The sequence below is a fragment of the Agrobacterium sp. M50-1 genome, assembly GCF_049843495.1.
In the GTDB taxonomy this organism is placed as follows: domain Bacteria; phylum Pseudomonadota; class Alphaproteobacteria; order Rhizobiales; family Rhizobiaceae; genus Agrobacterium; species Agrobacterium radiobacter.
Genome location: NZ_JBBHZH010000001.1, coordinates 685415 through 800757, shown reverse-complemented (window position 1 = coordinate 800757; position 115343 = coordinate 685415). Strand labels below are relative to the sequence as shown.

The 115343-nt window shown below is 59.7% G+C and carries 96 protein-coding genes, 1 tRNA gene and 2 pseudogenes (1 of these 99 cut by a window edge); 51 read left to right on the top strand and 48 right to left on the bottom strand.

Going from position 1 to position 115343, the window contains the following annotated elements:
• Positions 1 to 75: 75 nt before the first annotated feature.
• Genes WDZ78_RS03635 through WDZ78_RS03610 form a run of 6 tightly spaced genes read right to left on the bottom strand, consistent with a single transcriptional unit; the run spans position 76 to position 4870 of the window.
• Positions 76 to 843, bottom strand: coding sequence for a 5-oxoprolinase subunit PxpA (locus WDZ78_RS03635; RefSeq protein ID WP_425672344.1), 768 nt, complete (start codon positions 841 to 843; stop codon positions 76 to 78).
• A gap of 26 nt (positions 844 to 869) precedes the next feature.
• On the bottom strand, positions 870 to 1868 hold the full coding sequence (locus WDZ78_RS03630) for a biotin-dependent carboxyltransferase family protein (RefSeq protein ID WP_425672343.1): 999 nt from the start codon (positions 1866 to 1868) through the stop codon (positions 870 to 872).
• Positions 1865 to 2578: a 5-oxoprolinase subunit PxpB gene (pxpB, locus tag WDZ78_RS03625; RefSeq protein ID WP_425672342.1), complete on the bottom strand. Its 714-nt coding sequence runs from the start codon at positions 2576 to 2578 to the stop codon at positions 1865 to 1867. Before pxpB ends, WDZ78_RS03630 begins: the two co-directional genes overlap by 4 nt.
• Positions 2575 to 3015, bottom strand: coding sequence for an acetyl-CoA carboxylase biotin carboxyl carrier protein (locus tag WDZ78_RS03620; protein WP_425672341.1), 441 nt, complete (start codon positions 3013 to 3015; stop codon positions 2575 to 2577). Before WDZ78_RS03620 ends, pxpB begins: the two co-directional genes overlap by 4 nt.
• The gene (accC, locus tag WDZ78_RS03615) at positions 3012 to 4409 is read right to left on the bottom strand and encodes an acetyl-CoA carboxylase biotin carboxylase subunit (protein WP_425672340.1); all 1398 of its coding nucleotides are present in this window, start codon (positions 4407 to 4409) and stop codon (positions 3012 to 3014) included. The genes WDZ78_RS03620 and accC overlap by 4 nt, the downstream gene beginning before the upstream one ends.
• Complete coding sequence (locus tag WDZ78_RS03610) at positions 4406 to 4870, bottom strand: acetyl-CoA carboxylase biotin carboxyl carrier protein (protein ID WP_026363396.1); 465 nt, start codon at positions 4868 to 4870, stop codon at positions 4406 to 4408. Before WDZ78_RS03610 ends, accC begins: the two co-directional genes overlap by 4 nt.
• 194 nt (positions 4871 to 5064) lie before the next feature.
• On the opposite strand from WDZ78_RS03610, the gene WDZ78_RS03605 reads away from it, so the two are divergent.
• Positions 5065 to 5991, top strand: coding sequence for a DMT family transporter (locus tag WDZ78_RS03605; RefSeq protein ID WP_425672339.1), 927 nt, complete (start codon positions 5065 to 5067; stop codon positions 5989 to 5991).
• On the opposite strand, the gene WDZ78_RS03600 is transcribed toward WDZ78_RS03605, so the two are convergent.
• Positions 5972 to 6889, bottom strand: a complete 918-nt coding sequence (locus tag WDZ78_RS03600) for a DMT family transporter (RefSeq protein ID WP_425672338.1) — start codon at positions 6887 to 6889, stop codon at positions 5972 to 5974. The genes WDZ78_RS03605 and WDZ78_RS03600 overlap by 20 nt on opposite strands.
• A gap of 209 nt (positions 6890 to 7098) precedes the next feature.
• Here WDZ78_RS03600 and WDZ78_RS03595 point away from each other — a divergent pair, with 209 nt between their 5' ends.
• From WDZ78_RS03595 to WDZ78_RS03525, 15 genes are all read left to right on the top strand, one after another.
• Positions 7099 to 7986: a LysR family transcriptional regulator gene (locus tag WDZ78_RS03595; protein ID WP_020009169.1), complete on the top strand. Its 888-nt coding sequence runs from the start codon at positions 7099 to 7101 to the stop codon at positions 7984 to 7986.
• 94 nt (positions 7987 to 8080) lie between these two features.
• Positions 8081 to 9034: a tripartite tricarboxylate transporter substrate binding protein gene (locus WDZ78_RS03590; protein WP_020009168.1), complete on the top strand. Its 954-nt coding sequence runs from the start codon at positions 8081 to 8083 to the stop codon at positions 9032 to 9034.
• Positions 9035 to 9131: 97 nt separating this feature from the next.
• The gene (locus WDZ78_RS03585) at positions 9132 to 9800 is read left to right on the top strand and encodes a 4-carboxy-4-hydroxy-2-oxoadipate aldolase/oxaloacetate decarboxylase (RefSeq protein WP_425672337.1); all 669 of its coding nucleotides are present in this window, start codon (positions 9132 to 9134) and stop codon (positions 9798 to 9800) included.
• A 73-nt stretch (positions 9801 to 9873) separates the two neighbouring features.
• Complete coding sequence (locus WDZ78_RS03580; protein WP_425672336.1) at positions 9874 to 10332, top strand: tripartite tricarboxylate transporter TctB family protein; 459 nt, start codon at positions 9874 to 9876, stop codon at positions 10330 to 10332.
• The gene (locus WDZ78_RS03575; protein WP_425672335.1) at positions 10329 to 11840 is read left to right on the top strand and encodes a tripartite tricarboxylate transporter permease; all 1512 of its coding nucleotides are present in this window, start codon (positions 10329 to 10331) and stop codon (positions 11838 to 11840) included. The genes WDZ78_RS03580 and WDZ78_RS03575 overlap by 4 nt, the downstream gene beginning before the upstream one ends.
• Before the next feature lie 43 nt (positions 11841 to 11883).
• The gene (gene denD / locus WDZ78_RS03570; protein WP_425672333.1) at positions 11884 to 12870 is read left to right on the top strand and encodes a D-erythronate dehydrogenase; all 987 of its coding nucleotides are present in this window, start codon (positions 11884 to 11886) and stop codon (positions 12868 to 12870) included.
• Entirely contained in the window at positions 12867 to 13622 is a 756-nt protein-coding gene (locus WDZ78_RS03565) for an SDR family oxidoreductase (RefSeq protein ID WP_020009164.1), read from the top strand. The genes denD and WDZ78_RS03565 overlap by 4 nt, the downstream gene beginning before the upstream one ends.
• 9 nt (positions 13623 to 13631) lie before the next feature.
• Positions 13632 to 14567 carry a 2-hydroxyacid dehydrogenase gene (locus tag WDZ78_RS03560; protein ID WP_020009163.1) on the top strand — a complete coding sequence of 312 codons (936 nt, stop codon included), beginning with the start codon at positions 13632 to 13634 and terminating at the stop codon, positions 14565 to 14567.
• 169 nt (positions 14568 to 14736) lie between these two features.
• Positions 14737 to 15525 carry an SDR family oxidoreductase gene (locus WDZ78_RS03555; RefSeq protein WP_425672332.1) on the top strand — a complete coding sequence of 263 codons (789 nt, stop codon included), beginning with the start codon at positions 14737 to 14739 and terminating at the stop codon, positions 15523 to 15525.
• Positions 15522 to 16229, top strand: a complete 708-nt coding sequence (locus WDZ78_RS03550; RefSeq protein WP_425672331.1) for an amino acid ABC transporter permease — start codon at positions 15522 to 15524, stop codon at positions 16227 to 16229. Before WDZ78_RS03555 ends, WDZ78_RS03550 begins: the two co-directional genes overlap by 4 nt.
• Complete coding sequence (locus WDZ78_RS03545; RefSeq protein ID WP_111834231.1) at positions 16226 to 16987, top strand: amino acid ABC transporter permease; 762 nt, start codon at positions 16226 to 16228, stop codon at positions 16985 to 16987. Before WDZ78_RS03550 ends, WDZ78_RS03545 begins: the two co-directional genes overlap by 4 nt.
• Positions 16984 to 17748, top strand: a complete 765-nt coding sequence (locus WDZ78_RS03540) for an amino acid ABC transporter ATP-binding protein (RefSeq protein ID WP_425672330.1) — start codon at positions 16984 to 16986, stop codon at positions 17746 to 17748. The genes WDZ78_RS03545 and WDZ78_RS03540 overlap by 4 nt, the downstream gene beginning before the upstream one ends.
• A 33-nt stretch (positions 17749 to 17781) precedes the next feature.
• On the top strand, positions 17782 to 18618 hold the full coding sequence (locus WDZ78_RS03535; RefSeq protein WP_026363393.1) for an ABC transporter substrate-binding protein: 837 nt from the start codon (positions 17782 to 17784) through the stop codon (positions 18616 to 18618).
• Positions 18619 to 18712: 94 nt separating this feature from the next.
• The gene (locus WDZ78_RS03530) at positions 18713 to 19387 is read left to right on the top strand and encodes a 4-carboxy-4-hydroxy-2-oxoadipate aldolase/oxaloacetate decarboxylase (protein WP_003505993.1); all 675 of its coding nucleotides are present in this window, start codon (positions 18713 to 18715) and stop codon (positions 19385 to 19387) included.
• 63 nt (positions 19388 to 19450) lie between these two features.
• Positions 19451 to 20482: an L-idonate 5-dehydrogenase gene (locus WDZ78_RS03525; RefSeq protein WP_003505995.1), complete on the top strand. Its 1032-nt coding sequence runs from the start codon at positions 19451 to 19453 to the stop codon at positions 20480 to 20482.
• Between the two features lie 73 nt (positions 20483 to 20555).
• Here WDZ78_RS03525 and WDZ78_RS03520 read toward each other — a convergent pair whose 3' ends face one another.
• Positions 20556 to 21494: a GNAT family N-acetyltransferase gene (locus tag WDZ78_RS03520; RefSeq protein ID WP_425672329.1), complete on the bottom strand. Its 939-nt coding sequence runs from the start codon at positions 21492 to 21494 to the stop codon at positions 20556 to 20558.
• A 234-nt stretch (positions 21495 to 21728) separates the two neighbouring features.
• On the opposite strand from WDZ78_RS03520, the gene WDZ78_RS03515 reads away from it, so the two are divergent.
• Positions 21729 to 22073: a hypothetical protein gene (locus WDZ78_RS03515; protein WP_112357188.1), complete on the top strand. Its 345-nt coding sequence runs from the start codon at positions 21729 to 21731 to the stop codon at positions 22071 to 22073.
• A 41-nt stretch (positions 22074 to 22114) separates the two neighbouring features.
• Here WDZ78_RS03515 and WDZ78_RS03510 read toward each other — a convergent pair whose 3' ends face one another.
• The 9 genes from WDZ78_RS03510 to WDZ78_RS03470 form a co-directional block, all read right to left on the bottom strand.
• A complete protein-coding gene (locus WDZ78_RS03510; RefSeq protein WP_003519654.1) occupies positions 22115 to 23260 on the bottom strand; it encodes an alpha-hydroxy acid oxidase in 1146 nt (381 codons plus the stop codon).
• A gap of 50 nt (positions 23261 to 23310) precedes the next feature.
• Positions 23311 to 24978 carry an acyltransferase gene (locus WDZ78_RS03505; protein ID WP_425672328.1) on the bottom strand — a complete coding sequence of 556 codons (1668 nt, stop codon included), beginning with the start codon at positions 24976 to 24978 and terminating at the stop codon, positions 23311 to 23313.
• Between the two features lie 5 nt (positions 24979 to 24983).
• Positions 24984 to 26849 carry a DUF2264 domain-containing protein gene (locus tag WDZ78_RS03500; RefSeq protein WP_425672327.1) on the bottom strand — a complete coding sequence of 622 codons (1866 nt, stop codon included), beginning with the start codon at positions 26847 to 26849 and terminating at the stop codon, positions 24984 to 24986.
• A 70-nt stretch (positions 26850 to 26919) separates the two neighbouring features.
• A complete protein-coding gene (locus tag WDZ78_RS03495) occupies positions 26920 to 28200 on the bottom strand; it encodes an ABC transporter substrate-binding protein (protein ID WP_425672326.1) in 1281 nt (426 codons plus the stop codon).
• Positions 28201 to 28248: 48 nt separating this feature from the next.
• Positions 28249 to 28953: a DUF624 domain-containing protein gene (locus tag WDZ78_RS03490; RefSeq protein ID WP_020009150.1), complete on the bottom strand. Its 705-nt coding sequence runs from the start codon at positions 28951 to 28953 to the stop codon at positions 28249 to 28251.
• A gap of 19 nt (positions 28954 to 28972) precedes the next feature.
• Complete coding sequence (locus tag WDZ78_RS03485; protein ID WP_425672325.1) at positions 28973 to 30082, bottom strand: ABC transporter ATP-binding protein; 1110 nt, start codon at positions 30080 to 30082, stop codon at positions 28973 to 28975.
• A gap of 13 nt (positions 30083 to 30095) precedes the next feature.
• Complete coding sequence (locus WDZ78_RS03480; protein WP_425672324.1) at positions 30096 to 31268, bottom strand: glycoside hydrolase family 88 protein; 1173 nt, start codon at positions 31266 to 31268, stop codon at positions 30096 to 30098.
• 4 nt (positions 31269 to 31272) lie between these two features.
• Positions 31273 to 32109, bottom strand: a complete 837-nt coding sequence (locus WDZ78_RS03475; protein WP_020009147.1) for a carbohydrate ABC transporter permease — start codon at positions 32107 to 32109, stop codon at positions 31273 to 31275.
• 3 nt (positions 32110 to 32112) lie between these two features.
• Entirely contained in the window at positions 32113 to 33042 is a 930-nt protein-coding gene (locus tag WDZ78_RS03470) for a carbohydrate ABC transporter permease (protein WP_020009146.1), read from the bottom strand.
• 246 nt (positions 33043 to 33288) lie between these two features.
• Here WDZ78_RS03470 and WDZ78_RS03465 point away from each other — a divergent pair, with 246 nt between their 5' ends.
• Together WDZ78_RS03465 and WDZ78_RS03460 are read left to right on the top strand one after the other, a co-directional pair.
• Positions 33289 to 35076, top strand: a complete 1788-nt coding sequence (locus WDZ78_RS03465; protein ID WP_425672323.1) for a heparinase II/III domain-containing protein — start codon at positions 33289 to 33291, stop codon at positions 35074 to 35076.
• 10 nt (positions 35077 to 35086) lie between these two features.
• Entirely contained in the window at positions 35087 to 35884 is a 798-nt protein-coding gene (locus WDZ78_RS03460; RefSeq protein WP_425672322.1) for a carbohydrate-binding protein, read from the top strand.
• Between the two features lie 56 nt (positions 35885 to 35940).
• Here the strand turns inward: WDZ78_RS03460 and WDZ78_RS03455 are convergent, their stop codons facing one another.
• From WDZ78_RS03455 to WDZ78_RS03425, 7 genes are all read right to left on the bottom strand, one after another.
• Entirely contained in the window at positions 35941 to 36693 is a 753-nt protein-coding gene (locus WDZ78_RS03455; RefSeq protein WP_425672321.1) for a FadR/GntR family transcriptional regulator, read from the bottom strand.
• A 145-nt stretch (positions 36694 to 36838) separates the two neighbouring features.
• A complete protein-coding gene (locus WDZ78_RS03450; protein WP_425672320.1) occupies positions 36839 to 37849 on the bottom strand; it encodes a 2-hydroxyacid dehydrogenase in 1011 nt (336 codons plus the stop codon).
• 62 nt (positions 37850 to 37911) lie between these two features.
• The gene (locus tag WDZ78_RS03445; RefSeq protein ID WP_003506023.1) at positions 37912 to 39534 is read right to left on the bottom strand and encodes an ABC-F family ATP-binding cassette domain-containing protein; all 1623 of its coding nucleotides are present in this window, start codon (positions 39532 to 39534) and stop codon (positions 37912 to 37914) included.
• Positions 39535 to 39676: 142 nt separating this feature from the next.
• Positions 39677 to 40915 carry a vWA domain-containing protein gene (locus WDZ78_RS03440; RefSeq protein WP_020009141.1) on the bottom strand — a complete coding sequence of 413 codons (1239 nt, stop codon included), beginning with the start codon at positions 40913 to 40915 and terminating at the stop codon, positions 39677 to 39679.
• 169 nt (positions 40916 to 41084) lie between these two features.
• Positions 41085 to 41963, bottom strand: a complete 879-nt coding sequence (locus WDZ78_RS03435; protein ID WP_020009140.1) for a transglutaminase family protein — start codon at positions 41961 to 41963, stop codon at positions 41085 to 41087.
• A 4-nt stretch (positions 41964 to 41967) separates the two neighbouring features.
• On the bottom strand, positions 41968 to 44373 hold the full coding sequence (locus WDZ78_RS03430) for a circularly permuted type 2 ATP-grasp protein (RefSeq protein ID WP_020009139.1): 2406 nt from the start codon (positions 44371 to 44373) through the stop codon (positions 41968 to 41970).
• A 1-nt stretch (position 44374) separates the two neighbouring features.
• Entirely contained in the window at positions 44375 to 47701 is a 3327-nt protein-coding gene (locus WDZ78_RS03425) for a DUF2126 domain-containing protein (RefSeq protein WP_425672319.1), read from the bottom strand.
• A gap of 293 nt (positions 47702 to 47994) precedes the next feature.
• On the opposite strand from WDZ78_RS03425, the gene WDZ78_RS03420 reads away from it, so the two are divergent.
• The gene (locus WDZ78_RS03420) at positions 47995 to 49803 is read left to right on the top strand and encodes an ABC transporter ATP-binding protein/permease (protein ID WP_020009136.1); all 1809 of its coding nucleotides are present in this window, start codon (positions 47995 to 47997) and stop codon (positions 49801 to 49803) included.
• Between the two features lie 31 nt (positions 49804 to 49834).
• Here WDZ78_RS03420 and WDZ78_RS03415 read toward each other — a convergent pair whose 3' ends face one another.
• On the bottom strand, positions 49835 to 50029 hold the full coding sequence (locus WDZ78_RS03415; protein WP_026363388.1) for a hypothetical protein: 195 nt from the start codon (positions 50027 to 50029) through the stop codon (positions 49835 to 49837).
• A gap of 173 nt (positions 50030 to 50202) precedes the next feature.
• On the opposite strand from WDZ78_RS03415, the gene WDZ78_RS03410 reads away from it, so the two are divergent.
• The 4 genes from WDZ78_RS03410 (at position 50203) to WDZ78_RS03395 (ending at position 54989) form a co-directional block, all read left to right on the top strand.
• On the top strand, positions 50203 to 50592 hold the full coding sequence (locus WDZ78_RS03410; protein ID WP_003506036.1) for an acyl-CoA thioesterase: 390 nt from the start codon (positions 50203 to 50205) through the stop codon (positions 50590 to 50592).
• A 169-nt stretch (positions 50593 to 50761) separates the two neighbouring features.
• Complete coding sequence (locus tag WDZ78_RS03405) at positions 50762 to 53005, top strand: polysaccharide deacetylase family protein (RefSeq protein ID WP_425672318.1); 2244 nt, start codon at positions 50762 to 50764, stop codon at positions 53003 to 53005.
• A 231-nt stretch (positions 53006 to 53236) separates the two neighbouring features.
• Positions 53237 to 54277, top strand: a complete 1041-nt coding sequence (locus WDZ78_RS03400) for a four-carbon acid sugar kinase family protein (protein ID WP_425672317.1) — start codon at positions 53237 to 53239, stop codon at positions 54275 to 54277.
• 4 nt (positions 54278 to 54281) lie between these two features.
• A complete protein-coding gene (locus WDZ78_RS03395) occupies positions 54282 to 54989 on the top strand; it encodes a FadR/GntR family transcriptional regulator (RefSeq protein WP_112294057.1) in 708 nt (235 codons plus the stop codon).
• A gap of 46 nt (positions 54990 to 55035) precedes the next feature.
• On the opposite strand, the gene WDZ78_RS03390 is transcribed toward WDZ78_RS03395, so the two are convergent.
• From WDZ78_RS03390 to WDZ78_RS03380, 3 genes are read right to left on the bottom strand one after another with little or no spacing between them, the layout of a single operon-like run.
• Entirely contained in the window at positions 55036 to 56163 is a 1128-nt protein-coding gene (locus tag WDZ78_RS03390) for an iron-containing alcohol dehydrogenase (RefSeq protein ID WP_425672316.1), read from the bottom strand.
• Positions 56160 to 57116 carry a 4-hydroxythreonine-4-phosphate dehydrogenase PdxA gene (pdxA, locus tag WDZ78_RS03385; protein WP_425672315.1) on the bottom strand — a complete coding sequence of 319 codons (957 nt, stop codon included), beginning with the start codon at positions 57114 to 57116 and terminating at the stop codon, positions 56160 to 56162. The genes WDZ78_RS03390 and pdxA overlap by 4 nt, the downstream gene beginning before the upstream one ends.
• On the bottom strand, positions 57113 to 58309 hold the full coding sequence (locus tag WDZ78_RS03380; RefSeq protein ID WP_425672314.1) for a sialidase family protein: 1197 nt from the start codon (positions 58307 to 58309) through the stop codon (positions 57113 to 57115). The genes pdxA and WDZ78_RS03380 overlap by 4 nt, the downstream gene beginning before the upstream one ends.
• A gap of 321 nt (positions 58310 to 58630) precedes the next feature.
• Here WDZ78_RS03380 and WDZ78_RS03375 point away from each other — a divergent pair, with 321 nt between their 5' ends.
• The 6 genes from WDZ78_RS03375 (at position 58631) to WDZ78_RS03350 (ending at position 64870) form a co-directional block, all read left to right on the top strand.
• Complete coding sequence (locus WDZ78_RS03375) at positions 58631 to 60139, top strand: ABC transporter substrate-binding protein (RefSeq protein WP_425672313.1); 1509 nt, start codon at positions 58631 to 58633, stop codon at positions 60137 to 60139.
• 76 nt (positions 60140 to 60215) lie between these two features.
• Complete coding sequence (locus tag WDZ78_RS03370) at positions 60216 to 61130, top strand: ABC transporter permease (protein ID WP_020009124.1); 915 nt, start codon at positions 60216 to 60218, stop codon at positions 61128 to 61130.
• Between the two features lie 15 nt (positions 61131 to 61145).
• Positions 61146 to 62069: an ABC transporter permease gene (locus WDZ78_RS03365; protein WP_425672312.1), complete on the top strand. Its 924-nt coding sequence runs from the start codon at positions 61146 to 61148 to the stop codon at positions 62067 to 62069.
• Positions 62062 to 63705, top strand: a complete 1644-nt coding sequence (locus WDZ78_RS03360) for an ABC transporter ATP-binding protein (protein ID WP_425672311.1) — start codon at positions 62062 to 62064, stop codon at positions 63703 to 63705. Before WDZ78_RS03365 ends, WDZ78_RS03360 begins: the two co-directional genes overlap by 8 nt.
• The gene (locus WDZ78_RS03355; RefSeq protein ID WP_425672310.1) at positions 63702 to 64583 is read left to right on the top strand and encodes a dihydrodipicolinate synthase family protein; all 882 of its coding nucleotides are present in this window, start codon (positions 63702 to 63704) and stop codon (positions 64581 to 64583) included. Before WDZ78_RS03360 ends, WDZ78_RS03355 begins: the two co-directional genes overlap by 4 nt.
• A 197-nt stretch (positions 64584 to 64780) precedes the next feature.
• A tRNA-Ser gene (locus WDZ78_RS03350) sits at positions 64781 to 64870 on the top strand.
• Positions 64871 to 64962: 92 nt separating this feature from the next.
• On the opposite strand, the gene WDZ78_RS03345 is transcribed toward WDZ78_RS03350, so the two are convergent.
• The 8 genes from WDZ78_RS03345 to WDZ78_RS03310 all read right to left on the bottom strand — a co-directional run bounded on the left by WDZ78_RS03345 (position 64963) and on the right by WDZ78_RS03310 (position 73345).
• The gene (locus WDZ78_RS03345; protein ID WP_425672309.1) at positions 64963 to 66066 is read right to left on the bottom strand and encodes an agmatine deiminase family protein; all 1104 of its coding nucleotides are present in this window, start codon (positions 66064 to 66066) and stop codon (positions 64963 to 64965) included.
• A gap of 185 nt (positions 66067 to 66251) precedes the next feature.
• Complete coding sequence (locus WDZ78_RS03340) at positions 66252 to 67181, bottom strand: sugar phosphate isomerase/epimerase family protein (protein WP_425672308.1); 930 nt, start codon at positions 67179 to 67181, stop codon at positions 66252 to 66254.
• A 55-nt stretch (positions 67182 to 67236) separates the two neighbouring features.
• A complete protein-coding gene (locus WDZ78_RS03335) occupies positions 67237 to 68178 on the bottom strand; it encodes a sugar phosphate isomerase/epimerase family protein (RefSeq protein ID WP_111798414.1) in 942 nt (313 codons plus the stop codon).
• A gap of 79 nt (positions 68179 to 68257) precedes the next feature.
• A complete protein-coding gene (locus WDZ78_RS03330; protein WP_425672307.1) occupies positions 68258 to 69430 on the bottom strand; it encodes a Gfo/Idh/MocA family protein in 1173 nt (390 codons plus the stop codon).
• A gap of 83 nt (positions 69431 to 69513) precedes the next feature.
• Entirely contained in the window at positions 69514 to 70416 is a 903-nt protein-coding gene (locus tag WDZ78_RS03325) for a sugar phosphate isomerase/epimerase family protein (protein ID WP_425672306.1), read from the bottom strand.
• Positions 70413 to 71261, bottom strand: a complete 849-nt coding sequence (locus WDZ78_RS03320) for an ATP-binding cassette domain-containing protein (protein ID WP_425672305.1) — start codon at positions 71259 to 71261, stop codon at positions 70413 to 70415. The genes WDZ78_RS03325 and WDZ78_RS03320 overlap by 4 nt, the downstream gene beginning before the upstream one ends.
• 9 nt (positions 71262 to 71270) lie before the next feature.
• The gene (locus tag WDZ78_RS03315; protein ID WP_165001486.1) at positions 71271 to 72275 is read right to left on the bottom strand and encodes an ABC transporter permease; all 1005 of its coding nucleotides are present in this window, start codon (positions 72273 to 72275) and stop codon (positions 71271 to 71273) included.
• A gap of 104 nt (positions 72276 to 72379) precedes the next feature.
• Positions 72380 to 73345 carry a substrate-binding domain-containing protein gene (locus WDZ78_RS03310; RefSeq protein ID WP_425672304.1) on the bottom strand — a complete coding sequence of 322 codons (966 nt, stop codon included), beginning with the start codon at positions 73343 to 73345 and terminating at the stop codon, positions 72380 to 72382.
• Positions 73346 to 73493: 148 nt separating this feature from the next.
• Here WDZ78_RS03310 and WDZ78_RS03305 point away from each other — a divergent pair, with 148 nt between their 5' ends.
• A complete protein-coding gene (locus tag WDZ78_RS03305; RefSeq protein ID WP_020012282.1) occupies positions 73494 to 74534 on the top strand; it encodes a LacI family DNA-binding transcriptional regulator in 1041 nt (346 codons plus the stop codon).
• 216 nt (positions 74535 to 74750) lie between these two features.
• Here the strand turns inward: WDZ78_RS03305 and WDZ78_RS03300 are convergent.
• Positions 74751 to 75560, bottom strand: a pseudogene (locus WDZ78_RS03300) (aromatic amino acid lyase); the annotation flags it as partial.
• A 3-nt stretch (positions 75561 to 75563) separates the two neighbouring features.
• On the opposite strand from WDZ78_RS03300, the pseudogene hutC reads away from it, so the two are divergent.
• Positions 75564 to 76127: pseudogene (gene hutC / locus WDZ78_RS03295) on the top strand (histidine utilization repressor); the annotation flags it as partial.
• Between the two features lie 25 nt (positions 76128 to 76152).
• On the opposite strand, the gene WDZ78_RS03290 reads toward hutC, so the two are convergent.
• Positions 76153 to 76767, bottom strand: a complete 615-nt coding sequence (locus WDZ78_RS03290) for a TetR/AcrR family transcriptional regulator (protein WP_425672303.1) — start codon at positions 76765 to 76767, stop codon at positions 76153 to 76155.
• 304 nt (positions 76768 to 77071) lie between these two features.
• Between WDZ78_RS03290 and WDZ78_RS03285 the strand changes: the two genes are divergently transcribed.
• The 4 genes from WDZ78_RS03285 (at position 77072) to WDZ78_RS03270 (ending at position 83215) form a co-directional block, all read left to right on the top strand.
• Positions 77072 to 78148, top strand: coding sequence for an efflux RND transporter periplasmic adaptor subunit (locus tag WDZ78_RS03285; RefSeq protein ID WP_020012275.1), 1077 nt, complete (start codon positions 77072 to 77074; stop codon positions 78146 to 78148).
• Positions 78148 to 79233 carry an efflux RND transporter periplasmic adaptor subunit gene (locus WDZ78_RS03280; RefSeq protein WP_026364052.1) on the top strand — a complete coding sequence of 362 codons (1086 nt, stop codon included), beginning with the start codon at positions 78148 to 78150 and terminating at the stop codon, positions 79231 to 79233. The genes WDZ78_RS03285 and WDZ78_RS03280 overlap by 1 nt, the downstream gene beginning before the upstream one ends.
• Positions 79230 to 82301 (top strand): efflux RND transporter permease subunit, encoded by a 3072-nt coding sequence (locus WDZ78_RS03275; RefSeq protein WP_425672302.1) that lies wholly within the window; start codon positions 79230 to 79232, stop codon positions 82299 to 82301. Before WDZ78_RS03280 ends, WDZ78_RS03275 begins: the two co-directional genes overlap by 4 nt.
• 197 nt (positions 82302 to 82498) lie before the next feature.
• A complete protein-coding gene (locus WDZ78_RS03270) occupies positions 82499 to 83215 on the top strand; it encodes a FadR/GntR family transcriptional regulator (RefSeq protein WP_020012272.1) in 717 nt (238 codons plus the stop codon).
• Here WDZ78_RS03270 and WDZ78_RS03265 read toward each other — a convergent pair.
• A complete protein-coding gene (locus WDZ78_RS03265; protein ID WP_425672301.1) occupies positions 83184 to 84611 on the bottom strand; it encodes an aspartate ammonia-lyase in 1428 nt (475 codons plus the stop codon). The two genes, WDZ78_RS03270 and WDZ78_RS03265, sit on opposite strands and share 32 nt — an antisense overlap.
• 274 nt (positions 84612 to 84885) lie before the next feature.
• Here WDZ78_RS03265 and WDZ78_RS03260 point away from each other — a divergent pair, with 274 nt between their 5' ends.
• From WDZ78_RS03260 to WDZ78_RS03220, 9 genes are all read left to right on the top strand, one after another.
• A complete protein-coding gene (locus tag WDZ78_RS03260) occupies positions 84886 to 86343 on the top strand; it encodes an amino acid permease (RefSeq protein WP_425672300.1) in 1458 nt (485 codons plus the stop codon).
• Complete coding sequence (locus tag WDZ78_RS03255) at positions 86340 to 87293, top strand: asparaginase (protein ID WP_425672299.1); 954 nt, start codon at positions 86340 to 86342, stop codon at positions 87291 to 87293. The genes WDZ78_RS03260 and WDZ78_RS03255 overlap by 4 nt, the downstream gene beginning before the upstream one ends.
• A 318-nt stretch (positions 87294 to 87611) precedes the next feature.
• Positions 87612 to 87701, top strand: coding sequence for a K(+)-transporting ATPase subunit F (kdpF, locus tag WDZ78_RS03250; RefSeq protein WP_425672298.1), 90 nt, complete (start codon positions 87612 to 87614; stop codon positions 87699 to 87701).
• A gap of 33 nt (positions 87702 to 87734) precedes the next feature.
• Positions 87735 to 89438: a potassium-transporting ATPase subunit KdpA gene (gene kdpA, locus WDZ78_RS03245; RefSeq protein ID WP_020012267.1), complete on the top strand. Its 1704-nt coding sequence runs from the start codon at positions 87735 to 87737 to the stop codon at positions 89436 to 89438.
• A 9-nt stretch (positions 89439 to 89447) separates the two neighbouring features.
• Positions 89448 to 89612, top strand: a complete 165-nt coding sequence (locus WDZ78_RS03240) for a hypothetical protein (protein ID WP_425672297.1) — start codon at positions 89448 to 89450, stop codon at positions 89610 to 89612.
• Between the two features lie 44 nt (positions 89613 to 89656).
• A complete protein-coding gene (kdpB, locus tag WDZ78_RS03235; protein WP_425672296.1) occupies positions 89657 to 91741 on the top strand; it encodes a potassium-transporting ATPase subunit KdpB in 2085 nt (694 codons plus the stop codon).
• A gap of 12 nt (positions 91742 to 91753) precedes the next feature.
• Positions 91754 to 92320 carry a potassium-transporting ATPase subunit KdpC gene (gene kdpC / locus WDZ78_RS03230; protein ID WP_425672295.1) on the top strand — a complete coding sequence of 189 codons (567 nt, stop codon included), beginning with the start codon at positions 91754 to 91756 and terminating at the stop codon, positions 92318 to 92320.
• A 55-nt stretch (positions 92321 to 92375) separates the two neighbouring features.
• A complete protein-coding gene (locus WDZ78_RS03225) occupies positions 92376 to 95078 on the top strand; it encodes a DUF4118 domain-containing protein (RefSeq protein WP_425672294.1) in 2703 nt (900 codons plus the stop codon).
• Between the two features lie 48 nt (positions 95079 to 95126).
• On the top strand, positions 95127 to 95816 hold the full coding sequence (locus WDZ78_RS03220) for a response regulator transcription factor (protein WP_020012262.1): 690 nt from the start codon (positions 95127 to 95129) through the stop codon (positions 95814 to 95816).
• 31 nt (positions 95817 to 95847) lie between these two features.
• On the opposite strand, the gene WDZ78_RS03215 is transcribed toward WDZ78_RS03220, so the two are convergent.
• Positions 95848 to 96900, bottom strand: coding sequence for a low specificity L-threonine aldolase (locus WDZ78_RS03215; protein ID WP_020012261.1), 1053 nt, complete (start codon positions 96898 to 96900; stop codon positions 95848 to 95850).
• A gap of 370 nt (positions 96901 to 97270) precedes the next feature.
• Here WDZ78_RS03215 and gltB point away from each other — a divergent pair, with 370 nt between their 5' ends.
• The 3 genes from gltB to WDZ78_RS03200 are packed head-to-tail and all read left to right on the top strand — an operon-like array spanning position 97271 to position 103653.
• Complete coding sequence (gene gltB / locus WDZ78_RS03210) at positions 97271 to 102016, top strand: glutamate synthase large subunit (RefSeq protein ID WP_425672293.1); 4746 nt, start codon at positions 97271 to 97273, stop codon at positions 102014 to 102016.
• An 8-nt stretch (positions 102017 to 102024) separates the two neighbouring features.
• Positions 102025 to 102183, top strand: coding sequence for a hypothetical protein (locus WDZ78_RS03205; RefSeq protein WP_155844714.1), 159 nt, complete (start codon positions 102025 to 102027; stop codon positions 102181 to 102183).
• Between the two features lie 15 nt (positions 102184 to 102198).
• The gene (locus tag WDZ78_RS03200) at positions 102199 to 103653 is read left to right on the top strand and encodes a glutamate synthase subunit beta (protein ID WP_020012259.1); all 1455 of its coding nucleotides are present in this window, start codon (positions 102199 to 102201) and stop codon (positions 103651 to 103653) included.
• A gap of 83 nt (positions 103654 to 103736) precedes the next feature.
• Here WDZ78_RS03200 and WDZ78_RS03195 read toward each other — a convergent pair whose 3' ends face one another.
• From WDZ78_RS03195 to WDZ78_RS03180, 4 genes are all read right to left on the bottom strand, one after another.
• Positions 103737 to 105092: a sensor histidine kinase gene (locus WDZ78_RS03195; protein ID WP_020012258.1), complete on the bottom strand. Its 1356-nt coding sequence runs from the start codon at positions 105090 to 105092 to the stop codon at positions 103737 to 103739.
• A complete protein-coding gene (locus WDZ78_RS03190; RefSeq protein ID WP_020012257.1) occupies positions 105089 to 105763 on the bottom strand; it encodes a response regulator transcription factor in 675 nt (224 codons plus the stop codon). Before WDZ78_RS03190 ends, WDZ78_RS03195 begins: the two co-directional genes overlap by 4 nt.
• A 251-nt stretch (positions 105764 to 106014) precedes the next feature.
• Positions 106015 to 107250 carry an SGNH family hydrolase gene (locus WDZ78_RS03185; RefSeq protein ID WP_425672292.1) on the bottom strand — a complete coding sequence of 412 codons (1236 nt, stop codon included), beginning with the start codon at positions 107248 to 107250 and terminating at the stop codon, positions 106015 to 106017.
• Positions 107251 to 107313: 63 nt separating this feature from the next.
• Positions 107314 to 108537 (bottom strand): lytic murein transglycosylase, encoded by a 1224-nt coding sequence (locus WDZ78_RS03180; protein WP_425672291.1) that lies wholly within the window; start codon positions 108535 to 108537, stop codon positions 107314 to 107316.
• 195 nt (positions 108538 to 108732) lie between these two features.
• Here WDZ78_RS03180 and galU point away from each other — a divergent pair, with 195 nt between their 5' ends.
• Positions 108733 to 109620, top strand: coding sequence for a UTP--glucose-1-phosphate uridylyltransferase GalU (gene galU / locus WDZ78_RS03175; protein ID WP_003506117.1), 888 nt, complete (start codon positions 108733 to 108735; stop codon positions 109618 to 109620).
• A 57-nt stretch (positions 109621 to 109677) separates the two neighbouring features.
• On the opposite strand, the gene uppP is transcribed toward galU, so the two are convergent.
• Complete coding sequence (gene uppP / locus WDZ78_RS03170) at positions 109678 to 111177, bottom strand: polysaccharide biosynthesis protein UppP (protein ID WP_425672290.1); 1500 nt, start codon at positions 111175 to 111177, stop codon at positions 109678 to 109680.
• A gap of 418 nt (positions 111178 to 111595) precedes the next feature.
• Between uppP and WDZ78_RS03165 the strand changes: the two genes are divergently transcribed.
• Together WDZ78_RS03165 and WDZ78_RS03160 are read left to right on the top strand one after the other, a co-directional pair.
• Positions 111596 to 111961, top strand: a complete 366-nt coding sequence (locus WDZ78_RS03165; RefSeq protein ID WP_020012253.1) for a PAS domain-containing protein — start codon at positions 111596 to 111598, stop codon at positions 111959 to 111961.
• 112 nt (positions 111962 to 112073) lie between these two features.
• Positions 112074 to 113069 carry a KpsF/GutQ family sugar-phosphate isomerase gene (locus WDZ78_RS03160; protein WP_003506123.1) on the top strand — a complete coding sequence of 332 codons (996 nt, stop codon included), beginning with the start codon at positions 112074 to 112076 and terminating at the stop codon, positions 113067 to 113069.
• A gap of 34 nt (positions 113070 to 113103) precedes the next feature.
• On the opposite strand, the gene WDZ78_RS03155 is transcribed toward WDZ78_RS03160, so the two are convergent.
• The 3 genes in view from WDZ78_RS03155 to hemH are tightly spaced (at most 57 nt apart) and all read right to left on the bottom strand, a layout consistent with a single transcriptional unit that may run on beyond the window.
• Positions 113104 to 113568, bottom strand: coding sequence for an NfeD family protein (locus WDZ78_RS03155; protein WP_425672289.1), 465 nt, complete (start codon positions 113566 to 113568; stop codon positions 113104 to 113106).
• A gap of 2 nt (positions 113569 to 113570) precedes the next feature.
• Entirely contained in the window at positions 113571 to 114620 is a 1050-nt protein-coding gene (locus WDZ78_RS03150) for an SPFH domain-containing protein (protein WP_425672394.1), read from the bottom strand.
• Between the two features lie 57 nt (positions 114621 to 114677).
• Positions 114678 to 115343, bottom strand: the 3' portion of a protein-coding gene (gene hemH / locus WDZ78_RS03145) for a ferrochelatase (protein ID WP_026364048.1). Its footprint extends 369 nt past the window's final position; 666 of the gene's 1035 nt are visible here — the last part of the coding sequence; its start codon lies beyond the right edge, outside the window; its stop codon occupies positions 114678 to 114680.

Genomic DNA, 115343 nt, shown 5'->3' with positions numbered 1-115343 from the left:
GGCACCGTGCTCCAGAAATGATGCACGGTGTCGTAATTGTTTGATTGTCAATGATAAGGGGAAAGCGGGCCGCCCTCAGACGACTACTTCGCGGGCCGGAACGACGCTGCCGCCGCAGGCTTCCACTTCGCTGCGCACCGTGCGTGCAAGCTCCAGCGAGCCGGGCGTATCGCTGTGGACGAGGATCGATCTGGCTCGAACGGGGATGATTTCACCTTCGATCGTCGTGACCGTGCCTTTTTCCAGAAACTGGCGCACCCGCGCGCGCACTTTTCCCTCTTCCTTGATGACGGAATTTGGCAGCTTGCGCGGCACAAGTTGACCTTTCACATCATAGGCCCGGTCGGCGAGAAAGAGGTTGAGCACTTTCAGCCCGCAATCCAGCGCGGCCTTTTCGATCAGCATGTCCGGCATCGAAAACACGATGAGATTGGGATCGACCGCTTTGATCTTTTTCATGATCCGTTCGGCAAGGGCCGCGTCGCGGTTGATCATGTTGCCCATGGCGGCATGGAAGCTGATATGGGAGAGCGCGACATCCTGCGCCCTGGCAATCGCCGAAAGCGCGCCGAGCTGGTAGAGAACCTGCTGTTCCATTTCTTCCGCATCGACGGGAATTTCGCGGCGGCCGAAGCCGAGACGGTCGGCAAGGCCCGGATGTGCGCCGATGCCGACGCCGTTCTGCTTGGCGAGACGCACCATGCGCGCCATCATTTCCGGATCGCCCGCATGGAATCCGCAGGCGATATTTGCCGAAGAGACGACTTCCATAAGTTTCTCGTCGTCGCAGACCTTATAGACGCCGAAACCTTCGCCCATATCGGAATTAACATCGATTTTCATGGTTCCCTCTCCCTTGTTTTTCAGGATCATCGTTTTGTGAACGTGCCGAGTGCGGCGGTGACCAGCGGCAGGGTCTTGCGGATATCTGCGAAATAGGCGTCGATCGCCTGTTCGACTTCCAGCGCCTCACGCACCGTCGCCTGCACGAAGCGGATGCGGCTGCCGATGCGCGCCTGTCCGAGCCGCCACAGATCGCTGTCGATAATGCCAGCCATCTTGGGATAACCGCCGGCCGTATTGGCGTCGCTCATCTGGATGATTGGCTCGCCGCTTGGCGGTACCTGGACCACGCCGGGAATGACGCCGTAAGAACGCAGCTCCACCGGGGCGGAAAGTGTCATCGGCGTGCCGGCAAGCCGGTAGCCGGTGCGGTCGCTCTGCGAGGTGATTTTCCAGGCTTCCGACCAGAAACGTTCAGCACCTTCGCCGAAAAGATCGTGTTCGGCCGCTGGAATGGCGCGCAGCAGCAATTCGCCATTGTCGGACACCGGAAACATATCAGGCATCGCATCGGCAAGCGGCATGACGCCAAGGCCGTTTGCGGGCAGCGGCGCGGTCTCGGATGGCAGAAGCGCAAGCCTGTCGCCGGTGGCGAGATGTCGTCCTTCGTGGCCACCAAAGGAGCCGCGAAGCGAAGTGCTGCGCGATCCCATCACCACGGGAACATCGATGCCGCCCTGAAGGCAGAGATAGGTACGCGCATTCTTCAGCGGCGTCGAAAGCTCGAGAACCTGGCCCTTCTCAGCCCGAATGCACCAGTAAGGCGGCAGATCCGCTCCATCGAGCCGTGCCGCGCAATCCGCACCGGTGACAGCAAAGGTCAGGGCCTCTTCGAACTCGATCCGGAAAGGGAAGGTCTGGATTTCAATCGTAGCGGCATCTTCGCCGTTACCGATGAGAATATTGCCGACCCTGAGCGCTATGGGGTCCATCGCGCCCGTGGCGGTGATGCCGATATTGCGGTAACCCGCGCGGCCGAGATCCTGGACGGTGTTCAGTGGTCCGCAGGCAAGAATATGGATCATAGTTCGATCCTTTCAGGAAGGAAGCGAACCCGGTCGCCGGGCGCAAGCACCGCCGGCTGCTCGGCAGTGGCGTCGAACATGGTGATTTCGGTAAAACCCAGCGAATTCCAGCCGTTCGGCCCGGTCAGGACCGAGATGCCGGATTGCATGCCGCCGATGGTCACCATGCCTTTCAGCATGCGCAGCGACGGGACTTTCTTGCGTGGCATGAAAATACGCGGATCGAGACCGCCGAGATAACCGAAGCCCGGCGCGCTGCCGACGGCGAAAACCGTATAGGTGCGCTCGAAGTGCAGGCGCACGACTTCCTTGTCCGCTAGGCCTGAATAATCGCAGATCGCGGCAAGGTCGATGGCGTGCTCACCGCCATAGGTGGTCGGCACCTCGATGGTCTTGCCCAGAAGATCGAGTTCGGTGGTGCGTTGCCAGATGTCAAGAAGCTCGTCCTGCAAACGCCCGGCATCTTCAGGCGTGCCGCGCAGCACGATCAGGAGGTTGGTCATGCCGGGTATGAGTTCGAGCACGTCGGGGCGGTCCTTCAGCGCGCGCGTCAGCGCCCAGATGCGCCGCTGCGCGGGCAAATCCAGCTCGCCGGGTGCTTCGATCAGAAACGTCTTGTTGCCGATCATCGAGATTTTCGGCAGGCCCAGATGGGCGGGGGAAAGGTGGGGCGTTTTCAGCGAGGTATTGCTCATCGACGTCACCATCACGCTTCGGTCTTGAGAAGGGGAGAGCCATATCCGACAAGCGCGCCGGCCTCTGCCGCCACTTCGGTGACGGTGCCGGCCTTGTCGGCGATCACCGGAACGATCACGGGTCCGATTGTCACGAATACGACGATTTCGCCCTTCGCTACCGATTTTCCTGTCTGGATCGGACGGTCGGGGCGTTGCGGATGGGCGGGCGTGAAGATGCCGGCAATCGGCGCGCGGGCAAGGATGTCCCCCGTCTTTGCCGGCGCCCTGGCCGTCTCAGCGGGCCGCGGCGTGACAGGAGCCTGGGCCCCTGCCATGGCGACGATCTTCAGTGACCCATCCGGCGTCTCTATTTCGATGGCGGATACGTTGTTGCGCTCAAGGTGAGCGGCAAGATCGGCAATGATGCCGGGCTCGCTATAGCGGGATATCGAAACAGACTGTCGCTTCATTTTGAACTCCGCGCTGCAAGCCAATGTTCGAGGTAATGGATATCCGTGCCGCCTTCAGAGAAGGCCGGGTCTTCCAATATTTCCCGATGCAGCGGCAGGTTGGTGGAGACGCCTTCGATGCGCATTTCGCCAAGCGCGCGCCGCATGCGCATGATCGCCTGCTCGCGCGTCGGCGCATGGACAATGAGCTTGGCGATCAGGGAATCGTAATGCGCCGAAACGCGATAACCCGCCGTCACATGCGTATCGACCCTCACACCGGGCCCACCCGGCAGGTGAAGTGCCGTGACCAGGCCGGGGCAGGGAACGAAGTTGTACGGGGCCTCGGCATTGATGCGGCACTCGATCGAATGTCCCTCGCAGACAATGTCTTCCTGCGAGATTTCAAGCGGATGACCGAGAGCGACGAGAAGCTGCTGGCGCACCAGATCCACCCCCGAGGTCATTTCCGTCACCGGATGTTCGACCTGCAGGCGGGTATTCATCTCGATGAAGTAAAATTCGCCGTTTTCATAGAGAAATTCGAATGTGCCGACGCCGCGATAACCGATCTGGCGGCAGGCCTCGACGCAGCGATTGCCGACAAAGGCGGCAACATCAGGCGGGATGCCGATGGCCGGGCCTTCCTCGACGACCTTCTGGTGTCGCCGCTGCATGGAGCAGTCGCGCAGGCCAACCCAGACGCCGCCGCCCTGTCCATCGCAGAGAACCTGAATTTCGACATGGCGCGGATGTTCGAGAAATTTTTCGATATAGAGTTCCGGCGTTCCGAATGCGCGGCTCGCCTCTTCGCGCGTGACGAGGACGGCGTCCTGAAGGGTGGAGGCGTCGCGAACGACGCGCATGCCGCGCCCGCCGCCGCCGCCGGCTGCCTTGACGATGACGGGATAGCCGATCTCAGTGGCGATTTTCGAAACCAGCGCCATGTCATCCGGCAGGGCGGAATCGGGGCCGGGAACGCAGGGCACGCCGGCCTCCATCATCGCCCGCTTGGCCGCGATCTTGTCACCCATGGTGCGGATGGCGTCGGCGCGCGGGCCGATGAAAACTGCACCCGCTTCCTCCACCGCTTGCGAAAAGGATGCCCTTTCGGACAGAAAACCATAACCGGGATGAACTGCACCGGCGCCCGTCAGTTTCATGGCAAGCAGGATAGCAGGCACGTTGAGATAGCTCTGGCCGGGAGAGGCCGGGCCGATGCAGATGGCGGTATCGGCCGCTTTCAGATAGTCGGCGTCCTTGTCAGCTTCCGAATAGACCATGATGGTTTTCAGGCCGAGTTCACGGCAGGCGCGCTGCACGCGGAGTGCGATCTCGCCGCGATTGGCGATGAGGACGCTGTCGAATGCTCTTTGATCGGCCGTTCCAGCCTTTGGCAGGGAAGCATCCATCATGCAAACTCCAGCACCGGCTGTCCAAGCTCGACGTCTTCACCGTCATTGACCAGAAACCTTGCGATCTTGCCGCTGCGCTCCGCCCTGACGGTACTGAAGACTTTCATGGCTTCGATGATGAAGAGTTCCTGTCCTTCCGCGACCTCATCGCCGGCTTCGGCGAAAGGCGGCGTGCCGGGGCTTGGGGCGCGATGGAAAAGACCGAATGAGGGTGCCGTTACGATGCAGGATGGTCCCGCAGCCGCTGCGGCGGATGCCGGGGCCTGTTCTTCGGCGCGGGGTGTCTCAGGTGCCGCTTCCGTCACCGGAAAAGCCTTGGGCTGCGGCGATGGCGATTGCGGTGAAACGGCGCTGTTTTCGCGAATGATCCGGACCGTGGTTCCCTCCTGGCTCACGGTCAATTCGGACACTCGCGAAGAGCCGACAAACTCGATCAGTTTCTTGATCTTTTCCAGATCCATATTGGTTTCCAACGTCTTTTTTGTCCCCACGGCGGCGGGTAAGCGGAGCGGAATCCGCACCCTGTCCATCAGCAACAGCTACCATGGAGGCGGGATTGATGGGGTCAGACGAAGTTTCTATGGACGTTGCTTTGCGGTTTGATATCCGGCCGCCGCGTGGTGAAACGGTTCGAAGACGTCCGAAGGAACGAACCATGGATTCCCGCAAAGGCATTCTCCTCAAAATCTCTGCAGCGCTCGCTCTTGTGCTGATGGGCGCGTGTATCAGCGGTCTCAGGGGCGAAATACCCATCGGGCAGGTCGTGTTCTTCAGATCGGCGGTGGCCATGCTGCCGCTCTGTCTGTGGATGGCCGTTCAGGGCGGATTTCGAGAACAGGTCGCCACCAGTCACATTGGCGGGCATCTGGTGAGAAGTTTTTCCGGCACCGGCGGCATGGTCTTCAGCTATCTGGCGCTTTCTTACATTCCGCTCGCCGATGCGACGGCCATCAGCTATGCCACGCCGCTCTTCACCGTCATTCTGGCGGTCTTTCTTTTGAAGGAGGTCGTCAGGATTTATCGCTGGACGGCGGTGGTCTTCGGTCTGTGCGGCATCGTGCTTATCCTGTCGCCGCATTTTTCCTTCGATGTTGCCGATATTACTTCGGACACTGGCGTTGCCATGCTCGGCGGTCTTTTTGGTCTGGCCGCCGCTTTTTTCTCGGCCATATCGATGATCCAGATCCGGCATTTGACACAGACGGAAAATACCGGCGCGATCATCTTCTATTTCACTCTCCTCACAACGGTGATCGGTTTTGCCAGCATCGGCATGGGCTGGACAATGCCGAACGCCTGGCAATGGACCCTGCTGATCGGCACCGGTCTCATTGGTGGGATCGCGCAGATACTGGTGACGCTGAGCCTGCGTTATGCCGAGGCTTCACTGCTGGCGCCGTTCGACTATACGACGATGATCTGGGCGCTGTTGATCGGTTACACCTTCATGGATCAGGTTCCGGCCCTGACAACCATTCTCGGAGCCTCGATCGTGGTTGCCGCCGGCTTGTTCACCTTGTGGCGGGAAAGGCGGATGCACAAAAAGCGCGTCACGGAACAGCTTACGCTGTCGGCTCCCTGACGGCCTGCTTCATCAGCCGGTTTTCGCGCCACATGGCAAAAAGCCCGGCGGCGATGACCGTCAAAGCGCCAATGATGGTCGCACCTGTCGGCACTTCGGCCATGAACAGATAACCGAGGGCGATCGCCCAGATCATCGTGGTGTAATCGAACGGCGCCAGCAGCGAGGCCTGGGCATGGCGCAGGCTGAGAGTCATGGTGATCTGGCCGATGCCGCCGGCAAGACCGCCGCCGGCGAGCAGCAGGAACTGGTTGAAATCCGGCATCTTCCATCCAAATCCAAGCGTCGCGAAGCCGGCGACGACACCCGTCAATGTATAGATGAGTACGATGCGCGACGGCTTTTCGATACTGTTCAGGTGGCGGACGGCAATGGAGGAAAAGGCGGCGCAAAGCGCGCCGGTCAGCGCCAGCGCCGTTCCGATCATCGCTATGCTGTCGATCCGGGCAGAGCCCGGCGCGGCGTCAAACATCAGGTTCGGCGAGAGCGTAATGAAGACGCCGATGAAGCCCGTCAGCACGGCGGACCAGCGATATATCCGCACTTTTTCGCGCAAAAGCAGCGCGGCCAGCATGATGGTGAAAAGCGGTGTCGTGTAGCTCAGCACCGTGACATTCACCAGCGGCAGATAGGCGAGCGCCAGAAAACCGAAGAACATGCCGCCCAATCCAGCCGAGCTGCCCGCAAGCAGGCGGCCGATATTTTTCGCGGCCGGCACGGTTATTCGCTCGGAGGAGGCGATGAACCAGAGACAGAGGGGAATGAGGGCAAAAAATCCCCGGCAGAAGACGACTTCGCCGACCGGAATCGCCCCCTCCAAACCCTTCACGCAGGCGGACATGACTGTGAATGCCAGCATGGCCGCCAGCTTGAGCAAAATACCGGTCTTAGGATCCATCCCGCTCCCCATCGCAGCAAAGACCGTGTCATGGGGAAGAGGCGGAGAAAAGCCATGGTCGCTGGCCATAAGAATCTTGTCTTACCCCATCATGCGCAGTTGGGTCCTTTGAAAACCGGTGGAACCACTTGACGGTGCTTTTGCTCTAGGCCCCGGCGGCGATTTGGTGTCATGATCGCATCTCGAACCGGTGGGAGGTTTAAGCCGACATGTTGGATTTGCGCAGGCTGCGATATCTGGTCGCGATTGCTGATTGCGGCTCCATGTCGGCGGCGGCGCGGCAATTGGGGATCGCCCAGCCGGCGCTCAGTCACCATATTACGGAACTGGAACGGCTGGTGGGTTTTCCTGTGCTGCACAGGCTGGCGCGCGGCGTGAAGGCGACGGAGAAGGGTGAAATACTCCTTATCCATGCCCGGGAGATTACCGAGAAGGTCCGGCAGGCGGAGGCGGAAATCCGGGCCATGGCCTATCTGGATGAACGGGTGATCCGGCTGAGCCTTATTCCGTCCTGGGCCACGGCTTTTGCGCCGAACATCATCAGTGAGGTTGCCGCTTCTATGCCCAAGGTTTCGCTGCGGCTGATAGAGGCGCGCAATGACGAATCTCTGCGCCTCATTCGTCTCGGCAAGGTGGATATGGCTGTCGCGCTGGTCGGCGCGGAAGACAAGGCCGATGATCTTATCATCAAGGAGAGCCTTTTTGCGGTGTCTTCCCGACCCATCGGCCAATCAATGCCGCTCGAGGCTGTGGCGGGGCTCAACCTGATCCTGCCGCCGAAGGACAACCCGCTGCGCGTATCGATCGATGAGGCCGCCGCCCGCGCCGGCATCACGCTGAACGTGACCATGGAAATCGACGGGCAGGATACGATCAAACGCGCCGTCAGCGCCGGTATTGGCGCGACGATCCTGTCGTGGAATTCGGTGCAGCAGGAGCAGGAGGCCGGTCAGCTTCAGGCCGCTCATATTATCGCTCCCGTCATTTATCGCTCCATCCATCTGCTGAGGAACAGGGAGGTGGACGAGCGGACGTTCAGGCTGTTCCGAGACCTGTTGCGGGCCGTCGCAAGGCGCGAGTCAGCATTCAACCCATAAACGATTTGTATGGGTAAGTTGAAAACTCGGTATTTGTATTGTTGATGGCTTCTTCCTAGCCTCCCCGGTGAAAGTATATCGGGGAGGAAAAGATATGCGTTTGAAGACATCTCTGTTCGGCATGCTGGCGGCTGCGGGAGTTCTGGCTGCCGGATGGGCGGCGGCGGAATATCCGGAGCGGCCGGTGACGCTCGTCATTGGTTATCCGGCCGGCGGCGGCACCGATATACAGTCGCGGGCGCTGGTGCCCTATCTCGAAAAATACCTCGGCACATCCGTCGTGGTGGAAAACCGCGAAGGTGCTGGCGGGCTGATCGGCGCGACCTATATCGCCAATGCGAAACCTGACGGATACACGATCGGGGCGTTGAATTTCCCGTCCATGTACTCGCCGATCGTGCAGGGCAATGCCAGCTACAAGCAGGACGCCTTCACGCCGCTTGCCAACCAGATCGGCGGCGATCTGGCGCTGACGGTCAACAAGGTATCGCCGATCAAGACAGCCAAGGAATTCGTTGAAGCGGCCAAGGCGAACCCGGTCGTCGTTGGCGTGACGGGTATCGGCCATCCAAGCCAGATCACCGCCCTGCTGTTCGAAGAAGCGGCGGGCGTGAAGCTCAATTTTGTCCCCTTCAATGGTGGCGGACCGGCGCGGCTCGCCATGCTCGGCAACCACGTCACACTCGGTTTCATGAACTTGAACGAGGTTTTTGCCGACAATCGTTCGGGCGCGCTTCGTGTTCTGGCGACATCAGGTACTGAGCGTTCGCCGCTTTCGCCAGATGTGCCGACCTTCAAGGAAGCCGGCTATAACGTTCAGTTCAGCCTGCTTGCGGGTTTTGGCGCACCGAAGGGCCTGCCGGCGGATGTCGAGACCAAGCTGGTCGATGCATTCCAGAAGGCGCTTAAGGACCCGGATTATCTTGCCGAGGCCAAAAAGCGCGAACTGACCATGCTGCCGCTGACACAGGCGGAATTTGCCGAGGCGCTCAAGAAGGGCAACGCCAATCTGGCCGAGCTCTGGAAAAGCAAGCCCTGGACGAAATAAGCGGCGGTCAACGACCGCATCTCTCACCACTAACCAAAATGACGCTTGGGCCCGCGCGTGGCCCGTGCATGACCCACTGTTGAAAGGAATCCGGCCAATGGCCCATGTCATCCGCAATTTCCAGCGCCCTTCCAGAGCTGATATCGAGGCGATCAGCAAATTCAGCCCCGCCACCATTCACGAGGCGCAGGGCAAGCTCGGCGCGCTCGATTATCGCATCAAGCCGATCAAGCCCGGCCTGAAAATCTGCGGCCCGGCAATCACGGCAAAATGCCATATCGGCGATAATCTGATGATTTTCGAAGCCATTAATCTGGCAAAGCCCGGCGACGTGCTGGTCATCGATGGCGGTGACAATCCCAACCAGGGCGGCTTTGGCGATGTGCTGGCCGCCGCCTGCATCGGCAAGGGCATTGTCGGCTTCGTGGTCAGCGCCGCCGTGCGGGACGGCAAGGGGCTGCGCGAAATCGGTTTTCCGGTTTTCTCGCTCGGGCTTTGCATGAAGGGCACGTCCAAGGACACACTCGGCACCATTAACCACCCGGTCGTGGTGGGTGGTGAACTGATCAGCCCTGGCGATATCGTTTGCGGTGATGACGACGGCGTCGTCGTCGTTCGTGAAAAGGACATCGCAAAGCTCGTCAAATCGTGCCGGGAGCGCGACGACCACGAGAACCACATGATGGAACTGCACCGCCAGGGCAAGATGGATATCGAGGATCGTTACGACATGATGCGTTCGAAGGGATGCGTCTGGGCGGATTGACCCAACTGGCTGACGTTTGAATACGCCGTGTCGCAAGGCATGGCGTATTCCTCAATGAGGGGAGGAGAAAATCATGGCCGAACATAAGACCGGCTCGAAACTGACGGCGAATATTCTGTCCGGAGCCTTTTTTCTGGTCGTCGCCGCCGGGCTCTATTACGGCGCACGGCCGTTGAGCATGGGCACCAATTTCCAGCCCGGACCCGGCTATATGCCGATGGTCATCGCGGCATTGATGTTCGCGCTCGGCATTGCGCTGATTTTGCAGGATCTGCTGGGCAAGACCCGATCCGAGGTGTGGGAGGCACCGAAACTTCGTCCTTTCCTGGCTGTCGCCGGAATTGTCGGCTTTGCGCTGCTCATCGAGCCATTAGGCTTCGTTGCGGCCGCCTTCGTGCTGATCGTGCTCGCCTGCATCGCTTACGGAAGAATTCGCCCGGTTGAGGTCCTTCTGCTTTCTGCGGTGCTCATCATTGCCTGCATCCTCATTTTTGTTGTGGGCCTCGGACAGAGGATTGCCCTGCTGCCATGACCGATCTTCTTGCCAATATCGCCCTCGGTTTCGGTGTTGCTGTCACGCCGGTCAACCTTTTCTATTGCCTGCTGGGCGTCACGCTCGGCACGATGATCGGCATCCTGCCGGGCATAGGTCCTTCGGCCACCGTCGCGCTGCTTTTGCCCATCACCTACACGATGCCGGACACGGCAGCGCTGATCATGCTCGCGGGCATTTTCTACGGCGCGCAATATGGCGGCTCGACCACGGCGATCCTCGTCAATCTGCCGGGCGAATCCTCCTCCGTCGTCACCTGCATCGATGGATACGCCATGGCCCGGCAGGGCAGGGCGGGTGTGGCGCTCGCCACGGCGGCGCTCGGGTCGTTTTTTGCCGGCACGGTGGCGACCGTACTGATAGTCGTCGTCGCAAAGCCGCTTTCCGCGGTCGCGCTCGCCTTTGGACCTGCCGATTATTTCAGTCTGGTGATCTTCGGGCTTCTGTTTGCCGTGTTCCTGTCGAGCGGTTCGCCGGTCAAGGCGGTCGGCATGGTCGCCTTTGGTATTGCGCTGAGCCTCGTCGGCATCGATCCGACATCGGGTGAACAGCGTTTCACCTTCGGCATGGCGGAACTGTTCGACGGCATCGATTTTGTCGTGCTGGCCATCGGTCTTCTCGGCGTCAGTGAAATCCTTTTCAACCTGCAGCAGGGTGTGGAGCGCGATGCAGGAGCGGCAAAGACCGGATCGCTGATGCCGACCCGGCAGGATTTCAAACAGGCCTTCCCCGCCGTGCTGCGTGGCACGGCGCTTGGCTCCTTCCTCGGCGTACTGCCCGGCGGCGGTGCGATCATGAGTTCTTTCGCCAGCTATGCGCTGGAGCGCAAGATCGCCAAGGATCCATCCCGGTTTGGCAAGGGCGCAATCGAAGGGCTGGCGGGGCCGGAAAGCGCCAATAATGCCGGTGCGCAGACCTCCTTCATCCCGCTTCTGACACTCGGCATTCCCGCCAACGGCCTGATGGCGCTGATGGTCGGCGCAATGATGATCCAGGGTATCACCCCGGGACCGGAAGTCATGCAGTCGCGGCCCGATCTCTTCTGGGGGCTGATCGCCAGCATGTGGGTGGGAAATCTGCTGCTTCTGGTCCTGAACCTGCCGCTGATCGGCATCTGGGTTCGGCTTCTCGGCATTCCCTACCGCTTCTTGTGCCCCGCCATTCTGATGTTCTGCGCCATCGGGGCCTATGGGCTTTCCTACAGCGTTGCAGACGTTCTGTTCTGCGCGGTCTTCGGCATCGTCGGTTTCTTTCTGCGCAAGATCGGCTGCGAGCCGGCGCCTCTGGTTTTGGGCTTCGTTCTCGGTCCGCTTCTGGAGCAGAACATGCGCCTCGGGTTGCTCATTTCGCAGGGCAGTTTCTCAACATTCGTCACCCATCCGATCAGCGCCACGCTGCTCGCGCTGTCCGGCATGGTCGTCATCATGATGGCGATGCCGGCGATCATGCGTCGCCGCGAGGTGGTGTTTCAGGGTGATGACGACTGACAATCAATCGAGCCGGTCTCGCCGGCCAAGCAAAGGTGAAACAATGCATATTCTGATAATCGGTGCGGCCGGAATGATCGGCCGCAAATTGACGCAACGCCTCGCCTCCGACGGAACGCTGGGCGATGCAAAGATTACCGAAATGACGCTGACGGATGTTTTCGAACCGGCCGCGCCGAAAGGCTTCGGCGGTGCACTGACCATCGAGCGAAGTGATCTGTCGAATGCCGGCGTGGCCGAAAAGCTGATCGCAAAACGACCGGATGTGATCTTCAACCTCGCTGCCGTGGTTTCGGGCGAGGCGGAAGCGGATTTCGAGAAAGGTTATCGCATCAATCTCGATGGCGGGCGCTCGTTGTTCGAAGCCATTCGTCTGGAGCACCAGAAGGACGGATATCGGCCGCGCATGGTCTTCTGCTCATCGCTTGCCGTGTTCGGTTCGCCATTCCCCAAGGTGATCGGCGACGAGTTCCTGATGGCGCCGTTGACGAGCTATGGCACGCAGAAGGCGATCGTGGAGCTGTTGCTTTCGGACTATAGTCGCCGCGGTTTCTTTGATGGCGTCAGCATCCGTCTGCCCACCATCTGCATCCGCCCCGGCAAACCGAATGCGGCCGCTTCCGGTTTCTTCTCCAATATCCTGCGCGAACCGCTGGTGGGTCAGGAAGCGGTGCTGCCCGTTGCCGATACCGTCCGCCACTGGTTCGCCAGCCCGCGCTCGGCCGTCGCCTTCCTGCTGCGCGCCGCAACCGTCGATCTCGCCGGGCTCGGTGTTCGCCGCAATCTCATCATGCCGGGGCTTTCAGCCACGGTGGCCGATGAAATCGAGGCCCTGCGCGCCTTTGCCGGGGAAAAGGCTGTAGCGCTTATCAAACGCGTTCCCGACGAGCGGATCATCCAAATCGTCGACGGTTGGGCCGAGGATTACGATCCGCAACTGGCGCTGTCGCTCGGCTTCAGGGCGGAAACCTCCTTTGCCGAAATCATTCAGGCGCATGTGGAAGATGAACTGGAGGGGAAAGCAGCATGAGTGATGCAAAGATCGCGCTCGTTACGGGTGGAGGAACAGGGGTCGGCAAGGCGATTGCCAAAGCGCTTCTGGAAGATGGTTACAAGGTCGCGATAACGGGCCGGCGGCGGGAGGTTCTCGACACCACCGCCGCCGAATGGAGCGAACATAAAGACCGTGTTCTGGCCGTCGCGGCTGATATTTCCGTTCCGGCCGATGTCGAGCGACTGTTTGCAAAAATCATCGGACGTTTTAGTCGCCTCGATCTTCTGGTCAATAATGCCGGCATGTCCGCACCGGCGGTGCATATCGAAGATGTGCCGTTCGAAACCTGGAATGCCGTGGTCGGGGCTAACCTCACAGGGGCCTTTCTGTGCACCCAGGCGGCGTTTCGCCAGATGAAGACGCAGTCGCCGAAGGGTGGCCGCATCATCAACAATGGCTCGATTTCCGCCACCACGCCGCGGCCGCGGTCTGCGCCATATACCGCGACCAAACATGCGATCACCGGACTTACGAAATCGGCCGCGCTGGATGGCCGGCCGTTCAACATTGCCTGCGGACAGATCGATATCGGCAATGCCAGCACCGAAATGACGCGGGCGATGGCAACCGGTGTGCTGCAGGCCGATGGCAGCACCGCCATCGAACCGACCATCGATGCCGGCATCGTTGCCAAGGCCGTGGTGCATATGGCCTCGCTGCCGCTCGAGGCGAATGTACTGACCATGACGGTGATGGCGAGCGACATGCCTTTCGTCGGTCGCGGGTAAGGAGCGCGCATGAAGCCCGATCTTCTGCAAACCTATCCGCTTCAGCCGCAGATCGAAGCCGAACTGCAAAAGCGCTTCAGGGTCCATCGCTGGCACGAAATATCCGACAAGCAGGCGTTTCTCCAGGCGGAGGCAGCGTCGATAAAGGCTGTCGTCACCGGCGGCCATATCGGGGTTGCTCCTGAACTCGCTGCCGGTCTGCCCGCTCTCGAAATCGTCGCCATCAACGGCGTCGGCTTCGACAAGGTCGATCTCGATCAGGCCCGCGCGCGGGGTTTCAGGGTGACGAACACGCCTGACGTGCTGACTGAGGATGTGGCCGATCTTGCCGTCGGTCTCTCCGTCATGCTGCTGCGCCAGCTTGTGCGAGCGGATCATCATGTCCGCTCCGGGGAGTGGAAAAGAGGCGAAATGCCGCTGGGAAACAAGGCCTCGCGGCGGCGTTACGGCATTTACGGGCTTGGCCGCATAGGCCGCGCCATCGCGGTGCGGCTGGAAGCTTTCAATGCGGAGATTTCCTATTTCAGCCGGCAGAAACAGGACGTGGCCTATGAGTATCATTCGACGGCCATGTCGCTCGCGAGGGATTGCGACGTCTTGATTGTCGCGGCGGCGGCAACGCCGGAGACCAAACACGCGATCAACCGCGAGGTGCTGGAGGCGCTGGGACCGGACGGTGTTCTCGTCAACGTCGCCAGAGGGTCTCTGGTGGATGAAAAGGCGCTGGTTGATGTTCTTGTGGCAGGCGGGCTGAAGGGTGCAGCGCTCGATGTCTTCGAGAACGAACCGCATGTTCCCGAGGCGCTGATCGGCATGCGCAATGTCGTTCTCGCTCCGCATATCGGCGCTGCAACGCATGAGACGCGGCTTGAGATGGGCGCTCTGGTTCTCGCCAATCTGGATGCACATTTCGCGGGACGGGACCTGCCGACCGCAGTGGTCTAGAATGTGCTGGTGGCTGGCATCGGCAACGTACGCCCCATCGGCCGGGTTGCCGCATCGCCGAATGTGGCGCATTCGCCATCCATACAAGTTGCTTATTACTCCAAAAAAAATCGGTCTTAGGCAAGCGATGAAAGCTTCACTACTGTTTGCTCAACGATAGGGGACAAACATGCCATTCTCAGACTACAAGACCGCACTCGTAACCGGCGCATCTTCCGGAATTGGCGCCGCTGTCGTTGAGCGACTTTGCCGTGAAGGGCTGGAAGTGCATGCGGTTGCCAGAAGTGTGGACGCTCTCAACCAGCTGGCGAAGCGCACGGGCTGCTTCGCACATGCCATAGATGTGACAGACCGGGCGGCGCTCGCGAAGCTCACCAGTGAGGTGGCGTTCGATGTCCTCGTGAACAATGCCGGTGTCGACCGCCCGAAGAAATTTCTGGAAGCGGATGAGAGTGACATCGATCTCCTGATCGACGTCAACCTGCGCGCCGTGCTGCATCTCTGCCGCATGGTGGTGCCGGGCATGGTGGCGCGCGATCGCGGCCATGTCATCAACATCTCCTCGATTGCCGGCAATTATAATTTCGGTGGCAATTCCACCTATCACGCCAGCAAGGCAGGCGTGGCGATGCTGTCCAACCAGCTGCGCATCGATGCTTTCGGTAAACGCGTGCGGGTGACGGAAATCTGCCCTGGCCGCGTCGCAACCGACATCTTCAACCATGTTCATGGCGATGATCCGAGCATTCGCGAACGTTTCATCGATGGTTTCGAGCTGCCGCAGGCCTCCGATATCGCCGATGCGATCGCGTTTGCCATCGCTGCGCCCGTGGCCATGAATATTGGCCACATGGAAATTACCCCGACGCTTCAGGTCATGGGCGGGCTGCAGACGGCCAAACCCAAGATGGCTGAAAATAAGGCTGCGGCGGGCGGAGCCGGAGGAAAAGTCGCGTGAGCGGTTTTGACCTCTGGGCAATTCTGAACAATGCGGACTACGTCTCGATGCTTTTGCATGGCATCCAGATGACGTTCATCATCTATGCCGGCTCGTGGCTGCTCGCCATGTCGCTCGCCATCGTGCTGCTTGCCATCCGCCTCTCGCCTTTCCGTTTTGGTGATCCGCTCGTGGCGGCCTATGTGTCCTATCACCGCAACGTGCCGACGCTGGTGCAGCTGATGCTCTGGTATTTCGGCGTCTTCACGCTGCTGCCGAGCGGGCTGGCCAGCTGGCTTTCGAGCCATAATGCCGAAGCGATCTTCGCCATTATCGGTCTTGGCCTCTGTCAGGCGGCCTATTTCAGCGAGGATCTGCGCTCCGGTGTTCGTTCGATCAATCCCGGCCAGATGGAGGCTGCCCGTGCGCTCGGTCATAGCTATGTCTCGGCCATGCGTTTCGTCATCATGCCGCAGGGCGTTCGCAATGCGCTGCCGCCGCTGATCAATCACAGCACGTCCCTCTTCAAGAACAGCAGTCTCGGCGTTCTGATCGGCGCACCGGAACTGACCCATGCGGTCAAGGAAGTTGAGAATCTGAGTTTCCGGACGTTTGAGGTCTATCTGGTCGCCACCGTGCTTTATCTGTTCTTCTCGCTGCTGATCATGGGTCTTGGAGCCTATATCTCCATGCGTGCCGATCCTCTCCGGAGGGCACGGGCATGATCCACGACATGATCGCAATCATCCAGGATTACTGGCTGCTGCTCCTCATCGGCCAATATCCCAACGGGCCGCTCGGCGGGCTTGCCAACACGCTCATCCTGTCGGCGCTCAGCATCGCGCTCGCCTTTCCCGTCAGCATCCTGATGGCGCTGGCGCGGCTGTCGAAATGGCGGCTCCTGCGCTGGCCGGTCACCGCCTTGGTCTATTTCACCCGCGGCGTGCCCCTGTTGATGCTCATTCTCTGGAGCTATTTTCTCGTTCCGCTCTGGACCGGCGCCGACGTGCCCAGCTTCGTGACGATGTTGACCACGCTTGTCATCTATCAGGGCGCTTTCATGAGCGAAGTTGTCCGCGCCGGCATCGTATCGCTGGGTACGGGGCAGATGGATGCGGCACGGGCGCTCGGCCACGGTTATTTCAGCGCGATGCGTTACATCATCCTGCCGCAGGCGCTCTACAACATGATCCCGAGCCTGATCTCGACCTTCGTATCCACCATCAAGGATACGACCCTCGGCTACGTTATCAATGTGCCTGACCTGACCTTTGCAGCGAACCAGGTGAACAACCAGCTCCTGACCCAGCCCTTCCAGGTCTTCCTCATTCTGGCGCTGGTTTATTACATCATCTGCTGGTCGCTCACCCAAGTCGCCAATCTTCTCGAGCGCCGCATCGCCCGCCGGCGCGCCGGCCCGCGCGGCAAGCTTGCCGTTGACACGGCACCGGCCCCCGCCAATATCGTTACGGAGCAGCTATGACCGCGCCAGTTTCCGCCACTCAGGACTACACCATCACGCTTTCGCAGGTCTGCAAAAGCTATGGCGATTATCAGGTGCTCAAGGATGTCAACGAAAACGTCACCCGTGGCGAAGTCGTGGTCATCTGCGGGCCATCGGGTTCCGGCAAGTCCACCCTCATCCGCACGATCAACCGGCTGGAAGAGATCAGCAGTGGTTCGATCATGCTGGATGGCAAGAACATCCATGCCCAGATGCGCGCCAGGGAACTGAACGCGCTGCGCAGCCTGGTGGGTTTTGTCTTCCAGAGCTTCAACCTTTTCCCGCATCTTTCGGTGGTGGAGAATGTCTCCATGTCGCCGATCCGCGTGAAGGGTGTTTCCCCGGCGGTTGCGCATGACAAGGCGCTGAAACTTCTCGATCGCGTCGGCCTTGCCGACAAGGCCAATTCTTATCCGGCCCAGCTTTCCGGCGGCCAGCAGCAGCGCGTGGCGATTGCGCGAGCGCTTGCCATGGAGCCGCCCGTCATGCTGTTCGACGAGCCGACCTCCGCCCTTGACCCCGAAATGGTCGGTGAGGTGCTCGCCGTCATGAAAAGCCTCGCCGCTGAAGGCATGACCATGCTCTGCGTCACCCATGAAATGGGTTTTGCCCGCGAAGTGGCCGACCGCATCTGGTTCATCGATGCCGGGCGCATTCTCGAAACGGCAAAACCGGACGAGTTTTTCAAAAATCCGCAACATCCGCGTGCCCAGCGGTTTCTTGCCGATCTGAGACACTAGGACCCAACCTCTATAATAACAGGGAGAACTGAAATGAACTGGAAGTGCATTACTCTTACCGCCATATTGGCGACCTCGGCTGCGGTCATTCCGGCCAAGGCGGACCAACTCGATACGATCATTGCGAACAAGACGCTGCGTTGCGCGACATTCGCCGATGTGCCGCCTTTCGCCTCGCCGGACCCGAAGACGCGTGAAATGGCAGGCTTTGACGTCGATCTGTGCGGCGCCATCGCCAAGGAACTGGGCGTCAAGGCCGAGATCAAGCCGGTGTCGGTCGAAGCGCGCGTTCCCGAAGTCAAGCTCGGCCGCGTCGATCTCTCAGTTGCCAACCTCGCTTACACCCAGAGCCGCGCCGAACAGATCCAGTTCAGCGATCCATATTATCTGGCTAAGGAAATGCTGATCGTTCCGGTCGACGACCCCGGCACCAAAAAGTCCGATTTCGTCGGCCAGCGCATCGCTTCCAGCAAGGGCTCGACGTCGGAACTCTCCGTCAAGCTCAACAAGTCCGAGCCGCTGACGTTCCAGGATACGGCGTCCGCCTATCTCGCCGTGCAGCAGGGCAAGGCGCGCGGCATCGTTGGCAACACTATGACGATGACCAAGTTTGTCAACGAATCCAAGACCAAGGGCAAGCAGATGCGCATGATCGAAGAGCCGATGCTCTTCCAGCCGATCGGCATTGGCATGGCCAAGGACAATCCGGCGCTGACGGCCAAGATCAACGAGATTCTCCGCAAGCTCGATGCGGATGGCGAGATCAACCGCATCTGGGACAAGTGGCTCGGCCCGAACACCGAATACAAGATGACGCGCACCGACAAGGTCGTGCCTCTGTCCGAACTGAAGTTCGATCCGATCCCCTGAGCCTCGGCTCAGCCTCGGCCATCATTCCATCCATTCAACACCATCATCGGTCGGCGAGACGTTCTCGCCGACGGTTTCAACGTGGGAGGTTTTCATGATCCACATTAAAGATATCGCGCAGCGTCCGGCCAAGGCGGATGTCGAAGCCCTAGCCAAATTCTCTCCCGCCACGATTCATGAGGCGCAGGGACGTCGCGGCGCATTGTCATCCCGGCTGAAGCCGGTCGATTATCGCATGAAGCTCTGCGGTCCGGCCTTCACGGTTAAATGTGCGCCGCGCGACAACATCATGCTGCAGCTTGCCATCAACTATGCCAAGCCGGGCGACATCATCGTCGTTTCCGCCGGCGAATATGAAGAAGCCGGTTCGTTCGGCGACGTCCTCGCCAATGCCTGCCTCGCAAAGGGTATTGGCGGCCTGGTGACCGATACCGGCGTGCGCGACACGCTGCAGCTACGAGACCTCGGTTTCCCGGTCTTCTCGCTCAGCGTCTGCATCAAGGGCACGGTCAAGGAGACCATTGCCGCGGTCAATGATCAGGTGATCGTTGGTGGCGAGATCATCAATCCGGGCGATATTATCGTCGGTGATGCCGACGGGCTGGTGGTCGTCAGACGCGATGAAGCGCAGGAAGCGGCCAAGCTTTCTCAGGCCCGCGAAGATGCCGAGGCGGGCTACATCGAAGCCTACAAGCAGGGCAAGTCAGTGATCGAGGTCAGCAAGCTCGAGGCCGTGCTGAAAGCCAAGGGCCTCGTGGTCGATATCTGAGAAATCCGGGGAATGGCCTGGCCGCATTAGCCGCCATGCCGAACCCTCATGGGAGGAGAGACTATGAAAGCGGTTGTCATCCACGCGGCGAAGGATCTGCGGATCGAGGAACGGCCGGACGAACAGCCCGGCCCGGGACAGGTCGAGGTCGCCATCGAGGCGGGCGGCATCTGCGGCTCCGACCTGCATTATTACAATCACGGCGGTTTCGGCACCGTGCGCGTGCGTGAGCCGATGATCCTTGGCCATGAGGTGGCCGGTACCATCAAGGCTTTGGGAGAGGGGGTTTCCGGTCTGGCTGTTGGCGACCGTGTTGCCGTATCGCCGAGCCGGCCCTGCAACCATTGCGAATTCTGCCTGAAGGGTCAGCAGAACCAGTGCCTGAACATGCGCTTTTATGGCTCCGCCATGCCCATGCCGCATATTCAGGGTGCATTCCGCCAGCGCCTCGTCGCCGAAGCATACCAGTGCCACAAGGTGCGGGATGGCATCTCCATCCATGAAGCGGCCATGGCCGAACCCTTCGCGGTAACGCTGCATGGTGTCAACCGCGCTGGCGCATTGACCGACAAACGTGTTCTGGTCACCGGCTGTGGGCCGATCGGTGCGTTGGCGATCATTGCCGCCCGTGCTCATGGGGCTCGGGAAATCGTCGCGACCGACATCATGGATGCGGTTCTGCAAAAGGCGCTCGCCATCGGCGCCGACCGCGTCATCAATGTGGCGAGCGACCCGGATGCGCTCTCCGCCTATTCGGCAAACAAGGGTTATTTCGACGTTCAGTTCGAGGCGTCCGGAAATGAAAGAGCCGTCCGTTCGGGTCTCGAAGCGCTGAAACCCCGCTCTACCGTGGTTCAGCTTGGCCTTGGCGGCGATGTGTCCATTCCGCAGAATATGGTGGTTGCCAAGGAAATCGAGATGAAGGGCACGTTCCGGTTCCATGAGGAATTCGGACTTGCCGTCGATTTCATCAACCAGCGCCGCGTCGACCTGAAGCCCCTGCTGACTGGAACCTTTCCATTGGAAGAAGCGGTTGCCGCATTTGAAGCCGCCGGTGACAGAAGCAGGTCGATGAAGGTTCAACTCGCCTTTTAACGGGCGCCGTTCCCCGCTGTCGAAACGGCCGCAGGAAGATTTCGATTGCGGCCGTTTACGCGCGGTTTAACGATCATTCGAGCCTTGACCGGACAAAGCGCTGTTCCAGCACCTCGCTTCCCCATTGGCTGCCCGGATGTTCCTCGACGCATGCGAAACCATGGGCTTCGTAAAGGTGCCGCGCGGCCAAAAGGCCGTTGAATGTCCAGAGGTGGGTCTCGGCAAACCTTTTTTCATCGACGAAGGCCAGCGCTGTCGCCAGCAGCCTGCGTCCGACACCGCCACCACGCACGCCGTCATCAACGATGAACCAGCGCAGATGCGCAATATCCGCTCCGAGATCTTCACCATCGATCGCGACTGAGCCGATGATCTCCTGTCCGCGCATAGCGACCCAGATCGCATTTTTTGGGCTTTCGAGTCGGTTGCAGAAGGCTGCGAGGCCTTCGGCCACGACGGATTCGAAACGCTGGCCGAAACCGGATGTCCGGGCGTAATAAAGCGCATGCATCTGCGTGATACGGGCAATGATGCCAGGCCTGTATCCCTCCAGAATCTCTATGGAGGGAACGGTATCGTCCCCGTTTCCCAGCGCATCGGCGTAAAGACGAAGCCCCTCGAGGATCGTGTGGGCATCCGTCGAGGTAAGTTGCTTAAGGGCGCCGGAGACCTGCCGGTTCGCAAAGCCATGAATGGCGCCCACCTTTTCCTGCCCTTCACCCGTCAGACGCAGCCGCTTGACACGACTGTCCTCCTCATCCGTTTCTTCGTGAACATCGCCGGAAAGTACGAGCTTACGCAACATGCGGCTGACACTCGATTTTTCAAGCCGCAGAAGCTTTCCCAGATCCCTCGCCGTGATGTTTGGGCATGCCTCGATCTCTATCAAGGCATGCACGGCGGAGGGCGGCAAATCCGTGCCGGCAAAATCTCCGCCCATAAAGCCGAGTTCGCGGACGAGCCGGCGTGAGGTGGAGCGGATGTCGCTTACGGGGAAAGGTTGCTGGGGCACGTTCAATCCATTATAGTTGCATCATGCAACCATAATCACACTCTGCTTCGCTTGCCAAGATTGCCGCCAAGGTAAAAGGCTGGCTTTCTCAACAAAAGCGGGCAATCTGCTTTCCCGGCCGCCGACAATGGTGGCTAAACCGATATCATCGGCAACATGGACAGTCACCGAGACCGCACGATCGGACTTGTCAGCGGCGTTCTCGGTAGTTGATTATCCGGCTAAGGAGCAGGCATGCCCGATACGCCCCGATTTTTCCGCTATGCGGTTTTAGCAGCCATGTTTCCCGTGGCCGTCCTCGGCCTGGTGGCGACCCCGAACGAATATCGCGCCATCGGCATGGAGGCTGTCGATTGCGATGGGCCCATATCCGTCCTGATTGCCGCCGTGCCGGCATTTGCGGTCTATGCAATTATCGGCTGGATGTTTCTCTCAGGAGCCAAACGCCATCGGTCGCTGATTTCAGCCTGTCTTTGTGGACTTGTTTGCCTGGCGCTTGTCTGGAATATCGGCATGGCGCTTCAGGAGCAGCGACGAAACGCGGCTGAAATGGCATGCGGTTTCAGTAGCCGATTGTGACTGCGCTCTCCTTCGAGTCCTTCCGTAACCGTCCTGCCTGGTCAACGGAACCGAAGGTTTCGGCGTGTGAGCTGATCGACTGAGGTGCAGCCCATCAGCTTCATGCCGCGCTCGATTTCGATACGCATCAACTCAAGCGCCCGCTCCACGCCCGGCTGCCCGGCGGCGGCAAGGGGGAAAAGGTAATAGCGGCCGAGCCCCACGGCTTTTGCGCCGAGAGACAGTGCTTTCAGAACATGGGTGCCGCGCTGCACGCCGCCATCCATCATCACGTCAATCCGGTCGCCGACCGCATCGACGATTTCGGCAAGTTGATCGAAGGCGCTGCGGGAGCCGTCGAGCTGGCGTCCGCCGTGATTGGAAAGCACGATGCCGCTGCAGCCGATTTCCACGGCGCGTCTGGCGTCATCCACCGACATGATGCCTTTAAGGCAGAAAGGCCCGCCCCATTCGCGCACCATCTGCGCCACATCGTCCCAGTTCATCGAAGGGTCGAGCATGTCGGTGAAGTAGCGGCTGATGGAAAGAGCGCCGCCGTCCATTTTAATGTGGTCGTCGAGCTGCGGCAGGCTGAAGCGCTCATGCGTCAGGTAATTGATGCCCCAGGCCGGTTTGATGGCGAATTGCGCGATGCCGGAAAGATTGAGCTTGAATGGAATGGCAAAGCCGGTGCGTTTGTCGCGCTCGCGGTTGCCGCCGGTGATGCTGTCCACCGTCAGCATCATCGTCTCGACACCGGCGCTCTTGGCGCGCGCCATCATATCGCGATTGAGGCCGCGGTCCTTGTGGAAATAGAACTGATAGACCTGCGGGCCGCCGCTGATACGGCGCGCTTCTTCCAGGCTCGTGGTGCCGAGCGAAGAAACGCCGAACATCGTGCCGTATTTCCCCGCCGCGGCCGCAACAGCCCGTTCCCCTTGATGATGGAAGAGGCGTTGCAGCGCCGTCGGGGAACAATAGACCGGCATGGACAGCTTCTGCCCCATGACGGTGACCGACATATCCACATCGGCCACACCCCGCAGCACATCGGGAACGAGATCGCATTTCTCGAAGGCGGCCGTGTTTCGCCGATACGTCACTTCGTCATCGGCAGCACCGTCTATGTAATTGAAGATCGGTCCGGGAAGACGCTGTTTGGCCATGCGGCGAAAATCGTGGAAATTATAGCAGTCTTTGAGTTGCATCTGTTACCCGACCGGTCCGGTTTGAAGGCTTTCAAAAGAGTGTCGGAAACCTATACCGGAGATTTGGGGCGGGCAATCATGCTGTGGACGATTTCCGCAGGCTCAAAGCGATGGATGCCTCGAGGTCGAAACGGCAGGAGCTGTTCCGCATTAAGAAGCCTCGCGGAAAGCCAGAGGACCGACATCCACATTTCCGTGCCCTGCAGCCCGGCCGGGTGCCCCTCTGCGAAGGCAAAGCCCTTGGTTCTTTGCCAGCGCCTCTCATTTCGGCTCAGAATTTCGCGGGCGATCTCCTTTGCTTCGTTCTGCCGGTGATCCGTCTGTTGCAGGCACAGAAGAAGTGGATGGATCGTATCGAGCAGGTTGCAGGCATTAAAATTCTCGCCGTGAAAACCGCCATAGGCCTGATAGTTGGCGATGACGGAGTCTATTGCTGCTTCCGGATAAGGAACGGGCAGGCCGAACTGGGCATGGGAGCCGCGGGTAAGCCTGTAAAAGCCGTTGACCGGTTGCAGTAAGCCCTGCGTGGACGTCGGCTCCCCCCAAAGGCCGGTGGTTTTATCGGCGTTCATCGCCAGCCAGCCAAAGAGAACGGTGAGATTGTCGCCGGATGTGAAATAGCGCCTGTTGAAATAAAGCGCGGTGGCGATGGCGTCTATCGTGGCGCCGCAATGCCATGCCCGGCTTTGCCACGGCAATTCTTCGAGCAGCAGGATGAGTTCGTCGGCGCGAAGATGCTCCACGAAAGCGACCGGCTGTTTCGGCGCGGCGCCGAAACATTCAAGCGCATATCCGACCGCCAGAATATTGTAGAGGACGGCAGGGTCCTTCTCGGGCGGCGTTAAGGGGCGGCGGTCACGGGCGAAAAACAGTCCGGTTTCCGGATCCTGCAGGGCCTGAAGGCTGGCCACGGTTTTTCCGGCATCGAAAGCGATGCCTTCCTGTCCGAAGGCCGCCGCGATCTCTATGGCATCGCACAGATGCCTGACGCTTTCGACCTCATGTCCGGATGCATCGGCGGAACGATAGATGCCATCCGCGCCATAGGAGCGGATGGCGGCAAGCCAGTCGCCGGCAATCTCTTGGCCGAGTTTTTGCAGCAGGTGATCGGGTTCCGTCAGCTTCGGTGCGGCCGCTTTTCCTCCGCGGTATCGCAGAGCCCGGGCGGGAACGCCGCCTGCAATGGCCATGGCGGGAATGTCTTTCGCCACCACCGCGCCTGCGGCGATAACAGCGCCGCGTCCTATCTTCACGCCATCAAGCACAACCGCATTGGCGCCGATCCAGACGTCGTCACCGATCTCTATTCCGAGCGAGGTCAGCGGTTGGCGATAGATCGGAGTTTCAATGTCGTCGAAACCATGGTTGAAACCGATGATGCTGACATGTGAGGCGATGCGCACGCCGTTGCCGATCGTCACCTTGCCGGAAAGACAGGCATAGGGATTGATCGAGACATTTTCACCCAGTTCGATATTGCCGCGCACGATCGCATAACCTGCGACCCACGACTGCGCACCCATCAATAGCCTGTCCGTATGCACTCCGGCCTTGTCGGCAATGTAAACGCCCTGCCCGAAAACGGCGTTGGCAGAGCGCTCAAGGCCGCGCAGCCGTGCCTGATGGTCGGGGCTATCGATATCCTCCTGTCTCCGCTCCCAGGTCAGGATATTCAGCCGATCCGACCTTTGGAAAACACCCGGTGAGTCGTCGGTCATCGCCATCAGCCTGCGCGGTTTTCATCGAGAGCATGGGCGGGAACACGCCGTCCCTCCCGCTTGAACATCTTTTCCAGCCCGGCGAGATCAGGAATAACGGGAAGGGTAGCCAATGCGGCCTCTGCCTCTTTACCGACCGGCAGTGCCATGGCCGCCGTCACCAGCAGCGTTTCGCCGGAGGCGACGGTGGCGCGCAATTGCGGAACAAGGGTTCTGGCGTGGATAAGGTTGGTATTGGCGATTGCCTGATGGCATAGGCCTTCGCGCCGAATGCCAGCCGAAAGATCTGCGATGAGGCTGGTGTCAGTCTGTCCGTAACAGACAGCGCGACCTTCACCCGCCTCCGTGCGGTCGCGATTGAAATCGGCCCGCTCTATGGCAAATCCGCCTTCCGATGTTTGCAAGGGACGCGGGGTGCGGATGCGGTGCAGCCTTATGTGCCAGGGGTTTTGTGGCACGAGCCAGGTCTCGATCTCGACATCCGCCCATGGCCGCCAGCGGGAATAGAGGCAGTCTTTGGCAATCAACGCCTCTTCCATCGTCTCGCGGGTACGGAAGTGCACGCCGTCGTCGGAAAGGCCGAGCATGCCGTCGAAACTCGCGGCGGCAAAATGCCGGTCATCCGCTTCGATATTGAAGGCATAACGGGTGGAATAGACGAATTTCGAGTATTTTTCCTGCGCGCCGCGCATCCTGTCGTGCTGTTGCCCGGAGGACAGGACCACGATATTGCCCGGCGTATGAAAGGCCACCATGCCGGGCTCCGCTAGGGGAACCGGTTCGGCAAACTCCTGCGGTTCGGCCTCTTCCGCAGCCCAGAAGGGGTGATCGGCGGGCAGCGCCAGCGGCAGGAAAAATTTGAGCGCCCAATAGGGCGAACAGGGAGAATTATAGCTCTCGCTCATCAGAAGGTTCGGATAGGCGTATCCAACTGACAGGACGCCATCGCGATCGGCGATAGGCCGCTTCGACCACCAGCGGATATGGCGCATGTAATAACCCTTGATTTCCGGCCACGGCAGGGCCTTGAGACCGGAAAAGGCAAGAGCGCCCCAGAAGCCGCCCGCCGCAAACCGGTAGGTCTGGCTGCGCCCGAAGGCGAGCGAGGCTCCGTCCGGCCCGAACCAGTGGCGCATGTCGTGAGCGAAAATGCGCGAGCGTTCGAGGAACCGCGCTTTTCGTGCCCCGTCCCCTTTCGCCAGCGCCGTATAGATCAGACCGTAAAAATGCATGGCGAAGGGAATATAATGATCGACCCGGCGCACCGGCCCGTCTCGATACCAGCCATTGCCGATATCGAAAGCCTCGAGCTCATCGAGATAGGCCTGGGTTTTGGTCTGGTCGAATTCCACACCCACCCGCTCCAGCCCGAGGTCGATCAGGACGCGGAAGAATTTCCAGTTATTGTCGACGAATTCCCGCTCGCGGGCGGCCAGAAGATAGGCGGCGACAGTCTGTTTGTCCGTTTCGGCGAGTGGCTCCCAGATATGCTCGGGAACCATGGCGAGCGCAAATCCTATGGCCGCCAGTTCGACCAGCCGCTGATGACGGTCGGCGGTGTCGCCCCAATATTCCGGGTGAGCTGGGTTGGCGCCATTGGCCAGTCCATGCCTGTAGAGATCCCAATGGGGAAAGTCATAACCGCCGGCGGCAAGTGGGACGATGCCCCACAATGGCCGGGCGAAACCCTCCAGTTCGGCGGCTGGATAGTCGAAAATCGCCCCCGTTGCACCGAGCCGGACACGTGCGCCGCCGGGTGAAAAACAGCCAAGCAGCGGATTGAAGAGATCGATCACCGCCTTTGCGAGATCGTCCCTGCTGAGCAGCGGATTGTGAAAGAGCGGATTGGCTTTGGCGGTCTCGTGAGGCACGGTTACGAATGTCCGGAATTCATGATCAAGGGAAAGGGCCGCAGGCCAATCGCCCGCGGCCCCGCGATAATTATTTGATGGCTTTGACACCGTCATTCATGTCCTTGATGCCGTCATCGATGGAGATATTGTCGGTCATCAGCGCGTCGTGCACGCGGTTCAGAACGACCTCGATCTTGGCCGCATTCGGGTTGACCGCCATTTCCAGATAGGCCTTGCCCGCCTGCAGCGCGTCCTTGCTGTTCTGATCCTGCGGGAAGCCCGGCAGCGCCGCGATTTTCTCAGCCACATCATCGGTTCTGAGCGCGGGGAAGGTGCCGGTAGAGGCGATGATCGCCGCACCCTCAGGCCCGGTGACGAACTGAATAAAATCCAGCGCCGCTTCCTTGTGGCCGGAATTGGTATTCACCGACAGTCCGGCGATCTGTGCAGCCGTTGCGCCTGCCGCCACGCCATCCGGGTGGGGGAATTTCACGATGCCCCAGTTGGCGCTTTTCGATTCGCCGGATTTTACCTTGGCGATCTGGGTTCCGACGAACCATGTGCCCATGGGCAACATCCCGATCGTTCCGTTGAAGAACAGGGCGGAATAGTGGGTGTTGGATGTTTTCAGCGAGGCATAGGACGGTATCGCGCCGCTCTTCTGCAGGGCAAGCGCCCGCTCATACCAGGGTTTCAGGAATTCATAATTGCCGTCCACCAGCGTGTGCTTGCCATCCTGAATGCCGGGCAGTTGCACCGTCGAACGCCAGGTATGCAGCAGCGCGCCATAGGTGCGGTTGGCGCCCATGCCGCCCTTCAGCTTGCCGGCGATTTCATCGAATTGCGCCCAGCTCATGTCATTGGTGGGGTAAGGCACGCCCGCCTTGTCGAAAATATCCTTGTTGTAATAGACCACCCAGAAATCCGAGCGGAATGGCAAAGCATAAATCTTGCCGTCGATGGTCAGTTCCTCGATCAGGCCGCCATAGGGGGCCGTCTCGATCTTCTGGTCCTCGATGAAGCCGCTGAGATCGGTGATGTTGCCGGCGCGCACCAGATTGGCGTATCCGGGCACATCCTTGATGGTGACGACGTCGATATCCTTGGAGCCGCCGGTCAGCTGCGTGGATATCATCTGCGTATAGTCCTGCGAGCCGAGGTCCACCACCTCGAACGTCACATTCGGATGCTTCTGCTTGTAGGCCTCCATCAATGGCTTGAAATAAGCGCCCTTGTCCAGATCCCACAACGCCCATTTAAGCGTGACGGGTGCATCACCCGCAGCAAGCGCGGTTCCTCCCATGCTGATCGCAATGCCGAGACCGGCGGTTGCGAGAGCGAATGCACGTCTGGTTGTCTTAAACTCCATAGCCCGTTTCTCCTTCCCTGACTGATGTCGTTTTGATTCTGGTCTGCCTTAAGCGCCGCTCCCCGCCGGTTCGGGCATCCGCACGCGCGTTTTCGCGGCGGCGTTTCTCGCCGCGAAACACAGGGCGAACATGCCGAGCGAAAAATTGATGGTGGCCGGCATGAACACCGACACCGGATAAAAGAGGATATGCGCTATCCAGAGCGCTGCGACGAAGCCGAGCGCCGCAAGCATCGGCAATGGCCTGGTAAGCGCCAGAAACGCCGCCTGCCGCAGGGTTTCCGAAAGCGGCAGGTCCCGCTTGGCCAGAACAACGCTGGCATAGGCGCTGAGGAGGATGAGGAATAGCGTTACCGCAAGGCTGATCGCAAAAGGCAGGCTGTAAGCGAGCTGAAGCCGCGCGGCCCCGGCATAGCTGACAGTCGCATAAGTACCGGCGCTCACCAGCAATGCGCTCAAGACAACAAGCGCGGTGCCGCGCAGGGCGAATTTTGGCAGGGCTTCGAGAAAGTCGCGCAGCAGATAGGTATTTTTGTCGTCCGCAAAGGAAACACAGATGCGGGCCATGGCGAACATCGCCGCCGGCATCGTCACCACCGGCAGACTGGCGATGAGGAACAGGAGATTGAGCTTCACCATCTCCCACCATTCGCGTTTGAGGATATCCAGGAAGAGCGCAAGGCCGGTCAGCGGCGGGGCGTTCTTGTCGATCCCGGCTCCTTCCTTCGTCCATAACCCTTCCAGCCATTGCATCGCGTTTCTCCCGGCCGCGTCAGTAAAGGATCGATCGTTCGGTCACAGGATCGAAAAGCTGCGCATTCGTCAGATCGGCCACCAGTTCGACGGGATCACCGATCTTGGCCCTGAAACGCGGCGAGACGCGCGCAACGAGGTTTCTGCCGCCGGAGACGAGGTTGAGATGCACTTCCGATCCCATTGGCTCCGCCAGTTCCACGGCGGCCGCGAAGGGAGAAACATTGCCGGCATCGATATCCGCGGGGGCGAATTCGTGGAAATTCTCCGGTCGGATGCCGAGAATGATGTCCTTTCCCTCGTAAGGTCGCAGACGTCCGGTGTCGATATCGGCTGGCAGCGGCAGGGGAGTGCCGTCGAACAGGGCGGTGAAACGGTCGCCGTCACGGCGCAGCGTCACGGGAAGCATGTTCATCTGCGGCGCGCCGATGAAACCCGCGACGAACATGTTGATCGGCCGGTCGTAGAGGTTTTGCGGCGTATCCACCTGCTGGATATGGCCGTCCTTCATCACCACGATGCGATCCGCCATGGTCATGGCTTCTACCTGATCATGGGTCACGTAAATGAAGGTGGCGTCGAGCCGCTTGTGCAGCTTGGAAATTTCCGACCGCATGGTGCCGCGCAGCTTGGCGTCCAGATTGGAAAGCGGCTCATCGAGCAGGAAGACTTCCGGATTGCGCACCATGGCGCGGCCGAGTGCAACACGCTGTCGCTGGCCGCCGGACAGCGCCTTCGGCTTGCGGTTCAGCAGATGGGTGATGTCGAGAATTTTCGCGGCTTCCTGTACCTTGGTGTTGATGAGGTCGCGCGGGGCCTTTCTGAGTTCCAGACCGAAGGCCATGTTCTTGTAGACGGTCATATGCGGATAAAGCGCATAATTCTGGAACACCATGGCGATGTCGCGGTCCTTGGAGGGCACGTCATTCATCACGTCTTCGCCGATGCGTAATTCGCCACCGGAGATTTCCTCCAGCCCGGCAATCATCCTGAGCGTCGTGGATTTGCCGCATCCGGAAGGGCCGACCAGAATGATGAATTCCTTGTCGGCAATATCCAGATCGATATCGTGAACGACCTTGAGCGCACCAAAGGTCTTGTTGAGTTTTTTCAGTGAAATGCTTGCCATCTGTTCCTCGCGCTCACCAATAGGAAGACCAGTTGCGCGAAAGCCGGATCAGCGCTTCCAGATAATAATAATCGCCCCAGGAGACGCACTCATCGACGCCTTCGCCCCGGCAGGTATTATGGGGCGTCTTCTTGGAATAGGTGCCGTGCAGAAGCTGCCCGTTGGAGATCGCGGGATCGCGAACTGAATAGATATCGGCCAGGCTTTTCACCATGCGCCTCGCCAGATCGCGATATTCCTCCGCCTTTTCCGGCGTTTCCAGTTCCGCCATCTCCAACAGGCCGCAGGCGACAATAGCCGCTGCCGAACTGTCGCGCGGTTCGCCATCGCCATCGGCAAAGACCAGGTCCCAATAGGGCACGAGATCGTCGGGCAGGCGTTTGAGATAGAAGCCTAGAAGCCGCTCGAAAGTGTCACGATAGGCAGGCAGCCGCTCATAGCGATAGGAGATGGCCATGCCGGCTATGCCCCAGGCCTGTCCACGGGCCCAGTAGCTCTCATCGCTGTAACCCTGCTTGGTCACACCGCGCACCGGCGCGCCGGTCTCCGGGTCCATGTAAAATGTATGATAAGTGGAATCGTCAGGCCGGACGGAATGGGCAAGTGTGGTGCGGGCATGGGCGAGTGCGACGGTGCGGTAATCTTCCCGGCCCGTTTCGCGGCTTGCCCAATAAAGCAGCGGCAGGTTCAAAAGGCAGTCGATGATATAGCGATATTCATTGGGGTTGTCCCTGCGGCCCCAGGCCTGGATGAACTGCCCGACCGGCTGGAACCGCTCCATCAGCTGGTCTGCCGCCATCAGCGCCGCGCGCCTTCCATCCTCGTCTCCCACCAGTTTCCATGCGGCGATGCAGGAGGGCGAATAGAGAAAACCCATATCGTGATGGTCGGTCTCGATGCGGTTTTCGATACGGTGCAGGAAGCTCTGCACCTGTATTTGCGCCGCATGCTGAAAGGTCCTGTCGCCGGTATGTTCGAAGGCGAGCCATATCTGGCCGGGCCAGAAACCGGCGGTCCACTGGTCGTTCGCCACTGCGGGGTAAAAATTCTTCACGCTCGAATGGTTCTGCGCGGTATAGGTGAACTCAGGCAGATTGCGCCTGACCTGCGCGACGGCGGCCGTCAGCGCTGCGTCGATTTCCGCTGCGGTAATCGGGGTTGGAAGGGACGTGGTCAAATCGAGCATGAAATCAACCCTTGAGGCCAGTGGAGGCGACGCCTTCGACGAAGAAGCGCTGCAATGCCAGGAAAACGACGAGAACCGGGATGAGCGCCACGACCGAGGCGGCCATGATCAACCCGTATTCGGCCGAATATTGCGAAATGAACATGCGAAGACCGATCTGGATGGTCTTCAGCTCGGTCTTGGTGAGATAGATCATCGGCCCGAGAAAATCGTTCCAGGTCGTGACGAAGGTGAAGATCGTCAATGTGGAAAGCGCCGGTTTGGAGAGCGGCAGCATGATCTTCGCCCAGATCTGGTACTCGTTCATGCCGTCGATGCGGGCCGCTTCGCAGAGTTCGTTCGGGATAGACATGTAGAACTGCCGCATCAGGAAAACGCCGAAGGCGGTGAAGGCCTGCAGGAAAATCAAAGCGAGATGGGTATTGTTGAGGCCGAATTCGCGCATGAGCAGGAATTGCGGCACCATATAGACCTGCCAGGGCATGGCGATGGTGGCGATATAGCCGAGAAACAGCGTATTCTTGTAGGGAAAATGCAGCTTGGCGAAGGCATAGGCCGCAAAGCTTGATGTCAGCAATTGCAGCACCGTGACGATGATCGTCAGCTTCGACGTATTGTAGATGAACAACGCCAGCGGGATCTTTGTCCAGATCTCCACGTAATTCTCCCAGCGTGGCTGAGAGGGTATCCATTCGATCGGGAATGCGAAGACATCGCGGCTGAGCTTCAGCGAGGCCGACAGCATCCATGCGAAGGGCAAAAGCATGACGATGGTGACGACGATGACCGTCAGATAGATGCCGATCGTGGCGGCGGGGATTTTCCGGCCCATGATGCGCATGGATCAATCCTCCCGCTGCCGTTTGAACTGGACGATGGTGACAGCAAGAACGAGGAAGAACAGGACGAGCGCGATCATGCTGGAATAGCCGAGATCCCAGGAAATGAACGCCTCATTGTAGATGTGGTAGACGAGAACGAGCGTCGAGGTGCCGGGGCCGCCCTGCGTGATCATGTAGACCTGATCGAAAACCTTGAAGGACTGGATCGTCAGCATCACGGTGACGAAAAAGGTCGTCGGCGCAAGCTGCGGCAGGGTGACGTGGATGAATTTCTGCCAGGCATTGGCGCCATCCAGCCCTGCGGCTTCGTAAAGCTCCGAATTGATGCCCTGCAGCCCGGCGAGATAGATGACCATGTAATAGCCCATGCTCTTCCACACGCCGAAGAGAATGACCGTGACCATGGCCCAGTGCCGGTCCGCCGCCCATCCCGGCATATCGGCGGGATCAAGGCCGAGCGTATAAAGCAGCATGTTGACCGGACCCATTTCCGGATTGAAAATCATGTTCCAGACGACAGCCACCGCAACCAGCGATGCGACATAGGGAAAGAACATCGCGGTGCGAAAGAAATTGCGGCCGAAGATTTTCTGGTTGAGCAGGATAGCAAGCCCCAGCGCGCAGGCGAGTGTCGCCGGCACTGATGCAACGGTGTAGATGACCGTGTTCCAGAAGGCCGCGATGAAGGCCCTGTCTTCGAAAAGCCGCCAGAAGTTATCGAGACCGGCAAAACGCATCGCATTGGAGCCGTCCCAGTGCATGAAGGCCAGCGCAAAGGCGAAGAGGATCGGTCCGAGCGTGAAAATCGCAAAGCCGAGAAAATTGGGTGCGATGAAGGAATAGGCGACGAGCGCATTTTCTATTCCGCGCCGCCGCTTGGAGACGATCCGGACTTTTTTCCTGCGATAAGGAACCGCCTGCTTGTCGGACATGGTCGTGGTTGCGATTGCCACAGCCTACCTCCCATTGCTGCCGTTTCACCGCGTCATCGGTCTTGGCTGCTGCGTTTTCCATTGCGGCCGTGGTCTTCACCCTGCCGCCTCCCGCGCTCTGGATAACACAATATCAATATTGGTCAAACAACTTTGCATAAAGTCAGACAAATTTTCTGGTTTTCTAGAAATACGTATGATAGGAGCCGCATATCGGATTGCGGAACGCGCGGGAGGTTTGAGGGCGTGTTTGTCGAAATGATGCGGCTCCTGCCCGAAGGGCTCGCCGATTTCGGTGTGGAACTGACGGTGGAAAAAATACGGTCTTCAGCGCCGGATACGGTTTGCCGCAGCCTCGTCGAGGCGGCGGAAAAGGCGCTTGGCGAGCCGTGGTCCGTCATTCTGGCGGGCGATTACCGGGAATATAGCCGTACTGGCAATCGCGATCGTTTCGAGGCGCTTTATTTTTCCCGGCGACTGAAGCTGAATGCGCTGGTTCTGGGGGAATGCGCCGAAGGGCAGGGCCGTTTTCTCGATGCCATCATCGATGGTCTCTGGCTGATATGCGAAGAGAGCGGCTGGCAATTGCCCGCCCATAACTCCCATATTCGCGGCGGCCCGCGAGATCCTCTGCCCGATCCGCAAAATCCGGTGATAGACCTGTTTGCTGCTGAAACGGGCGCCAACCTCGCTGTGTGCCTGCATTTGCTCGCACCGGAGCTGGAGCGGGCAAATACAAATCTCGTTTCGCGGGTCCGCGCCGGGATCGATCAGCGTATAATAAAACCCTATCTAGCCCGGCATTTCTGGTGGATGGGGAATGGCGACGAGCGAATGAACAACTGGACGGCTTGGATCACCCAGAATGTTCTTCTCTCGACCATGCTATCTCCCACTAATCAGCCGACGAGACGTTCGGTCATCGAAAAGGCGCTCAAGAGTCTCGATGCGTTTCAGAAGGATTACGCGGAAGACGGCGCCTGCGAGGAGGGCGTTCTTTATTATGGCCATGCAGCACTGTGTATGTTCGGGGCGATGAGCATTATCGACGCCTGCGCGCCCGGCTCCATGGAACCGCTTTTTCATGCGCCGAAGCTTCGCAACATGGCCGAATTCATCGCCAACATGCATGTGGCGGGAGATAGGTTTTTCAACTTCGCCGATGCGCCGGCGAAGATCGAGACGTCCGGCGTGCGGGAATATCTTTTCGGCAAGGCCGTTTCTTCGCCGTCACTCCAGGCTTTTGCTGCCGCCTGCTGGAACCGCTCGCCGGACCGGCTTATGCAAAAGGAGTGGAACCTCTGGTATCGGGTCCAGGCGGTTCTCTCCATTCCGCAATTGTCAGCGCTTGTGCCTGCAGAACCTGCGACGACCGACATCGCCTACCCCGGCATCGGTCTGGCGATTGCCCGGGACGGGGTTTTCGATCTCGCCGTGAAGGCGGGCAATAATGGCGAGAGCCATAACCACAACGATGTCGGCAGCTTCACGCTTTATAAGAACGGCCGGCCGTTTATCATCGATGTCGGGGTGGAAACCTACACCGCAAAAACCTTCTCGCCGCAGCGCTATGACATCTGGACGATGCAGTCGGCGTTTCACAATCTGCCGACCTTCGGCGGCGTCATGCAGGTCGCCGGGGCAGAGTTTGCTGCAAGAGATTTTGTGACCGAATTCTCTGAAGAGCAGGCGGAAGTCTCCTTCGATATAGCCGGAGCCTATCCCGCCTTGGCAGGTGTTGAACACTATCGTCGCCGCGTCCGACTGCTGCGTGGCAGCCATGTGGAGGTCGTTGACGACTATCAGGGCGGCCGGGAGGCGGTTCTGTCGCTGATGGTTTCGGAAAAGCCTGCCGTCACGCCGGGTGGCCTGATCTTTGCGGGGCTTGGAGAGATCGCCTGCGAAGGCGCAGGAGAACCCGCCATCGAGGCCATCACAGTCAACGATGCCCGCCTTCGCCAGTCCTGGCCGCCGGTGATCTATCGCATCCTCATCCCAATCAAAGCCAAACGTCTGTGCCTGACGATCAGTTAAGGAAGTGCCGATGAAGCTTACACTCAAGGTCGTCAATGCGGTGGGCGATGTTCTGGCGGAGGCCGGGGCGGAGGACGAAGCTTTGCTTGTCTATCGCGCGGAATATTGCGAGGGCGACAGGCTTGTTGTCGCGGTTTCGCAGCCAGGTCACATCTGGCTCGCGCTCGATGCCGGCATGCCGCCGACGCTGGTTTTCTTGCACGGAAACGAATTCATCCTGCCCGTTCCGTCCGCGGCGAAACGCAAATCCTATCCGCCGCAGGCCTTCAGCGGTAATCTTCACCGGATTGCTGCCCGCCGCACACTTGCCGGCGAGATTGGAGTTCGAAGGAATCTGGCCCTGAACCCGTTTGACGATCATGAAAACACCTCGCTGTTTCCGCATGTCTATGCGAGCACCGAAACGCGTGGTGAAGCGGCCTTTGCGGCTCGCAACGTCATTGATGGCGAAAAGGCGAGCGCCGGTCATGGTTTCTGGCCCTATACCAGCTGGGGCATCAACCGCGATCCCGAAGCCTCGTTGACACTGGTATTCGGCCGCGCAGTCCTCATCGACCAGCTGACCTTTTATCTGAGAGCGGATTTCCCCCATGATGCCTGGTGGGAGAAGGCGAGCGTCACTTTTTCCGATGGTGAAAGCGCGAGCTTTTCCCTGCAAAAAACCGGGGTCGCACAGAGTTTTCCAGTCGCCCCGCGCCGGGTGGAGTGGATCCGCCTACATGATCTCAAGAAAGCGGATGATCCTTCGCCCTTTCCCGCACTGACGCAGATCGAGGTCTGGGGTGCGGATCTGCGGGAAGCGCCGTAGTTCCTGACCGCGCCATTCAGAGCACAAAGCTAAGACCCAGTTCTACTCGAAATCCCTTAGCTGTGCGCGATGCCGCGCAGGTCGCGCATCATGTCGCGGTAGCGGTGCTGGCTGCCGCGCAGATGCGCCTGCATCGCCAGTTTCGCGGCCTGTTCGTTCCGGTCCGATATGGCGATGACGATGGCTTCATGTTCCTTGTGGATCAATCGCCGGTAAGCTGTCTGGTCGCTCTCGCCGGTTTCGGAAACCACGCGCGATTGTGGAATCACGGCCTGGCCGTGCAGTTCGAGGAACTGCGTGAAAAGCGGATTGTTGGTGGCGGCCGCAATGGCCAGATGCAGCGCGAGATCGGCTTCGCGAATGGAACGGCTCTCTTCGATACATTGCAGAAGCCGGGCGTGACAGTCGAAAATCGCCTCCTCCTGCGATGGCGAGCGGCGAAGGGCGGCGAGCCCCGCTGCTTCGATTTCGAGCGGCGTCCTGATTTCCAGCACCTCCAGATCGGAAGAGAGACGGGCGCGGTCGATACCGGGCGTGGGTGACGCTTCCTTTTCGCGCTTCAGCACAAAAATGCCTGCCCCCTGGCGAACCTCCACCAACCCGTCGCAGCGTAGCGCCGTGACCGCCTCGCGCACGACGGTGCGGCTGACACCATGGGTTTCCGTCATCTCGATTTCGCTGGGCAAGCGGTCACCGGGTCCGTATTGCCCTGAGGCGATCGCGTTTCTCAGACTGAGGCTAACTCTACTGACCAGAGAACCGGAGGATTTGCTGCGCTGTTTTTGCTGTTCAGGCACGTCGGTCACCATGCATTAAAATCGAGGCAGGCGTGGAGCCTGTCAAATATGTATGATGAATTTCAATAAAACTCAATGATCATACCAATTTTACCCGCTTTCATGCCGAAGTCGCGCAGGATGGCATTAAAAATCTTCCCGACTCTGGCCGGAGACACTAGGCTGGGCCGGCAAACTGCTCGGTGGAAACAGCATGCAAAGCTCTACCGGTTCTGAAAAAGCTCTCGATATTGCCGATCGTGGTGTCCGCGATGTTCGTGAGGGCTTCCTGCGTGAAGAAGCCCTGATGGCCGGTCACCAGGACATTGGGGAAGGTCAGCAATCGGGCGAAAACGTCATCGCGCAGCACGTCGTTGGAAAGGTCCTCGAAAAAGAGATCGGCTTCTTCTTCATAGACATCGATGCCGAGGCTGCCGATCGTGCCGTCTTTCAGACCGGCAATCGCTGCCTGCGTGTCGATGATGGCGCCGCGGCTGGTATTGACGAGCATCACGCCCTTTTTCAGCCGCGGCAGTGTCTCCCTGCGAATGAGGTGACGGGTCTCCGGTGTCAGCGGGCACATCAGCGCCAGAATGTCCGATGTCTGGAACAGTTCCTCGCGCGTGACGTAGGCCATGCCCAGCGCCTCGCAATCGGGATTGGGCCGGAGATCGTGGCCGACGAGACGGCAGCCGAAGCCTGCCGCAATGCGTGCGAAAATCGCCCCGATCTTGCCCGTACCGACAATGCCGATGGTCTTGCCGTGAAGATCAAAGCCAAGCAGGCCATCGAGGGCGAAGTTTCCTTCGCGGACACGGTTATAGGCGCGGTGGATCTTGCGGTTGAGCGACAGGATGAGCGCCATGGTGTGTTCGGCGACCGCATAGGGGGAATAGGCCGGCACGCGCGCAATGGTCAGGCCGAGCTTTTCGGCAATGGCGAGATCGACCTGATTGAAACCGGCGCAGCGCAGGGCGATGAGCCGAACCCCCATTTCCGCCAGTTTCTCGAGTACGGATCGTGAGAGGTCGTCATTAACGAAGGCGCAGATCGCCGCCGCTCCCTCCGCCAGCGCCACCGTCTCAAGAGACAGGCGTGCGTCGCAATATTGCATCCGCATGCCAGGGCGCGCGGCGGCGTCAAGGAACTGCCTGTCATAGGGTTTGGCGCTGTAGACCACGATCCGCATCTGTTTCTCCAGTCTCCAAACGAAAGCTGCCGTTACAGGGCGGTGTGCGTCCGGCAGGCAGCTTAGCTGCGAAGACCCGGTGCTTCCTGTCCCGTGCTTTCGACATATTCGGTATAGCCGCCGCCATATTGGTGAATACCATCAGGCGTCAGTTCCAGCACCCGGTTCGAGAGCGCAGCCAGGAAATGGCGATCGTGCGAAACGAACAGCATCGTGCCTTCATAACCCGACAGGGCCTTGATCAACATTTCCTTGGTGTCGAGATCAAGGTGGTTCGTCGGCTCGTCCAGCACGAGGAAGTTCGGCGGATCGAACAGCATGGCTGCCATGACGAGGCGGGCTTTTTCACCGCCGGAAAGAACACGGCAGCGTTTTTCCACGTCGTCGCCGGAAAAGCCGAAACAGCCGGCAAGGGCGCGCAACGGCGCTTGACCCGCCTTCGGAAAACGCTCCTCCAGCCATTCAAGAATGGTGCTGTCGCCATCAAGCACATCCATGGCGTGCTGGGCGAAGTAGCCAAGCTTGACGCTGGCGCCGAGGGTGACATTGCCGGAATCCGGTTCCGCCGTGCCCGTCACCAGCTTCAGCAGCGTTGATTTTCCAGCGCCGTTGACGCCCATGATGCACCAGCGTTCCTTGCGCCGCACCATGAAGTCCAGCTCACCATAGATCGTGCGGCTGCCATAGGCCTTATTCACCTTCTTGAGCGCCACGACATCTTCGCCTGAGCGAGGCGCCGGCGCGAATTCGAAAGCAACCGTTTGACGTCGTTTAGGCGGCTCGACGCGGTCGATCTTCTCGAGTTTCTTCACACGGCTCTGCACCTGCGAGGCGTGCGAAGCGCGGGCCTTGAAGCGTTCGATGAACTTGATTTCCTTGGCGAGCATGGCCTGCTGGCGTTCGAACTGCGCCTGCTGCTGCTTTTCGTTCTGCGCGCGCTGCTGTTCGTAAAAGCCGTAATCACCGGAATAGGTGGTGAGGTTGCCGGCATCGATTTCGATGATCTTGGTGACGATGCGGTTCATGAATTCGCGGTCATGCGAGGTCATCAGCAGCGCGCCGTCATAATTCTTCAGGAAATCCTCGAGCCAGATCAGGCTTTCAAGATCGAGATGGTTCGAGGGTTCGTCGAGCAGCATCACATCCGGGCGCATGAGAAGAATGCGGGCAAGCGCCACGCGCATCTTCCAGCCGCCGGAAAGCTTGGAAACATCGCCGTCCATCATCTCCTGGCTGAAGCTCAGCCCGTCCAGCACCTCACGCGCACGGCCTTCCAGCGCGTAGCCGTCCAGCTCTTCGTACCGCGCCTGCACTTCACCGTAACGTTCGATGATGGCGTCCATCTCGTCCATCCGGTCGGGATCGGACATGGCTGCTTCCAGTTCCCGAAGCTCCGCCGCCACTTCACTGACCGGGCCTGCGCCTTCCATGACTTCGGCAACGGCAGAGCGGCCGGACATTTCACCGACGTCCTGATCGAAATAACCGACCGTCATGCCCTTCTCGACAACGACCTGGCCCTCATCGGGCTGCTCTTCACCCGTTATCATCCGGAACAGCGTGGTCTTTCCAGCGCCGTTCGGACCGACAAGGCCGATCTTCTCGCCGCGATTGAGCGCGGCGGAGGCCTCGATGTAGAGAATGCGGTGACTGTTCGACTTGCTGATATTTTCGATGCGGATCATGACAGGGCCTGTGAATGGGAGCGGCCCTCCTATGCCACGGGCCGCTGCCGCTGTCACCTGCCATGCGTGTCTTGCCAGCCATGCAGTCTGGCGACATCAGCCCCGAAGCAATGCCGTCCCCCGGGGCTTCCTTGTGCGCTTGTCAGTTGGTGAGCGTAGCTATGCTGCCTGCGGCCTTGCGGGCGATTTCACCAAATGCGGTCACGATCTGCTCCATATTCTCGGGCGCGTAATAATTATCGGCGCTGGAGGCGCAATATTGCAGCAGCGATTTGCCCTTGTCCGGCGCCATGAAGGCGACGCTGAAAATCTTGATTCCGTCTTTCTTGGCGGTCTCGCAGGTGGTGCGTACCGACTGGTCGATGCTGGAATTCCAAGAGGCGCTGTTTCCCGTCATTTCGCCATCGGTCATGAGAACGATATAGCGCTCGAAGGATTCGTTACCCTGTGTTTTATGTGCTTTCGCTTCATCGGGGTTAGATTTTTTAAGGGCATTATAGGCGGCAGTCAGGCTGCTGCGGGCATCCGTGCCGCCGGTCGGAAACTCCGGGATTTGCTTGTCCACGTAGCTGACCACGCTGCTCGTACCCCAGCTGATGGACTGGGCCGCATAGGTCTCGTGCGTATAAACCGAGGCGCCCGTGCGAACGAGTTCGGAACCGCCGCTAGCGGTATAGGTCGGGTCAGCCTTGTTCAATGTTGCGACGAGGAACCCGACGGCGGTTTTGAGCGACGTGGCCTTGTTGACATAGCATGGACTGGATGTGACCTGCGCTTCGCTCTTGCCCCAATTGCTTGAAGTATAGTTCGGGCACGATTTTTTCGCGGTATTGATGGTATCTGTCTTGAAAGACATCGATCCCGAGCGGTCGAGCGCAAGATACATGGAGATCGGCGCGCCCTTGTCGACGGTGCTTTTTGCAGTGCCCGTTACCGAAAGGTTGAGCGTACTTGCTCCAAGGAATCCAAGCATCGGATTGAGATTTATGCGGCGGTTGATCGTGGTCTCGACCGTGTATGTCTTGCCGCGCTTATTTTCAGTTGTCGTGATGTTGGTTGGAGAGTTTTGCTCCAGCTCCTTTTTCTCCTGCTCGGTCAGGGGCTTTTCCATCTGAGCTGCAATAAAGGCCTTGGCGATCTCCTTGAGCTGTTCGTCGCTCAGTTCGCCTTTTTTCAGGCGGGCCTCGGTGGCCGCTGCAAGAGCCGCAGAATCCGCCGTATTCTGCATGTCTGCTTTCGCCTGCATGACGTTCGCAAGCTCCATGCCAGCGCCGGCAACACCCAGCAACACTGGCAGCAATATGGCCGTCATCATACCGAAATTGCCGCTGGTATCAGCAAGAAAACGGTACTTCTTTTTTTGATGTGTGGAGGCGGTCATAGTGGTGCTCAACGATTAGAATATTCGATTGAGCGCAGGAAACCCGCAAACGATGTAGAATCCGCTAACGTGACCGGTTCAATTTTACGCAGCGTTCAATTTGGTGCAGGTTTCAAAGTATTTTCAAGAATTGTTTCGCACGATGGCCGCAATAATACACATCGTGTCATTATTGGACGGGGATGACGTCGACGGCCTGTTTTATCTGCTGGTTGCCATAGCTCTTCAAGACACCGATCACCGGGGCGACATCGGAATAATCCCGGCCATAACCGACGACGATGTGGTCGCTTCCCGCGACGATATCATTGGTGGGATCAAGCTCCAGATAACCGGTTGCCTCGCCGCACCAGATACGAACCCAGGCATGCATGGCATCGGCCCCTTCCAGCCGTTCCTTGCCCGGTGGGGGAATGGTACGCAGGAAGCCGCTGACGTATCCGGCGGGAATGCCGAGGCTGCGCAGCGCCATGATCATGATATGCGAGAAATCCTGACACACGCCGCGCTTCAGCTTGAAAGCTTCCGATGGCGTCGTATCCACGGTCGTCGCCTCGCCATCATAGGTGAAATCCCTGTGGATGCGTTTGCACAGAGAAAGCGCGATTTCGCGAATGGTCATTCCGGGTTTCAGCAATTCCCGCGCATAGGCGGATATCGCCGCGTCCATTCCAATCCTCGGGCTTGCGCCAATGAAATGGTGCGGCGACTGGAAATCGAGTGACCAGACATCGGCAAGCTCCTGCGGCAGGCGGTAAAGCTCTGGAGAGAAATCCGCCGTCAGCGCCTGTGCCTCCACCATCACGCGGGCCTGCATGCGGATGTCGAGCTTTTCATGCGGAGCGCGAAGATGCACCGAGGTGGCCGATTGATGAAAGAAATCATCGAAGGCGACACGTTCTTCCGGCGTCGGTGAAACATCGATGGAACCGGCGACAAGCCGCTGCCGGCCGGGAATGGAGAGCGGCAGGACACGGATGATGTGGCGCGCGCCGTGGGCCGGCGTGTCGTAGGTATAACCCATATGCAGGGAAAGGTCGTAGAGCATAGGATTATCCAAGATAGGTCCGTGCAAGAACATCGGAGAGATGTTCCATATCGGTTTCGAGCTGACGATAGATCGCGCCGTTCATGTTTTCAGGCGTCATGACCGCCAGCCCGGAATGCAGGCGCATCGCCTCGCGGTAGAAGGGCGACATCTGGCCATTGACGAAGGCGTTCGGAAGCTGCTCCACCTCGGTGCGGATCTCGTTCAGCTGGAACAGGATCGAACGAGGATTGAGCGGGTCGAGCGCCAGAAGATCGGTCACGGTCAGGCCGGCCGTGCTGACATTGTAGCGGCGGCGATGGGTCATGACGCTGTCGCCGATTTCGAGCAGCATGTCATAGGAACCGTCAGGCGCGTCCGGGCCGGTCATATGGCCGAGAAGACGTGTCATGTGCAGGCCGCGTTCGAGATAACGGCCAATCGACAGGAAACGCCAGCCGGTGAAGCGATACATGTTTTCGTGCACGAGACCGGCAAAGCCCGCAAGCTTGCGCAAGAGGATCGTCATGGCATGGGTGGCGTCATCGCCGGGGGCCACTTTCGCGTGGAAGCGGCGGGCGGTCTTGGCAAGGTCGTTCAACGCCAGCCATCCGTCAGGCGAAAAGCGGTCGCGGATATTGCTGGCGGAATAAAGCGCGCTGTTGATGTTGTTCAGCAGGCTTTCCGGCACGGCATCGTTCATCTCCACGTCCAGCGCTTCGAGATAGCGCGTCACATGGGCGAGCAGCGGCTGGCGCGGATCAGCGGATTCGGCATAACGGCCGTGCCAGGCACGCAGGATACGCAGGGCGCCTTCCGAACGCTCGATATAGCGGCCAAGCCAGAAGAGATTGTCGGCCGCACGGCTCGGCAGGCTTCCCGGCATGTTTCGGGTGAAGCTTTCTTCCGCCGGCAGAAGCGTGGTGCGTTCCACCGGCTTGTCGCTGACGATCCAGACATCCGCCGCGCTGCCGCCCGATTGCATGGCGATTGCGGAAACGTCGTCGCCGCTTCCAATCCGTGCGAAGCCACCCGGCATGATCTGCCAGCCGTCCTGGGTGCGGGCGGCAAAAACACGAAGGCTCATCGGGCGCGGCACGAGCTTGTTGTCAATATAAGCGGGGGTGGTTGAAAGCTTCACCACTTCCTGACCCACCAGCTTGTGACCATCGGAGGCGAGCCAGTCGCTGATCGATTCCTTCGCCGTTTCACGCAGCGAAGAGCCGAGGACGGATTGGCCGTTATCATCAAAGAACGGCATCCGCGAATAGGCGGGGCCGATGACCATACCTTCAATATTGCCGGCAACATGGCGGCGCTCGGCCTCCTGCCCGCACCACCATGTGGCGATGGAGGGCAGCTTCAGTTCTTCACCGAGAATGTGGCGGCAGATACGCGGCATGAACGCGAGCAGCGCTCGCGTTTCGAGAATGCCGCTGCCAAGCGCGTTGACGATGGTGAGCGCTTCATTGCGCAGCGCCTGCACCATGCCCGGCGTGCCGATATGGGATTGCTGGTTGAGTTCCAGCGGATCGGAATAGGAAGCGTCCAGACGCCGCCAGAGAACACCGACCGGTTTCAGCCCGGCGACGGTTCTGACCATGACACGGCCGTTGACGACGGTCAGATCCTCGCCCTCCAGTAGCATGAAGCCGAGATAACGGGCGATATAGGCGTGTTCGAAATAGGTCTCGTTGGCGGGGCCGGGCGTCAGCACCGCGATCCGGTCATCAGGATGTTTGCGGTGCGCCTGCAGCGTATCGCGGAAAGCGCCGAAAAACGAAGCCAGACGATGCACATGGGTTTCCGCATAGATGTCGGACAGTGCGCGGGTGGTCGCCACCCGGTTTTCGAGCGCGAAACCCGCACCGGAAGGCGCCTGCGTCCGGTCGGCCAGCACCCACCAGTTTCCATCGGGCCCGCGGCCGATTTCAAACGAGCAGAAATGCAGATAATGGCCGCTCGCCGGTTTCACGCCGACCATGGGCCGCAGATATTCCGGATTGGAGGCGATCAGCGCCGGCGGCACGTAACCTTCCTTCACCAGCCGGTTTTCGCCGTAGAAATCGGCGACCATGGCTTCCAGAAGGTCAGCGCGCTGTTTCAGACCTTCGGAAAGGACGGTCCATTCCCTGTCGTCGATCAGCACGGGAATATGGGAGATCGGCCAGTTTCTTTCGCTGCTGCCCTTGCCGTAATCGCGGTAGAACACGCCGGCATCGCGCAGATAGCGGTCGGTGCGGGCGAAGCGCTCATGCAGCTCCCGTTCCGACATGCGCGACAGGGCGTCGAGCAGGGTTTTCCAGACCGGCCTCACCTTGCCGTTGGTATCGAGCATTTCGTCGGCGACGCCCGGCAAGGGGGAATATTCAAGCCCGCGCGGTTGCGCGCTCGTTTCCGTTTTGCGTTCCGTTGCCGGGGCTTTGGACAATTTACACTCCGTAAGGCCGACGCAGATCGAGCGTCAGCGGAAATTCTGGCGACACGGTTTCCACCTGTAACGGATATTGCCCTGCCGTATGTCCCCATGGTTCGAAACGGGCGAGGCGGCGTGCCTCGGCCTCATTGCCGTTGACGGGAAAGGTCTCGTAATTGCGCCCGCCCGGATGAGCAACATGGTAGATGCATCCGCCGATCGATCGCCTCGACCATGTATCATAAATGTCAAAGGTCAAGGGTGAATTGACGGGTAGAACGGGATGCAGGCCGGAGGCGGGCTGCCATGCCTTGAAGCGGACACCGGCAACCGCGACGCTGCGGTTTTCCGTCTGCGTCAGTGGAACGGCGCGGCCGTTGCACGCCACGGTGTAGCGGGTGGGATTGGGGGTTTCCAGCCGCACCTGCAGGCGCTCAACGGAGCTGTCGACAAAACGCACGGTGCCGCCAATGGCGCCCTGTTCGCCCATCACATGCCAAGGCTCCAGCGCCTGGCGCAACTCAAGTTTCGCGCCCTCATATTCCACTTCGCCGAAGAAGGGGAAGCGGAATTCCTGCTGGGCGGTGAACCATTCCGGTTTCACGTCGAAGCCGTTTTCCCGGAGATCGGCGAGCACATCCAGAAAATCCGCCCAGATATGATGCGGCAGCATGAAACGATCGGCGAGCGCCGTGCCCCAGCGCACGAATTTGCCGGCGGCCGGATTTTTCCAGAAACGGGCAATGAGGGCACGTATCAGCAATTGTTGGGCAAGCGACATGCGTGCGTTCGGCGGCATTTCGAAACCGCGAAACTCCACAAGGCCGAGGCGACCGGTCGGCCCGTCAGGCGAAAACAGTTTGTCGATGCAGATTTCGGCGCGGTGGGTATTGCCGGTCACGTCTGTCAGCAGGTTGCGGAACAGGCGGTCGACCAGCCATGGCAGCGGCGGCACGCCCTCGCCGGGGGCGGGCACCTGCGCAATCGCGATTTCCAGCTCGTAGAGGCTGTCGTGGCGCGCCTCGTCGATGCGCGGTGCCTGACTTGTCGGGCCGATGAACAGGCCGGAAAAGAGGTAGGAGAGCGATGGATGTCGCTGCCAGTGCAGGACGAGACTCTTCAGAAGGTCAGGACGGCGCAGAAAAGGGCTGTCATTGGGGTTCGCCCCACCAACCACCACATGGTTGCCGCCGCCGGTGCCGGTGTGGCGGCCGTCGATCATGAACTTGTCGGCGCCGAGACGCGACTGGCGCGCTTCTTCATAGACGGCCGTGGTGATATCGACACAGTCCTTCCAGCCCGCGGCGGGGTGGATGTTGACTTCGATGACACCGGGATCGGGCGCGACGCGGATGACATTGATACGCTCGTCATGGGGCGGGGCATAACCTTCGATATGGACGGGCAATCCGAGATCGGCTGCTGCCGTTTCGGCTGCGGCGATCAGTTCCAGATAATCCTCGATGCGCTCGACGGGCGGCATGAAGACACAGAGCCGGCCATCGCGCGGCTCTACGGACAGGGCAGTGCGCACCGCACCGCCGATTTCACCCAGCGTCTGCTCGATGCGCTCCTGCCCCGCCCCTTCACTCGCCTGGAAGGAAGCCTCAGGCATGGCGCGGCCCGATGGTGTCGGGACATCGGGAAGCGGTCCTCTCGGGATCGAAGGGTCGGCCTCGTGAATATAGGGATAGGCGGATGGCGGCACATGAGGCAGCGTGCCGAGCGGCAGGCGGTAACCCACCGGGCTGTCACCGGGAACGAGGAATATTTTACCGCGTCGCGTTTTCCATTTTTCGCTGATCCAGCGCTTGCCGGCGGCGCGTGCATTCCACGCCTGAACGGGAAGAATATAGCCGGTCGGTGTCGTCAGTCCACGCTCGAAGACGCGGGCAATGCGGTTTCGTTCTTCCGGGTCTTTCAGTTTGGAATTGGACGGGTCGACATTGTCGGGAAGGCTGCCTTCCTTGATGATCCATTCGGCCGGATCCTCATAGGCCGGCAGCACCAGCTCCGGCTCGATGCCGAGGTGGCTGGCTATGCCGTCCAGCAGTTTCTGCGCATCTTCCGCCTTGACGCCTGTATTGGCGCCCTCTTCGGCGATCAGCGCCGGGTTCTGCCAGATCGGCAGGCCATCCTTGCGCCAATAGAGCGAGAAGGTCCAGCGGGGCAGGCTTTCGCCCGGATACCATTTTCCCTGTCCGTAGTGCAAAAAGCCGCCCGGCGCGAAACGCTCACGCAGGCGGCGGATCAGGGCGTCGGCCTTTTCGCGCTTTGTCGGCCCGACCGCGCCGGTGTTCCACTCGTCCGATTCGAAATCGTCGATGGAAACAAAGGTCGGCTCGCCGCCCATCGTCAGGCGGACGTCATGGCTATTCAGAACCTCATCGACCTCCTGGCCGAGCGCATTGAGTTCCTCCCAGCTTTCATCCGAAAAAGGCTTGGTGATGCGCGGCGTTTCGGCAACCCGGCGGACCTGCATGTCGAAGGCGAATTCCGTGTTGGCATGGCCATAATAGCCGCCGGAAATCGGTGCGGCATTGCGGTAATGCGGCGTTGCCGCCAGCGGAATATGGCTTTCGCCGGTCAGAAGACCGGAGGTGGGGTCGAGGCCGATCCAGCCGGCGCCAGGCATATAGACTTCCGCCCAGGCGTGAAGATCGGTAAAATCCACCTCGGTGCCGGATGGGCCATCCAGCGCCTTGAGGTCTGGCGTCAGCTGGATGAGGTATCCCGACACGAAGCGGGCTGCGAGGCCAAGATGTCTCAGGACCTGCACGAGCAGCCAGCTTGTATCGCGGCACGACCCCTTGCCGGAGGCGAGCGTTTCCTCAGGCGTCTGGACGCCGGGTTCCATGCGGATGACGTAACCGATCTCCTGTTGCAGGCGGGCATTGAGGCCAACGACCATGTCCACAGTCGGTTGCCCCGGTGTGTGGTCGACGGTGGCCATGAAGGCGGCGAGCAGCGGGCCGGTCGGTTCCGGCTTCATGTAGATGGAGAGATCGTCACGCAATTCCTGCGGATAATCGAAGGGCCACTTTGTCGCTTCCTCCTCAACGAAGAAATCAAACGGATTGTAAACCGTCATATCGGCGACAAGATCGACCTCGATCTTAAATTCAGTGGCCGGTTCGGGAAAAACGAAACGGGCGAGGTAGTTGCCGTAGGGGTCCTGCTGAAGGTTCACGAAGTGATTGGAGGGTGAAACCTTGAGCGAATGGCTGATGACGCGGGTTCTGGAGTGCGAGGCGGGCTTTAGTCTTATGATCTGTGGTCCAAGTCGAACCGGGTTGTCATATTTATAATGCGTCAGATGATAAATGCTCGCTTTGATCGCCATTAATCTGCCTTGCCCGGTTTTTCCGGTTTATGCGGTTTGTCCGCCCCTCTGAAATTATTCGGATTTTGTGCAATGCAGGAAAAGAAAGCAAGGATCATTTCCGGGGGCAATCGCATTGTTGGCTGAGACCACGATGTTTGCCCGAACGAAGAATTGCCCGGGCTTTTCAATCACCGTCGCGGAGATTTCGCCGGGATTGTGGACAAGGTTAAACAGCATGTTATTGCTTGGCATCGCAAGGCGCAGAATCGCGACCCGCTTTCTTTGCCGACTGACGTTTCGGAATGGAATGAATGGCAACAACCGTGACCGACGATCAGCGCAAAAGCGCGGCTAATCTTTCGGGTTTCGATCTCGATTTTCCCGCCCAGCTGCGGATGATGGGGCGCGCCTTCTGGACATCGCCGGTACGCACCCGGCTGATTTTGCTGTCGATCGCGCTGCTCACGGTTATATTACTCACGGCCTATGGGCAGATCAGGCTCAATGAATGGAATGCGCCGTTTTACAATGCGCTGGAACGGCGCGATCTCGATGCCTTCATTCATCAGCTCGAGGTCTTCGCCATCATCGCGGGACTGCTGCTTCTCCTCAACGTCATCCAGACCTGGCTGAACCAGATGACGGCGCTGAACATGCGCGAAGGTCTTGCCAAGGATATGGTGGATCAATGGCTGAAACCGGGTCGCGCCGCCCGTCTTGCCGGTTTCGGCACGATCGCCATCAACCCGGATCAGCGTCTGCATGACGATGTCCGCAACCTTGCGGAAAGCAGTACGGCGCTTTCCATCGGTCTCGTGAATGCGACGATTCTGCTCGTCAGCTTTATCGGCGTCCTCTGGTCGCTCTCGGCCGGTTTCACCATCACCATCAGCGGCGATACTTATGCTATTCCCGGCTATATGGTCTGGGCGGCGATCTTTTATGCCGGTTCCGCCTCGCTTCTCAGCAATCTCGTCGGTTATCGGCTGGTCGGGCTGAATGCCGAACGTTATTCCAAAGAAGCGGAATTGCGTTTTTCATTGATGCGGGCGAGCGAAAACCTTGCCGCCATTGCGCTTGCACGTGGTGAGAAGAACGAAAGGCGGCGGATCGGTATCGATATTGATGCGGTGCTTGGCGTCATCCGGGGCCTTGCCATGGCGCTGACGCATCTCACATGGGTCTCGGCAGGGTATGGCTGGCTGGCGGTGGTGGCGCCGATCCTGATCGCGGCGCCGGTCTATTTTTCCGGCAACCTCACCTTCGGCGGGCTGATGATGGCCGTCGGCGCCTTCAACCAGGTCAATACGGCGCTGCGCTGGTATATCGACAATTTCGGCCCTATCGCCAGCTGGAAGGCGACATTGCAGCGCGTTTCCGTCTTCCGAAACGCCCTTATCCAGATGGACAGCGTTGAACAGCACGGCCTTACGATCGATCTGCAACGCAGCGCAGAAAATGAAAAGGTCCGTCTGCAGTCGGTCACGATCTGCCGTGATGCGGGCGGGCAGGATATGGAGCGTGGGTTCAGGCTGCGCGAGGCTGAGATCGAGGTCGGGTCGGGCGAACGGCTGATGATAAACGGCGAGCAGGGCGTGAACAGGCGGCTGCTGTTTGCGGCCATGGCGGGGCTCTGGCCCTGGGGACAGGGCAGGATCGAGATGCCCGAACAATCCGACACGCTTTTCATCGCCCAGCACGGCTATCTGCCGTCGGGTTCGCTGCGCGAAATCCTCGCCTATCCGCGCGCGCCGCAGCGGTTTACGGATGCGGATTATCTCGCGGCGCTCACCGCATGCGGGCTTGGAGAAATGGCCTCACGTCTCGATGAAAATATCCGTTGGGACAAGAAACTGGATTCGGATGAGCAGGCCAGCATCCGTGTTGCCAATGCCCTGCTTTTGAAGCCGAAATTCCTCGTGATCGACGATTTGCTGGAAGGGCTCGAAAAACAGACGCAGGATACGCTGGCGGAGGTTTTGAACGGGATCGACGGCGCGGCGATCATCTATATCGGCCGGTCGGAAACATTCCTGTCGATCCTCACGCCTCAAGTGGCCCATCTCGACCACACCTTTCCGAAGGAAAATATTTCCAGGCCCGATAGTGCGCCGCAGTAGATCGTCGGGCTGGGAGCCTGATGGGAGCGGATCAGAGCCGCAAATGCCAGCTATCTGAAGCGAGCCGTTGCTGTTTGACGAGGCTTATCGTGGCTTCCGGCTCCACCTGCGAGCGTAGGGCAAGTGTGCCTGTCGCCAGGCTGATGGCGACGACGCTTGCAACCGCCAGGACGATGCGGTCGTAGCGCTGCTGTATTGTGTTGTTTCCACTCCAGTCATAGGCCATTCGCACGCCCTCGCGTTTTTTGGAATCGTGCCCCATCATGGTTAACCGAAGCTTACGATGGCCCTATGATTCCTTGCTGTTTTGGAAGGGCTGCCGCGAAAAATCGGCTATTGGCGGATAGGGCGCGGTTGTTTAAGTCCGGCAGCGGGAGGTTTGTGAAAGGATTTTGAGACATGGACCAGCAACCGCCCGCCGACATGGAACTCACGCTCAGAACGCTTGCAATGCCCGCCGACGCCAACCCGGCCGGTGATATTTTCGGCGGCTGGGTCATGTCGCAAATGGACCTTGCCGCTTTCGTTCGCGCCAATGATGTGGCCGGGGGCCGCACCGTCACCGTGGCAGTCAATGAGATCGTCTTCAAGAAGCCGGTCAAGATCGGCGATACATTGTGCGTCTATACCAGGATCGAAAAGATCGGCCGCACCTCCGTCACGCTCAAGATAGAGGCCTGGACCCGCAGGCATTATCAGGATTCACGCGAAAAGGTGACGGAGGCCGTCTTCATCATGGTCGCGGTGGATGACAATGGTGAGCCGCGCCCCGTCCGCAAAGAGGCTTGAAGGTCGCCGTCTTTTCAAAGCAACGTCAAAGCGCCTGCCGAAGGAATAAAGAGCACAGGCGCTTTGGCCTTCCGCGCCATTCGATATCTCTCCGCTCAATACTTTCGAAATATCGAATTTATTTATCAATTTTTGCGATCAAGATATGGAATAGGACGGGGATCAGGCTTTGACCATTCCAGGTGTTGTTATTGTCGGCGGCGCTCACGGCACGCTTGCCCTTGCGCGCAGCCTTGGTGCCCTGAATGTGCCCGTCCATTATCTTACCCACGATTCCCCCTTGCCGGGCTGGTCTCGCTTCGTGCGGCAAACAATTCGCTGGGCTGGCCCGCATGATGCCGGGGCAATCGTGTTCCTGCGTCAAATGGCCGAGAAGCACGGTTTGAAGGGCTGTCTGCTGGTGCCGTCCGGCGATGGCGAGGTCCAGCTCATTTCGCAGCACCGTGAGGAGCTTTCCGCTCTTTACAAAATCGTTCTGCCGGATTGGGCGGCTCTGCAATGGCTGTGTGAAAAACCGCTGCTTTACAAGCGTGCGGCGGAGCTTGGCGTCAGCATTCCCCGGACCTATGCATTGACATCGGACGCCGACATCGATGCGCTGGATGTGATGTTTCCCGTCATTCTCAAGCCCAACATGGGGGGCGGTGATACCACGATTGCCCGGGCGAAAGTGATCCGGGCGGATGATCGCCAGGCGCTGAAGACCGCTTTCGCCGATGCGAGTGGAGAGATCGGCGCTGGCAACGTCGTTGTGCAGGAACTCATTCCCGGCGGCGGAGAAAGCCAGTTTTCCTACGCGGCACTGTGGCTCAATGGAGAGCCGGTGGCCGAATTCACAGCTCGGCGCGCCCGGCAATATCCCGTCGATTTCGGTTATACCAGCACCCGTGTCGAGGTTGTCGATAATGGGCAAGCGATCAATGCGGCTCGAAAAATGCTGAAATCCGCAGGCCATAGCGGGCTTGTCGAGGTCGAGTTCAAGCTCGACGGCCGGGATGGAGAGTTGAAACTTCTCGATGTCAATCCGCGCCCATGGTCGTGGTTCGGCCTCTGTTCGGCCGCGGGCGTCGATCTTGGTGCTTTGCTGTGGCGGGTCGCGAATGACGAACCGACAGGTCAGCCCGCCAGCGCGCGGCAGGGCGTTTCCTGGTCCTATCTCGTCCGCGATACCGTTGCGGCTTTCACCCTGGCCACGAGGGGGCAGACGAGGATTGGAGACTATTTCGCCTCTTTCGGCAAGATACGCAGCTGGGCCTCCTTTGTGCTGAACGATCCCTTGCCGGGCCTGATCGATCTGCCGCTGACGGTCTTGAGGGTCATGAAAAAACGCATCCTGCCCGGTCTGGCGTCAGGGCAATCGAAAACGGGATTTTTACCGCCGTTCAAACGCCTCGTAAAATATGGGGCCATAAGGGCGGGGTTGGAAGTGAGTTCTTTCCCGCCTGTCCGGTCGGCGTTTTCGTCCTTTGCCGGGTGTGGTGTGATTTTTACACTTCACCATGTGCGCCCGGGCAGGGCTGTTTCGGCCTTTGCTCCGAACGTTCAATTGTCAGTTACGCCGCAATTTCTGGAAGAGGCGATACAGGCTGCGCTCGAATGTGGCCTCGTTCCGGTCCATCTGCACGATCTGCCGGCTCTGCTAGCCGATAACCACGAAGGTCGATCATTCTGCGCCTTCACGCTGGATGATGGCTATCGCAATAATGCCGAGTATGCAGCGCCGATCTTCCGCAAATATGCCGTGCCTTACACGATTTTCATCACGCCGGGCTTTGTCGAGCGAACACGCAGCCTTTGGTGGGAAACCGCCGCTGCCCTGACGCAGAAGGTCTCGTCTTTCGAATTCGATTTCGGGGCGGGGCCGGAGCAGGTGGCGTGCGCCAGCCCATCGCAGAAAGCGCAGGCATTCACGCGACTTGAAGATTTTGTCCAGAACTTTTCGGAAGACGAGGCGGTGGAAAGAATCGACCGTGTCGCGAGTCAACATGGCGTCGAACCCATCGCGATCGTGGACGAACTCGTCATGGATACGGATGAGCTCAGGACGCTGTCGAAAGATCCTCTGGTTCATTTCGGCGCCCATACCATGACGCATGTGAATATGCGCAAGATAGATGCGGTGCGTCTGGTTTATGAGATCGCAGAATCGGCGCGGCGGGTGGAAGCCTATACCGGCCATCGGCCACGGTCCTTTTCCTATCCCTATGGCTGGGTAAGGGCGGTGGGAGAACGCGAAGCGAAAGCCGTTCACGATGCAGGATTTTCTGCGGCCGTGACCACGCAGGCCGGCGTTATTGGTCCCCACAGCCTCGAAAAGCCGACGCAGTTGCCGCGGGTATCGCTGAACGGACGCTTTCAGAAAAAACGTTTTGTCAAAGCGCTCATCTCGGGCCTGCCCTTCCGGTTCATCTAGCAACCTCAGCCTTCGTCATCTTTGCCCGTCCAGCCATGTGGGGCTGCGGTCCGCGTTTGACATCCCCTGTCACTATTTCCGAATTCTGCTGTCGCTCTGCGGGCGTCTTCGCAGCCGTTTGGTCAATTCGAAATGCGGTGTTACAATTTTTGTTATTCACATCCCATTATCTATTGATTATAAATAAATTTATCGATGTAAAACATTACAACTTTTATGAAGGCTTCGTTGGTGCTGCTGATTTTTGCCGATGATCTGACCGGAGCGCTCGACGCCGCCGCCCCCTTTGCCGGGCGGGGGCTGGCGACCGAGGTTGCGATCGGGCTTGACGGTGTGCGTGCAGCGCTCGCGGATGCGCCTGCCGTCCTCAGCGTCAATCTCGGCTGTCGTGATGGCAAGGCGGATGAAGCCCGCCGCCGCACGCAGGAACTGTTGGCGCTGGTTCCGGCGGGTACAATTCTCTTCAAGAAAATCGATTCCCGCCTGAAGGGGCATATTGCAGCGGAAATGGATGCGATTTCCTATCGCCACGCGCTTGTCGCGCCCGCCATTCCGGATTTTGGCCGTGTCGTTGCTGGTGGAGCCGTGTCCGGCTTTGGCGTCGAAATTGCCATTCCTGTTCATGAAAGGTTGGGCGGACACGCCGGCCGGTGCACGATACCGGATACACAATCGAAGGGCGATATCAGGGAAGCTCTCGCCGCCGCGCAGGCGGAGGGGGCCGATCTTCTGGTCGGCGCGCGTGGGCTTGCTGAGGCGCTGGCTGAGGCGATGACGGGCCAAACTGTCCCTGAGGCAGCGGCCGTTCCAGCTGGCAAGGGGCTTTTTGTCATCGGGTCCCGCGATCCGATTACGGTGGAGCAGGTTGACGTTCTTGGGAGTGTTGGACCTTTTTCGATCGTTGAGGCGCCGAATGGTATCGTGCCCCGTCATGCCGATGAGGATGCCGGCCTGACGTTGGTTCAAGCGACACAGGGTACGGAAAATCTGTCGCCGCTTGTGGTTTCAGACCGGCTGGCGGAAGGCGTCGTGCCGGATTTTACCGCCAGAGCGGCAAGACTGCTGTTGTCGGGCGGAGCCACGGCCGAAGCCGTGCTGCGAGCCATGGGCGTTTCGCGCTTGCGTCTTGCCGGCGAATGCCTACCGGGTCTCGGCGTCGGCTGGTCCGGAGACCAATGCATCATTGCGAAGTCCGGCGGTTTTGGGCAAGCTGACACGTTGAAACGGATCGCGAAAATGATGCTTGGCGACAATGACGCTGGAGAGAGCTGACCAGATGGGGCTGATGAAAGAAACGGCGCGCAAGGCACTTCCGGACATTATTTTCGAGAGAATGCACCGGGCGATCAAATCCGGCGCCTACAAGCCGGATGAGCGGCTACCGACCGAACATGAACTCGCCATGGAATTCGAAGTATCGCGACCGGTGGTGCGCGAGGCGCTCCGGCGGCTGCGCGAGCAGGGTTTCATCTATTCCCGCAGAGGCTCCGGCAGCTATGTCAGGGCCTTCGGTCTGCGTGAACCGCTCGGCTTCGGGCAACTCGAAAACGTTGCTGATCTTCTCAACTGTTACGAATTCAGGCTGACGCTGGAGCCGGCCGCCGCCGCAGCAGCGGCATTGCGGCACGATGGCGAAAGGCTTGCGGCGATCAGGAAGGCGCTCGAATTGATGCGGGACGCAACCAATCGCCAGTCGCACCGCGAGGACGCCGATTATCAGTTCCACCTCGCTATCGCGCGGGCGGCGCGAAACAGTTATTTCTCCACCGCGATGGAAGCGCTGAAGGACCATATCGCAGTGGGAATGAAGTTCCACGGCATGTCGGTGAAGCGGGAGGCATCCGGTCTGACGCGTGTTTTTGCCGAGCATGAGGCAATCGCTAAGGCGATCGCCGATGGGGATGCAGACGCGGCACGCCAATTGATGCTTCAGCACCTGACCGGATCGCGTGACCGCCTGTTTGAGTCTTCGCATACAGATTAATCGGGCGGCAAAGGCCGATGCGCGTGTCCGCGCACCGGATTTTTGCTCAGAAGGCGTGGCGGTAAATCCCGAGCACGTCTTCGACGCTCATATCGACGGGGTTGTTGTCCATCAGCCGGCGGATGGCATGCGCATCCTCAGCGTAGCGGGGAAGATCGGCTTCAGTCGCGCCGTGCCGTGCGAGCGACATTTCGATGCCGAGCCCGGCACAGAAATCCGTCGCCGCCTTGCGCAGATCATCAGGCGAAAGATGTTCGCGAAGCCCGAGCGCTCCCGCCACTTCCGCCGTCTTCGCAGAAACCGCAGGCTGGTTGAAGGCCAGAACATGCGGAAATACGATGGCGTTCGCCAGCCCGTGCGGCAGGTTGAGAAGCGTGCCGAGCGGATAGGCGATCGCGTGACCTGCCGCCGTATTGACCGGGCCGAGGCAGATGCCGCCATAATAGGAGGCGAGCATCATGCCTTCCCGCGCTTCGGTATCCGCGCCGTCGCGGACGGCGCGCGCCAGATATTTGCCAACCAATGCAAAGCCCATGCGGGCGAAACCGTCGATCATCGGATGGGCCTTGCGGTTTGTGAAAGCCTCGACGCAATGGGCCATGGCATCCACCCCCGTTGCCGCCGTAACCGCTGATGGCACGGAATAGGTGAGCTCCGGGTCTAGCACGGCGAAATCCGCAATCAGATAAGGGCTTTCGACCGCGATCTTGTTGCCTTTGACAGGATCGGTAATGAGCGAACGGATGCCGGCCTCCGAGCCGGTGCCGGCAGTGGTTGCGATCTGCACTAACCGCGTTTCGCGCCCGGCAACCCTGTTCGGTCCTGCCACATCCTCCAGCGTCTGGCTAGAATTCCAGAGCGCCGCGACCAGTTTTGCCACATCCATCACCGAACCACCGCCGAGGCCGATGACGAGATTCGGTTTGGTAGCGCGCGCCGCGGCAAGGGCGGCCTCGAGCGTTGTGGTGTCCGGCTCGCCGGGAATGGCATCGAATATGGTGAAAGGGCCTTGCAATTGCAGCCGTTCGGCAAATTTCGCCGTCAGCGGTGTGGCGATAACCAGGGTTGATGTGGTTTTTCCCGCCCAGGCGCCGACCTGTGAAATGGTGCCTGCGCCAACGGCGAGCCGTCGGGGCTGATGGATGAGAATGGGAGCTGTAGACACGGTGCTCATTCCTTCCGTTCCTTGCCCGCCACCAGCTTGCGCGCATAGGCGATGGCCGCATTCATGTTGCCGTGATTGGCGATGCCCTTGCCGGCGATATCAAAAGCCGTGCCGTGATCGACGGAGGTGCGGTCTATCGGCAGATCGACCGAGACGTTGACGGCGGTATCGAAAGCGACAAGCTTGATCGGGATATGGCCCTGATCGTGATATTGCGCGACGACGAGATCGAAAGCGCCGGAGTAAGCCCGATGAAACACGGTATCGGCGGAAATCGGTCCCTGCACCTCGATGCCTTCGGCGCGGGCGGCGGCGACCGCCGGTGCGATCTGGTCGTCATCCTCGGTGCCGAACAGGCCGTTTTCACCACAATGCGGATTGATGCCGGCAACCGCGATGCGCGGCCGCTCGTAACCGATGCGCTTCAGATGCGCGTTGCCGGCGCGGATGGTCGCCAGCACCCGCTCCGTCGTCGCCCGGCGAATGGCCTCCTGCAGGGAGACATGGGTGGAAACGTGAATGACCTTCAGCCGTTCCGAGGCGAGGAGCATATAGGCGGCCGAGGAGCCGGTGAGGCTTCGCAACATGCCGGTGTGGCCGTCATAATGGTGGCCCGCAAGGTTCAGGGCTTCCTTGTTGATCGGCGCGGTGACGATGCAGCCGATTGCCCCCGCTTCGGCATCGCGAACCGCCTTTTCAATGAAACGGAAAGCGGCGTCTCCAGCCACGGGCGACAACGTACCCCAGGGCAGCGGCGCGCCTTCCACGGCCAGGTCGACCACATGCTGAGAGAGATCGATATCAACACCAAGCGCATCCCGCGCCGCTTCCAGCGTCGCGAGATTTCCGTAAATCCGCGTCGCCGCGCGATCCGGCGCGGACATGTCCGCCAGCGCCCGCACCGTGATCTCCGGGCCGACGCCGCAGGGGTCCCCCATGGTGATGCCAATGATATTGCTCATCTTTGTCTCCCGTCGTTCTCGTCAGCCCAGCCGGGCGCCAGCCGGACATATTTGATTGCACGGCGATGATAGGTGTAGCTCGCATGCAGCGTACCGTCCGGCGCTTCCAGAAGCCACGGATAGGACATTTCCAGATTGCGTCCATCGGTCGAATCATTCGAAAGGCAGGTGCCCGGCCCGTCTTCGATCAGGATCCGAGTGGTAAAACTGCGCCCGTCATCATTGGAGAGGCAGATCGAAACCGGCGCGCGCGGCACACCCCAGACCGGCACACAGCCACCGCTCGGATCGGCATCCGGCCTGTCGTCTTCCTCTCCCAGCTCGTCATAAAGCGAGGCGCGGCGATCGCTCGACTGCGCGGCGTTGACGGGATTGCAGATCATTGCCAGCCTGCCATCGCCGAGCCTGATCACGGCAATGGAGGAATTATTGTTCGGCACATCGGTCGGCTGTGGCTTTGACCATGAGCGGCCGCCATCGACGCTTTCCGTGCGATAGACGAAATCGGCCTGACGCCGGCGGAAGAATGCGGCGTAGTCCCCATTCGTCACTGCGACCGGGCTCATATGCACGCAGCCGATCGATTCCTCCAGCTCCTGCAATTGCCAAGTCGCGCCATTGTCGGTGGATATGCCGAGTGCTGCCGTATCGTGGCTGCCGTTCCATTTCTGTCCGGGGCGCTGGACGCAGCGGAAGATCGGCAGCAGCCAGGCGCCGTCATCGCGAATGCGCAGCGGTGAACGGATGAAGCAGCCCTTCGGAAGGTCGAGAAAGCGACCATCCTCGGCGGACAGCTTTTCCGGTGCTGCCGGGTCGTGCGTTACCCGCGCCATGCGAATGCGGCATTCATCCTGATTGCCGGAGGGCTGGGCTGTGTGAAACAGCCAGAGAACGCCATCCGGCGCAGTGAAGAGGACCGGGTTCTGTTCGGAATGGGCGGGGTCGTGGCTCAGGCGCTGCGGCGGCCCCCAGCGGGTTGAACCATGTGTCAGCACGGATGCGAAGATCGAAATATCCGATTTTCCCTCCAGCGTGCCGCCAAACCAGGCGCAGAGCAGGGTGCCGTCATCCAGAAGGTGCAGGAAGCTCGCATGGTTCTGGATCATGGGCGACGGCAGGAATGCTTCCTGCCGGTTTTCCGACACGGCATGCATGGCTCCGGTCATGGCGTGAGCGATGTCATCAGGGGTCATCGTGGTCTCCTCTTGCCCTGATGAAAATGGCATATTCAAAAAGTTGTCAAGTTTATTTGATAAAAAAAGACGCGCTGCTGTTTTTCATATACGAAATTAACTATATGTTTTTAAACAATAAAAATAAAAGATTTGACGTGAATAAAAACCGCTTTTGAAAAATAAATTGACAAAAAATTCGATAACGTCGATGCTCTGTTTACGGGTGGAGGAGACGATCATCCGCACGCCATGCTCCTCATTGCAGGAGACGGGGCTTTTAGAATGTCCCTTGCGGTGCGCCGCCATGTTGCTGAATTTCTGATCTGGGAGGAGAACGGAATGAAGAAGTCATTGATTGCGGGCGCCCTAGTCTTGGGTTCCCTCAGCGCCGCGGTTTCGCCGGCGCTTGCGGCGTCGGGGCCGATCAAGATCGTGCTGGCGGAAGAAGCGGACCTGCTTGAGCCCTGCATGGCCACCCGCTCCAATATCGGTCGCATCATCATGGAAAATGTCAGCGAGACGCTGACCGAGCTCGATGTGCGCGGCAAGAGGGGCGTTCAGCCGCGCCTTGCCGAGAAGTGGGAGCAGAATGCCGACGGAAGCTGGCGTTTCCACCTGCGTGAAGGCGTGAAGTTTTCCGACGGCACGGGTTTCGATGCCAAGGACGTCAAGCACAGCTTCGAACGCATCATGAGCGACAAGAACGCCTGCGAATCCCGCCGTTATTTCGGTGGCATGACCGTGACCCCGTCGATCGTTGACGATCACACGATCGACTTCAAGACCGAGCCGGCGCAGCCCATTCTGCCGCTGCTGATGTCGCTCGTCACCATTGTTCCCGAAGAAACCAAGATGGAGTTCATTCGCGAGCCTGTCGGCACCGGGCCTTACAAGCTGACCAACTGGACGCCGGGCCAGCAGATTGTGCTCACCGCACGCGATGATTATTGGGGCGCCAAGCCGCAGGTGACGGAAGCGACCTATCTTTTCCGCGCCGATCCTTCAGTTCGCGCCGCCATGGTGCAGACCGGCGAAGCCGATCTTTCGCCTTCCATTTCCCAGCTCGACGCCACCAATGCGAAGACCGACTTTTCCTATCTCGACAGCGAGACGGTCTATATGCGCCTCGATCACAATATCGCGCCGCTGAACGATGTGCGGGTGCGCCGCGCGCTCAACCTTGCCATCGACCGGCAGGCCTTCCTCGGCACGCTGGTTCCCGAAGGCGCCGTGCTGGCAACCGCTCTGGTTCCGCCGACCACGCTTGGCTGGAACCCTGACGTCAAGGTCTTCCCCTATGATCCCGAGGGCGCAAAGAAGCTGCTCGAGGAAGCCAAGGCTGCCGGTGTGAAAGTGGATACGCCGATCACCATCATCGCGCGTACCGCGAATTTCCCCAACGTCACCGAGATCATGGAAGCGATCCAGCAGCAATTGCAGGATGTCGGCTTCAAGATCGACCTGAAATTCGTGGAAGTGGCCGAGCACGAAAGCTATTACTCCAAGCCCTTCAAGGAAGGCCGCGGACCGCAGATCGTCGCCGCCATGCACGACAACTCAAAGGGCGACCCGTCCTTCACCATGTTCTTCAAATATGCCACCAAGGGTACCCAGTCCGGCTTCTCGGACAAGAAGGTGGATGATCTGATTGAACGTGCATCCGCAGCGGTCGGTGATGAGCGCGCCAAGCTCTGGTCGGAACTCATCGCCTATCTGCACGACGATGTGGTGGCAGATGTGCTGCTGTTCCACATGGTCGGCTTCTCCCGCGTTTCGGAACGGCTGGATTTCAAGCCCACCATTGCAACGAACTCGATGCTGCAGCTTTCGGAAATCGGCATCAAATAAGACCCCGCGTCTTGTCAACTGAGAAGCGGCGGCGCAGCGAAAGCTTCGCCGCCGCATTGAAAAACCGGAGGCAACCATGCTGAGCTTCATCCGAAAACGTTCCGTTGCAAGCCTGATCTCCCTGGTCGGCCTCATCGTTATGGTTTTCTTCCTGTCCCGCCTGACGGGGGACCCGGCCGCGTTGTTTTTGCCGGTTGAGGCTTCGGAGGAGTTGAAGCAGCAGTTTCGGGCGCTGCACGGGCTGAACGACCCGCTGATGGTGCAGTTCCTGCGTTATGCGGGCGATGTGATGACGGGGGATCTCGGAGAATCGCTCCGAAAAGCCCGCCCGGCGCTGGATGTGGTGCTGGAGGCTTTCGTCTGGACACTGTGGCTCGCGGTCATCACCATGTCGCTCGTCACCACCGCCGCAATCGTCGTCGGTTCGCTTGCGGCTTTCCGCTCCGGCGGCTTTTTTGACCGCATGGCCTCGAGCATTTCGCTGATCGGCGCTTCGGTGCCGGATTTCTGGCTGGCGATCGTGGCGATTGTGGTGTTTTCCGTCAATCTCGCCTGGCTGCCCACGTCAGGCACGGGCTCCGTGCTGCACTGGATATTGCCGATCGCGGTTCTGTTCGTGCGCCCCTTTGGCATTATAGTGCAGGTGGTGCGCGGTTCGATGATCGGCGCGTTGTCCTCTGCCTATGTCAAAACGGCGCGGGCCAAGGGCGTAAAATCGGGACCCATCATCTTCATCCACGCCTTACGCAACGCCATGCTGCCGGTCATCACCGTCATTGGTGATCAGGCGGCGAGCCTTCTCAACGGCGCGGTCATCGTCGAGACCATTTTCGGTTTTCCCGGTGTCGGCAAGCTGATGATCGATTCCATTCTTCAGCGCGATTTCAACGTCGTGCTGGCCGCCATTCTCGTGACCGCTCTTGCGATCTTCCTGATGAATCTTCTGATCGATATCGCCTATGCGCTCCTCGATCCGCGTATCCGGCACTGAGGAGGCCCTTCAGCCATGAGCGTTTCAAGCGCCGACACCGAGATCATTGCCGAGCCTTCCTTCTCAACGCGCATGCTGCGCATGTTGTGGGCGGATAAATTCGCGCTCTGCGCCGCGATCTTCCTCATCATTGTCATTATCCTCGCTTTTGTCGGCCCTGCCTGGCTTGGCGATCTGGCGACGAAACAGAACCTGCGCGGGCGTAACCTCGCCCCGTTCGACTGGCAGCGCGAGTGGTACTTCTGGCTGGGGGCGGATGCGCTCGGCCGTTCGCTTCTCGCGCGCATCGTCGCCGCCACGCAAAATACGATGATGATTGCGGCGGGCGCGGTGCTTCTTTCCGCTATTACCGGCACTGTGCTCGGCTTGATCGCTGGTTTTTCCTCCAACCGTGTCGGCCAGATCATCATGCGGCTCGCGGATGTGATCATGTCGTTCCCATCGCTTTTGATCGCGGTCATCGTGCTTTATCTGCTTGGCTCCTCCATCCTCAACCTGATGCTGGTTCTCGCCATCACCCGCATTCCCGTTTACATCCGCACCACCAGGGCGGAGGTGCTGGAGGTGCGCGAACGCATGTTCGTCCAGGCGGCGCGCGTGATGGGCGCATCGGGCAAGCGCATCCTGTTCCGCCATATCCTGCCCGTCGTGCTGCCGACGCTCACGACGCTTGCAACGCTTGACTTCGCCTATGTGATGCTGGCGGAAAGTGCGCTGTCATTCCTCGGCATTGGCATTCAGCCGCCGGAAATCACCTGGGGTCTGATGATCTCGCAGGGGCGGCAATATCTCACCAATGCCTGGTGGCTTTCCTTCTGGCCAGGGCTTGCCATCATTCTCACCACCCTGTCGCTCAACCTGCTGTCCAACTGGCTGCGCATTGCGCTTGATCCGGTGCAGCGCTGGCGGCTGGAAATGAAAGGCCGCAAGCATGGCTGACCATCTTCTCGAGGTACGCAACCTTTCCGTTGAGTTTCATACCGCAAGCGGTGTCGTCCATGCGGTGAAGGATGTCTCCTACCATATCGACCGCGGCGAAACGCTGGCTATCCTCGGTGAAAGCGGTTCGGGCAAGTCGGTATCATCGTCAGCCATCATGAACCTCATCGACATGCCACCCGGACATATCAGCAGCGGTCAGATATTGCTCGACGGTCAGGACCTTCTGACAATGCCGGCTGAAGCGCGCCGCGAGATTAACGGCCGGCGTATCGCCATGATCTTTCAGGACCCGCTCAGCCATCTCAATCCGGTCTATACCGTTGGCTGGCAGATCCGCGAGGCGATGACCACCCATGGCATGGATAAGGCAAAGGCCGAAGCGGAGGCGAGGCGGCTGGTCGCACGCGTCGGCATTCCCGATCCGGATGGGGCCTTGAAGAAATACCCGCATGAATTTTCCGGCGGCCAGCGCCAGCGCGTGATGATCGCCATGGCGCTGGCGCTTCGGCCCGATCTCCTGATCGCGGATGAACCGACCACCGCGCTTGACGTGACGGTGCAGGCCGAGGTGCTTTCGCTGCTCAAGGAATTGCAGCGGGAGACGGGCATGGCCGTGCTCATCATTACCCATGATCTCGGCGTCGTCGCCGAAATCGCTGATCATGTGGTGGTGATGGAAAAGGGCGTTCTGGTTGAGGCCGGCACGGTGCGTGAGGTCTATCGCAATCCGCAGCACCCCTATACCCGCAAGCTCATCAGTGCCGCACCCGGCAGGGGTGAAATGCACGAGCCGCAGGCGGCGGGCGAGGCGCTGCTCAGCGTGCGCGACGTGCGCAAGCGTTACGGCGCCTTCGAGGCGCTGAAGGGTGTTTCCTTCGACCTCATGGCGGGAGAAACCATTGCCGTCGTCGGCGAAAGCGGTTCCGGCAAATCGACGCTGGCGCGCATTCTCTTGCGGCTCGACGAGCCGGATGCGGGCAGCGCCTTGTGGAAGGGTCGCGATCTCTTCAAGCTTTCGCCTGCGGAACTCTTTGCGCTCCGGCGTGATCTGCAGATGGTGTTTCAGGACCCCACCCAGTCGCTCAATCCTCGCATGACGGTGTTCCAGCTGATTTCCGAGGCCTGGGTCATCCATCCGGAGATCTTGCCCAAGGCAAGATGGCGTGAGCGGGTTGCCGAATTGCTGCATCAGGTGGGCCTCTCGCCGGAACATATGCGCCGTTATCCGCACCAGTTCTCCGGCGGCCAGCGGCAGCGGATCGCGATTGCCCGGGCATTGGCGCTGGAGCCGAAACTCATCATCTGTGACGAGGCGGTGTCGGCGCTGGACGTTTCGGTGCAGGCTCAGGTCATTGCGCTTCTGGATAAGCTGCGCCGCGAAATAGGCCTCTCCTTCATCTTCATCGCGCATGATTTGCCGGTGGTTCGGGATTTTGCCGATCACGTCATGGTCATGCAGCGGGGAGAGGTGGTGGAGTTCGGCACGGTCCGCCAGGTTTTCGAAGCGCCGCGTGAGGCCTATACCCGTGCTCTTCTGTCCGCGAGCCTCGATCCCGACCCAGACATGCAATCTCAGCGTCATCCGGCCGCCGCCGGCGACGTCATTGCAAATTCAAGCGGAGTTATTTCATGACCAAGCAAGCTTTCGTCGCGCTCGTCACCTGTTTCAACGAGGACGAAACCATCAATTATCAGGCGACCCGCGCGCAGGTGCGCCGCCAGGTGGCCGCCGGCAACAACATCATGTGCGCCGGCACCAATGGCGATTTCACTGCGCTGACGCATGAGGAAAAAATCCGGCTGACCGAAGAGGTGGTGGATGAAGTTGCCGGACGTGCCAAGGTCATCGTGAATGCGGGCATGCCTGCCACTTTCGAAACCCTGCAACTTGCCAAAGCCTTCGACCGTATCGGCGTCGACGGCATCGCCGTCATCACGCCCTTCTTCATCGCCTGCACTCAGGATGGTCTGATCCGCCATTTCTCGACGGTGGCTGACGCCGTTGAAACGCCTGTCTATCTCTACGACATTCCCGCCCGCACCCAGAACCACATAGAGCCGGAAACTGCACGCAAACTCGCCACCCATGGCAATATCGCCGGCATCAAGGATTCCGGCGGCGCTCAGCAGACGCTCGAAGCCTATCTTCAGGTGGCGAAGGAGATGCCCGGTTTCGAGGTCTATTCCGGTCCGGATCACCTCGTTCTCTGGTCGTTGCAGAACGGGGCGGCAGGCTGCATTTCCGGCCTCGGCAACGCGCTGCCGGATGTGCTGGCCGGCATTCTCAATGCTTTCAACGCCGGTGATATCGCCGAGGCCGAACGCCAGCAGGCAATCTACGCCGACTTCCGCACCGATCTCTACGCTCTCGGTTTCGCACCGGCCATGGTCAAACGCTCGCTTTATCTCCAGGACTCTTCCGTCGGCGCCAGCCGCCAACCGGCCCTTCTGCCCGATAGGGAGCAGGATGAAAAAATCCTGGAAATCTTGCGGCGTTATCAACGGATCTGACGCTGCTATCGAATGTGGCGCGCACCGCTGAGGATAGTGCGCGTCATCTTAAAAATATCTGCGAAAATGGCCAGAAGCCGATGCATTTCCCCAGCCTCACCCATGACGAATAATTTGTGACACAAACACGAAATTCCCCTTGTCAGCCCGGCCATTGATGTTTAAGAGGAGCGCGCAACGCAAGCGTTCGCGCATGCGGAGAGGTGGCAGAGTGGTCGAATGCACCGCACTCGAAATGCGGCATACCTGCAAGGGTATCGTGGGTTCGAATCCCACCCTCTCCGCCATTATCGCTTCATCAGTACTTTTTGCGAATTTGACACCATTTCGGCATCGTGGTTGCGGCGCCTTATGGTCGTCATGAGTGCCTGTTCCCATGTCAGACCTTGGGTTGCTCGTGGGTGGCGCAATGGATGCCGCCGCCTACTTCACCCAATGGATCTATATTCAACGTGATTATCTCCCGATTCGGATAGAGCTTGCCAAGAACGGTCGCGGCTCGTTCATCGGCTTGCTGGTCGCCGAATTCGGCGGCGATTACGGCGCCGTTGCAGACATAATAATTGACATAGGAAGAGACAAAATCTGCGCTATCCGCGCGGATGTCGTAGGGCTCCGGCAAAATGATCATCTCAAGCTTGCGGCCCTCGGCATCGGTGGCGGCGGCCAGGACATTATGGGTCTCGAAGGCGGCGATCGACCAGGGATCTTCGGGATCGATTTTTCCCCCCATCTGAATCAGCAATTGCCCCGGTTTGACGAAGCGGGCCAGCGCATCGATGTGATAATCGGTGATGTCCGCACCGATAATTCCCGGCGCCCAGATCATCTTGCGTGCGCCCATCGTGTCCAGCAGCATCTGCTCGACCCGGGCTTTGCTGTTCTGATTGCGGTTGGCGTTGATGAAGCTGCTTTCATGGGCGATCAGCGTGCCGTGACCGTCGGTTTCAACGCCTCCGGCCTCTCCCACCAGTCCTGCATCGAAAATCTGAAGGCCCATGCGTTCGGCTATCCGCGCGGCAATGCGGCCATCTGCGTTATGGGTCTGTTTGTTACCCCAGCCGTTAAAGTTGAACTGCGTGATGGCCAGTCCGCCCTTGCCATCGACAACGAAGGACGGTCCGGAATCGCGGCACCACAAATCATCGGTTGGAATATCCCACAACTCTACGCTGCGCGACACTTGGCGGCGGATCGCGCCATGGTGCTGCGCTGCGGCCAGCATTACCACCGGTTCGAATTCCGCGATGGTGTTGGCGATTTTTGCGATGGTTTTCTGAAGATCATCGAGGAAATCAGGGTCATCATGCACGGCGGTGTTCACCGGCCATTGCATGAAAGTGCGCTCATGCGGTTCGGTTTCTTCAGGATACCAGAAACCGGCGGCACGCGCCGATGAGCCTGTTGCATGGCTCCGGTGTGGCAAGGTTGAAAGACCGGTGGCGGCAGCGGCAAACAGCAGGGTCTGGCGACGGGTCATCATCGTATCACCATGAAAATAAAAAGAAAAATTTCGATCATCTCGCGGTGATACAGGCTAGGTTTACCGACAGGTGCTGTCAACAGGGACGAAATCGCCTGCAATCATTGCCATTTTCAATGTTGTCCTTACGCGGTTCTCGGCCGCTATTGCCTCTGCGAAAGGTTCAACGGATTTGCCCCGTTTTCTCAGAACCCACACTCAGCGAGAAACGCCCTGCTGGCCGCCAGATCATCCAGAATGCCGCCGGCATTGCGCGGATCGCGCTCCTGTTCGATGGTGATATAGCCGCCATAGCCGAGTTCCGTCAAAAGGCTGCGGATCGCCGGATAATCGATTGAGCCGCGACCGATCGGGCACATGACGCCTTTGGCGCAGGCGTCGAAGAAGCGGATACGTTCTCTCATAACCGCGTCAAAAACCGTGGCGTCGATATCCTTGAAATGAATATAATCGACACGATCCCAATAGCGGCGAAGCGTGGCGACGGGATCCATGCCGGAATAGGCCATATGGCCGGTATCGAGGCAGAGGCCGGCCAGATCTGCGGGAATGTCCTCAACGATCTGCTGCAACTCATCGGCAAATTCGATGTAGCCGCCGGCATGTGGATGGATGGTGGCGCGCACGCCGTATTTTTCACGGGCGAGCGTTGCGATGGCGCGGATGTTTTCCACCATGCCGTTCCAGGCGTTTCCATCGAGGCGCGGCGCGCGGTCGGAATGGCCGGCGGCATAGTCCCGCTCGTCATGTCCCCAGTCCATCACCGTCAGATAGGGGGCGGGAAAACGCTGGCCGGCATGGATTTCGGGTTTTGGCAGACGGGTGATCAACGCACAGATCTCGTCGGTCTGGCGCAACAGGTTGTGGCGGTTTTCCGGTGAGACCAGATCGTCGAAGATCGTACCGGCGACGATCTTCAGGTCGCGCTCATTGAGCGCCTGTGAAACCCGCTTGAGATCGAGCGGCAGATACCCGTAGGGGCCGAGTTCCAGACCGCCGAAACCGGCGGCCTTCGCCTCGCCCAGCACCTTTTCCCAATGGGGTAGATGGGGATTTTTGACGTCGTCGACGCCCCAGCAGCAGGGAGCGGTGGTGATGGTGATCTGGTTGGTCATGGCATCCTCGTGGCGCAATTGACGCCGGGCCGCCTTCTGCGGCCCGGAGCAGGTCTCAGCGGCTGATGGTGGCTTGCAGGGCGTCGATGGAGGACTGGATGCCTGCCTCGGTGGACATGGTGAAATCTTCCATTTCGAGGCTCACCCAGCCATTGTAACCGGCCATGCGCACGACGGAGAAGAACTCCTTCCACCATTGCAGGTCGCGGCCGGCGCCTACCGCCACATAGTTCCAGCTGCGATTGGCGACGTCAGTCACCTCCTTCAGCTCCAGCAGACCGTTCACATCCGCCAGGCCGCGTTCGATGCGGGTGTCCTTGCCATGGCAATGGTGGATTGCACCGCCCAGCGCACGGGCCGATGCGATGGGATCAGCCCCCATCCACATCAGATGCGACGGATCGAGATTCATGCCCACCGTCGGGCCGACTTCGTTGCGCAGGCGGAACAGGGTTTCCGGGTTCCAGACAAGCATGGCCGAGAAATTCTCGAGCGCATATTTTTCGACGCCAGCTTCTTTCGCGAGCTTCACGAGCCCATGCCAGAGGGGGAAAGCGCGATCTTCCCACTGGTAACGGTCGCGCTCTGGCATCTCGTTCGGCCAGCTCTTGGTGTAGACGAGCCAGTTCGGCACGGTATCGCCGGGCGCCGCCTCCGGCAGGCCGGACATGGTGACGATCTTTGTCACGCCGATTTCACCGGCGAGCCGAACGGTGTCCTGCATTTCCTTCAGGTGGCGCTTGCCCATATCGCCGGGATCGAGCGGGTTGGCGGAGCAATTGAGGGCGGCGATTTCGAGGCCGCGGGCCTCGATTTCCTTAAGCTTGGATTTGAGAAGCCCCTTGTTCGCCAGAAGTTCGTCCGCCCGGAAATGCGGGCCACTGGACCAGCCGCCGCCGGTCATCTCGATGCCTTCGACGCCAAGCGCGACGCATTTGTCGAGCATATCGGTGAAGGACAGGTTCACCATGACATCAGTACAAATCGCGAGTTTCATCGTGTTGTCTTTCCGAGAAAATATGGGGACGCGCGTGAGGAGGAGGACGGGAGAGTGGTCCGGCGCGCCCCCGAACTGGTTATTCGAAGTCGACCCAGGCGGCGCCGGCATCGGCCGAGCGGACGCAGTTTTCCAGCCAGCGAACGCCTTCGGTGCCGGCCGTGATGCCGGGATAATGGTGGGCTTTCAGAAAGGCCCTGTCACCGCGATTTGCTGCGTCGATCGCCTGGGCGATCCAGAGGTAGATGTTCGACCAGCTGTCACCGAGGCCTTCGGTATGCAGCGCGCCCATACGATCGATGGCGAGGCTTTCCTGTTCCAGATAGGGCATGCCGTGGTGCAGGATGCGGCCGGGTTCGCCCTGAACCTCGTAGATCAGTTGGTCGGGGTGGGAATCAGACCATTCAAGCGAGGCCTTGGAGCCAACGAAGCGGTAACGCTGCGATCCCATATTGCCGGCATTGACGGAGGAGACCCAGAGACGGCCGCGTGCGCCATTGTCATAGTGCATCAGAACGGTGGCGTGGTCTTCCAGCGGCGCGCGGGTGGGGATGAAGGCCTTGCGGTCGCAGAGCAGCCGTTCCACCTTCATATGCGGCAGCACGACTTCCGAGAGATAATAAAGATGCGTGCCGATATCGCCCAGCACGAAGGTCGGGCCGGCGGTACGGGGATTGGTGCGCCATTTGACGGCCTCGCCCGCGCCCACATCGTCACCGGCATTGAAGCCGTGGGTATATTGCAGGTCAACGATACGGATGTCGCCCAGCATTCCCTTTTTGACCATGGCCGCCATCTGGTGGACGAGCGGATGCCCGGTAAAGCCATAGGTGACGCCGACGATCAGCCCCTTCTGTTCGGCCAGCCGCGCGACCTCGTCGCATTCGGCCACGGTGAAGAATAGCGGCTTTTCGCAGATGACATGCAGCCCGGCTTCAAGGCAGGCCTTGGTGATCTCGTAATGGGTGAAATTGGGGGTGGCGATGGAGACGACGTCAACACCGTCTTCGCGCGCCGTCTCGCCGGCAATCAGCGCCTTGTAATCCGCATAGCAGCGTTCCGCCGCCAGGCCGAGGTTGACGCCGAAGTCTCTGCCCCTTTCGGCATCGAGGTCGAAGGCGCCCGCGACGAGCTGGTAGTTGCCGTCGCGCAGGGCGCCGGTGCGGTGCTTGTAACCCACCTGTCCCGTGCGTCCGCCGCCCACCATGGCCCAGCGCAGCGGCCTTGAAATCAGTCTTTCTCCGTTGATCATGTCAATCGCCTTTCAAATTGATGTTCCGAATGGTCTGTCGCTTGAGGCAAGGTCTGCCTCGTCATCAGCGCCGGTTTGCCGCGTTATTTCTTGAAATAGAGGTCGATATAGTCCTGCATCTTGGCTCGCATGAACTTGCTCGATTCATCGGCCCTGTCCTCCCAGGCGAAGACGCAGGAGGTCATGATGCCGTCGAAGCCGATTTCGGAAAGCGTGCCGAAGAAGTCGTCCCACGGCACTTCGCCCTGGCCGATATTCAAGTGCTGATGCACCCGCGCCTGTGTGCCCGGCGGATTGAGAATGTAGCGCAGCCCGGAACTGGCCTTGTGGTTGAAGGTATCCCCCACATGCACATGCGCCAGCACATCCTTCGCCTCGCGCAGCATCGCTTTGGTGTCGTCGCCGAAATAGAAGGTGTGCGGCGCGCAATAGAGGAATTTCACATTCTTCGAATTGACGGTGCGGATGATGTCGAGCGCCGGCTGCAGCGTCTCGCACCAGTCTTCCGGATGCGGCTCGACATGCAGGCTGATGTTTTCGCGCTCGAAGATCGGCACCAGTTCTTCCATCGAACGCCACCAGGCATCCTCGCAGGCCTCGATCATCGAGCCGGTATGGCAGCAGTAGCAGGAGCCCTTGTCGGGATGCGGTCCGCGGCCGAATTCGGAGTTCATCGTGTCGACCTCCAGTTCGATGGCGATCTCGATGGCGCGTTTCCAGTGTTTGACCGCCGCCTGCCGTTCGGCCTCGTCATTGGAGGCCCAGCGATACATCGGCAGCAGCGAGGCGATACCGACATCGGCCTCTTTCAGCGCCTTCTTGAAGGACCGGATGCGCTCGGGAAACACACGCGGCGCCCTGAACCATTCGAGGAAATCGGCGCGCGGGCTGAGTTCGATCCAGTCGAAGCCGAGTTCCTTCACTTTGGCCGGAAGGGCTTCGAGGCTGGTGAAACGGTGCATGTGGGGGTCTAGGGCGATCTTCATCGGTCTTGATCCTTCTCTATGTCCTGCTTGGATGGTTGCTGCGGCGGATGGCCGTCATGACCGGCCATGTAATTTTCCACCTCTGCGCTTAGATCGGCGAGCGCTTCACCACCGGCCATCAGATCAGTGATTTCCTCGCGGGATTTTTCGCCCTTGCGGAAGTTGGCTGCGACCGCGCCACGGATAAGCACGGCGAAATGGTCGCCGACGGCGATGGCGTGGGTGACCTGATGGGTGATGAAGATCACCGCGATCCCGCGCTTGCGCGCTTCCAGCACGATGCGCAGGACGTGAGACGCCTGTTTCACGCCCAGCGCCGCCGTCGGCTCGTCAAGGATGAGAACGCGTGCGCCAAAATGCACCGCGCGGGCGATGGCGAGCGATTGCCGTTCGCCGCCGGAGAGCCCGCCGATCAGGCGGTCGCCGTCATCGATGCGGGTGATACCGAATTCCTGCACGGCCTTGACGGCGATTTCATTGGCTTTCTTGCGGTCGTAGATCCGGAATGGCCAGAAACCTTTGGTCGGTTCGGCGCCAACGAAGAAGGAACGGCCGATACTCATCAACGGAAAGGTTCCGCCGAATTGATGAACGGTGGAAATGCCCATGCGCTGTGCGTCGCGCGGCCCGTCGAAATTGACCGGCTTTCCATCCATCAACAATTCGCCGGAACTGGGCTGGTAAACACCGGCCAGCGTCTTGATCAGCGTAGATTTTCCAGCGCCATTGTCTCCCAGCAGGCAAAGCACCTCACCCGCCCGCACTTTCAGCGAGATATCGTGAAGGACATCGATGGGGCCGAAGGATTTATTGACATTCTTAAGTTCGAGAATGGGTGTCGTCATTGTCCGTCCTCACTTCTTCTTCGGCGAATAGGTGAGCGCCATGACGCGGAAAGTGTTGTTCATGAGCACGGCCAGGAGCAGCATGACGCCGATAATGAGGCTCGACCAGTTGCGGTCGAAGGCGGTGAAATAAATGCCCTGATTGACGATCGCGAAGGTGATGGTGCCGAGAAAAATGCCGATCACCGAACCGAAGCCGCCGGTCAGCAACACCCCGCCCACGACGACCGCGATGATGGAGTTGAAGATGAAGGTCATGCCTGCCGAGACTTGGGCGACATTGAACAATATGGCCTGACAGACGCCGACGAAGGAGGCGCTGACAGAGGAAAGGACGAAAAGCGTCACCGTCAACTTGTCGGTGGGAATACCGGCGTTGCGAGCGCTCACGCGGTCGCCGCCCATGGCGAAGATCCAGTTTCCGAAGGGCGAATAATGGACATAGAAGACATAGATCGCCGTCAGCAGCAGCCACCAGACGATGCTGACCTGAAAACTGCCGCCGATGAACTGTCCGAACAGGAATTTGGCGATTGGGCCGGATTGGGCCGGACTTAGCGCCACACTGGTCGTTCCGGTCAGCAGCACCGAAAAACCGAGGATCAGACCCTGCACGGCAAAGAGCGTGCCGAGCGTCACGATCAGGGATGGCACCACGGTTCTTATGACCAGAAAGCCATTGATCAGCCCGACTAGTACACCAAGGCAAAGCGCGCCGATGATACCGAGCCAGATCGGCATGCCGTAATAACCGGAGATAATGGCGACCGTCAGCGCGCCGGCCGGGATCATTGCGCCGATGGAAATATCCAGCTCGCCGGAAATCATCAGCAACCCGACGGGAATGGCGACGATACCGAGATTGGCGGCGACGTTCAGCCAACTTGCGGCGCCGGCGGGTTTCAGAAATTCGATGCTGCCGAAGACAACAAAGAAGGCAAGAACAAAAACAAGGCCGAGAAAGGCGCCCGATTCCGGACGGCGCAAAAGGTCGCCCAACGAGAGATTTTTCACGTCGTTCACTCCACTATTAGTCAAGGGTTTCGAGGCGGTGTCCTTTACCCGTCAGGTCCCGATCCCCGGTACGGCGGGGGTCGGGGCAGGGCGTGTCTCACCGCTCAGCGCGCACCCTTGGCGACGCCGGCAAGCGTGGCTTCGATGTTGGATTTGTCGACGATGCTCGGTCCAGTCAGCAGCGGGGCGGTTGGCAGATCGGTGCCGAAATCGATGGCCGAGGCCAGAAGCGTCACCGCCAGCAGCGATTGCAGATAGGGCTGCTGGTCGATTGCGAAACCCTGCGTTCCGCCCTTGATCCGGTCGAGGCCGGACTGGTTGAGATCGAAAGTGCCGAGCAGGGCGGTTTCGGTTTTGCCGGCCTGCATGACGCCGATGGCGGCCGAATCCGCGTCACCTGCCGAAATGGTAAGGACGCCGTCGATCTTGCCGTCCTGAAGCAGCGTGGCCTTGATCGCTTCGGCGACGGCGGTGGCATCGCCGAAGCTGGTGGCGGGAAGCGGCAGCTGCTTGCCGGTGCCGCCAGCCTTGGTGATGCCGTCGAGGACCCCCTTGCATCGTGCTTCGAGATTGGCGGCGCCAGGAACGGTGTTGACACAGATGACGTTCTTTTTGCCCTGCCTGGCGAAATATTCGCCGCCGGCCACACCCGCCAGATATTCATCGGAGCCGACATAATTGATCGCGCCGAGTTCCTTGGCTTTCTCGTGCCCCCCGGCATTCATGAGAATGACCTTGATGCCGGCATTGATGGCTTCCCGGATCGTCGGGTCCTCGCCTTCCGGAACCCAGTTCGGAATGGCGAGGCCGTCGACCTTCTGGCTGATGGCGGTCTGGATCAGCTGCACCACATCGGGTGCAAAATTGTCGTAGGTCTGCAGGCGGAGATAGTTGACCTTGCCGCCATTCACCTCGACCACGAGGCGTGCGTCGTCGACACCTTTTTTGATGAGGTTCCAGAACGCATCGTCATTCTTGCCGCCGACAACGGCGATATTGGCTGCAAACGCACCGGATGCCATCACAAGCGACGCAGCGCCCACGATCAGAAATTTCCTGAAAAATGTCATTGCTTTCTCCCTGCCCATTCTCCCAACGGGCTCTCATGACGGGATGATTTATATCTTTCATTTTCATAAGAATGGAATTTATATTTCATTTAATGTTGCATTTAGTATCATTCTATGTCATTCACGAATGATAGGATTGTGAGGCGCCATGAACCGACCGACCATCACCGATCTTGCGAAGGCCGCCGGCGTCAGCATCTCCACGGTGAACCGGCTGCTGCACGGTTCGACCGCCGTGCGACAGGATACGATCGAGCAGATTCTCAAGGCGGCGGAGGAAATCGGTTTTTATGGTCTCGGCACCATCAAGGACCGTCGCCGCGAGGCCATGCCTCACCACAGGCTCGGCTTTCTGATGCAGCAATCCCACCGCCCGCTCTATCGGCTTTGGGCGGAAGGGATCATTGCCGCCGCACGCCAGCGGCCGGATAGCATTATCGAGCCGGATGTCGTTTTCGAGGATGATCTTTCGCCGGAGGCCGTCTCCGCCAATCTCCTGAAGATGGGGCAATCCTGCAGCGCAATCGCGGTGGTGACGGCCGATCACCCGCTTGTCAGCCAGGCGATCGATGAACTGCGGGGCAGGGGCGTTCCCGTGGTGACTTATGTGTCTGATCTGTCGGCGGCGAGCCGGGCGGGCTTTGTCGGAACCGATAGCTGGAAACGCGGCCGCACGGCGGCATGGTTCCTTAGCCAGACGGTGAAGGGCGAGGGAACGGTCGTGCCGCTGATTGGCAGCAATCGTTACCAGTGTCAGGATGTTTCTGATGCGAGTTTTCGCTCCTATATGCGGGAAAATACCCCCGAACTTCAGGTCGCAGAAACGCTGCTGACCCACGAGGAGCCGGAAAATGCCTATGTCATCGTTCGGGACATGATTGCTGCCGAACACGGGCTCAGGGGGATTTATGTCAATGGCGGCGGCATATCTGGTGTTCTGCGCGCGCTTCGAGAACTGCCTGTCGAGCGGCAGCGCGGCATAAAAATCATCTGTAACGATATCGGCCCGGAAACGCGCAAGGGCCTCAACCAAGGGCTGATCACCGCCTCGCTGCCGCTTCCCCTCGACAGGATGCCGCAGCAGTTGATCGACGTGATGTTACGGCGCATCGAAAACGGCGGTTCGTCCTCCGTCGAACAGCGGATCGTGCCCTTCGAAATCCTGACACCCGAAAGCATCTGGACCTAGCTCGGCATGCTCACCGGAATTTGAGGCTCATCCGGGCAAGATCGTCCACGGGCTTTCGGCAAAGGCGCCCAGCATGATGACTGGACGGAGCGTCGCCTACGAAGCGGCTCCGCACCACGTCGCCAGCGCGATTGCGGAAACCGTTCTCATCGCCCACAAGACCGGCAGAGAGTAACCTCTTTCACATCCTGTTCAGCCAGATTTCTAGCGCAGCAGTCAACCCGCGTCGGCGCGTATCCCTGCATGCGTGGTTTGCAGTATTTCCCGCACAGCAGCCAGCAAATTGTTGAGCGGCCGGTCGTCACGGTAAAAGGGCACCGTCGTCCGGATCTGACGGTAGAGCGTATCGGTGCCGGGTGCACGGCCGGCTTCGTCTGGCTGCATGTCGTAAGCCTGCGCCGCGCTCATGATCTCGATCGCCAGAATGGTTTCCAGATTGCCGATAATCGAAAGTGCCTTGTCGGCAGCGGCGGTGGCATGTGTTAGTATATCCTCCTGCAGAGCGGAGGTGATGCCGCCATCGAGGCTGGCGGGAGCGGCAAGGCGGCGGTTTTCTGCGGCAAGCGCTGCGGCCGTGTACTGGATGATCATGAAACCGGAACAGACACCATCGCTTTTCGCCAGAAAGGCAGGCAGCCCGCTGACAAGCGGGTTGACGAGCCGGTCGATACGGCGCTCGGAAATCGCGGCAAGTTCGGCTGCGGCCGTCGCCAGCCCATCCATGGCGAGCCCGAGTGCTGCGCCAACTGCATGGGCTTGGGAATGGACCTCGGGCGCCTGCGGCGTGCCAGTGACGACAGGGTTGTCCGTGACGCTCGCAAGCTCGCGGTTCACGACGTCGGCGATCTGCGCGACGCTGTCGCGCACGGCGCCATGCACCTGCGGCACGGCGCGCAGGCTAAGCGGATCCTGCGTGCGCGATCCGGCCGACCGGGCAAGAAGCGGGCTTCCGGCCAGGAGTTGGCGCAGGTTTGCGCCGACGGTCTGAATGCCGGGCGAGGTGCGTAGCGCAAGCGGCTCTGCGGCGAGGCAAACCGCGCCTTGCGGGAGCTGGCAACTGAGGGGGTGATTGTTCGCGTGCAGGGGCGCGGGTCTTTCGTCGCTCCGAAAAAGCGAAGCGCCGGCATGATGGGCGTGCGCAACATCGCCGACGAGATCAAGGAGCGCGGTTCAACCCATCGGCCAAGCCTGATCCTCGCCCAGACGGAAGTTTGCGGTCCGGATCTCGCAACGGCGCTGGAGATCGCCGTGGGAGCGAAAGTTTTTCACTCCATCATCGTGCACCATGAAGATGACGTGCCGATCCAGCTCGAAGATCGCTTCGTCAATGCGGAGATCGCTCCGGATTATCTGATGCAGGATTTCAATACGCTCACGCCGAATGCCTATCTGACGGCGGCGGCACCCATTTCCCGGACCGAGCAATTCATCGAGGCGGCGTCGCCCCAGCCGTGGGAATGCAAGCTGATGGCCATCAGCCGAAACGAGCCCTGCTTTCTCGTGCGCCGCAGAACCTGGTCGTCGAGCCGTGCCGTCACCTCCGTGCGGCTGCTCTATCCCGGTTCCAGATACCGGCTTGAAAGTCAGGAATAGAGGTCCGCGGCCGCGTGCAGTGATGCTATGCCAGCAGTCCGCGCATGATCAGTTCGAGATGAATCTTCAGAACGGCCTGCCTGTCCAGAATGCGCCGGTCGTTGAAAATCAGCCGAAACACCAATGTTCCGACCATGGGCGACATCACGACCTTGGCAAGTTCGGGGGGGTTGGCCCTGAACCTTTTTTTTGCCACGCCTTCCTCGAGGATCGTATTGATGCGCTCGAAGACCGGCGCCATCAACGTGTCATGATGCTGGTCGATGAGGTCCGGGAATTTTGCGCCTTCCGCAAGGATCAGGCGGAACAGTTCCCGCATTTTCTTGTTGTCGACGAGTGCGTCGAACATGAATTCCAGTAACAGGCGCAGCTCCTCGACAGGGTCGTCGGATGTATGCGCATAGGCCTTGAGCGCTTCCTGGAATGGCTGGGAGGCGTGCCTGACCATTGCCTCGAAGAGCGCCTCCTTGGTTTCGAAATAGACGTAGACCGTCCCCTTGGTCACACCCACCCGTTCTGCGATGTCCTCTACCCGTGTCGCGGTAAATCCCGTTCTGGTGAATTCCTCGAATGCGGCATCGAGAATTTGCAACGGACGTTGTATCTTCTGTTCAGCACGTGTCAGTTTTGCTTTCGCCATGGCCCCGGATCCCTTTGTTTTTTCGGCGCGTGCCCTTCTGTCCGTCGCGATAGGCGGAAATGAGAGATGGTTTGCCTATAGCACCCGCGCAAAAACCGGAACGGATTTTTGTGAAGGCGCGCGCATGCTTCAATATGCCGGAACATTGCCGATGCGCCCGCAAGGATGTGCCGGACGAATAGGAATGATCATTCGGGAGGCTGGCCCGATGTTCCGGACAGGTCCCCGATCGGCGGCATAAGAATTTCATTGACTATTCAGTCAGTCAAATATTATAGGATGAGGCGAAGATCAAGAGGTCACCATGAAAACCATCCTTATCGCGGCGGCGCTTGGCGGCATTTTCGCCCTGTCGTCCTGCAGCAATGAAGAGCCACCTGCCGAAAAGCCGCTGCGCACCGTCGATGTGGTCGCGGCTGAGAAGAAGCCCGTCGATCGCGGCAGCGTCATAACGGGTGAAGTGAGGGCGAGGGTCCAGACGGACCTGTCTTTCCGGGTCAGCGGCAAGATTACCGAGCGGCTGGTGGATGTGGGTACACGGGTCAAGACCGGGCAATTGCTTGCCCGTATGGATCCTGAAGAACAAAAGGCTGATCTCGATGTCGCGCTCGCCAACCTGCAATCCGCAGAAGCGCAGCAGACGCAGGCGCAATTGACGTTCGACCGTCAGCAAAGCCTCTTCAAGACGCAGGTGACCTCGCGTTCGGCGGTCGACAAGGCCCAGGAAACCCTGCTGACGACGCAGGGCGCAGTGAGATCGGCGCAGGCGCAGCTCGACACGGCACGGGATGCCCTGTCCTATACCGAACTCAAGGCCGATGCGGACGGCGTGATCACGGCGCGCAATGTCGAAGTCGGCCAGGTGGCGCAGGCCGCCCAGCTTGTCTTCACGCTGGCGCATGACGGGCCGCGCGATGCGGTCTTCGATGTCTATGAATCCCTGTTTCTCGAGCGTGATATCGACAATCTCGTCAATGTCAGCCTCCTGTCGGATCCGACCCGCAGCGTTGCGGCGCCGGTGCGGGAGATTTCTCCGACGATCGATCCGGACAATGGGACGATCAGGGTCAAGGTGGGTCTGAACGGTGATCTGACCATGCCGCTCGGGGCCCCCGTATCCGGCCATTTCCGCTTCAGACAGGTCGATGCGATTGAGCTTCCGTGGTCGGCGATGACGTCGCAGGACGGCTTTCCCGCCGTCTGGGTGGTCGATCCGCAATCCTCGGAAATCGCCATGCGGCGCGTCGAGGTCGCTGACTACGAGACCGGTCAATTCGTCATCGCGCAAGGACTTAATCCCGGCGATCTCGTCGTCACCGTCGGGACCAAATTTCTCCGCACCGGTGAAAAAGTCGCCTATGAAAAGGGGCAGGCACAATAATGTCCAGTATATACAGAAGCTTGTTTTTGGTGGCTGTGGCGATTGCGGTCTCCTCCTGCGAGGAGAAGCAGGAAGTCGCCGCCGAGGCGCCGCGTCCGGTACTTTCCGTCGTCGTGGAAGAGAAGCCCGCCGGTGCGCTGCGACTGACCGGCACGGTGGAATCGCGTATTCAGACCGATCTCGGTTTTCGTGTTCTCGGTCGGATCATCGCCCGCAATGTCGATGTGGCCGATCTGGTCAAGAAAGGCGATGTGGTCGCGTCGATCGATCCGCTGGCGCTCGAGCTTGCGGTGAAAAGCGCACAATCCGATCTTTCCAATGCGGAAGCGCAGCTGGCCAATGCGGTCACGACAGAACAGCGCCAGCGCGTGCTGGCTGAAGCCCGCAGCGGCACCGAAGCCGCACTGGAAGAAGCCGAACAGGCGACACGCACCGCCAATGCCGCCGTCGCCAAGGCCCGCGCCAATCTGGACAAGGCCGAGGAGCAGCTGGGTTATGCGCAGCTGCATGCGGAATTTGACGGTGTGGTGACGGCAACCTCAGGCGAAATCGGTCAGGTCGTCTCGGCTGGCCAAACGGTCGTGACGATTGCCCGGCCGGAAGTGCGTGATGTGGTGGTCGATGTTCCGCAATTTGCGGCGCAGCGGCTGGAGATCGGTTCCGCCTTCGAGATCGCCCTGCAGCTTGATCCGAAAATCCGCACCACCGGCGTGGTGCGCGAGATCGCTCCGGAAGCCGAAACGGCGACGCGCACGCGCCGCACGAAGATCAGCCTGCAGGATGCACCGCCGGCATTCCGGCTGGGTTCCGTTGTCACGGCCTCGGTGCTTGCCGCCTCCGAACCGCAGATCATGCTTCCCGCCTCAGCCCTGCTGAAAACCGACAATGGGTGGGGCGTCTGGATCGTCAATGCCGACAAGGCAACGGTGACGTTGCGCCCTGTCACGATAGAGGGCGAACCGACTGAGGGCGGCAGCGTGCGCATTACAGGTGGCGTCAAGCCCGGTGAGCGCGTCGCCAGCGCCGGCGTTCACAAGCTTAGGGATGGACAGGCCATCAGGATCGATCAGGAGGTCCGTCAGTGAAGAAATTCAATCTCTCCGACTGGGCGCTCGAACACCGTTCGCTCGTCTGGTACTTCATGCTGGTTTTCGTTCTTGCCGGCGTTTTCTCCTATCTTAACCTCGGCCGCGAGGAAGATCCGAACTTCACCATCAAGACCATGGTGATCAGCGCGCAATGGCCGGGCGCTTCCGCCGAGGAAGTGGCCCGGCAGGTGACCGACAGGATCGAGAAGAAACTCGAGGAACTCGACAATCTCGACCATTTGCGCAGCCAGACGGTCGCCGGTCGCACGACGATCTTCGTGGAACTGGTGCCGGAAACCAAGGCGCGCAACGTCGAGCCGACCTGGGTGCGGGTGCGCAACATGATCGGCGACATCAAGGGTGATTTTCCCTCGGGCGTCGTCGGCCCGTTCTTCAATGACCGTTTCGGCGATGTCTACGGCAATATCTACGCCTTCACCAGCGACGGTCTCAGCCAGCGGCAATTGCGCGATCTGGTGGAGGATGCGCGGGCGAAGGTGCTGACCGTCGACAATATCGGCAAGGTCGATGTCATCGGCGCGCAGGACGAGACGATCTATCTGGAGTTCTCCACACGGCAGATCGCGGCGCTCGGCATCGACCAGCAGTCGATCATCAAGACACTGCAGGCCCAGAACGCCGTCACGCAATCCGGCTTCGTTAATGCCGGGCCTGAGCGCGTGGCACTGCGCGTCAGCGGCCAGTTCACCTCGGAAGACAGCCTGCGGTCCATCAATCTGCGGGTCAACAACCGGTTCTTCCCGCTGACGGAAGTGGCGACGATCCGGCGCGGTTATGTCGATCCGCCGTCATCGCTGTTCCGTTTTAACGGCCAGCCGGCAATCGGCCTTGCGATCGGCATGAAAACGGGTGCGAACCTGCTGCATTTCGGCGAGGCGCTGGATGCGCAGATGAAGCGTGTGGTGGCGGATTTGCCAGTTGGTGTCGATGTGCATCGTGTGTCCGATCAGCCAGCCGTGGTCGATGAGGCGGTCTCCGGTTTCACTTCGGCGCTGTTCGAGGCCATTGCCATCGTTCTTGTCATCAGCTTCATCAGTCTTGGCCTCAGGGCCGGCATGGTGGTTGCTGTTTCCATTCCGCTCGTGCTGGCGATCACCTTCGTCTACATGGAATATACCGGCATCTCGCTGCAACGCATCTCTCTGGGCGCCCTCATCATCGCGCTCGGGCTTCTCGTCGATGATGCGATGATCGCCGTCGAGATGATGGTTGCGCGGCTGGAGGTCGGTGACGATCTCAGGAAAGCGGCGACCTATGTTTACACCTCCACCGCTTTCCCGATGCTGACCGGCACGCTGGTCACCGTGGCAGGCTTCATTCCGGTCGGTCTCAACAACAGCGCGGCGGGTGAATTCACCTTCACGCTTTTTGTGGTGATCGCCGTTTCGCTCATCGTATCGTGGATCGTCGCGGTCTTGTTCACGCCGCTTCTCGGCGTCACCATCCTGCCGAAGACGATGAAATCGCACCATGAAAAGAAGGGCCGGTTCGCCTCCGCCTTTTCCTGGCTCCTCGGGCGGGCGCTGCGTTGGCGCTGGGTGACGATCATCCTCACCATTGCGCTGTTCGGCCTTTCCGTCGGCGGCATGAGCCTCGTGCAGCAGCAGTTCTTCCCGTCATCCGACCGCGTGGAACTGATCGTCGACTGGAACCTGCCGCAGAACAGTTCCATTGCCGAGACCAACCGGCAGATGGCGCAGTTTGAGCGGGAAATGCTGGCCAAGAATCCGGATATCGACCATTGGACGACCTATGTCGGCGAAGGCGCGCCGCGCTTCATCCTGTCCTTCGACGTGCAGACGCCTGACGTCACCTTCGGCCAGACGGTCATCGTCACCAAGGGGCTGGATGTCCGCGACAAGGTGCGTGCCGAGTTGCAGGACTATCTGAACAAGACTTTTATCGGCACCGACGCCTTCGTGAAACTGCTCGATATCGGTCCGCCTGTCGGAAAACCGGTACAATATCGCCTCAGCGGTCCTGATATCCAGAAGGTCCGCGAACTCGGGCAGCAATTATCGGGTATCGTCGGCGAACACCGGCTGCTGTCCAACATGGTGATGGACTGGAACGAGCCGACGCGCGTGGTCAAGGTCGATGTTATCCAGGACAAGGCCCGCCAGCTCGGCGTCTCCTCCGAAGATATCGCCAATGCCATGAACAGCATTGTCGAAGGGTCCACCGTCACGCAGGTGAGGGACGATATCTACCTCGTTAACTTGGTGGCGCGGGCGCAGCTTTCGGAGCGCGGGTCGATCGAGACGTTGCAGAACCTGCAATTGCCGGCGACCAACGGCAAGGCCGTGCCGCTCTCGGCAATCGCCAATTTCCGTTATGAGCTGGAGCAGCCGACCATCTGGCGTCGCGACCGGATCCCGACGGTCACCGTCAAGGCTGCCATTATCGGTCCAACGCAGCCGGCCACGATTGTGGAGCAGCTGAAGCCGAAGATCGAGGCGTTCCAGAAAACGCTTCCCGTCGGCTACACGCTGGAGACGGGCGGCTCGGTGGAATCCAGCGCGGATTCACAAGCGCCGATCGTCGCTGTCGTGCCCATGATGCTGTTTGCGATGGCGACCATCCTGATGATCCAGTTGCAGAGCTTCAGCCGGCTGTTCCTGGTCTTCGCCGTGGCACCCACTGCCTTGATCGGCGTCGTGGTGGCGCTGCTCTTCTCCAATGCGCCGATGGGCTTCGTTGCCATTCTCGGCGTGCTGGCGCTGATCGGTATCCTGATCCGCAACTCGGTCATTCTGGTGGTGCAGATCGAGCATCTGAGAAGCGAGGGGGTCTCGGCATGGCGCGCCGTCATCGAGGCGACCGAGCACCGCATGCGGCCGATCATGCTGACGGCTGCGGCGGCCACGCTTGCCCTCATTCCCATCTCCCGGGAAATTTTCTGGGGACCGATGGCCTATGCGATGATGGGCGGCATCGTGGTGGGTACGGCGCTTACCCTACTTTTCCTCCCCGCGCTCTATGTCGCATGGTTCCGCATCCCGCGTGAGGATGACAAACCGGAGGCGGCGGAAATCAAGGCGTAATATCCGATGTGGAGAGAGGGTGCGGCGATACCGCGCCCTCTCTCCAACAAAAATATCCGCCGTCGTTGTTCCCACTGGCAGGATAATGTTAGGAAGGTCGGCTTGGCCGCGAGAGCGGCGGCCGTCCTTTGCGTTTGGACGGTTGTCTGATCTTGCGTTGATATTGCGAACATATTGAGAGTGCGGAGGGTTTAAAGATGGGCGGGTTGTCGGATTGGCTTGCGGATGCGCAGCCGATCAATCGCAAGAATGCCGCAGAAGCGGTGTTCGATGATATCCGTTCCGCCATCACCTCGGGGCAGCTTGCGGTCGGCACCCGGCTGCCTTCGGAAGCCCATCTGGCGGCTCGATATGGTGTCAGCCGGCCGATCATTCGCGAGGCGCTGCGGTCGCTCCAGACTTTGGGGCTGACGCAGACCCGCACCGGAAGCGGCACCTATGTGATGACGCCGACGCCGCCGTCCGAATTGAACTACGGCGCCTATTCCGCCCGCGATCTGATCGAGGCCCGCCCCTTCATCGAGGTTCCTGCGGCCGGTTGGGCGGCGTTGAGGCGCACGAACGCTCAGCTGGAGGTCTTGCTTGACCTCTGTGATCGGATGGAAGCCGAAGAAAGGCCGCATCCCTGGGTGCTGCTGGATGGGCAGTTTCATTGCGCCATTGCGGAAGCTTCGGCCAACAGGCTGTTCGCCAAGGTCGTCGCCGATGCCCGTGAGGCCCTATCCCAGCAATCCGAGATGGTGAACCTGATGGCCGGCCGCCGCGTCGCGTCGAATTTCGAGCACCGCCGGATCGTCGAGGCGATCCGGCGGGGTTCAGCGCCCGAGGCGCGGGAGGCGATGGAGCTTCACCTTGGGCAGGTGAAGCAGGTGGTGACGACGATCATTGGCGAAGATCGGCTTCGCCAGCCGTGAGGGCGGGCAGGTTGGCAAGGTGCCGCGGGCTCAGCGCCTGCTGCAGTTGCGCATCGGTGAGATAACCGCGCTCCAGAACCACCTGTGGCACCGTGCGGCCGCTGGCAAGCGCTTCCTTGGCCACTTCCGTGGCAGCATAATAACCGATCAGCGGGTTGAGCGCGGTGGCGAGACCGATCGATTCTTCCACGCGCTGCGCCATGATTGCCGGATTGGCGACGATGCCGTCGACGCAGCGTTCCGCCAAGGTGCGGCAGGCGGCGCTGAGTTGGCTGATGCTCTGTGAAAGCGCGCGCACGATGATCGGCTCGAAGGCGTTCAGCTGCAGCTGCCCGGCTTCCGCGGCCATGGTGATGGTGATGTCGTTGCCGATCACCGCATAGGCCACCTGATTGACCACTTCGGGAATGACCGGATTGATCTTGCCCGGCATGATGCTGGAACCGGCCTGAACGGAGGGCAGGGTGATTTCGCCAATCCCGGCGCGCGGGCCGGAAGAGAGCAGGCGAAGGTCGTTGCAGGTTTTCGACAACTTCACGGCTACGCGCTTCAGCACACCGGAGAGATGCACGAAGGCGCCGGGGTCCTGCGTGGCCTCGATCAGGTCGGCGGCCGTCACCAGGGGTCGTCCGGTCAGTTCCGCCAGATGCTTGCAGGCAAGCTCGGCATAACCGCGCGGCGCATTGAGCCCGGTGCCGATGGCGGTGGCGCCAAGGTTGATCTCGTGTAGTAGTGCCACGGATTCGATCAGGCGCGCCTGATCTTCGCCAAGCATCACCACGAAAGTGCGGAACTCCTGGCCGAGCGTCATCGGCACGGCGTCCTGCAATTGGGTGCGGCCGATCTTGATGAAGCCGGCAAATTCCTGCGCCTTGCGGTCGAAAGCGTCCTTCAGAACGCCCATGGAAGCCGCCAGATCATCGATCGCCTCGATCAGGCCGACATTGATTGCGGTCGGATAGGCGTCGTTGGTGGACTGGCTGAGATTGACATGGTCGTTCGGGTGAAGGCGGGCATAATCGCCTTTTTCGTGACCAAGCAGCTCAAGCGCGCGGTTGGCGATGACCTCATTGGCATTCATGTTGGTGGAGGTGCCGGCTCCGCCCTGGATTTCATCCACCACGAATTGCTCATGCAGCGCGCCGGCGCGGATTTCTCGGCAGGCCTCGGCGATGGCTTCCATGCGTTCGGTGTCGAGCAGACCGAGCTCGTGATTTGCGCGTGCCGCCGCCTCCTTCACATAGGCCAGTCCCCGCACGAGATAGGGGTTGTGGCCAATGGTCACCCCGGTGATCTTGAAGTTTTCCACAGCGCGCGCCGTGTGCACGCCCCAATAGACATCCGCCGGAATTTCCTTTGTCCCGAGCAAATCATGCTCCTTGCGCGTCACGCTCACTTTTTCCTCCACTGGCTTTTTAAGCGTTGCTATATCTGTAAAGCTGTCTTACAGATTTTTTGACCTTAATGGGGGTGGAGGAGAAGGTCAATCATATCGAATACGCTTGACGAACGGCATTATCTGCCATTATGACGGCAAAAATCTGTCATGCAGCTTTACAGCGCGCATGAGCATGCATGCTGGCCATATTCCAGCGCGGACTGTGCCAGTTTCATTGTCATTTCCGGCTTATCGCCGACTGCAAGCACTTTTATCGGGAGGATAAATATCCATGCATTCTGGGAAAACGGCGTCCGCCGATCGTGAGGTCTTCATCGAAGAAGACCTCGGTTACCACAAGGCCCTCAAACCGCGTCAGATCCAGATGATCGCCATCGGCGGCGCTATCGGCACCGGCCTGTTTCTCGGCGCGGGCGGACGGCTGGCGCAGGCAGGCCCGGCGCTGGTCTTCGTTTATGCACTCTGCGGTTTCTTCGCGTTTCTGGTGCTGCGCGCGCTCGGCGAGTTGATCATGCATCGCCCGAGTTCCGGTTCCTTCGTCTCCTACGCCCGGGAGTTCTACGGCGAGAAGATGGCCTTCGCGGCCGGCTGGATGTATTGGCTGAACTGGGCCATGACCTCGGTGGCCGATGTGACCGCCGTCGCGCTCTACATGAATTTCTTCAAGCAATACGTGCCGTGGCTGGCGGGTATCGATCAGTGGGTGTTTGCGATGACGGCACTGGTCGTCGTGCTGGCGATGAACATGCTGTCGGTGAAGGTCTTCGGAGAACTGGAATTCTGGTTCAGCCTGATCAAGGTGCTTGCGCTCGCCATTTTCCTCGTCGTTGGCGTCTATTTCGTAATTTTCGGCACGCCCATCGAAGGCCACGTTACCGGCTTCAGCCTCATTACGGATAATGGCGGCTTCTTCCCGAACGGCATTCTTCCAGCCTTCGTCATCATACAGGGCGTGGTGTTCGCCTATGCCTCGATTGAGCTGATCGGCACGGCGGCGGGCGAAACTGAGGACCCGCGCAAGGTCATGCCGCGCGCCATCCGCGCCGTGGTTCTGCGTCTCGTCGTGTTTTATGTCGGCTCGGTACTGCTGTTCACGCTGCTTCTGCCCTACACCGCTTACAAGGCCGGCGAGAGCCCGTTCGTCACCTTCTTCGGTTCCATCGGCGTTGAGGGCGCTGACGTGATCATGAACCTCGTCGTTCTGACCGCCGTGCTGTCCTCGCTCAATGCCGGTCTTTATTCCACCGGCCGCATCCTGCATTCCATGGCGGTTTCCGGCTCGGCTCCGGCGGCGCTGGCGAAGATGAACAAGAATGGCGTGCCTTATGGCGGCATTGCGGTCACGGCGGTCGTCACCGTTCTCGGAGTGGCCCTGAATGCGGTCGTTCCCTCCGCCGCTTTTGAAATCGCGCTCAACCTGTCGGCGCTCGGCATCATCTGCGCATGGGCGGTCATCGTGCTTTGCCAGCTGAAGCTCTGGCAGCTTTCCAGGCGTGGTGAACTTGTGCGTCCGGATTTCCGCATGTTCGGCGCGCCCTACACCGGCATTCTCACGCTCGTCTTCCTGTTCGGCGTGCTGGTGCTGATGGCTTTCGACTATCCCGTTGGCTCCTGGACCATCGCTTCGCTGCTCGTCATCATCCCGGCGCTTGTCATCGGCTGGTATCTCTTGCGTGACCGCATCCATCGTCTGGCGGCCGAGCGTGCCGGCGCAGGAGCGTCGCATTGAGCGGGCAGGGCGCAACGCCTCTGGTGGCGGTCATCGCCACCGGCGGCACCATCGCCAGCCGGCGTAGCGCCGATGGCGTCAGCACGCCCAGCCTTTCGGGTGAGGACCTGCTGGCGCTGGTTCCGCAGATCAGCGCCCGGTTGAAGCCTGTCGATCTGATGGCGAAGGATTCCTCCAGCCTGACATTGGCGGACATGCAGCGCATCAGCGATGCGGTGGGTGTGGAGCTTGATGATCCCGCCGTTGCCGGCATCGTGGTTTTGCATGGCACCGACGCCATGGAAGAATCCTCGCTGCTCGTGCATTTGCAGCAGGCCATCACAAAGCCGGTGGTCTTCACCGGCGCGCAGTTTACGGCAGACCATAAGGACGCTGACGGGCCGGCCAATCTGGCCCGGGCCATAGAAACAGCGCTTGATCAGGCGAATGCCGGGAAGGGCGTGCTTCTCTCCTTCGGCGGACGCTGTCTGCCAGCCTGGGGACTTTACAAGCTGAGCGCGGACGAGGCGGACGCCTTCCGCTCGGCCCGGCCGCTGACTGCTGTTGCAACGCTGCGGCTTTCCGCCCCGGTAACCGATCAGCGCGTCGATATCGTCGCTATTCATCCCGGCTGTGATGCCACCCATATCGATGCAAGCCTGCAGGCGGGGGCGAAAGGCATCGTTCTTGCCGCACTTGGTTCCGGCAACGCCAATCCGCGTATCGCCGAAGCCGTGAAGCGCTGCGCAGAACGTGGCGTTCCCGTCATCGTTTCCAGCCGCGTGCCGGAAGGGCGGCTCGTGGCAAGTTACGGCGGCGGCGGCGGCGGGCATGACCTTGTCGCAGCGGGCGCCGTGCATTCATCCACGCTTCGTCCCGGACAGGCCCGCATTTTGCTGGCCGCGCTGCTTGCCAGTAAAAGCCCGGCGGAAACCATCGTTTCCGCTTTCGGTGACAGCCCGCTCTTTTGAGTAGCGGTAGCGATGCCCGCGACCGGCGGGCATCGAAATTCCTATAGGATTCCTATTTTATTCCATCTGTGGCCGTCTCGAACCTTTATGCGGTTCGGTTGCATTCTTCTGTGCGGGAAGGGACGGTGTTCCCTTCTCAGCCAGAAAGATTGAAAAGCGACGTCCCACATGACGGCGCTTTTCTTCCTGTCCGGCTCCTCGATTAAAAAGGAGTCCCATCGATGATGGATGTTGTTCTGATCGGCGCAGCCACGGTGTTTTTCGCCATCTGCTTTGCCTATACGCGCGCCTGCGACCGGCTTTAGACGGGAGGCTGCTATGACATTCGACTATATCTTGAGCGGCGCCGTCACGTTCTTTATCGCCGCCTATCTCACCTACGCTCTCATTCGCCCCGAACGTTTCTGATCGGGAAACGACGGCTATTGAAAGTTCAATACCATGACCCTCAATGGATGGTTTCAGGTCCTGCTTTTCTGCGGGATCATTTTTGCGCTGGTGAAGCCGCTCGGCTTCTATATGGCGCGTGTCTTTAATGGCGAGCGCACCCTGCTGTCGCCGGTTCTCGCACCCGTCGAGCGCGGCCTTTATGCCCTTGCCGGGACAAGCGAGCGCGAGGAGCAGCACTGGACGACCTATGCCTTCTCCATGCTTCTCTTCAACCTCCTCGGTTTTGCCCTGCTCTATGCCCTGATGCGCTTTCAGGCCGTGCTGCCTTATAATCCGCAGGGAATGGCGGCAGTGGGACCGGAGTTGTCCTTCAATACGGCGGTCAGCTTCGTCACCAATACCAACTGGCAGAATTATGGCGGCGAAAGCACCCTGTCCTATCTGACCCAGATGGCCGGTCTCACAGTGCAGAACTTCGTTTCCGCCGCCACGGGCATGGCAATCGCCATCGGTCTCATCCGCGCTTTTTCGCGTGCTTCCGGCAAGGCGATCGGTAATTTCTGGGTGGATATGGTCCGCTCCACGCTCTACGTGCTTTTGCCCCTCTGCATCGTGCTGACGCTCATCTATGTGTGGCTCGGCGTGCCGCAGACCCTCGGCGCCTATGTAAATGCGCAGACGCTCGAAGGCGCGCAGCAGACGATTGCCGTCGGTCCCGTGGCGTCGCAGCTGGCGATCAAGATGCTGGGCACAAATGGCGGTGGTTTTTTCAACGCCAATTCCGCGCATCCCTTCGAAAACCCCAACGCCATTTCCAACATGATCCAGATGGTGTCGATCTTCGCGATCGGCGCCGCCTTCACCAATGTTTTCGGCCGCATGGTTGGCAACCAGCGCCAGGGCTGGGCGATCCTCGCTGCCATGGGCATGCTGTTCATCGCCGGTGTCGCCGTCACCTATTGGGCGGAAGCGGCCGGAAACCCGCTGATGCATAGCTTCGGCCTTGCCGGCGGCAATATGGAAGGCAAGGAGGTCCGTTTCGGCGTGGCGCTCTCGTCGCTCTTCGCCGTCATCACCACGGCTGCCTCCTGCGGCGCGGTCAATGCCATGCATGGCAGCTTCACGGCGCTGGGCGGTCTTGTTCCGCTCATCAACATGCAACTGGGCGAGGTGATCGTCGGTGGGGTCGGCGCGGGCTTTTACGGCATCCTGCTCTTCATCGTCATCGCCATCTTCGTTGCGGGTCTGATGGTCGGACGCACGCCGGAATATCTCGGCAAGAAAATCGAGGCCAAGGAAATGAAAATGGCGGTTCTGGCCATTCTCTGCCTGCCGCTCGCCATGCTGGCTTTCACGGCAACGGCCACTGTCCTTCCCTCGGCCGTGGCGTCGATCGGTACGGCGGGACCGCACGGCTTCTCCGAAATCCTCTATGCCTATACCTCCGCGGCCGCCAATAACGGCTCCGCCTTCGGCGGGCTGACGGGCAATACGACCTGGTACAACATCACGCTTGGCCTTGGCATGCTGATGGGTCGTTTTCTGGTGATCATTCCGGCGCTCGCCATTGCCGGTTCGCTGGTCGCCAAGAAGACCGTTCCGGCCTCAGCCGGCACCTTCCCGACGGATGGTCCGCTCTTCGTCGGCCTGCTTGCTGGCACGATCCTGATTGTCGGCGGTCTCACCTTCCTGCCAGCGCTCGCACTCGGCCCTGTTGCCGAACATCTTGTCATGGCGGCAGGCCAACTCTTCTGAGGTGATGCCATGAATGACGACATGTCCCGACGCGACCGCATCGTCTCCGCCCGCAAGGGCGCTCCCGGAAAGGGGAGCGCCACGCCCGGCGGCTGGTGTGCCTCCAACCTCATTCTTGCGATGATGGCGGCTCTGTTCGCCGCCGTTGTCGCTCTCGAAGTTATCACGGGCTGATCGACCGATATCGGTCGCCCTGTTTCAAACGCTGGAGCCTCTTCATGAGCCAGTCCAAACAAGCGAGCATCCTTGATTCTCGCATTCTCGTGCCGGCCATCGCCGCCGCATTCAAAAAGCTCAACCCGCGCACATTGGCGCGCAACCCGGTCATGTTCGTGGTGGCGACAGTGTCGGTGCTGACGACAGTGCTGTTCATCCGCGATCTCATCACCGGTGGCGCCAATCTAGGCTTTTCCTTCCAGATCAATCTCTGGCTCTGGTTCACCGTGTTGTTCGCCAATTTCGCGGAAGCCGTCGCCGAAGGGCGCGGCAAGGCGCAGGCGGATTCGTTGCGCCGGACCCGCACGGAGACCCAGGCGAAACTGCTGACCAGCGATGACCGCAGCCAATATAAAATGGTGGCGGGCACCAGCCTGAAGGTGAACGATGTCGTTCTCGTCGAGGCGGGCGATATCATCCCCTCCGACGGTGAGGTCATCGAAGGTGTCGCCTCCGTCAACGAGGCTGCCATCACCGGCGAATCCGCCCCCGTCATCCGCGAATCCGGTGGCGACCGCTCGGCGGTCACCGGCGGCACGCAGGTGCTGTCGGACTGGATCAGGGTCCGTATCACCGCCGCGGCCGGCTCCACCTTTCTCGACCGGATGATTTCGCTCGTCGAAGGTGCTGAACGCCAGAAGACGCCGAACGAGATCGCGCTCAATATCCTGCTGGCCGGCATGACGCTGATCTTCGTTCTGGCCACCGCCACCATTCCGAGTTTCGCGGCCTATGCCGGCGGTTCGATCCCGATCATCGTGCTGGTGGCATTGTTCGTGACGCTCATCCCGACCACCATCGGTGCGCTTCTATCCGCCATCGGCATTGCCGGCATGGACAGGCTGGTGCGTTTCAATGTGCTGGCCATGTCCGGCCGCGCCGTCGAGGCTGCGGGCGACGTGGATACGCTGCTGCTCGACAAGACCGGCACCATCACCCTTGGCAACCGTCAGGCGACCGAGTTTCGTCCCGTTGCTGGCGTTTCCGAGCAGGAACTGGCCGATGCGGCGCAGCTTGCCTCCCTTGCCGACGAAACGCCGGAAGGCCGCTCGATCGTGGTTCTGGCCAAGGAAAAATACGGTATCCGCGCCCGCGACATGCAGAAACTCCATGCGAATTTCGTACCTTTCACCGCCCAGACCCGCATGAGCGGTGTCGATTTCGAAGGTGCTTCCATTCGCAAGGGCGCGGTCGACGCCGTTCTTGCCTATGTTGATGGCGGCGCTCCGCAACAGGGCAATGTGGCGCTTGCCGTCAAAACTGAAACGGACGCCACGCGCGGCATCCGGACAATTGCCGAAGAGATCGCCAAGACCGGCGGCACGCCGCTCGCCGTCGTTCGCGATGGCAAGCTGCTCGGCGTTGTGCAGCTGAAGGACATCGTCAAGGGCGGCATTCGCGAGCGTTTTGCGGAGCTTCGCCGCATGGGCATCCGCACGGTGATGATCACCGGCGATAATCCCATGACGGCCGCGGCAATAGCGGCGGAAGCAGGTGTCGATGATTTCCTCGCCCAGGCGACACCGGAAAACAAGCTGGATCTGATCCGCGAGGAACAGGCCAAGGGCAAGCTTGTCGCCATGTGCGGCGACGGCACCAATGACGCTCCCGCGCTGGCGCAGGCCGATGTCGGCGTTGCCATGAACACCGGCACGGTGGCGGCCCGCGAGGCCGGCAATATGGTCGATCTCGACAGCGATCCGACCAAGCTCATAGAGATCGTCGAAATCGGCAAGCAATTGCTGATGACGCGCGGTGCGCTGACGACGTTCTCCATTGCCAACGACATCGCCAAATATTTCGCCATCATCCCGGCAATGTTCCTGGCGCTCTATCCGCAGCTTGGCGTTCTGAACGTGATGGGGCTTTCGACACCCCAGAGCGCCATCCTGTCAGCCATCATCTTCAACGCGCTCATCATCATCGCGCTGATCCCCCTGTCGCTGAAGGGCGTTAAATATCGTCCGATTGGCGCCGGCGCGCTGCTGTCGCGCAATCTGGTCATCTATGGCCTCGGCGGCATCATCGTTCCCTTCATCGGCATCAAGGCCATTGACCTCGCTATTACGGCGCTCGGTCTCGCCTGAGGAGTAAAGACAATGTTTAAACAGCTTCGCCCTGCACTGGTGCTCATCCTCGCCACCACCGCCATCACCGGACTTGCCTATCCCTTAGGCATGACAGGTCTCGCGCAGGCGATCTTCCCCTTTCAGGCAAATGGCAGCCTGGTCGAAAACGGGCGCGCCGTGGTGGGTTCGCAATTGATCGGGCAGGCCTTCACCGGTGAGAAATATTTCCACGGAAGGCCGTCCGCTGCCGGCGATGGTTATAATGCCGCGTCGTCGTCCGGCTCCAATCTCGGGCCGACGAGCGCCAAGCTTATCGACCGGGTGAAACAGGATTACCAGGCCGCAAAAGCCGAAAATCCGGCGGCCGAGGTTCCCGCCGATCTGGTGACGGCTTCGGGCAGTGGTCTTGATCCACATGTTTCGCCGGAAGCCGCCTATTTTCAGGTTGCCCGCGTCGCCAAGGCGAGGGGCATGGATGAGGCATCCCTGCGTAGCATCGTCGAGCGCCATGTCGAAGGACCGGAACTCGGCTTCATGGGAGAGCCCGTCGTGAATGTGCTGGCGCTCAACATGGCCCTTGACGCAGCCGGCTCATGACCTGAAATGGCTATGGCTTGTTCGCAAGCCATAGCCTCGACCATTGGTGGGTTAAATGCCTGACGACAATCGCGATATGCCGAGCCGACCATCGCCCGATGCGCTGCTGGAAAACGCCCGGCGCGAGGCGCGGGGCCGGCTGAAGATTTTTCTTGGTGCAGCGCCCGGCGTCGGCAAGACCTATGAAATGCTGATGTCCGGCCGGGCGAAGCTGGCGGATGGGGTGGATGCCGTCATCGGCGTCGTTGAAACCCATGGCCGCCGGGAAACCGAAACGCTGGTGCAGGGCTTCGAGATCATCCACCGCCGTCGCATCGATTATCGCGGTCAGGTGCTGGAAGAGATGGATATCGATGCCATTCTGGCCCGCCGTCCCGCGCTGGTTCTGGTCGACGAACTGGCTCACACCAATGCCGCCGGCAGCCGCCACCCCAAGCGTTATATGGATGTTCAGGAGATTCTGGCGCAGGGCATCGACGTCTATACGACGCTGAATATCCAGCATGTCGAAAGCCTGAACGACATCGTTGCACAGATCACCCGCATCCGTGTTCGTGAAACGGTGCCTGACAGCATCATCGACCGGGCCGATGATGTCGAAATCATCGATATTACCCCCGACGATCTGATCAAGCGTCTTCAGGATGGCAAGGTTTACCTGCCCCGCACCGCCCGGCGCGCCATCGAAAATTATTTTTCACGCGGCAATCTGACGGCGTTGCGGGAGCTTGCGCTCCGACGCACCGCCCAGCGGGTGGATGAGCAATTGCTCAACCACATGCAGTCCCATGCCATTTCCGGGCCCTGGGCGGCGGGAGACAGGGTTCTGGTCTGTCTTGATCATGGCGGCAACGGTCCGGGGCTGGTGCGTTACGCCCGCCGGCAGGCGGATCGCCTGCGCGCACCGTGGACGGCGCTGCATCTCGACACCCCGCGTTCGCAGCAATTATCTGAGGCGGAAAAAGACCGGCTGGCGGGCACCATGCGGCTCGCGCAGCAGCTTGGCGGCGAGACGGTGACCCTGCCGGCGCTGGACCTGACCCGTGAGATCATTTCCTACGCCAATGCCAATAATTTCACCCACATAATCATCGGCCGCCCGCGAAAATCCTGGTGGCAGCGAATTTTCCAGCGCTCGCTGACGCATGATCTGATCGACCATGCGGGCGATATCAGCGTGCATGTCATTTCCGGTGATAAGAGGGAAGAAAAGCCGGGTCAGGCCGTAAAGCTCGCATCGGCGCGGTCACACCAGTCCTTCAGGTCCTATCTCAACAGCACCTTGTTTGTCGGGCTGGCGATTGTGGTCGGCATCGTGCTCGATCAGACGCTCGATGTGCAAAACCTCGCGCTTGTATTCCTGATGGCCGTTCTGGCGGCCGCCGTGCGCGGCGGTTTGGGGCCTGCGCTTTATGCTTCGCTGCTTGGCGCGGTCGCCTTCAACTTCTTCTTTCTGGAGCCCCGTTACACGCTGACGGTCAGTTCTCCCGATAGCCTTGTCGCCCTTTTGTTTTACTTCGGTGTGGCGCTCGTCGCCTCCAACCTCACCGTCGCGGTGCAGCGGCAGGCGGCCTCTGCGCGGGCAAGGGCGCGAACGACGGAAGATTTGTATCTGTTTTCCAAGAAGCTTTCGGTGACCGGAACGCTGGACGACGTATTATGGGCAGCCGCTTTCCAGATGGCCTCGATGCTGAAGGTTCGCATCGTTCTGCTTCTGCCGGAAAACAATACGATAGCGGTCAAGGCGGGATATCCGCCTGATGATACGCTTGTTGATGCCGATATTGCCGCCGCGCAATGGGCCTGGGAACACAACAAGGCTGCCGGCAGGGGCGCAGATACGCTTCCCGGCGCCAAACGTCTTTATCTGCCCTTGCGCACCGGCAGCGGCGCCGTCGGCGTGGTGGGGCTGGACGATGACCGGCTCGGCCCTCTCCTGACGCCGGAGCAGCAGCGGCTGTTTGACGCATTGGCGGATCAGGCGGCACTTGCCATCGAGCGGATTCAACTCGTCTCTGACGTCGATCGGGCAAGGCTTGCTGCGGAAACCGACCGGCTGCGCACCGCGCTGCTGACATCCATTTCCCATGACCTCAAGACGCCGCTTGCGGCCATTCTGGGTTCGGCCGGAACACTGAAGGATTTCGCCGAGGATATCCCGCCGGATGCGCGCGCCGAACTGCTTTCGACGATTGTCGAGGAATCCGAGCGGCTGAACCGTTTCATCTCCAATCTTCTTGATATGACGCGGATTGGTTCGGGCGCAATGGAGCCGAATTATGGTCTGCATTTCGTGGGCGATATGGTCGGAACCGCGCTTTCGCGCGCAGCGAAAATTGTCGTCAGGCATGAGATCGTTCTGGATATTCCATCCGACCTGCCCATGCTGAAGGTCGATCCCGTGCTTTTCGAACAGGTCCTGTTCAATCTCATCGACAATGCCGCCAAATACGCTCCCGAACATACGGCCATCGAGATTCGCGGCTGGCGACAGGGCAAGAATATCTTCCTGTCCGTGGCCGATGCGGGGCCGGGTATTCCACCTGACGATACGGAGCGGGTGTTTGACAGTTTCTACCGGGTGCGCAAGGCGGACCATGTGCAGGCCGGAACGGGTCTCGGGCTGTCCATCTGCAAGGGGTTTATCGAGGCCATGGGCGGGTCGATCCGCGCGGAAAACAGGCCGGGTCGCGCCGGTGCGCAGTTTATCGTCAGTCTGCCGGTTCCCGCCGATGCGCCTGTGATAGATCATGATTAAGGCGCGATTGCCGGCGACAAGCGGCTATGCCGCTGAAGGAGATCGGGAATGACCAATTCCGCCGTTCGTATTCTGATCATCGATGACGAACCGCCGATCCGCAAGCTTTTGCGTGTGGGGCTGTCGACTCAGGGATATGCGGTGAGCGAGGCGATGAATGCGAAGGTCGCCATGGAGCTGGTCAGTGAAGACAAGCCCGATCTCGTTGTTCTCGATCTCGGCCTGCCGGATATGTCGGGGCATGATCTCTTGGCGAAATGGCGCGGCGAAGGGCTGGCGCTGCCGGTTATCATTCTCTCCAGCCGCACGGATGAGGCGGGTATCGTCAAGGCGCTGGAACTGGGGGCCGATGACTACATCACCAAGCCTTTCGGCATGAACGAACTCGTCGCCCGCATCCGCGTCGCCCTGCGCCATCGTCTGCAAAGCCAGGGAGAGAGGCCAGTGTTTCAGACCGGTGACCTCTCCGTCGATCTGGTCAGACGCATCGTCAGGGTGGAGGACCGGGAGGTGAAGCTCTCGCCGAAGGAATATGACATCCTGCGGGTTCTCGTGCAGCATGCCGGCAAGGTTCTGACCCACCGTTTCCTGCTGGAACATGTGTGGGACGAACTGACCGACGTGCAATATTTGCGGGTTTATGTGCGCCAGCTTCGCCAGAAGATCGAAAAAATTCCGGATCAACCGCGTTATATCCTGACGGAAACCGGGGTCGGTTACCGGCTGCAGGAGGTGTGAGGGCGCTCTTATGAGCGCCCTCGGATATTTGTCAGACGGCGGCGCAGATCGACAGGAACTCGTCCACATCGGCCTCGGTTGTCGCGAAGCTGGTGACCATGCGGATCAGCACTTCGTCCTTGCCTACCTTTTCAGGCATGTCGCGCGGCTCCAGCCAGTCATAGAACTTGGCACCTTTTGCCGTGGCGGCTTCGGCGGCGGCCTTTGGCAGGATGGCGAAAACCTCGTTCGCCGTGGTCGGCCATGCAAGGCGGGCGCTGTTTAGCGAAGCGAAACCGGCGCGCAGCCGGTTGGCCATGGCATTGGCATGGCCCGCGAGACCGAGCCACAGGTCGTCCTGCAGATAGGCCTCGAACTGCGCGGCGATGAAGCGTGATTTCGAAAAAAGCTGGGCGGTGCGTTTTCGCAGGAAAGAAAAGTCCCGGGCGAGCGAGGGATCAAAGAAGACGATCGCTTCCGCGCACCAGCAGCCGTTTTTCGTGCCGCCGAAAGACAGGACGTCGACGCCGCGTTTCCACGTCATTTCGGCGGGCGTGGTGCCGAGTGCGGAAAGCGCATTGGCAAAACGCGCGCCGTCCATATGCAGCGGCAGGCCGTTGTCCTTTGCGATTTTGGCGATGGCGTCGATTTCATCGAGCGTATAGACGGTGCCGGCTTCGGTTGCCTGCGTCATGGTGATGGCCGCGGCGCGGCCATGGTGCACGGCGTCCTGCGGATAACGGGCAATGCGCTCGATCAGGTTTTCCGGCAGCATCTTGCCGTTCGGTCCCTCAACGGCGACCATGCGCATGCCGGAAAAGAAATCCGGCGCGCCGCACTCGTCCTCGATCACATGCGCTTCGGAATGACAGAAGGTCAGGCCGCCGGCGCGGGCAATGCTGGCCAGCGAGAGCGAATTGGCCGCCGTGCCGGTCGCGACGAAAAACACCGCGACTTCGCGTTCGAAAATCTCGTTGAAGCGCTTTTCGATCGAGAGATCGAGTTCGCTGGTGCCATAAGCTGCGGCAAAGCGTGTGGATTCCCGCGAAAGCCGTTCGTTGACGGCCGGATGGGCGCCAGCCCAATTGTCTGAAGCAAAAAACATCTCTGAAGGCTTTCCGATAGCTGAGGTTCTGTTCGGGCTGTTCGAAGCGATAACGGGGAAAGTTCTAGGTCGGAACATTGAGATTGGCAAATCCGGTAATGAAAGCAACGGGTCGGCCTGCTTTGCGATAAGAAAGTTTCGCGCAATAGGTCAGTATCGAAACTTCGCTGCGAAATGGGGCTTTCACTAATTGGATTCGCACCCTTGCTAAATCCGCCCGTTTCTGCCAAAATCCTACTGAATTGAGACAGCTTTGCTGTCCTAAATTTGACCAAGCCGGGTTGAATGCGAGTTTTGCGGGAAGCGAAAATTCGTGTCGAGCCGGATCTTCGCATGAAACCATGCAAGTAATTTTGCAGGAGGGACAAAAATGACGAACAAGCCGCAGGCGGACATCGCCGCCGCAACCCTGACCACAGACTGTCCCACCGCGGCTGCGGCCGCACCCGTTTCTGCGAAAGCGCGTTTCGCGGGCGGCCTGCCGGAAAAGCAGGGTCTTTACGATCCCGCCAATGAACATGACGCCTGCGGCGTCGGTTTTGTTGCGCATATGAAGGGCGTCAAGTCGCACCAGATCGTCAAGGACGGCCTGTTCATTCTCGAAAACCTGACGCATCGTGGTGCTGTCGGCGCCGATCCCCTGATGGGCGATGGTGCGGGCATTCTCGTGCAGATCCCTGATCGGTTCTTCCGCGAGGAAATGGCCGGACAGGGCGTGACGCTGCCAAAGGCTGGCGAATACGCCGTCGGGCACATTTTCATGCCGCGCGATCCCTCCCGCATCGAGCACTACAAGAAGGTGATCGTTGACGTCATCGGTGAGGAGGAGCAGCAGTTCCTTGGCTTCCGTGATGTGCCTGTCGATAATTCCTCGCTCTCCAAGGCGCCGGATATCGCAGCGACCGAACCGCACCATGTTCAGGTCTTCATCGGTGCCGGACGTGATGCTGCCACCAATGCCGATTTCGAGCGCAAGCTGTTCCTGATCCGCAAGGTTCTGTCCAACCGCATCTATGACGAGGGCGGCGGCAAGGAAACGCAGGATTTCTATCCTGTCTCGCTCTCCTCCTCGACCATCGTCTACAAGGGCATGTTCCTCGCCTATCAGGTTGGCGCCTATTACAAGGATCTTGCCGACCCACGGTTCGAGTCCGCCGTTGCACTCGTGCACCAGCGCTTTTCGACCAATACCTTCCCCTCGTGGAAGCTGGCGCACCCCTACCGCATGGTCGCCCATAACGGTGAAATCAACACGCTGCGCGGCAACGTCAACTGGATGGCGGCGCGTCAGGCCTCTGTTTCCTCCGTGCTGTTCGGCGATGACATCTCCAAGCTGTGGCCGATCTCCTATGAAGGTCAGTCGGACACCGCCTGCTTCGACAACGCGCTCGAATTCCTCGTGCGCGGCGGTTACTCCATGGCGCATGCCGTGATGATGCTGATCCCGGAAGCCTGGTCGGGCAACCTGTCCATGTCGGCTGAACGCAAGGCGTTTTACGAGTATCATGCCGCGCTGATGGAACCGTGGGACGGCCCCGCCGCCGTTGCTTTCACCGATGGCAAGCAGATCGGCGCGACGCTCGACCGTAACGGTCTGCGTCCTGCGCGTTATCTCGTCACTGATGACGACCGCGTCATCATGGCGTCGGAAGCCGGCACGCTGCCGGTGCCGGAAGAGCGCATCATCAAGAAGTGGCGTCTGCAGCCGGGCAAGATGCTGCTGATCGACATGGAAAAGGGCTCGATCATTTCCGACGAGGATGTGAAGCACGAGCTTGCCGCAAAGCATCCTTACCGCACCTGGCTCGACCGCACCCAGCTCATTCTCGAGGATCTGAAGCCTGTGGAGCCGCGCGCGCTGCGTCGCGACGTGTCGCTGCTCGACCGCCAGCAGGCCTTCGGCTACACCAGCGAAGATACCAAGCTCCTGATGTCGCCGATGGCGACGACGGGCCAGGAAGCCATCGGCTCGATGGGTACCGATACACCGATTTCGGCCATGTCGGACAAGTCGAAGCTGCTTTACACCTATTTCAAGCAGAACTTCGCGCAGGTCACCAATCCGCCGATCGATCCGATCCGCGAAGAGTTGGTGATGAGCCTCGTCTCGTTCATCGGCCCGCGCCCGAACCTTCTCGATCACGAAGGTGCGGCCCGCGCCAAGCGTCTGGAAGTTCGCCAGCCGATCCTGACCAATGGCGATCTGGAAAAGATCCGCTCCATCGGCCACACGGAAGACCGTTTCGACACCAAGACGCTCGACTTCACCTACGATGTGGAGCGTGGTGCGGAAGGCATGCCTGACATGCTCGACCGCCTCTGCGAGCGGGCTGAATCCGCCGTTCGCGGCGGCTACAACATCATCGTTCTCTCCGACCGCCAGCTCGGCCCGGACCGCATCGCGATCCCGGCGCTTCTGGCGACTGCCGCCGTGCACCATCACCTGATCCGCAAGGGTCTGCGCACCTCGGTCGGTCTCGTCGTTGAAACCGGTGAACCGCGCGAAATCCACCATTTCTGTCTGCTAGCCGGTTATGGCGCGGAGGCGATCAACCCCTATCTCGCCTTCGATACGCTGCTCGACATGCACAAGCACGGCGCCTTCCCGAAGGAAGTGTCCGACGACGAAGTCGTCTACCGCTACATCAAGGCGGTTGGTAAGGGCATCCTCAAGGTCATGTCCAAGATGGGCATTTCCACCTACCAGTCCTATTGCGGCGCGCAGATCTTCGACGCCATCGGCCTGTCGTCGGAATTCGTCGAGAAGTATTTCTTCGGCACCGCCACCTCCATCGAGGGCGTGGGTCTGACCGAGATTGCCGAAGAAACCGTAACGCGCCACACGGCCGCTTTCGGCAAGGATCCGATCCTTGCCAACACGCTCGATATTGGCGGCGAATATGCCTATCGCATGCGCGGCGAAAGCCACGCCTGGACGCCGGACGCCGTTGCCTCGCTGCAACACGCCGTGCGTGGCAATAGCCAGGATCGTTACCGCGAATTCGCCGGCATGGTGAATGAGACGGCGTTGCGCATGAACACCATCAGAGGGCTGTTCAAGGTCAAATCGGCGGAAGCGCTCGGCCGCAAGCCGGTTTCCATCGACGACGTCGAACCGGCGGTCGATATCGTCAAGCGGTTCTCGACGGGCGCCATGTCCTTCGGCTCGATCAGCCGCGAGGCGCATACCACGCTTGCGATTGCGATGAACCGCATCGGCGGCAAGTCCAACACCGGCGAAGGCGGCGAAGAATCCGACCGTTACATGCCGCTTCTGAACGGCAAGCCGAACCCCGAGCGTTCCGCCATCAAGCAGATCGCATCCGGCCGCTTTGGTGTGACGACGGAATATCTCGTCAATGCCGACATGTTGCAGATCAAGGTCGCGCAGGGTGCCAAGCCCGGCGAAGGCGGCCAGCTGCCCGGCCACAAGGTGGATGCCACGGTTGCAAAGACCCGTCACTCCACGCCGGGCGTCGGCCTCATTTCGCCGCCGCCACACCACGATATCTACTCCATCGAAGATCTGGCGCAGCTGATCTACGACCTGAAGAACGTCAACCCGGAAGCAGATGTTTCTGTGAAGCTCGTGTCGGAAGTGGGCGTTGGCACAGTTGCGGCGGGTGTCGCCAAGGCGCGCGCCGACCATATCACTATCGCCGGTTTCGATGGCGGCACCGGTGCTTCGCCGCTGACGTCGCTGAAGCATGCCGGTTCGCCCTGGGAAATCGGCCTTGCCGAAACCCAGCAGACGCTGGTGCTGAACGGCCTTCGTTCGCGCATAGCGCTGCAGGTGGATGGTGGTCTGAAGACCGGCCGCGACGTCATCATCGGCGCGCTGCTTGGTGCGGATGAATTCGGCTTTGCCACCGCGCCGCTGATTGCTGCGGGCTGCATCATGATGCGCAAGTGCCATCTGAACACCTGCCCCGTCGGCGTCGCAACGCAGGATCCTGTTCTGCGCAAGCGCTTCAAGGGCACGCCGGAACACGTCATCAACTACTTCTTCTTCGTGGCTGAAGAAGTGCGCGAAATCCTCGCCTCGCTTGGCGTTACCAGGCTGGACGAGATTATCGGCGCTTCCGAACTGCTCGAAAAGGATGAGATGCTGGCGCACTGGAAGGCCAAAGGTCTGGATTTCAGCCGCATCTTCCACAAGGTCGAGGCTCCCAAGGAAGCGACCTTCTGGACAGAGCGTCAGAAGCACCCGATCGACGACATTCTCGATCGCAAGCTGATCGAGAAATCCCTGCCGTCGCTGGAAAACCGCGAACCCGTTGTGTTCGAAGTGCCGATCAAGAACGTCGACCGTTCCGCCGGCGCCATGCTGTCAGGTGCGCTTGCCAAGCGCTGGGGCCATAAGGGTCTGAAGGACGACACGATCCACGTGACGCTGCGCGGCACGGCCGGTCAGTCCTTCGGCGCGTTTCTCGCTCGCGGCATCACCTTCGATCTGGTGGGTGACGGCAACGACTATGTCGGCAAGGGTTTGTCAGGTGGCCGCATCATCGTGCGCCCGCCGGAAAACACCCGTATCGTTGCGGAAAACTCGATCATCGTCGGCAACACCGTTCTCTATGGTGCGATCACCGGCGAGTGCTATTTCCGCGGTGTGGCGGGTGAGCGCTTTGCGGTGCGCAACTCCGGCGCGGTCGCGGTTGTCGAAGGTGTCGGCGACCACGGCTGCGAATATATGACGGGCGGCATCGTGGTCGTTCTCGGCGAAACGGGCCGCAACTTCGCGGCCGGCATGTCCGGCGGCGTGGCTTATGTTCTCGACGAGAAGGGCGACTTCGCTACCCGCTGCAACATGGCCATGGTTGAGCTGGAGCCGGTTCCGGAAGAAGACGACATGCTGGAGAAGCTGCACCATCACGGCGGCGACCTCATGCACAAGGGACGTGTCGACGTTTCCGAGGACATGACGCGCCACGACGAGGAGCGTCTCTACCAGCTCATTTCCAACCACTTCCACTACACGAATTCGTCGCGCGCCAAGGATATACTCGACCGCTGGAGCGAGTTCCGTCCGAAGTTCCGCAAGGTCATGCCGGTCGAATACCGTCGTGCGCTTGAGGAAATGGAGCGCATGCGCATGGGCGTGGCGGCGGAATAATCCGCCGCGTGAGGACACTACACCAACTGGTCTCGCTGATGATCGCGGTCGCCGTTCCCACGGCGATCTACTGGACGAGCGGCGAGACCGGATTTGAGTTCATCGTATTGGGGGCGGTTATTGGTTTCGCCTACTGGTACTGGGGCCCGACAGGCGCTCCGCTTTGATGTGAGGACATAAACGTGGGCAAGGTTACAGGTTTTCTGGAGATCGACCGTCAGGTGGGCAAGTATCAGCCCGCATCGGATCGTATCCGCCATTTCCGCGAATTCACCATTCCGATGTCGGATGCCGAGGTACAGAAGCAGGCGGCGCGCTGCATGGACTGCGGCATTCCCTACTGTCACGGCCCGACGGGCTGTCCCGTGCACAACCAGATCCCCGACTGGAACGATCTAGTCTATAACAACAACTGGGAAGAGGCGATCCGCAACCTCCATTCCACCAACAACTTCCCGGAATTCACCGGCCGCGTCTGTCCGGCACCCTGCGAGGAAGCCTGCACGCTGAACCTCGAGGATGCACCGGTCGCCATCAAGACCGTCGAGCAGGCGATTGCCGACAAGGCCTACGAGCTGGGCTTTATCGTGCCGAAGCCGGCGACGATCCACACCGGCAAGAAGGTTGCCATCATCGGCTCCGGCCCGTCCGGCATGGCGGCTGCGCAACAGCTAGGCCGCGCCGGCCATGAGGTTCACGTCTATGAGCGCGAAACGAAGCCCGGCGGATTGTTGCGTTACGGCATTCCGGATTTCAAGATGGAGAAGAACTTCATCGACCGCCGTGTCGAGCAGATCAAGGGCGAAGGCGTTACCTTCCATTGCGGCGTCAATGTCGGTGTGGATGTGACGGTTGAGGCACTTCTGGCCGATCACGATGCGGTTCTTTATTGCGGCGGTTCGGAAACCCCGCGCCCGGCCGGCATCGGTGGTGCCGATTTTAATGGCGTTTACGACGCCATGCCTTATCTCGTGCAGCAGAACCGTCGCGTCGGCCGTGAAAACATCGACAGCATCGGCTGGCCAGCCGATCCGATCCTCGCCGGCGGCAAGCATGTCGTCGTCGTTGGTGGTGGTGATACGGCCTCTGACTGCGTCGGCACGGCTTTCCGCCAGGGTGCAGTGAAAGTCACACAGCTCGACATCCGCCCGATGCCGCCGGAAAAGGAAGACAAGCTTGCGGTCTGGCCTTTCTGGGCAACGAAGATGCGCACTTCCTCCTCGCAGGCAGAAGGCGCCGTTCGCGAGTTCCAGGTTGCCACGCTCGAATTTGTTGGCGAAGATGGCGTTCTGACCGGCGTAAAGTGCTGTCAGGTGGATGATCGTCGCAAGCCGATCGCCGGCACGGAATTCATCATCAAGGCCGATCTCGCCTTCATCGCCATCGGTTTCTCCGGTCCTTTCACGGACAGCGTGCTGAAGGAAATGGACGGTAAGCTGTCGCTCAATACCGACCGCCGCGGCTCCACCAACGTGGTTGCCAACGAGACGGATTACAGGACTTCGGTTGACAAGCTGTGGGCGGCGGGTGACGTGCGCCGTGGCCAGTCTCTGGTGGTCTGGGCGATCCGCGAGGGCCGTCAGGCCGCGCGCGCGATCGATGAGGCGCTGATGGGGGCGACCGTTCTTCCGCGCTAAGCAACGAAGATAATGCGAACGGAAAAGGCCTGTTGCGTCTGCAACAGGCCTTTTCTTTGTCTTCGAAAATGCGGGCTTCTTCGTCAGCAGTAGGGAAGGGTGATACGGAAGCAGGCGCCACCGGTGGAAGCATCGTTGATGGTAATCTCTCCGCCATGATAACGGACGATTTCCTGCACGAGGTTGAGCCCGAGTCCGGTGCCGCGATCCTTAGGCCGCAGGCGGTGGAAGGCGTCGAAAATCAGCTCCCGTTCCTCTTCGGGAATGCCATTGCCTTCGTCAGCTATCTCGATCACCCGGTTCGCCGCGACCCTTATCGTGATCGTTCCGCGATTGCCGCCATGTTCGATGGCATTCTGCACGATGTTCATCAGGGCGCGCTGCAACGAGGCGTCGTCGGCAAGGGCGAGGATCGGCTCTTCCTCCGGCTCAAAGGAGAGCGCATATCCCTGTGATATGGCGAGCGGAGCCATATCGGCGACGACCGACCTGCAAAGGCCGACAAGATCAAGGGGCACCAGAGGCGCCTTCTGTCCGCCGAGACGCTGTAGATCCAGCAATTGTTCGGCCAGCACGGCAATGCGGCTGGCATCCGCCAAAATTCTGTTTCGGGCCGGGCCGTCCAGCAGCGTTTCAACGCGGGTCTGGAGAATGGCGACGGGGGTCCGCAATTCATGGGCGGCATCGAGAATGAAACGCTTGTGCCGTTCGTAGCCGTCATCCAGCCGTTTCAGCGCGCCGTTGACGGCATGCACGAGCGGCTGCACCTCTCGTGGAATATCGCCATCCGGCAGCCGATATCCACGTCTGTCGATATCTATGGTTTCCGCTGTGCGGGCAATGGCGGAAAGGGCGCGAAATTCCCTGCGGATGAGCCAGGGAATGGCGACAATCGTCACGATGGACATGAGAATGAGGACGGGCATGATCAGTATGTTTGAGAACAGCAGGACGGGGAAAGTCATGCTGAACGGGCCGCCCTTGCCGATCATCACGAATTCTCCCGCTGGCCCGGAGGCGCGACGAACGACGGCGATGCGCACCACGGCAAGATAGGAATAAGAAAGCGCCGCGTCGCGCACGTCCGATATCCTGACGTCGCTAAGCTGTTGATCCATATTGCTGAAGGCCTCAGGCACCTGCCCGCCCTGAACGATATCGCCTTTTTCGCTGACGGCGACAAACCAGAAATCAGAAGTGCCGTTGCGCAGGTTGATGAACTCAGGTGTTTCCTTCAGAACCAGCCGATTATCCTTATCGCGCACGATCGCATTGGCGGTTATCTGGGCCGCCTCGGGGCTGAGCAGCGCGCTGCCCGCACCGCCACTCGACATATAGGTGATGATGGCCGTGGTAACAATGAAAAGGCTGCCGATCTGGAATAGCAGCAATTGAATGGTGAGGCGGCGTTTGAGCGATTTTCTTTTGGCCGGTTTCATAAGGTGGCCCTCAGGAGATAACCGACGCCACGAATGCCGTGGACTTCGAGACCCGCATCTGCGGCCGCCAGTTTGCGGCGCAAGCGGGAAATGTGGGAATCGAGCGCATTGGACTGGATCTCATCGTCGAAATTATAGACGGCTTCCTCGAGCAATGAGCGCAGCACCGTTCTGCCCTGCCGTCGCAACAGAGCTTCGAGGATAAGTAGTTCCCGCCTCGTCAGGGGGAGAAATTCACCCATGATGCGCACTTCGCGGGTTTCGAAGCAGAATTCCAGCCTGCCGAGCTTTGCTGTCATCGTGACCGCCCCCGCCGGCCGGCGCATGAGGGCGCGGATGCGGGCAAGCAATTCCTCGACGGCGAATGGCTTGGCCAGATAATCGTCCGCGCCGAGATTGAGGCCATTGACCCGATCCGCAAGCGAACCCTGCGCCGTCAGCACGATGACGGGCGGGGTGACGGGCAGGAGGCGCAAATCTTCTATCAGCTGGATACCATCGCCATCAGGCAATTGCCGATCAAGCACAACGAGATCGTGAACACCGTCCATGATGGCGTGACGGGCAAGATCGAGCGTGCCGACAGTATCCACGATAATATCGAACCGGTGGAGCGCGGCGGACAGGGCTGCCGCCATTTCGCGTTCGTCTTCAACAAGCAGCAGGCGCATGAATTCATCTCGGCATTGTCCGGTGTACCTTCCGGGAGGAAGGGGCGCGGGCGAAAGGCAAAAAAAGACGGCGCCGCTGACGCTACGGACGAGCGAGGCGTCGCCGTCAAATAGATATCGCCATGCAAAAGGGGGACCGGGGGTGGTGGATGGCCAACCCCGCATTCCTGCAAAGCTGTACCTATCCTGTCATGCGCGTATTGCCTAAACATTACGCCCGCTGCGGGGCGGTCAGGCCGCTGCGAAAGCGCTTATTGTTTTGCCTGTGTGGTATCCGGCGCCACACGATAATCATCGATACGGCCTGCCGGCGCATCGGCCATCTCGCCGCGCTTGGTCAGCCTTTCGCGCGGCGATTCCACCACGGATACGCGTGTCGGCCCGGCGGACAAAGGGGCGTCGCCCAGCAGCTTGTCGCCGCCATCGAGATTGGGATCGGTCAGGCTGATCGGCTGGGTCCGCACCTGCCCCGCATCGATGCCAAGTGCGGGCAGGGAGGTGAGCGCCGGCAGATTACTGCCGTCCAGTTTCACGAGGTCCGGCCCGGCGCTATCAAGGTGCCGGCGCACGAATTTTTCGACGTAAAATGCAAGCTTGCGCTTGCCGGCCTGGGTCATGCCGATGCCATCAGCCTCGCGCAGGCGGGCCTGCTGGCCGTTCATATCGTAGCCGGTAATGACGAATTTTCCCGCCTCATCGACGAAACCGTCCCAGACATCGACGAATTCACCGCCATATTTTTCGACATGGCTGCGATAAAGCCGGTTGAAACCGACGAGATCGGCCGAAAGCGACGGCGACTGGAAGGCGGGAAGGCCAACCCAGAGCAGCGGCACCTTCTGGCGTCCGGCAAGGGTCAGAAGTTCGTCGATCCGCCGTTCATATTCCTTGAACCAGACCTCCGTGCCGAATTTTTCCCTGATATCGCCGATCTGCATCTGCTGGCGATCATTCGATCCCATCATGATGACGATGGTGGCCGGATTGGTTTCGCTGATTAATTGCGGCAGGTTTTTGAACCAGTCGTAATAATCGGTGCGCACGAGGCCGGAAGAGCCGTTGGCACGCACATCGACGGCGATTGCCGGCGAACTGGCAAAGGCATTGACCAGTTCTTCCCCCATGCCGCCGGCGAGAAAATCGCCGATGACCAGAACGCGTCTTGCATTTTCAAGCTTGGCTGCCGGCTCCGGTTTTGCGGTTCGCATCTGCACGACCGAGGGCGCTTTTCTGGCGGGTTGCGGGCGGGTGACCGATCTTTCACGCGGGGCAGAGGGAAAATCCCGGCGGTTGCGGGGCTGGTATTCGCGACCGGATCCGCCATCGCGGCCCACCGGTCTGCCAAAGAGCATTTCAAACAGGGTGCGCCGTTGCTCCTGTGCGAAGCTTTCGGAAGGAACGAGCGGCACGGTAAGCACAGCGGAAAGAAGGACGGCGCAGAAACGCCAGCCGGTTCTTCCGTTTTTCGCCGCAGGTTTCCTACTCATGACATCAACCCTTCCGGACGTATCGACGGCACCAACGATGCCGTCGAATTCGCCGGCACATTATCAATTGCGCAAGGCTCTCAGCAACCGCTGCGACGGCTGGCCGTCGGTTTCCATGCCCATGCGCGACTGGATGGCGCTGATGGCGGCTTTCGAACCGGAGCCGAAGTTCCCGTCAACCTCGCCATCATAATAGCCGAGTTCCTTCATGCGGGTCTGGAGTTCGAATTTTTCACGAATATCCAGCGTCCCGTCGGGGCGCGGCCATTTCTGCTGCATGCCGCCATAACCGGCAATCTCATCCGCAAGCAGGCCGACAGCCAGCGCATAGCTGTCGGAAGCGTTGTATTTCTTGATGGTGAAGAAGTTCTTCATCATCAGGAAACCCGGGCCGTTTGCGCCGCCCTGCAATTTCAGCATGGCGCGATCGGAACCGCGGGTGAAATTCTTGCCGTTCGGACGGGTGAAGCCAAGCTTTGCCCATTCCGCAATGGTCTTCGTCTGCCCTTCATAACGGGCGCCGCCACGCGGAACGGCGGTTTCGTAACCCCAGGTCCGGCCGGGTTCCCAGCCGTTCTTGGAAAGAAGATTGGCAGCGGTTGCCAGCGCGTCCGGAACGGAATGCCAGATGTCGCGCTTGCCGTTGCCATCCGCATCCACCGCATAAAGCAGGTAGCTGGTGGGAATGAACTGGGTGTGACCCATCGCGCCCGCCCAGGAGCCCGTCAGCTGTTTCGGCGTCACGTCGCCCGCCTGAAGAATCTTCAGAGCGGCGATCAGTTGCGTGCGCGCGAATTTGGCGCGCTTGGGATCGGAATAGGCGAGCGTTGCCAGCGCCTGCGGAATATTGTGCAGTCGCTCCGGCTTTTCGAGAACCGCGCCGTAATTCGATTCCATCGACCAGATGGCGAGAATGATGTGCTTGTCGACATTGAAGTTACGCTCGATCCAGTTGAGGGTCGTCGCGTGCTTCATCTTCATTTCGCGGCCGATCCGCACCGTGTACGGATTGACGCGGGAATCGAGATAATCCCAGATCTGCGTGGTGAATTCCGGCTGGAAGGTGGCCTTGCGCAGCGCATCCGGATCCGGCTCGCTGACACCGGCAAAGGCCTTCTGATAGGTCGCCTTGCTAATGCCTTCTTTCGCGGCTGTTGCGTAGAACTGGTTGATCCACTGTCTGAACCCCGCATCTGCGTGAGCAGAAACGGGCGCCAGCGAGATTGCCAAACCTGCAACCATCATGCAGCCGAATTTGCGGACACCTGAAAGGATCATCTTTGTCATCGTCAGTCTTTCGTTCTCTCGAATGTCATTTCGATTGCGAAAACGCATCGGGCGTCGTCATGGATAACAAAAGAACGTCAACAAATTCTTTACCATTAATAGATGGTAGCGTCACCCTTTACAAAACGTTGTTATTTTTGAAATAACAACAGCGTGCGGGGATTGTGATCAAGTTTTATCTCTCAGGAGGGATATGTGGTAGAACAGAAGAAAATTCGGAAGGCTGTATTTCCGGTCGCAGGTCTCGGTACGCGTTTCCTGCCCGCCACAAAGGCGGTTCCGAAAGAAATGCTCACCGTCGTCGACAAGCCTGTCATTCAATACGTCGTCGATGAGGCGGCGGAAGCGGGCATTGAGCATTTTGTATTTGTCACCGGCCGTGGCAAGGCGGTGATTGAAGATTATTTTGATATTCAATTTGAACTCGAACAGATGCTGCGCGAGCGCAACAAGAATGCCGAGCTGACATTGCTGGCCGGCCTTCTGCCCAAGGCGGGCACGGCAAGCTTCACGCGCCAGCAGGTGCCGCTTGGTCTTGGCCATGCGGTCTGGTGCGCCCGTGATATCGTCGGCGACGAGCCTTTTGCCGTGCTCTTGCCCGACATGATCATGCATTCGCAGAAAAGCTGCCTTAAGGGCATGGTCGAACTTTACGACCAGACCCAGGGCAACGTCATCGCGGTGCAGGAATGCGCTCCTGATCAGACGCATAAATATGGCATCGTCGGCGTGGGCGACGCTGTCGGTGAAGGCTTCAAGATTACCGAAATGGTCGAAAAGCCTGCCAAGGGTACGGCGCCGTCGAATTTCTACATCAACGGCCGTTATATTCTCCAGCCCGAGATTTTCGACATCCTCGAAAATCAGGAGCGTGGCGCCGGTAATGAAATCCAGCTGACGGACGGCATGCTGTCGCTTGCCAAATCGCAGCAGTTCGCGGGCTATCATTTCCGTGGCCAGACCTTCGATTGCGGCGCCAAGGATGGTTTCATTCTTGCCAACGTCGCCTTCGCGCTTGAGCGTGGCGATATTCGCCCTGCAATCGAAGAGCCGATCAAGGCTCTGATTGATGGTCTGAAATAATCGACCGAGCACATAAGGAAATCCCGGCCTTCGCGCCGGGATTTTCGTTTGTGGCTGTTATCGCTTCAGGACAAGTCCCGCGCCGACGCGCAGTTCGCTGCTGTCATAAACCGGCGTCCACTGGTAGCTGACGTCGGCTGTCAGGTCGAGATAGCGGTTGAGACCCCAGGTCAGGCCGGCGCCTGCGGTATATTCCACGGCATTTTCGATGTCGGAAGAGGGGAATGTGCGGTGCACGATCTGTCCCGTCAGGCGGGCGACGAGGTTGCTGCGCAATTCGTGGGTCAGGCCGGCATCCAGCCTGTAAGAAATCCAGCCACCCTGCGGCCCGCCGGCAAAGTCCTCTATCGTCGTGCGCAGGCCGAGGTTGACATTCGTGCCACGCTGGGGCGACCAGTTGAGTTCGCCATCCAGTGTCAATGCACCGATCGAGGCGAGGCGATCGTCATCATATTGCTTGCGCAGATAACCGATGGCGGCCTCGCCGCGTGTCTTCTCGCCAAGATCGACTTCCGCGCCGACCTTTGCCCCGTAGGAGTTGGAGGAACGGGCATAGCCCGAATTGTCGAGACGCCTGTCATATTTGGTCGTCCCCGCATTCAGCTCGAGGAAGGGGATGAGCGCCGGCGACAATTCGTAGCCGATGCGTCCGCGCAGGTTGGCGCCATTCTGGTCGCGGTCGCTGAGGCTGATCGGTCGTCCGTCTGTGCCCTTTGCATCGGTATAGACCGTGCGCGAGAGATCGAGCGCTGCCAGACCACGCAGCTTGCCGAAGTCCCGCTCTATCGACGCGCCCGTGGTGAAGCGGTGTTCGCCGCCCTGTACGGCAGCGCCGGTCAGAGCGTTGGGGTCCGTCGTGTCCTCGCGGCTGAATTCGTAACCCGCCTTGAGATTGGCTGTCGTTTCTTCGCCGAGATCAAGACGCAGGTCGGCCTCTATCCTTGCCCGGGGCTCTTCGCCATCCTTGTCGCTGCCGAAGTTTCTTTCCCAGGCGCCGTCACCTGTCACCGTCAATGCGTGGCGGGACCAGTCGCTGGTGAGCGTGCCGCGTATACCCGTCGTCAGATAGTTGCGTCTGGAAGGGCCACCGGTATTCGTTTGTTTTTCCGTATTGATCGTCTGGCTGATCGAAGGCCGTAGCAGGAATGTACCGAGCCGGATGCCGGGCGTCTGTCCGGGCTGTGTCGCTATCCGTGGATTTTCGCCGCCGTCCATCGTCGGCTCATAGGGGTTTTCGGCGTCGGCATAGGGTTGGCCCGCGTCGTCCTGCTGTTCGTAGATCGGGTCGCCGGGATTGTTGGACGGACGCCAGAGTTGTGGTGCGGGCGCTGGCGTGGCTGTGGCCTGAACCGTGCCTGTGCTCACTCCTCCATTCGTCGCCGGCGGGGGTAAAGTTGTTCCGTCTCCGGCAGAAGCGGCGGCCGGCAATACGGGCGTGGCCGTCGTTGCAGTCTGCGCGAAAGCGCTTCCCTGCGGGCAAAAAATCGTGCAGGCGAGCAGCAGGGTTGCTGCTTTCCGCGACGTCGGCAGACGTGTGGCGGTGCCCTTCACATTCATTCCTTTTCACCCGGCGAGTTTGGCCGATGCCGGATCGAAGGCCCGCCAGGGCATCTCCTCGGACCCGATGAGTGACAGGCCGATGAAATGACATGAAGAAACCAGGGACCAGACAGGCGACGCAAGTTTTAACATCGCTTTAACAATAGTTTTTTATGGTTAACAGTTGATAAAGATCGCCGGGATTTCAGCGTTTTGGCAGGTGGCGGAAAAGCGGGAGCACCCATCACCGGATCAGGCAGCTCGATTTCGTCCGCTCCGATGACTGGAGAAAAATAGTCATAAATGCAAAAAAATTCTAATATGAGAAGATTAAAACGTTTCAATTTGGCACGGAATCGCCCTATGATCTAACAGGGTTGATCTTCTATTGCCCACCAAGTCGTATTGAATTTATTTTGTGTGACAGCGTCGTTTCATGAATCCCGTTTTGAACATCAAGCAGGTCGGTTTTTATTGCTGGGATATTACCAATGACCGTTTCTATTTAGATGAAGTATGTGCTGATCTCTTCGGGATTCCACTAAGACAGGCGATGCAGGGTATCAGCATTTTTCAGATGCTCGAAAAAGTGGATCTGGATCATCGAAATCGTGTGATCGAAACGGCATTGGTCACCCTGAAGGCTGCGAGTTTTTATGATCAGGAATATGCCGTGCGCCGTAGCGACGGCTCGGTCTCATGGGTAAGGACGCTCGGGCGCTATCTGGTCGATGAAGAAAACATCCCTTTCAAGCGGCTGGGAACAATCGAGGAGATTTCTCCGCCGGACCGGCGTCATTGACGACATGCCGTCATACCGAAGCCGCCGAACATTTTCGGGTGGGATCTACTAAAACTCGGTGCTTGACGGCTGAAGAGTGGACTTATTCCGGCTGAAAGAGTAACAGTCGGCCATGATTACGCGCGCCGTCAAACTGGTCGAAGACAATGCCATCGAATCCGCCGTGCGGACGATTTCGATGGAACGGGCTGGCCTTGCCGCCCTTGAAGACGCTCTCCAGAACGGTCTTTCCGAGCCCTTCTGCAAGGCGATAGAGACCATCGGCCAGTCGAACGGCCGCCTCATCATCACCGGGGTCGGTAAAAGCGGCCACATAGGCGCAAAGCTTGCCGCTACCTTTGCCTCCACCGGCACGCCCGCCTTTTTTGTGCATGCGGCGGAAGCCAACCATGGCGATCTCGGCATGATCGGCGGCGATGACGTGGTGCTGGCGATCTCCAAAGGCGGCGAAAGCGCGGAATTGCGCAGCATCATCAATTATTCGCGCCGTTTTTCCATTCCGCTGATCGCGCTCACCTGCTCGGAAAATTCATCGCTGGCCCAGGCTTCAGATATCGTGCTGCTGGTTCCCAATGAGCAGGAAGCCTGCCCGCTCGGACTTGCGCCGACGACCTCCACATTGATGCAGCTGGCGCTGGGCGATGCCCTTGCCGTCGCGCTTCTCGAGGCGCGCAATTTCACGGCGGGCGATTTCAAGGTATTTCATCCCGGCGGCAAGCTGGGGGCGAGCCTGACGCTGGTCAGCGATATCATGCATACCGGTGATCGCGTGCCGCTGGTCAATAAGGGAACGGCCATGCCGGAAGCGGTTGGTGTTCTCTCGCGCAAGCATTTCGGCTGTGTTGGCATTCTGGATGAGGATGGCCGTCTGTGCGGCATCGTCACCGAGGGTGATATGGCGCGTAACCTGTCGCGCAACCTCGCCGAAATGACGGTCGACGATATCATGACCCGCTCGCCGAAGACCGTCAAAAAATCGGTGCTTGCGACCAGCGCACTGGCGACGCTGGAAAAATTCCATATCGGCGCGCTGATTGTCATTGATGACGACAATCGACCGATCGGGTTGGTGCATTTCCACGATCTCTTGAGGATCGGGGTGGCTTGAAGCCTCGCCGATTTTGAGAAGCTGATCCTGAAACCTATCGGTCTATCGGCTCGACTGTCAGCGTGCGTCCGCGCGCAGAAGCGATCCTGACACGGGTTCCGGCCGGCAGGTCTTCGCAGTTTACCGGCCACCATGTATCGTCCAGCCTGATCCGGCCACGTCCTTCCACAATCGGCTCCTGAAGGGTCGCAGTGCGGCCGACAAGGCTTGCCTCCCGCTGATTAAGGAAGGGCTCGTCGCTTGCCCCGCGGTTTCGGCCGAAATATTTACGGCCGAGCAGGGCGAAGACGACGGAGAGCGTGGCAAACAGCACCAGCTGCAATTGCCAGGCCCAGATTGCGGCATCCCATAAGAACAGCGAAAAGACGCCGATGACCAGCGCTGCGATGCCGATCCAGATCAGGAAGACGCCGGGCGCGATGAGTTCTGCGGCGAGCAGCACGAAGCCGACGATCCACCAGCTCCAGGGTCCCAGCTCAGTGGCAAGCCGTTGCAGCATCGTCACTTCTCCGATGAAGAGCCGAAGGGATTACCCGGGATGGTAACATTGATGCTTTGGCCGGAAGACCGGGTCGGCGGCACGGAGCGGGATGACGTGGGGGCGGCGGGTGCGCTCGGTGCATCGCCCTTGTCACCGAAGACCTCCCGCGCAATCGTGCCGATGCCGCCGAGGGAGCCGATCAGTGCCGAGGCTTCCATCGGCATCAGCACGATCTTGGAATTCTTGGCCGTGCCGATTTCGGCAAGCGCTTCGGTGTATTTCTGGGCGACGAAATAGTTGATGGCGTGGACGTTGCCGGAAGCAATGGCTTCCGACACCATGCGGGTGGCGTTGGCTTCGGCCTCGGCCAGACGTTCGCGTGCTTCGGCATCGCGGAACGCCGCTTCGCGCTGACCTTCCGCCTCCAGAATGGCGGATTGTTTGGCGCCTTCCGCGCGAAGGATCTGGGCGTTGCGGGCGCCTTCGGCTTCCAGCACCTGCGCGCGCTTTTCGCGCTCCGCCTTCATCTGCCGCGCCATGGAATCGACGAGGTCCTTCGGCGGCGCGATATCCTTGATTTCGATACGGGTGACCTTGATGCCCCAGGGCCCTACCGCCTCATCGACAACGCGCAGCAGGCGGTCATTGATGGCGTCGCGGTTCGACAGCAGCTCGTCGAGGTCCATCGAGCCCATCACCGAGCGGATATTGGTCATGGTGAGGTTTTCGATCGCCATTTCAAGGTTGGCGATCTGGTAAGCCGCCTGTGCGGCGTTCAACACCTGATAGAAGGTGACGGCATCGGCAGAAACACTCGCATTGTCGCGGGTAATGACTTCCTGCGTCGGTATGTGGAGCACCTGCTCCATCACATTCATTTTCGAACCGATTCTTTCGAAGAACGGCACGATGAGGTTCAGGCCCGGTTCGAGCGTGCGGGTATAACGCCCGAACCGCTCAACGGTGTAACGATGCCCCTGCGGCACGGTCTTGATGCCGGCAAGCAGCACCAGAATAACCAGAACAACCGCCGCTATGACGACGATGTCGAAACCGCCCAATGCAATCATCACTTTCCCTCCAAATCGGAACTATCGGGGATTTATCCCAACAACCTTATGGCAATATTACACCCAGCCTTGCAACTCCCGTCTTACAACCGTTTCGAGAACATTCATGCCCTCGACGCTGTCGTTGAGACACGGAATATGGGTGAATTTCTCACCGCCATTATGCAGGAATATCTCACCGGCTTCACCGGCAATTTCTTCCAGTGTTTCAAGACAATCCGAAACGAAGCCGGGATTCATGACGGCGATGCGCTTCACTCCCTCGGAAGCCAGTTTTTCCACTGTTTTGTCGGTATAGGGCTGCAGCCATTCTTCCGGCCCGAAACGCGACTGGAAGGTGATCATGAAGTTCTTTTCGGTCCGGCCCAGCGCTTCCCGCAACAGACGCGCGGTTTTCTGGCAATGACAATAATAGGGGTCGCCTTTTTTGAAATAGGATTGCGGAATGCCGTGGAACGAGGTGATGAGCATTTCCGGCTCCCAGTCCAGCGTCGCCAGATGGTTTCTGACGGAGGCCGCGAGCGCCTCGATATAGGCGGGGTCGTCATGATAGGGCGGCACGGTGCGAATGGCGGGCTGCCAGCGCAGCTTCATCAGATGCTCGAAAGCCTTGTCGTTCACGGTTGCGGTGGTCGATGCGGCATATTGCGGATAAAGCGGGAAAAGCAGGATTTTTTCGCAGCCCTGTTCCTTCAGCGCGTCGATCTTCGAGGCGATTGAGGG

What these genes read in the sequence shown, in the direction of transcription:
- WDZ78_RS03425 (WP_425672319.1), bottom strand. Translation starts at nt 47,701, where the DNA reads ATGGCGATCAAAGCGAGCATTTATCATCTGACGCATTATAAATATGAC.
- pdxA (WP_425672315.1), bottom strand. Translation starts at nt 57,116, where the DNA reads ATGAGCAATATCATTGGCATCACCATGGGGGACCCCTGCGGCGTCGGC.
- WDZ78_RS03440 (WP_020009141.1), bottom strand. Translation starts at nt 40,915, where the DNA reads ATGACCGCCTCCACACATCAAAAAAAGAAGTACCGTTTTCTTGCTGAT.
- WDZ78_RS03155 (WP_425672289.1), bottom strand. Translation starts at nt 113,568, where the DNA reads ATGCTGCAACGGCTTGCCACTGAGCTGGGACCCTGGAGCTGGTGGATC.
- WDZ78_RS03460 (WP_425672322.1), top strand. Translation starts at nt 35,087, where the DNA reads ATGAAGCTTACACTCAAGGTCGTCAATGCGGTGGGCGATGTTCTGGCG.
- kdpA (WP_020012267.1), top strand. Translation starts at nt 87,735, where the DNA reads ATGACCCTCAATGGATGGTTTCAGGTCCTGCTTTTCTGCGGGATCATT.
- WDZ78_RS03455 (WP_425672321.1), bottom strand. Translation starts at nt 36,693, where the DNA reads ATGGTGACCGACGTGCCTGAACAGCAAAAACAGCGCAGCAAATCCTCC.
- WDZ78_RS03635 (WP_425672344.1), bottom strand. Translation starts at nt 843, where the DNA reads ATGAAAATCGATGTTAATTCCGATATGGGCGAAGGTTTCGGCGTCTAT.
- WDZ78_RS03495 (WP_425672326.1), bottom strand. Translation starts at nt 28,200, where the DNA reads ATGGAGTTTAAGACAACCAGACGTGCATTCGCTCTCGCAACCGCCGGT.
- WDZ78_RS03410 (WP_003506036.1), top strand. Translation starts at nt 50,203, where the DNA reads ATGGACCAGCAACCGCCCGCCGACATGGAACTCACGCTCAGAACGCTT.
- WDZ78_RS03575 (WP_425672335.1), top strand. Translation starts at nt 10,329, where the DNA reads ATGACCGATCTTCTTGCCAATATCGCCCTCGGTTTCGGTGTTGCTGTC.
- WDZ78_RS03565 (WP_020009164.1), top strand. Translation starts at nt 12,867, where the DNA reads ATGAGTGATGCAAAGATCGCGCTCGTTACGGGTGGAGGAACAGGGGTC.
- WDZ78_RS03585 (WP_425672337.1), top strand. Translation starts at nt 9,132, where the DNA reads ATGGCCCATGTCATCCGCAATTTCCAGCGCCCTTCCAGAGCTGATATC.
- WDZ78_RS03485 (WP_425672325.1), bottom strand. Translation starts at nt 30,082, where the DNA reads ATGGCAAGCATTTCACTGAAAAAACTCAACAAGACCTTTGGTGCGCTC.
- WDZ78_RS03595 (WP_020009169.1), top strand. Translation starts at nt 7,099, where the DNA reads ATGTTGGATTTGCGCAGGCTGCGATATCTGGTCGCGATTGCTGATTGC.
- WDZ78_RS03330 (WP_425672307.1), bottom strand. Translation starts at nt 69,430, where the DNA reads ATGATCAACGGAGAAAGACTGATTTCAAGGCCGCTGCGCTGGGCCATG.
- WDZ78_RS03600 (WP_425672338.1), bottom strand. Translation starts at nt 6,889, where the DNA reads ATGGATCCTAAGACCGGTATTTTGCTCAAGCTGGCGGCCATGCTGGCA.
- WDZ78_RS03290 (WP_425672303.1), bottom strand. Translation starts at nt 76,767, where the DNA reads ATGGCGAAAGCAAAACTGACACGTGCTGAACAGAAGATACAACGTCCG.
- WDZ78_RS03540 (WP_425672330.1), top strand. Translation starts at nt 16,984, where the DNA reads ATGACCGCGCCAGTTTCCGCCACTCAGGACTACACCATCACGCTTTCG.
- WDZ78_RS03160 (WP_003506123.1), top strand. Translation starts at nt 112,074, where the DNA reads ATGATTACGCGCGCCGTCAAACTGGTCGAAGACAATGCCATCGAATCC.
- WDZ78_RS03490 (WP_020009150.1), bottom strand. Translation starts at nt 28,953, where the DNA reads ATGCAATGGCTGGAAGGGTTATGGACGAAGGAAGGAGCCGGGATCGAC.
- gltB (WP_425672293.1), top strand. Translation starts at nt 97,271, where the DNA reads ATGACGAACAAGCCGCAGGCGGACATCGCCGCCGCAACCCTGACCACA.
- WDZ78_RS03240 (WP_425672297.1), top strand. Translation starts at nt 89,448, where the DNA reads ATGAATGACGACATGTCCCGACGCGACCGCATCGTCTCCGCCCGCAAG.
- WDZ78_RS03325 (WP_425672306.1), bottom strand. Translation starts at nt 70,416, where the DNA reads ATGAAGATCGCCCTAGACCCCCACATGCACCGTTTCACCAGCCTCGAA.
- WDZ78_RS03590 (WP_020009168.1), top strand. Translation starts at nt 8,081, where the DNA reads ATGCGTTTGAAGACATCTCTGTTCGGCATGCTGGCGGCTGCGGGAGTT.
- WDZ78_RS03285 (WP_020012275.1), top strand. Translation starts at nt 77,072, where the DNA reads ATGAAAACCATCCTTATCGCGGCGGCGCTTGGCGGCATTTTCGCCCTG.
- WDZ78_RS03340 (WP_425672308.1), bottom strand. Translation starts at nt 67,181, where the DNA reads ATGACCAACCAGATCACCATCACCACCGCTCCCTGCTGCTGGGGCGTC.
- kdpF (WP_425672298.1), top strand. Translation starts at nt 87,612, where the DNA reads ATGACATTCGACTATATCTTGAGCGGCGCCGTCACGTTCTTTATCGCC.
- WDZ78_RS03390 (WP_425672316.1), bottom strand. Translation starts at nt 56,163, where the DNA reads ATGAGCACCGTGTCTACAGCTCCCATTCTCATCCATCAGCCCCGACGG.
- WDZ78_RS03355 (WP_425672310.1), top strand. Translation starts at nt 63,702, where the DNA reads ATGACCAAGCAAGCTTTCGTCGCGCTCGTCACCTGTTTCAACGAGGAC.
- WDZ78_RS03150 (WP_425672394.1), bottom strand. Translation starts at nt 114,620, where the DNA reads ATGATTGCATTGGGCGGTTTCGACATCGTCGTCATAGCGGCGGTTGTT.
- WDZ78_RS03515 (WP_112357188.1), top strand. Translation starts at nt 21,729, where the DNA reads ATGCCCGATACGCCCCGATTTTTCCGCTATGCGGTTTTAGCAGCCATG.
- WDZ78_RS03535 (WP_026363393.1), top strand. Translation starts at nt 17,782, where the DNA reads ATGAACTGGAAGTGCATTACTCTTACCGCCATATTGGCGACCTCGGCT.
- WDZ78_RS03445 (WP_003506023.1), bottom strand. Translation starts at nt 39,534, where the DNA reads ATGATCCGCATCGAAAATATCAGCAAGTCGAACAGTCACCGCATTCTC.
- WDZ78_RS03380 (WP_425672314.1), bottom strand. Translation starts at nt 58,309, where the DNA reads ATGACCCCTGATGACATCGCTCACGCCATGACCGGAGCCATGCATGCC.
- WDZ78_RS03370 (WP_020009124.1), top strand. Translation starts at nt 60,216, where the DNA reads ATGCTGAGCTTCATCCGAAAACGTTCCGTTGCAAGCCTGATCTCCCTG.
- WDZ78_RS03630 (WP_425672343.1), bottom strand. Translation starts at nt 1,868, where the DNA reads ATGATCCATATTCTTGCCTGCGGACCACTGAACACCGTCCAGGATCTC.
- WDZ78_RS03260 (WP_425672300.1), top strand. Translation starts at nt 84,886, where the DNA reads ATGCATTCTGGGAAAACGGCGTCCGCCGATCGTGAGGTCTTCATCGAA.
- WDZ78_RS03420 (WP_020009136.1), top strand. Translation starts at nt 47,995, where the DNA reads ATGGCAACAACCGTGACCGACGATCAGCGCAAAAGCGCGGCTAATCTT.
- WDZ78_RS03185 (WP_425672292.1), bottom strand. Translation starts at nt 107,250, where the DNA reads ATGAGTAGGAAACCTGCGGCGAAAAACGGAAGAACCGGCTGGCGTTTC.
- WDZ78_RS03280 (WP_026364052.1), top strand. Translation starts at nt 78,148, where the DNA reads ATGTCCAGTATATACAGAAGCTTGTTTTTGGTGGCTGTGGCGATTGCG.
- kdpB (WP_425672296.1), top strand. Translation starts at nt 89,657, where the DNA reads ATGAGCCAGTCCAAACAAGCGAGCATCCTTGATTCTCGCATTCTCGTG.
- WDZ78_RS03560 (WP_020009163.1), top strand. Translation starts at nt 13,632, where the DNA reads ATGAAGCCCGATCTTCTGCAAACCTATCCGCTTCAGCCGCAGATCGAA.
- WDZ78_RS03525 (WP_003505995.1), top strand. Translation starts at nt 19,451, where the DNA reads ATGAAAGCGGTTGTCATCCACGCGGCGAAGGATCTGCGGATCGAGGAA.
- WDZ78_RS03505 (WP_425672328.1), bottom strand. Translation starts at nt 24,978, where the DNA reads ATGACCGACGACTCACCGGGTGTTTTCCAAAGGTCGGATCGGCTGAAT.
- kdpC (WP_425672295.1), top strand. Translation starts at nt 91,754, where the DNA reads ATGTTTAAACAGCTTCGCCCTGCACTGGTGCTCATCCTCGCCACCACC.
- uppP (WP_425672290.1), bottom strand. Translation starts at nt 111,177, where the DNA reads ATGAATGTGAAGGGCACCGCCACACGTCTGCCGACGTCGCGGAAAGCA.
- WDZ78_RS03375 (WP_425672313.1), top strand. Translation starts at nt 58,631, where the DNA reads ATGAAGAAGTCATTGATTGCGGGCGCCCTAGTCTTGGGTTCCCTCAGC.
- WDZ78_RS03270 (WP_020012272.1), top strand. Translation starts at nt 82,499, where the DNA reads ATGGGCGGGTTGTCGGATTGGCTTGCGGATGCGCAGCCGATCAATCGC.
- WDZ78_RS03215 (WP_020012261.1), bottom strand. Translation starts at nt 96,900, where the DNA reads ATGTTTTTTGCTTCAGACAATTGGGCTGGCGCCCATCCGGCCGTCAAC.
- WDZ78_RS03610 (WP_026363396.1), bottom strand. Translation starts at nt 4,870, where the DNA reads ATGGATCTGGAAAAGATCAAGAAACTGATCGAGTTTGTCGGCTCTTCG.
- WDZ78_RS03335 (WP_111798414.1), bottom strand. Translation starts at nt 68,178, where the DNA reads ATGAAACTCGCGATTTGTACTGATGTCATGGTGAACCTGTCCTTCACC.
- WDZ78_RS03225 (WP_425672294.1), top strand. Translation starts at nt 92,376, where the DNA reads ATGCCTGACGACAATCGCGATATGCCGAGCCGACCATCGCCCGATGCG.
- WDZ78_RS03180 (WP_425672291.1), bottom strand. Translation starts at nt 108,537, where the DNA reads ATGACAAAGATGATCCTTTCAGGTGTCCGCAAATTCGGCTGCATGATG.
- WDZ78_RS03365 (WP_425672312.1), top strand. Translation starts at nt 61,146, where the DNA reads ATGAGCGTTTCAAGCGCCGACACCGAGATCATTGCCGAGCCTTCCTTC.
- WDZ78_RS03530 (WP_003505993.1), top strand. Translation starts at nt 18,713, where the DNA reads ATGATCCACATTAAAGATATCGCGCAGCGTCCGGCCAAGGCGGATGTC.
- WDZ78_RS03480 (WP_425672324.1), bottom strand. Translation starts at nt 31,268, where the DNA reads ATGCTCGATTTGACCACGTCCCTTCCAACCCCGATTACCGCAGCGGAA.
- WDZ78_RS03395 (WP_112294057.1), top strand. Translation starts at nt 54,282, where the DNA reads ATGGGGCTGATGAAAGAAACGGCGCGCAAGGCACTTCCGGACATTATT.
- WDZ78_RS03360 (WP_425672311.1), top strand. Translation starts at nt 62,062, where the DNA reads ATGGCTGACCATCTTCTCGAGGTACGCAACCTTTCCGTTGAGTTTCAT.
- WDZ78_RS03545 (WP_111834231.1), top strand. Translation starts at nt 16,226, where the DNA reads ATGATCCACGACATGATCGCAATCATCCAGGATTACTGGCTGCTGCTC.
- WDZ78_RS03620 (WP_425672341.1), bottom strand. Translation starts at nt 3,015, where the DNA reads ATGAAGCGACAGTCTGTTTCGATATCCCGCTATAGCGAGCCCGGCATC.
- WDZ78_RS03510 (WP_003519654.1), bottom strand. Translation starts at nt 23,260, where the DNA reads ATGCAACTCAAAGACTGCTATAATTTCCACGATTTTCGCCGCATGGCC.
- denD (WP_425672333.1), top strand. Translation starts at nt 11,884, where the DNA reads ATGCATATTCTGATAATCGGTGCGGCCGGAATGATCGGCCGCAAATTG.
- WDZ78_RS03580 (WP_425672336.1), top strand. Translation starts at nt 9,874, where the DNA reads ATGGCCGAACATAAGACCGGCTCGAAACTGACGGCGAATATTCTGTCC.
- WDZ78_RS03435 (WP_020009140.1), bottom strand. Translation starts at nt 41,963, where the DNA reads ATGCTCTACGACCTTTCCCTGCATATGGGTTATACCTACGACACGCCG.
- WDZ78_RS03345 (WP_425672309.1), bottom strand. Translation starts at nt 66,066, where the DNA reads ATGATGACCCGTCGCCAGACCCTGCTGTTTGCCGCTGCCGCCACCGGT.
- WDZ78_RS03320 (WP_425672305.1), bottom strand. Translation starts at nt 71,261, where the DNA reads ATGACGACACCCATTCTCGAACTTAAGAATGTCAATAAATCCTTCGGC.
- WDZ78_RS03310 (WP_425672304.1), bottom strand. Translation starts at nt 73,345, where the DNA reads ATGACATTTTTCAGGAAATTTCTGATCGTGGGCGCTGCGTCGCTTGTG.
- WDZ78_RS03450 (WP_425672320.1), bottom strand. Translation starts at nt 37,849, where the DNA reads ATGCGGATCGTGGTCTACAGCGCCAAACCCTATGACAGGCAGTTCCTT.
- WDZ78_RS03190 (WP_020012257.1), bottom strand. Translation starts at nt 105,763, where the DNA reads ATGCGCCTGCTGCTTGTTGAAGACGAACGCGAAATGGCGGCAGCCCTG.
- WDZ78_RS03305 (WP_020012282.1), top strand. Translation starts at nt 73,494, where the DNA reads ATGAACCGACCGACCATCACCGATCTTGCGAAGGCCGCCGGCGTCAGC.
- WDZ78_RS03475 (WP_020009147.1), bottom strand. Translation starts at nt 32,109, where the DNA reads ATGCGCATCATGGGCCGGAAAATCCCCGCCGCCACGATCGGCATCTAT.
- WDZ78_RS03555 (WP_425672332.1), top strand. Translation starts at nt 14,737, where the DNA reads ATGCCATTCTCAGACTACAAGACCGCACTCGTAACCGGCGCATCTTCC.
- WDZ78_RS03220 (WP_020012262.1), top strand. Translation starts at nt 95,127, where the DNA reads ATGACCAATTCCGCCGTTCGTATTCTGATCATCGATGACGAACCGCCG.
- accC (WP_425672340.1), bottom strand. Translation starts at nt 4,409, where the DNA reads ATGATGGATGCTTCCCTGCCAAAGGCTGGAACGGCCGATCAAAGAGCA.
- WDZ78_RS03605 (WP_425672339.1), top strand. Translation starts at nt 5,065, where the DNA reads ATGGATTCCCGCAAAGGCATTCTCCTCAAAATCTCTGCAGCGCTCGCT.
- WDZ78_RS03470 (WP_020009146.1), bottom strand. Translation starts at nt 33,042, where the DNA reads ATGTCCGACAAGCAGGCGGTTCCTTATCGCAGGAAAAAAGTCCGGATC.
- WDZ78_RS03165 (WP_020012253.1), top strand. Translation starts at nt 111,596, where the DNA reads ATGAATCCCGTTTTGAACATCAAGCAGGTCGGTTTTTATTGCTGGGAT.
- WDZ78_RS03415 (WP_026363388.1), bottom strand. Translation starts at nt 50,029, where the DNA reads ATGGCCTATGACTGGAGTGGAAACAACACAATACAGCAGCGCTACGAC.
- WDZ78_RS03195 (WP_020012258.1), bottom strand. Translation starts at nt 105,092, where the DNA reads ATGAAACCGGCCAAAAGAAAATCGCTCAAACGCCGCCTCACCATTCAA.